Origin of the sequence: Streptomyces sp. B3I8 (assembly GCF_030816915.1) — a bacterium.
GTDB lineage: Bacteria > Actinomycetota > Actinomycetes > Streptomycetales > Streptomycetaceae > Streptomyces.
The window spans coordinates 2,978,776-3,093,151 of the sequence record NZ_JAUSYN010000002.1 but is presented as its reverse complement, the minus strand read 5'-3'; the positions used below and the strand labels follow the sequence as shown (position 1 = coordinate 3,093,151).

The 114,376-nt window shown below is 72.8% G+C and carries 94 protein-coding genes, 1 tRNA gene and 8 pseudogenes (2 of these 103 running past the window's edge); 54 read left to right on the top strand and 49 right to left on the bottom strand.

From position 1 onward, the window contains the following. A protein-coding gene (locus tag QFZ64_RS15710) for a TetR/AcrR family transcriptional regulator (protein ID WP_307071719.1) crosses the window boundary here: on the top strand, positions 1-126 show its end. It extends 513 nt beyond the left edge of the window; the window shows 126 of its 639 coding nt (coding positions 514-639); its start codon lies off the left edge, out of view; the stop codon is at positions 124-126. 28 nt (positions 127-154) lie between these two features. Here QFZ64_RS15710 and QFZ64_RS15705 read toward each other — a convergent pair whose 3' ends face one another. Both QFZ64_RS15705 and QFZ64_RS15700 read right to left on the bottom strand, forming a co-directional pair. Next, entirely contained in the window at positions 155-1,033 is an 879-nt protein-coding gene (locus QFZ64_RS15705; protein WP_307066176.1) for an alpha/beta fold hydrolase, read from the bottom strand. Positions 1,034-1,636: 603 nt separating this feature from the next. Then, positions 1,637-2,329 carry a metal-dependent transcriptional regulator gene (locus QFZ64_RS15700; RefSeq protein WP_307066174.1) on the bottom strand — a complete coding sequence of 231 codons (693 nt, stop codon included), beginning with the start codon at positions 2,327-2,329 and terminating at the stop codon, positions 1,637-1,639. A gap of 247 nt (positions 2,330-2,576) precedes the next feature. Here QFZ64_RS15700 and QFZ64_RS15695 point away from each other — a divergent pair, with 247 nt between their 5' ends. Next, positions 2,577-3,347 (top strand): SIS domain-containing protein, encoded by a 771-nt coding sequence (locus QFZ64_RS15695; protein ID WP_307066171.1) that lies wholly within the window; start codon positions 2,577-2,579, stop codon positions 3,345-3,347. Between the two features lie 320 nt (positions 3,348-3,667). Here QFZ64_RS15695 and pdxH read toward each other — a convergent pair whose 3' ends face one another. Beyond that, complete coding sequence (gene pdxH / locus QFZ64_RS15690; RefSeq protein ID WP_307071718.1) at positions 3,668-4,306, bottom strand: pyridoxamine 5'-phosphate oxidase; 639 nt, start codon at positions 4,304-4,306, stop codon at positions 3,668-3,670. A 324-nt stretch (positions 4,307-4,630) separates the two neighbouring features. Between pdxH and QFZ64_RS15685 the strand changes: the two genes are divergently transcribed. Continuing rightward, positions 4,631-5,749, top strand: a complete 1,119-nt coding sequence (locus tag QFZ64_RS15685; protein ID WP_307066169.1) for a citrate synthase 2 — start codon at positions 4,631-4,633, stop codon at positions 5,747-5,749. Positions 5,750-5,830: 81 nt separating this feature from the next. Here QFZ64_RS15685 and QFZ64_RS15680 read toward each other — a convergent pair whose 3' ends face one another. The 4 genes from QFZ64_RS15680 to QFZ64_RS15665 form a co-directional block, all read right to left on the bottom strand. Then, entirely contained in the window at positions 5,831-7,297 is a 1,467-nt protein-coding gene (locus QFZ64_RS15680; RefSeq protein ID WP_307066167.1) for a PAS domain-containing protein, read from the bottom strand. Between the two features lie 213 nt (positions 7,298-7,510). Beyond that, on the bottom strand, positions 7,511-9,148 hold the full coding sequence (locus tag QFZ64_RS15675; RefSeq protein ID WP_307066164.1) for a transporter: 1,638 nt from the start codon (positions 9,146-9,148) through the stop codon (positions 7,511-7,513). Continuing rightward, positions 9,145-9,948: an ABC transporter ATP-binding protein gene (locus QFZ64_RS15670; RefSeq protein ID WP_307066162.1), complete on the bottom strand. Its 804-nt coding sequence runs from the start codon at positions 9,946-9,948 to the stop codon at positions 9,145-9,147. Before QFZ64_RS15670 ends, QFZ64_RS15675 begins: the two co-directional genes overlap by 4 nt. A gap of 223 nt (positions 9,949-10,171) precedes the next feature. After that, positions 10,172-10,840, bottom strand: a complete 669-nt coding sequence (locus QFZ64_RS15665) for a bifunctional DNA primase/polymerase (protein ID WP_307066159.1) — start codon at positions 10,838-10,840, stop codon at positions 10,172-10,174. A 387-nt stretch (positions 10,841-11,227) separates the two neighbouring features. Between QFZ64_RS15665 and QFZ64_RS15660 the strand changes: the two are divergent. The 3 genes and pseudogenes from QFZ64_RS15660 to QFZ64_RS15655 all read left to right on the top strand — a co-directional run. Further along, a pseudogene (locus tag QFZ64_RS15660) lies at positions 11,228-12,229 on the top strand (transcriptional regulator); the annotation flags it as partial. A 90-nt stretch (positions 12,230-12,319) separates the two neighbouring features. Next, positions 12,320-12,694, top strand: a pseudogene (locus tag QFZ64_RS35355) (transcriptional regulator); the annotation flags it as partial. Between the two features lie 389 nt (positions 12,695-13,083). Then, the gene (locus QFZ64_RS15655) at positions 13,084-14,523 is read left to right on the top strand and encodes a hypothetical protein (RefSeq protein WP_307066155.1); all 1,440 of its coding nucleotides are present in this window, start codon (positions 13,084-13,086) and stop codon (positions 14,521-14,523) included. Between the two features lie 28 nt (positions 14,524-14,551). On the opposite strand, the gene QFZ64_RS15650 is transcribed toward QFZ64_RS15655, so the two are convergent. Beyond that, positions 14,552-15,970, bottom strand: a complete 1,419-nt coding sequence (locus QFZ64_RS15650) for an ABC transporter substrate-binding protein (protein ID WP_307066153.1) — start codon at positions 15,968-15,970, stop codon at positions 14,552-14,554. Positions 15,971-16,087: 117 nt separating this feature from the next. Here QFZ64_RS15650 and QFZ64_RS15645 point away from each other — a divergent pair, with 117 nt between their 5' ends. Together QFZ64_RS15645 and purU are read left to right on the top strand one after the other, a co-directional pair. Continuing rightward, entirely contained in the window at positions 16,088-16,588 is a 501-nt protein-coding gene (locus QFZ64_RS15645) for a hypothetical protein (protein WP_307066151.1), read from the top strand. Positions 16,589-16,692: 104 nt separating this feature from the next. Then, entirely contained in the window at positions 16,693-17,574 is an 882-nt protein-coding gene (purU, locus tag QFZ64_RS15640) for a formyltetrahydrofolate deformylase (RefSeq protein WP_307066149.1), read from the top strand. 74 nt (positions 17,575-17,648) lie between these two features. Here purU and QFZ64_RS15635 read toward each other — a convergent pair whose 3' ends face one another. Further along, the gene (locus QFZ64_RS15635; RefSeq protein ID WP_307066146.1) at positions 17,649-19,007 is read right to left on the bottom strand and encodes a zf-HC2 domain-containing protein; all 1,359 of its coding nucleotides are present in this window, start codon (positions 19,005-19,007) and stop codon (positions 17,649-17,651) included. Then, positions 19,004-19,633, bottom strand: coding sequence for a sigma-70 family RNA polymerase sigma factor (locus QFZ64_RS15630; RefSeq protein ID WP_307066144.1), 630 nt, complete (start codon positions 19,631-19,633; stop codon positions 19,004-19,006). Before QFZ64_RS15630 ends, QFZ64_RS15635 begins: the two co-directional genes overlap by 4 nt. A 389-nt stretch (positions 19,634-20,022) precedes the next feature. On the opposite strand from QFZ64_RS15630, the gene QFZ64_RS15625 reads away from it, so the two are divergent. From QFZ64_RS15625 to QFZ64_RS15615, 3 genes and pseudogenes are all read left to right on the top strand, one after another. After that, positions 20,023-20,397, top strand: coding sequence for an STAS domain-containing protein (locus QFZ64_RS15625; protein ID WP_307066141.1), 375 nt, complete (start codon positions 20,023-20,025; stop codon positions 20,395-20,397). Between the two features lie 218 nt (positions 20,398-20,615). Continuing rightward, positions 20,616-21,128 (top strand): EF-hand domain-containing protein, encoded by a 513-nt coding sequence (locus QFZ64_RS15620; protein WP_307066139.1) that lies wholly within the window; start codon positions 20,616-20,618, stop codon positions 21,126-21,128. 452 nt (positions 21,129-21,580) lie between these two features. After that, a pseudogene (locus QFZ64_RS15615) lies at positions 21,581-22,051 on the top strand (ATP-binding protein); the annotation flags it as partial. A gap of 664 nt (positions 22,052-22,715) precedes the next feature. Here the strand turns inward: QFZ64_RS15615 and QFZ64_RS15610 are convergent. After that, positions 22,716-23,822, bottom strand: coding sequence for a GlxA family transcriptional regulator (locus tag QFZ64_RS15610; protein WP_307066137.1), 1,107 nt, complete (start codon positions 23,820-23,822; stop codon positions 22,716-22,718). A gap of 71 nt (positions 23,823-23,893) precedes the next feature. Here QFZ64_RS15610 and QFZ64_RS15605 point away from each other — a divergent pair, with 71 nt between their 5' ends. Further along, entirely contained in the window at positions 23,894-25,240 is a 1,347-nt protein-coding gene (locus QFZ64_RS15605) for an MFS transporter (protein ID WP_373430612.1), read from the top strand. 78 nt (positions 25,241-25,318) lie between these two features. Here QFZ64_RS15605 and QFZ64_RS15600 read toward each other — a convergent pair whose 3' ends face one another. Then, positions 25,319-26,530, bottom strand: a complete 1,212-nt coding sequence (locus tag QFZ64_RS15600; protein ID WP_307066135.1) for an NAD(P)/FAD-dependent oxidoreductase — start codon at positions 26,528-26,530, stop codon at positions 25,319-25,321. A gap of 152 nt (positions 26,531-26,682) precedes the next feature. Between QFZ64_RS15600 and QFZ64_RS15595 the strand changes: the two genes are divergently transcribed. After that, on the top strand, positions 26,683-27,303 hold the full coding sequence (locus QFZ64_RS15595; RefSeq protein WP_307066134.1) for a GNAT family N-acetyltransferase: 621 nt from the start codon (positions 26,683-26,685) through the stop codon (positions 27,301-27,303). Positions 27,304-27,352: 49 nt separating this feature from the next. Here QFZ64_RS15595 and QFZ64_RS15590 read toward each other — a convergent pair whose 3' ends face one another. Further along, the gene (locus QFZ64_RS15590) at positions 27,353-28,018 is read right to left on the bottom strand and encodes a pyridoxal 5'-phosphate synthase (RefSeq protein WP_307066133.1); all 666 of its coding nucleotides are present in this window, start codon (positions 28,016-28,018) and stop codon (positions 27,353-27,355) included. 83 nt (positions 28,019-28,101) lie between these two features. On the opposite strand from QFZ64_RS15590, the gene QFZ64_RS15585 reads away from it, so the two are divergent. Next, on the top strand, positions 28,102-29,466 hold the full coding sequence (locus QFZ64_RS15585) for a hypothetical protein (RefSeq protein ID WP_307066131.1): 1,365 nt from the start codon (positions 28,102-28,104) through the stop codon (positions 29,464-29,466). 271 nt (positions 29,467-29,737) lie between these two features. On the opposite strand, the gene QFZ64_RS15580 is transcribed toward QFZ64_RS15585, so the two are convergent. Continuing rightward, positions 29,738-30,373 carry a TetR family transcriptional regulator gene (locus tag QFZ64_RS15580; protein WP_307071716.1) on the bottom strand — a complete coding sequence of 212 codons (636 nt, stop codon included), beginning with the start codon at positions 30,371-30,373 and terminating at the stop codon, positions 29,738-29,740. A 172-nt stretch (positions 30,374-30,545) separates the two neighbouring features. Between QFZ64_RS15580 and QFZ64_RS15575 the strand changes: the two genes are divergently transcribed. From QFZ64_RS15575 to QFZ64_RS15565, 3 genes are all read left to right on the top strand, one after another. Next, positions 30,546-31,526, top strand: a complete 981-nt coding sequence (locus QFZ64_RS15575) for a VOC family protein (RefSeq protein WP_307066129.1) — start codon at positions 30,546-30,548, stop codon at positions 31,524-31,526. Between the two features lie 252 nt (positions 31,527-31,778). Beyond that, on the top strand, positions 31,779-34,139 hold the full coding sequence (locus QFZ64_RS15570) for a PQQ-binding-like beta-propeller repeat protein (RefSeq protein WP_307066127.1): 2,361 nt from the start codon (positions 31,779-31,781) through the stop codon (positions 34,137-34,139). Between the two features lie 82 nt (positions 34,140-34,221). Next, on the top strand, positions 34,222-34,842 hold the full coding sequence (locus QFZ64_RS15565) for a hypothetical protein (RefSeq protein WP_307066125.1): 621 nt from the start codon (positions 34,222-34,224) through the stop codon (positions 34,840-34,842). Between the two features lie 204 nt (positions 34,843-35,046). Here QFZ64_RS15565 and QFZ64_RS15560 read toward each other — a convergent pair whose 3' ends face one another. Together QFZ64_RS15560 and QFZ64_RS15555 are read right to left on the bottom strand one after the other, a co-directional pair. Further along, entirely contained in the window at positions 35,047-35,238 is a 192-nt protein-coding gene (locus tag QFZ64_RS15560; RefSeq protein WP_307066123.1) for a hypothetical protein, read from the bottom strand. Positions 35,239-35,513: 275 nt separating this feature from the next. Then, positions 35,514-38,465 carry an AfsR/SARP family transcriptional regulator gene (locus tag QFZ64_RS15555; protein WP_307066121.1) on the bottom strand — a complete coding sequence of 984 codons (2,952 nt, stop codon included), beginning with the start codon at positions 38,463-38,465 and terminating at the stop codon, positions 35,514-35,516. Between the two features lie 244 nt (positions 38,466-38,709). On the opposite strand from QFZ64_RS15555, the gene QFZ64_RS15550 reads away from it, so the two are divergent. Then, entirely contained in the window at positions 38,710-39,216 is a 507-nt protein-coding gene (locus QFZ64_RS15550) for a DinB family protein (protein ID WP_307066119.1), read from the top strand. Positions 39,217-39,571: 355 nt separating this feature from the next. Here the strand turns inward: QFZ64_RS15550 and QFZ64_RS15545 are convergent, their stop codons facing one another. Continuing rightward, positions 39,572-39,766 (bottom strand): hypothetical protein, encoded by a 195-nt coding sequence (locus QFZ64_RS15545; RefSeq protein WP_307066117.1) that lies wholly within the window; start codon positions 39,764-39,766, stop codon positions 39,572-39,574. Between the two features lie 182 nt (positions 39,767-39,948). Between QFZ64_RS15545 and QFZ64_RS15540 the strand changes: the two genes are divergently transcribed. Continuing rightward, positions 39,949-40,893 (top strand): DUF389 domain-containing protein, encoded by a 945-nt coding sequence (locus QFZ64_RS15540; RefSeq protein ID WP_307066115.1) that lies wholly within the window; start codon positions 39,949-39,951, stop codon positions 40,891-40,893. Positions 40,894-41,232: 339 nt separating this feature from the next. After that, positions 41,233-43,839 (top strand): bifunctional FO biosynthesis protein CofGH, encoded by a 2,607-nt coding sequence (locus QFZ64_RS15535; protein ID WP_307066113.1) that lies wholly within the window; start codon positions 41,233-41,235, stop codon positions 43,837-43,839. Between the two features lie 48 nt (positions 43,840-43,887). On the opposite strand, the gene QFZ64_RS15530 is transcribed toward QFZ64_RS15535, so the two are convergent. Beyond that, positions 43,888-44,505, bottom strand: a complete 618-nt coding sequence (locus tag QFZ64_RS15530) for a TetR/AcrR family transcriptional regulator (RefSeq protein WP_307066111.1) — start codon at positions 44,503-44,505, stop codon at positions 43,888-43,890. A 105-nt stretch (positions 44,506-44,610) separates the two neighbouring features. On the opposite strand from QFZ64_RS15530, the gene QFZ64_RS15525 reads away from it, so the two are divergent. From QFZ64_RS15525 to QFZ64_RS15515, 3 genes are all read left to right on the top strand, one after another. Beyond that, entirely contained in the window at positions 44,611-45,576 is a 966-nt protein-coding gene (locus tag QFZ64_RS15525; protein ID WP_307066108.1) for an amidohydrolase family protein, read from the top strand. Between the two features lie 109 nt (positions 45,577-45,685). Further along, on the top strand, positions 45,686-45,925 hold the full coding sequence (locus tag QFZ64_RS15520) for a hypothetical protein (protein WP_307066106.1): 240 nt from the start codon (positions 45,686-45,688) through the stop codon (positions 45,923-45,925). 105 nt (positions 45,926-46,030) lie between these two features. After that, positions 46,031-47,146, top strand: coding sequence for an ADP-ribosylglycohydrolase family protein (locus QFZ64_RS15515; protein WP_307066104.1), 1,116 nt, complete (start codon positions 46,031-46,033; stop codon positions 47,144-47,146). Between the two features lie 189 nt (positions 47,147-47,335). Here the strand turns inward: QFZ64_RS15515 and QFZ64_RS15510 are convergent, their stop codons facing one another. From QFZ64_RS15510 to QFZ64_RS15500, 3 genes are all read right to left on the bottom strand, one after another. Continuing rightward, positions 47,336-47,545: a DUF397 domain-containing protein gene (locus QFZ64_RS15510; protein WP_307066102.1), complete on the bottom strand. Its 210-nt coding sequence runs from the start codon at positions 47,543-47,545 to the stop codon at positions 47,336-47,338. Positions 47,546-47,794: 249 nt separating this feature from the next. Beyond that, positions 47,795-48,664, bottom strand: a complete 870-nt coding sequence (locus QFZ64_RS15505) for a helix-turn-helix transcriptional regulator (RefSeq protein ID WP_307066101.1) — start codon at positions 48,662-48,664, stop codon at positions 47,795-47,797. Positions 48,665-49,148: 484 nt separating this feature from the next. After that, a complete protein-coding gene (locus QFZ64_RS15500) occupies positions 49,149-49,898 on the bottom strand; it encodes a GPP34 family phosphoprotein (RefSeq protein WP_307066099.1) in 750 nt (249 codons plus the stop codon). 219 nt (positions 49,899-50,117) lie between these two features. Between QFZ64_RS15500 and QFZ64_RS15495 the strand changes: the two genes are divergently transcribed. Both QFZ64_RS15495 and QFZ64_RS15490 read left to right on the top strand, forming a co-directional pair. Then, positions 50,118-52,589, top strand: a complete 2,472-nt coding sequence (locus tag QFZ64_RS15495) for a D-alanyl-D-alanine carboxypeptidase (RefSeq protein ID WP_307066097.1) — start codon at positions 50,118-50,120, stop codon at positions 52,587-52,589. A 273-nt stretch (positions 52,590-52,862) separates the two neighbouring features. Further along, positions 52,863-54,812, top strand: a complete 1,950-nt coding sequence (locus QFZ64_RS15490; RefSeq protein WP_307066095.1) for an MFS transporter — start codon at positions 52,863-52,865, stop codon at positions 54,810-54,812. Positions 54,813-55,395: 583 nt separating this feature from the next. On the opposite strand, the gene QFZ64_RS15485 is transcribed toward QFZ64_RS15490, so the two are convergent. Both QFZ64_RS15485 and QFZ64_RS15480 read right to left on the bottom strand, forming a co-directional pair. Continuing rightward, a complete protein-coding gene (locus QFZ64_RS15485) occupies positions 55,396-55,917 on the bottom strand; it encodes a glutathione peroxidase (RefSeq protein WP_307066093.1) in 522 nt (173 codons plus the stop codon). A gap of 10 nt (positions 55,918-55,927) precedes the next feature. Next, positions 55,928-56,343: pseudogene (locus QFZ64_RS15480) on the bottom strand (winged helix-turn-helix domain-containing protein); the annotation flags it as partial. 7 nt (positions 56,344-56,350) lie between these two features. Here QFZ64_RS15480 and QFZ64_RS15475 point away from each other — a divergent pair. Then, positions 56,351-56,631, top strand: a pseudogene (locus QFZ64_RS15475) (MFS transporter); the annotation flags it as partial. Between the two features lie 31 nt (positions 56,632-56,662). On the opposite strand, the gene QFZ64_RS15470 reads toward QFZ64_RS15475, so the two are convergent. Then, positions 56,663-56,968, bottom strand: a complete 306-nt coding sequence (locus tag QFZ64_RS15470) for a zinc-ribbon domain-containing protein (protein ID WP_307066091.1) — start codon at positions 56,966-56,968, stop codon at positions 56,663-56,665. An 85-nt stretch (positions 56,969-57,053) separates the two neighbouring features. Here QFZ64_RS15470 and QFZ64_RS15465 point away from each other — a divergent pair, with 85 nt between their 5' ends. The 4 genes from QFZ64_RS15465 (at position 57,054) to QFZ64_RS15450 (ending at position 61,111) form a co-directional block, all read left to right on the top strand. Beyond that, the gene (locus tag QFZ64_RS15465) at positions 57,054-57,506 is read left to right on the top strand and encodes a MarR family winged helix-turn-helix transcriptional regulator (RefSeq protein WP_307066089.1); all 453 of its coding nucleotides are present in this window, start codon (positions 57,054-57,056) and stop codon (positions 57,504-57,506) included. Positions 57,507-57,635: 129 nt separating this feature from the next. After that, positions 57,636-58,001, top strand: coding sequence for a rhodanese-like domain-containing protein (locus tag QFZ64_RS15460; protein ID WP_307066087.1), 366 nt, complete (start codon positions 57,636-57,638; stop codon positions 57,999-58,001). A 226-nt stretch (positions 58,002-58,227) separates the two neighbouring features. Continuing rightward, complete coding sequence (locus tag QFZ64_RS15455; protein WP_307066085.1) at positions 58,228-59,697, top strand: FAD-dependent monooxygenase; 1,470 nt, start codon at positions 58,228-58,230, stop codon at positions 59,695-59,697. Between the two features lie 55 nt (positions 59,698-59,752). Then, the gene (locus QFZ64_RS15450) at positions 59,753-61,111 is read left to right on the top strand and encodes an SGNH/GDSL hydrolase family protein (protein WP_307066083.1); all 1,359 of its coding nucleotides are present in this window, start codon (positions 59,753-59,755) and stop codon (positions 61,109-61,111) included. A 55-nt stretch (positions 61,112-61,166) separates the two neighbouring features. Here QFZ64_RS15450 and QFZ64_RS15445 read toward each other — a convergent pair whose 3' ends face one another. Further along, complete coding sequence (locus tag QFZ64_RS15445) at positions 61,167-64,520, bottom strand: BTAD domain-containing putative transcriptional regulator (protein WP_307066082.1); 3,354 nt, start codon at positions 64,518-64,520, stop codon at positions 61,167-61,169. A gap of 698 nt (positions 64,521-65,218) precedes the next feature. Between QFZ64_RS15445 and QFZ64_RS15440 the strand changes: the two genes are divergently transcribed. Both QFZ64_RS15440 and QFZ64_RS15435 read left to right on the top strand, forming a co-directional pair. Beyond that, positions 65,219-65,557, top strand: coding sequence for a MerR family transcriptional regulator (locus QFZ64_RS15440; protein ID WP_307066080.1), 339 nt, complete (start codon positions 65,219-65,221; stop codon positions 65,555-65,557). 217 nt (positions 65,558-65,774) lie between these two features. Continuing rightward, positions 65,775-66,134: a hypothetical protein gene (locus tag QFZ64_RS15435; protein WP_006143949.1), complete on the top strand. Its 360-nt coding sequence runs from the start codon at positions 65,775-65,777 to the stop codon at positions 66,132-66,134. A 122-nt stretch (positions 66,135-66,256) separates the two neighbouring features. Here QFZ64_RS15435 and QFZ64_RS15430 read toward each other — a convergent pair whose 3' ends face one another. The 3 genes from QFZ64_RS15430 to QFZ64_RS15420 all read right to left on the bottom strand — a co-directional run bounded on the left by QFZ64_RS15430 (position 66,257) and on the right by QFZ64_RS15420 (position 68,727). Further along, a complete protein-coding gene (locus tag QFZ64_RS15430; RefSeq protein ID WP_373430611.1) occupies positions 66,257-66,571 on the bottom strand; it encodes a CBS domain-containing protein in 315 nt (104 codons plus the stop codon). Positions 66,572-66,749: 178 nt separating this feature from the next. Beyond that, a complete protein-coding gene (locus QFZ64_RS15425) occupies positions 66,750-68,252 on the bottom strand; it encodes a DEAD/DEAH box helicase (RefSeq protein WP_307066077.1) in 1,503 nt (500 codons plus the stop codon). Between the two features lie 271 nt (positions 68,253-68,523). Beyond that, a complete protein-coding gene (locus tag QFZ64_RS15420; protein WP_020119326.1) occupies positions 68,524-68,727 on the bottom strand; it encodes a cold-shock protein in 204 nt (67 codons plus the stop codon). Between the two features lie 472 nt (positions 68,728-69,199). On the opposite strand from QFZ64_RS15420, the gene QFZ64_RS15415 reads away from it, so the two are divergent. Beyond that, positions 69,200-70,804, top strand: a complete 1,605-nt coding sequence (locus QFZ64_RS15415; RefSeq protein ID WP_307066075.1) for an oxidoreductase — start codon at positions 69,200-69,202, stop codon at positions 70,802-70,804. Positions 70,805-71,041: 237 nt separating this feature from the next. After that, entirely contained in the window at positions 71,042-71,680 is a 639-nt protein-coding gene (locus QFZ64_RS15410) for a response regulator transcription factor (RefSeq protein WP_307066073.1), read from the top strand. Between the two features lie 383 nt (positions 71,681-72,063). Here the strand turns inward: QFZ64_RS15410 and QFZ64_RS15405 are convergent, their stop codons facing one another. The 9 genes from QFZ64_RS15405 to QFZ64_RS15365 form a co-directional block, all read right to left on the bottom strand. Further along, complete coding sequence (locus tag QFZ64_RS15405; protein WP_307066071.1) at positions 72,064-73,143, bottom strand: LLM class flavin-dependent oxidoreductase; 1,080 nt, start codon at positions 73,141-73,143, stop codon at positions 72,064-72,066. A 150-nt stretch (positions 73,144-73,293) separates the two neighbouring features. Then, positions 73,294-74,235 (bottom strand): type II CAAX prenyl endopeptidase Rce1 family protein, encoded by a 942-nt coding sequence (locus QFZ64_RS15400; RefSeq protein ID WP_307066068.1) that lies wholly within the window; start codon positions 74,233-74,235, stop codon positions 73,294-73,296. Then, positions 74,232-75,095, bottom strand: a complete 864-nt coding sequence (locus QFZ64_RS15395) for a CPBP family intramembrane glutamic endopeptidase (protein ID WP_307066066.1) — start codon at positions 75,093-75,095, stop codon at positions 74,232-74,234. The genes QFZ64_RS15400 and QFZ64_RS15395 overlap by 4 nt, the downstream gene beginning before the upstream one ends. Further along, on the bottom strand, positions 75,073-76,431 hold the full coding sequence (locus QFZ64_RS15390) for a YcaO-like family protein (RefSeq protein ID WP_307066064.1): 1,359 nt from the start codon (positions 76,429-76,431) through the stop codon (positions 75,073-75,075). Before QFZ64_RS15390 ends, QFZ64_RS15395 begins: the two co-directional genes overlap by 23 nt. Then, positions 76,424-77,542: a hypothetical protein gene (locus QFZ64_RS15385; protein ID WP_307066062.1), complete on the bottom strand. Its 1,119-nt coding sequence runs from the start codon at positions 77,540-77,542 to the stop codon at positions 76,424-76,426. Before QFZ64_RS15385 ends, QFZ64_RS15390 begins: the two co-directional genes overlap by 8 nt. 21 nt (positions 77,543-77,563) lie before the next feature. Then, on the bottom strand, positions 77,564-78,877 hold the full coding sequence (locus QFZ64_RS15380; protein ID WP_307066061.1) for a coproporphyrinogen-III oxidase family protein: 1,314 nt from the start codon (positions 78,875-78,877) through the stop codon (positions 77,564-77,566). Continuing rightward, on the bottom strand, positions 78,874-79,800 hold the full coding sequence (locus QFZ64_RS15375; protein ID WP_307066059.1) for a SagB/ThcOx family dehydrogenase: 927 nt from the start codon (positions 79,798-79,800) through the stop codon (positions 78,874-78,876). Before QFZ64_RS15375 ends, QFZ64_RS15380 begins: the two co-directional genes overlap by 4 nt. A 29-nt stretch (positions 79,801-79,829) precedes the next feature. Then, the gene (locus QFZ64_RS15370) at positions 79,830-80,393 is read right to left on the bottom strand and encodes a VOC family protein (protein WP_307066057.1); all 564 of its coding nucleotides are present in this window, start codon (positions 80,391-80,393) and stop codon (positions 79,830-79,832) included. A gap of 72 nt (positions 80,394-80,465) precedes the next feature. Then, a complete protein-coding gene (locus QFZ64_RS15365) occupies positions 80,466-80,636 on the bottom strand; it encodes a hypothetical protein (protein WP_307066055.1) in 171 nt (56 codons plus the stop codon). Between the two features lie 273 nt (positions 80,637-80,909). Between QFZ64_RS15365 and QFZ64_RS15360 the strand changes: the two genes are divergently transcribed. Both QFZ64_RS15360 and QFZ64_RS15355 read left to right on the top strand, forming a co-directional pair. Then, positions 80,910-81,947 (top strand): ABC transporter ATP-binding protein, encoded by a 1,038-nt coding sequence (locus QFZ64_RS15360; RefSeq protein WP_307066053.1) that lies wholly within the window; start codon positions 80,910-80,912, stop codon positions 81,945-81,947. Then, the gene (locus QFZ64_RS15355; RefSeq protein WP_307066051.1) at positions 81,940-82,689 is read left to right on the top strand and encodes an ABC transporter permease; all 750 of its coding nucleotides are present in this window, start codon (positions 81,940-81,942) and stop codon (positions 82,687-82,689) included. Before QFZ64_RS15360 ends, QFZ64_RS15355 begins: the two co-directional genes overlap by 8 nt. Before the next feature lie 282 nt (positions 82,690-82,971). On the opposite strand, the gene QFZ64_RS15350 is transcribed toward QFZ64_RS15355, so the two are convergent. After that, positions 82,972-84,162 carry a flotillin family protein gene (locus QFZ64_RS15350; RefSeq protein WP_307066049.1) on the bottom strand — a complete coding sequence of 397 codons (1,191 nt, stop codon included), beginning with the start codon at positions 84,160-84,162 and terminating at the stop codon, positions 82,972-82,974. A gap of 11 nt (positions 84,163-84,173) precedes the next feature. Beyond that, positions 84,174-84,425, bottom strand: a complete 252-nt coding sequence (locus QFZ64_RS15345) for a hypothetical protein (RefSeq protein ID WP_307066047.1) — start codon at positions 84,423-84,425, stop codon at positions 84,174-84,176. A gap of 396 nt (positions 84,426-84,821) precedes the next feature. Here QFZ64_RS15345 and QFZ64_RS15340 point away from each other — a divergent pair, with 396 nt between their 5' ends. The 5 genes from QFZ64_RS15340 to QFZ64_RS15320 all read left to right on the top strand — a co-directional run bounded on the left by QFZ64_RS15340 (position 84,822) and on the right by QFZ64_RS15320 (position 90,331). After that, positions 84,822-84,947, top strand: coding sequence for a hypothetical protein (locus QFZ64_RS15340; protein WP_307066045.1), 126 nt, complete (start codon positions 84,822-84,824; stop codon positions 84,945-84,947). Between the two features lie 769 nt (positions 84,948-85,716). Then, a complete protein-coding gene (locus tag QFZ64_RS15335; protein WP_307066043.1) occupies positions 85,717-86,436 on the top strand; it encodes a Crp/Fnr family transcriptional regulator in 720 nt (239 codons plus the stop codon). Between the two features lie 172 nt (positions 86,437-86,608). Further along, positions 86,609-87,313, top strand: coding sequence for a hypothetical protein (locus QFZ64_RS15330; RefSeq protein WP_307066041.1), 705 nt, complete (start codon positions 86,609-86,611; stop codon positions 87,311-87,313). Between the two features lie 13 nt (positions 87,314-87,326). Continuing rightward, positions 87,327-89,453 carry a hypothetical protein gene (locus tag QFZ64_RS15325; RefSeq protein WP_307066039.1) on the top strand — a complete coding sequence of 709 codons (2,127 nt, stop codon included), beginning with the start codon at positions 87,327-87,329 and terminating at the stop codon, positions 89,451-89,453. After that, positions 89,450-90,331, top strand: a complete 882-nt coding sequence (locus QFZ64_RS15320) for a hypothetical protein (RefSeq protein ID WP_307066037.1) — start codon at positions 89,450-89,452, stop codon at positions 90,329-90,331. Before QFZ64_RS15325 ends, QFZ64_RS15320 begins: the two co-directional genes overlap by 4 nt. Before the next feature lie 18 nt (positions 90,332-90,349). On the opposite strand, the gene QFZ64_RS15315 is transcribed toward QFZ64_RS15320, so the two are convergent. After that, positions 90,350-90,889, bottom strand: coding sequence for a hypothetical protein (locus QFZ64_RS15315; protein WP_307066035.1), 540 nt, complete (start codon positions 90,887-90,889; stop codon positions 90,350-90,352). 110 nt (positions 90,890-90,999) lie between these two features. Here QFZ64_RS15315 and QFZ64_RS15310 point away from each other — a divergent pair, with 110 nt between their 5' ends. The 4 genes and pseudogenes from QFZ64_RS15310 to QFZ64_RS15295 all read left to right on the top strand — a co-directional run bounded on the left by QFZ64_RS15310 (position 91,000) and on the right by QFZ64_RS15295 (position 94,779). Beyond that, positions 91,000-92,262: an OmpA family protein gene (locus tag QFZ64_RS15310; protein ID WP_307066034.1), complete on the top strand. Its 1,263-nt coding sequence runs from the start codon at positions 91,000-91,002 to the stop codon at positions 92,260-92,262. An 80-nt stretch (positions 92,263-92,342) separates the two neighbouring features. Beyond that, positions 92,343-93,590, top strand: coding sequence for a hypothetical protein (locus QFZ64_RS15305; RefSeq protein WP_307066032.1), 1,248 nt, complete (start codon positions 92,343-92,345; stop codon positions 93,588-93,590). Between the two features lie 462 nt (positions 93,591-94,052). Next, a complete protein-coding gene (locus tag QFZ64_RS15300) occupies positions 94,053-94,322 on the top strand; it encodes a type II toxin-antitoxin system Phd/YefM family antitoxin (protein ID WP_307066030.1) in 270 nt (89 codons plus the stop codon). Beyond that, a pseudogene (locus tag QFZ64_RS15295) lies at positions 94,312-94,779 on the top strand (type II toxin-antitoxin system VapC family toxin). Before QFZ64_RS15300 ends, QFZ64_RS15295 begins: the two are co-directional and overlap by 11 nt. Before the next feature lie 850 nt (positions 94,780-95,629). Here QFZ64_RS15295 and QFZ64_RS15290 read toward each other — a convergent pair. Beyond that, positions 95,630-95,932: pseudogene (locus tag QFZ64_RS15290) on the bottom strand (UTRA domain-containing protein); the annotation flags it as partial. A gap of 13 nt (positions 95,933-95,945) precedes the next feature. On the opposite strand from QFZ64_RS15290, the pseudogene QFZ64_RS15285 reads away from it, so the two are divergent. Further along, positions 95,946-96,170 (top strand): annotated as a pseudogene (locus tag QFZ64_RS15285) (tyrosine-type recombinase/integrase); the annotation flags it as partial. A gap of 78 nt (positions 96,171-96,248) precedes the next feature. Here QFZ64_RS15285 and QFZ64_RS15280 read toward each other — a convergent pair. The 5 genes from QFZ64_RS15280 to QFZ64_RS15260 form a co-directional block, all read right to left on the bottom strand. Next, positions 96,249-96,324 (bottom strand) — tRNA-Arg (locus tag QFZ64_RS15280). An 88-nt stretch (positions 96,325-96,412) separates the two neighbouring features. Next, the gene (locus tag QFZ64_RS15275; protein ID WP_307066028.1) at positions 96,413-97,549 is read right to left on the bottom strand and encodes a cyclopropane-fatty-acyl-phospholipid synthase family protein; all 1,137 of its coding nucleotides are present in this window, start codon (positions 97,547-97,549) and stop codon (positions 96,413-96,415) included. Next, entirely contained in the window at positions 97,546-98,169 is a 624-nt protein-coding gene (locus QFZ64_RS15270) for an SDR family NAD(P)-dependent oxidoreductase (protein ID WP_373430745.1), read from the bottom strand. The genes QFZ64_RS15275 and QFZ64_RS15270 overlap by 4 nt, the downstream gene beginning before the upstream one ends. Before the next feature lie 294 nt (positions 98,170-98,463). Then, a complete protein-coding gene (locus QFZ64_RS15265; RefSeq protein WP_307066023.1) occupies positions 98,464-99,051 on the bottom strand; it encodes a helix-turn-helix transcriptional regulator in 588 nt (195 codons plus the stop codon). Between the two features lie 205 nt (positions 99,052-99,256). Next, complete coding sequence (locus QFZ64_RS15260; protein ID WP_307066021.1) at positions 99,257-101,173, bottom strand: acyl-CoA dehydrogenase; 1,917 nt, start codon at positions 101,171-101,173, stop codon at positions 99,257-99,259. A gap of 469 nt (positions 101,174-101,642) precedes the next feature. On the opposite strand from QFZ64_RS15260, the gene QFZ64_RS15255 reads away from it, so the two are divergent. From QFZ64_RS15255 to QFZ64_RS15245, 3 genes are all read left to right on the top strand, one after another. Continuing rightward, the gene (locus tag QFZ64_RS15255; protein ID WP_307066019.1) at positions 101,643-102,461 is read left to right on the top strand and encodes a ScbR family autoregulator-binding transcription factor; all 819 of its coding nucleotides are present in this window, start codon (positions 101,643-101,645) and stop codon (positions 102,459-102,461) included. A 218-nt stretch (positions 102,462-102,679) separates the two neighbouring features. Then, entirely contained in the window at positions 102,680-104,137 is a 1,458-nt protein-coding gene (locus QFZ64_RS15250) for a cytochrome P450 (protein WP_307066017.1), read from the top strand. Between the two features lie 154 nt (positions 104,138-104,291). After that, entirely contained in the window at positions 104,292-104,996 is a 705-nt protein-coding gene (locus QFZ64_RS15245) for a ScbR family autoregulator-binding transcription factor (protein WP_307066015.1), read from the top strand. Positions 104,997-105,189: 193 nt separating this feature from the next. Here QFZ64_RS15245 and QFZ64_RS15240 read toward each other — a convergent pair whose 3' ends face one another. After that, positions 105,190-106,494, bottom strand: a complete 1,305-nt coding sequence (locus QFZ64_RS15240; RefSeq protein WP_307071714.1) for a M6 family metalloprotease domain-containing protein — start codon at positions 106,492-106,494, stop codon at positions 105,190-105,192. A 400-nt stretch (positions 106,495-106,894) separates the two neighbouring features. On the opposite strand from QFZ64_RS15240, the gene QFZ64_RS15235 reads away from it, so the two are divergent. Next, positions 106,895-107,584: a TetR/AcrR family transcriptional regulator gene (locus QFZ64_RS15235; protein ID WP_307066013.1), complete on the top strand. Its 690-nt coding sequence runs from the start codon at positions 106,895-106,897 to the stop codon at positions 107,582-107,584. A 537-nt stretch (positions 107,585-108,121) separates the two neighbouring features. Next, positions 108,122-109,681, top strand: a complete 1,560-nt coding sequence (locus tag QFZ64_RS15230) for an MFS transporter (RefSeq protein WP_307066012.1) — start codon at positions 108,122-108,124, stop codon at positions 109,679-109,681. A 93-nt stretch (positions 109,682-109,774) separates the two neighbouring features. Here the strand turns inward: QFZ64_RS15230 and QFZ64_RS15225 are convergent, their stop codons facing one another. Next, complete coding sequence (locus tag QFZ64_RS15225) at positions 109,775-110,281, bottom strand: MarR family winged helix-turn-helix transcriptional regulator (protein ID WP_307066011.1); 507 nt, start codon at positions 110,279-110,281, stop codon at positions 109,775-109,777. 207 nt (positions 110,282-110,488) lie between these two features. Here QFZ64_RS15225 and QFZ64_RS15220 point away from each other — a divergent pair, with 207 nt between their 5' ends. Next, positions 110,489-111,295 (top strand): dioxygenase, encoded by an 807-nt coding sequence (locus QFZ64_RS15220; RefSeq protein ID WP_373430610.1) that lies wholly within the window; start codon positions 110,489-110,491, stop codon positions 111,293-111,295. Between the two features lie 406 nt (positions 111,296-111,701). Further along, entirely contained in the window at positions 111,702-112,700 is a 999-nt protein-coding gene (locus QFZ64_RS15215; RefSeq protein WP_307066009.1) for an RNA polymerase sigma factor RpoD/SigA, read from the top strand. Positions 112,701-113,124: 424 nt separating this feature from the next. On the opposite strand, the gene QFZ64_RS15210 is transcribed toward QFZ64_RS15215, so the two are convergent. Continuing rightward, entirely contained in the window at positions 113,125-114,090 is a 966-nt protein-coding gene (locus QFZ64_RS15210) for a YafY family protein (RefSeq protein WP_307066008.1), read from the bottom strand. A gap of 167 nt (positions 114,091-114,257) precedes the next feature. On the opposite strand from QFZ64_RS15210, the gene QFZ64_RS15205 reads away from it, so the two are divergent. Beyond that, a protein-coding gene (locus QFZ64_RS15205) for a hypothetical protein (RefSeq protein WP_307066007.1) crosses the window boundary here: on the top strand, positions 114,258-114,376 show its start. Its footprint extends 154 nt past the window's final position; the window shows 119 of its 273 coding nt (coding positions 1-119); it begins with the start codon at positions 114,258-114,260; its stop codon lies beyond the right edge, outside the window.

Sequence of the window (114,376 nt, the reverse complement as noted above, 5' to 3'; positions counted from 1 at the left end):
ACCGTCCAGGGCCTGCTGGACATGGCCCGCGGCCTGGGCCTGGCCAACCTGCTGACGGACGACACCGCACGCCGGGAACGGGTGGTCGAGCAGTGGGCGGGCATCCTCGACGGGGCGCTGGGGTGACGGAGGAGGGAGGGACCGCAGAGGCCCGTCAGGCGTCGGCGCCCGTGAGGACCTCCTCCAGGAACGGCTCGACCGCCGCGCGCCACGCCTCCGGCTGGTCGTAGTGGACGAGGTGGCCGGCGTCGGCGACCTCGGCGTAACGGCCGCGCGGCAGAACGCGGACCATCTCCTGAGACTCGGCCCGGCCCAACTGGCCGTCCAGACCGCGCACCACCAGCGTGGGGCACCGCACCTGCGCCAGCTCCTCCCAGTGCGCGTCGTACACCCAGGTCTCGCGTGACCTCAGCATCTGCGCGGGCGTGAACACGGGGCGCCAGCCGTCGGACGACTCGTGCATCACCTCGGCGTAGAACTCGCCGCGCGCCGGGTTGGGGCGCTCCACCCAGGGGTCGTCCTCCCCGAACCACTTGCGGACGTCGGCGAGCGTGGCGAACGGCAGCGGCCAGGTGCTGAACCAGTCCTCCCACTCGCGCTGCGAGGCGGCGCCCAGCGCCGAGGCCCGCATGTCGCAGATGACCAGCCCACGGACCAGGTCGGGGCGGGCGGCGGCGAGCTGCCAGGCGGTGAGGGCGCCCATGGCGTGGCCGATGACGACGGCCGGGCCGAGCCCGAGCTGCTCCAGCGTGCAGGCCGCGTCCTCGACGTACGCCTCGCGGGTGTGGGCGGCCTCCGGGGGCTTGTCGCTCTGGCCGTGGCCGCGCTGGTCGAGGGCGACGGGACGGTACCGCTCGGCGAGCCAGCGCGCGGTGGCGGCCCAGTGCGAGGCGCGCCCCATGAGGCCGTGCAGTAACAGCACGCCGGGCCGTTGCGCGTCGGCCGCCGGCTCGTCGTCCTTGGGGGGATCGCCGAATTCCCAGGCGGCGAGGCGTACGCCGTCCCTCCCGCTCACGTCGATGCGCCGCACCATCGTCCTGGCACCCCCTGGCTCCCCCCGGGCCGTCCCCCGCGTGCCGCGTGGCCGGTCCGGACGCTCCTCGTGCTGTTGCCGCCGTGCTGGTTCGTCGTGCTGTCGTGGGTCGTCACGCTATCGAAAGCTCATTCGAAAATGGGCTTTCGGTCGCCAACACCCCTCCTTCGAGTGACACCGGTCGGGGATTGGCCGACGCCACCGAGGGGAGATCTTCATCGGGCGGACCGCTCGGGGAAAAACGGTCCGAGGGGGATGACCCTGGGAGCTCGGGGCTCCGGGTCAGCACAGGGGAGGACAGGCCCCGGCGCCATAGGGCGCCGGGGCCCTCTCCATGTCCACGGCTGCGGCACATCGTCCCGCTCCCCTCCCCGGTCGCACGGCCCTCGTCGTCCGTGCCGGCCTCAGAGCCCCTCAGGTCATATGCCTCACCCGACAGCGTGGCACGGGAACCGGGTTCGCGCTGCCATTCGGCGCACAGAAAGTGCGCGGGGGCGGGCGATCGGTCACCCGGCGCGGAACGCCCGCGCTCCCGCCGCACCGCCGCGCCCGGGTGACGCGGTCCGCCGCGCCGTCCCGTACGGCGTGCTCGGGGCCACCCCGTCAGCGCTTGGCCACGAAGACGTGCGAGGCGATCTCCGACTCCAGTTCGGCCGCCTCCCCACTGCTGCCGACCAGGACACCACCGGCGGACTCCGTCACGCTGACCACCGAGCCGGGCTGCACGCCCGCCCGGCGCAGCGTGTACATGAGCTGCGCGTCCGTCTGGATCGGCTCGCCGATGCGCCGTACGACCACCGTCTTGCCCTCCAGCCCCGGGTCGAGGTCGGCGAGCGAGACCATGCCCTCGTCCAGGAACGGAACCGTGCCGTCCTTCTCGCCCAGCTCCTCCAGACCCGGGATCGGGTTGCCGTACGGCGACTCGGTGGGGTGCCGCAGCAGCTCCAGCACGCGGCGCTCGACCGCCTCGCTCATCACGTGCTCCCAGCGGCAGGCCTCCGCGTGCACCTGCTCCCACTCCAGCCCGATCACGTCGACGAGCAGGCACTCCGCGAGCCGGTGCTTGCGCATGACACGCGTGGCCAGGCGGCGCCCCTCGTCGGTGAACTCCAGGTGCCGGTCGGGCGCGACGGACACCAGCCCGTCGCGCTCCATGCGCGCCACCGTCTGGCTGACCGTCGGCCCGCTCTGGTCGAGCCGCTCGGCGATACGGGCGCGCATGGGCACGACGCCTTCTTCCTCGAGCTCGAGGATGGTGCGGAGATACATCTCCGTGGTGTCGATCAGTCCGGACATACGTGCCCCTCGATTGAGATCTGCCGGAGGCTCGGCCGCCTCACCGGCGTTGCGCTGGCCCTGGACCCAATTCTTGCGCATCGCACCGACAACCGGGCCTTACCGGAGGAACGGTCGTACGCGGGCCCCGCCGTGGCCGCCGTATTGACACGGCCTTGGTCCGGACCGCACCGTGATCCGCGACATGGCCGGGCCCCGCGGGGACCGGCCGCCGAACTGATCGTCACGAAGGTGAGGGGCGTCGCCGATGAGCCAGGGGACGGGGGGCGTGGACGGGCCGGGCGAGCGGTTCCTCGACGCCGCGATCGAACTGCTGCGGCAGGTGCGGGACGAGGACACCGACGAGATCGCCGCGGCCGGCGAGCTGATCGCCGACACCGTCGTCGCCGGCGGCCGCCTCTTCGCCTTCGGCGCCGGGCACTCCTCGCTGGCCGCGCAGGACGTCGTCTACCGGGCCGGCGGGCTGGCCCTGATGAACCTGCTCACCGTGCCCGGGGTGACGGGCGTCGACGTGCTGCCCGCGACGCTGGGCTCGGCGCTGGAACGCGTCGACGGCCTCGCCGCCGCCGTGCTCGACGTCGGCCCCCTGCGCGCCGGCGACCTGCTGGTGATCATCTCCCTCTCCGGCCGCAACGCCCTCCCCGTCGAGATGGCGACCCACGCCCGCGCGCGCGGCGTGAAGGTCATCGGCGTGACCTCGGTGGCGTACGCGGAGCAGACCACCCCCCGCAACCCCTCCGGGACGTTCCTCAAGGACCACTGCGACGTCGTCCTCGACTCGCGCATCCCGCTCGGCGACACCGTCCTGACCCAGGACGGCATCGACGCCCCCTTCGCCCCCGCCTCCACGGTGGTCACCAGCGCGCTGATGCAGGCGATGATCGCCACGGCCGCCGGCACCCTCGCCGACCGCGGCCTCACCCCGCCCATGCTCCGCTCCGGCAACGTCGACGGCGGCCTCGAATGGAACGACCACGTCTTCGACACGTACGCCGACCGCATCTTCTACCGGCACTGACCCGCGCCGACGGGGACTGTTGAGTCGCCGGGAAAAAAAGCGGTTGAACGTGACGCGGACGGTTCCTAGTGTGGTGGGTACACAGGAGGGAGGTGGTTCGGCAGATGTATGCACACCGGACGCGTGAGGTGACTGCGGGCTAGTGGCCCGCCGTCGTACTCGGTTCGGCGCCGGACCAGCGCGTGTGTGAGGCGCGCGACCGGCCCAATCCAAGCAGTCACCCGGCCCGTGGGCTCGCCGGTACGTCCGGCCGGCTTCTCGTCGTCAGACGAGGACCTGAGCCCACGGGCCGTCCGCGTTCTCCGGCGGCCGGCAGGACCTCAGGGGCTCAGCCGCTCCACGTGCCAGGTGCCGTCCGCAGCCGCTGTGTAGCGGAGGCGGTCGTGGAGGCGGTTGGCGCGGCCCTGCCAGAACTCGACCGTGTGCGGGACGACGCGGAAGCCGCCCCAGTACGGCGGCACCGGGACCTGCTCGCCCTCCGGATAGCGGGCACCCAGATCCTCGTACGCCGTCTCCAGGACCGTGCGGGAGGGGATCACCGTGGACTGGGCGCTCGCCCAGGCGCCGAGGCGTGAGCCGTGCGGGCGGGTGCGGAAGTAGGCGGCGGTCTCGTCGCGGCCGGTGCGGTGCGCGGTGCCGGTGACGATCACCTGGCGGGCCACCGGGTGCCAGGGGAACAGCAGCGAGACATGTGGGTTGGCGGCCAGCTCACGGCCCTTGCGGGAGTCGTAGTTGGTGTAGAAGACGAAGCCGTGGGTGTCGTAGCCCTTCATCAGGACCGTGCGGGAGCTGGGGCGGCCCTCGGCGTCGGCGGTGGAGACCACCATGGCGTTGGGTTCGTAGAGCATGCCCCGCACGGCCGCCCGTGCCGCCTGGGCGAACCAGCGGTCGAACTGGTCCATGGGGTGGGCCGCGAGCTCTGTCTCGTCGAGTCCCTCGGCGCGGTAGTGGGCCCGCATCGCGGCGGGATCGGCGGGGGCGGCGGGGCCGGACGGCTCCTCGTTCCCGGCCTTCCGTTCCGCCTCGGCGGCGGCGCGCTCGACGAGGGGTTCCACGGGGGGTTCGGCGGGGGGTTCGGACAGGGGTTCGCCAGGGGGTTCACTCACGGGTTCGTCCGGGATGCGGTCGCTCACGTGGTCATCCTGCCGTACGGAGGCGGTCGTCCGAGGGGGTGCGGTGGGTTCCGTCACCTCCTTGGCACCCAGTGCCGCGACCACTCCCCAAAGGTGGCACTCTGGGACTATCGTGCTGCTTCCTGTCCGCACAGACCGAGGAGCCGCCTCATGTCCGACTTCGTACCCGGGCTCGAAGGAGTCGTCGCGTTCGAGACGGAGATCGCCGAGCCGGACAAGGAGGGCGGGGCGCTCCGGTACCGCGGTGTCGACATCGAGGAACTGGTCGGCCAGGTGTCCTTCGGGAACGTCTGGGGCCTGCTCGTCGACGGCGCCTTCAACCCCGGTCTGCCGCCCGCCGAGCCGTTCCCGATCCCCGTGCACTCCGGTGACATCCGGGTGGACGTGCAGTCCGCGCTGGCCATGCTGGCACCGGTGTGGGGGCTCAAGCCGCTGCTCGACATCGACGCCGATCAGGCGCGCGAGGACCTCGCCCGCGCCGCCGTGATGGCGCTGTCGTACGTCGCCCAGTCCGCGCGCGGCCAGGGCAGGCCGATGGTGCCGCAGCGGGAGATCGACAAGGCGCACTCGATCACCGAGCGGTTCATGATCCGCTGGCGCGGCGAGCCGGACCCCAAGCACGTGGCCGCCGTCGACGCGTACTGGAGCTCGGCCGCCGAGCACGGCATGAACGCCTCCACGTTCACCGCCCGCGTCATCGCCTCCACCGGCGCCGACGTGGCCGCCGCGCTGTCCGGCGCGGTCGGGGCCATGTCGGGTCCGCTGCACGGAGGGGCGCCCTCGCGGGTCCTCGGCATGATCGAGGAGATCGAACGCACCGGCGACGCCGTCGGCTACGTCAAGCGCGCCCTCGACCGCGGCGAGCGCCTGATGGGCTTCGGGCACCGGGTGTACCGGGCGGAGGACCCGCGCGCCCGGGTGCTGCGGCGGACGGCGCGGGAGCTGGGGGCGCCCCGGTTCGAGGTCGCCGAGGCGCTGGAGAAGGCGGCCCTGGAGGAACTGCACAACCGCCGCCCCGACCGGGTGCTGGCCACGAACGTGGAGTTCTGGGCCGCGATCATGCTGGACTTCGCGGAGGTCCCGGCGCACATGTTCACGTCGATGTTCACGTGCGCCCGCACGGCCGGCTGGTCGGCGCACATCCTGGAGCAGAAGCGCACCGGCCGCCTGGTCCGTCCGTCGGCCCGCTACGTCGGCCCGGCGCCGAGGAGCCCGCACGAGGTGCCGGGATACGAGGACATCCCGGCCGACCGGGCGGGGACGCGGTAGGGCGCGGCAGCAGGGTTCCCCGGCGGGCGCCCGGCCGGGCGGGGAGGCGTGGGGCGGCCGGATCGGGCCCCGCCCGCCCCGTCAGTCCGGCTTGCGTTCGTCCGTCGTCGTCGCCAGGTCCAGGCACAGGGCGATGCGGGCCGCCACGTCCTCCGCGTAGAGGGCGTCGGGGCGCTCGAAGGGGGCGCGGGCACCGGAGCGCAGGAACGTCACCACGCCGAGCGTGCGCCCCCGGTTGCGCAGCACCGCGCACAGTGCGTGCACCGTGTCCTGCGGCCACTGCCTGGAGCGGGCCCACTCGCGGGCCCGTTCCGCGTCGGCCCGGCCGGCGCTCGCCCGCACCGAGCCGTTCCGCTCCGCGCACTGCACCGCCGGATGCGTCTCCCCATAGTGCATCGGCAGCCCGGCCGCGCCCGCGAGGACGCTGGGACCGGGGGTGCCCGACGGGGTCGACGCGGCCCGGACCAGCCGCACCGGCACCTCGGGGTCGTCGGCCGCCGGGCCGCCGGCGACGCGGTCGATCAACGCGTGGTCGGCGAAGCCGGCGAGGGCGAAGTCCAGGTGGACGGTGGCCGCCTCCCACGGGTCCTCGCACTCCGCGGCGGTCCGCGCCGCACGGTGCGACTGGTTGGCCCGGAACCGGGTCTGCGACGCCTCCTGCTCGCGCTGCCGCGCCTCGGTGACGTCCTGGAACAGCCAGCCGACCCCCAGTGGCACCGGCTCCTCGGCGAGCGGCGAGGCCAGCCGCAGGAAGCCGTTGCGCCAGCAGCGCCGCTGCTCGCCCTCCGGGGTCCGTATGCTCACCCACATGTCGGCGGGCGCGGGCGGCGCGCCCTCGCCGAGCACGTGGGCCAGCGCGCTCTCCAGCTCCTCCACGCCCTGCGCGAGCAGCTCGCCCAGCGGCCGGCCGAGCACCGAGGTGCGGCCGACGCCCAGCAGCCGGGCGGCGTGCGTGTTGACGACGGCGGGCCGCAGATCGGCGTCGACGAGGACCACGCCCCAGCCGGCGTCCTCCAGCAGCGCCTCGCTCAGCGCGATGGACCGCTCCAGGTCGATCTGCGTGTGCACCTCGCTGAACGCGCAGTACACGCCGGCGGGCGTGCCGTCCGGGCCCCGTACGGCGGCGGACTGGGTGCGGACGAGGACCCGGCCGCCGTCCTTGGTGACCAGCGCGAACTCGTGCACCTGGCGGCCGGGCGCGCGCATCGCGGACATCAGCCGCCGCTCGACCTCCTCGGCGTCGGCGCTGCGCGCCGCCCAGCCGGCGAAGCCCTGCCGGCCGACGGCCTCGGCCGCCGTCCAGCCCAGGATGCGCTCGGCCTCGCGGTTCCAGTGGGTGACGACACCGTCCGCGTCGAAGGCGCACAGGGCGGCGTCCATGCCGTCCAGGAGGGCGGCGAGCAGGTCGGAGCCGTCCGGGCCCGGGGATTCGGGCCCGGGGTCCGGTCCGTCGTGATCGGGAGGGCGGGGACCGCCGCCATGACCGGTGGGCTCGGGCTCGTCGGGCCCCAGCTCGTCGGTGGTCCCACTATGCCGGGAAGCACTCACCTGGACCCCCTGCCGGCCGCGACCGCGTCTGCGGGCGCGTTGGTTCGTTGCTCGCAATCATTCAACGTGAACGTGACTCAGCACACAGCGGGTTCCCGCAATGTGGGAGGCAATCGTTGCACGAGGGGTCTCATGGGGAGCGGCCGTGCCACCGGTGTGCGCCCTCGGCGTACGGGCCCGGCGCAGGGGCGGGGCACAACAGCGGGGGGCTCCTCAGCCCTTGCTCACGGCCATGAGGATCTCCGGGAGCCGGGCGGCCGTGCGCGGGGCCGCCAGACGCAGACCCAGCACCGTCAGGCCGGCGCCGTACGCCGCGCCCGCCGGGAGCAGGAGCCAGGCCCAGTCGTCGTCGCCGTCGCTCACGTTCAGCCAGATCGTGGCCGCGACGACCGGCGCGGACAGCAGCGCCGCCGCGACCATGCCCCCGAAGATCGAGACCCAGGCGACGCCCACCTGCCCGGGGACCACGTTCTTGTAGCCCTCCTGCGGGATGGAGTACGGGAACCGCGCCGACGCCCATGCCCCCGTCGCCAGCATCGCCCCCAGCAGCGCGAACGACAGCCCCAGCACCTCCGGCAGCTTCGCCCGGGCGCCGAGCAGTGCCGTGGTCAAGGCGGTGACGAGGGTCGTGTACGGCACGGTGATCAGCAGCAGCGCCAGGGCCCGGCCGCGCAGTTCGGCGAGGGCGTCCCGGGGGGAGGAGATCGTCATGGCGACCGTCCAGAACGCGGAGGTGTCCTGGCCGAACTGGTTGTACATCTGGATGCCGAGCATCCCGGAGGCGAAGCACGCGAAGTAGACCGAGCCGGTGCCCTGGAGGGCGTTGAAGACGGGCACGATCAGGCCGATGGCCAGGGAGGTCGCCCAGGCCGACTTGGTCTTGGGGTCCCGCCACACATACCGCAGGCCGCGTTCCACGACCGTGCCGGTGCGCCCGGCGGGGAGCCACCGGGCCGGGCCGCCCGCGCGTCCGGCCTTCTCGCGGGCGCTCGGCTCGGCGGCGTCCAGGGTGGAGGCGTCGGGGGCGGTCATCAGCCGGGTCAGCGTCCGCGTCCACAGCGCCAGCAGCCCCGCGAGCACCGCCGCCGACAGCAGCAACTGGGCCGCCGCGACGCCGTACGCGCCGTCGCTCACCGAGTCCACCGCGCCGATCGCGGCGGCGGGCGGCACCCAGCGCAGGACGGCGGCCACCGGGTCGAGCGGTTCCAGACCGCCCGCCGAGCCGAGCCGCTGCGCCCCGAAGTTGACGAACTGGGCGCCCACCGCGATCACCAGCCCGCTGAGCACCGCGAGATCGCGGCCCTTGCGGCTGGTCAGCAGCCGGATGTTCGCGGCGGCCACCGCGCGGGCGAGGGCCACGCACACCAGCAGCCCCAGGACCACCGCGACGACGCCGACGACGTACGCCGCTGCCCCGTGCGCCACGGAGACCACCGAGCCCGCCAGCAGGCACAGCGTGAACAGCGGGCCGATGCCCACCAGGGACGCCATCAGCAGGGCCCGGACCAGCGGGCGGGGCCGCAGCGGCAGCATCACCAGCCGGGTCGGGTCGAGGGTCTCGTCGCCGCCGGGGAAAAACAGCGGCATCACCGCCCAGCCCAGGCCCAGCACGGCGAGCAGCAGGACGGCGACGGAGTCGGCGTGCGCATGGCCGCGCAGCGCGGTCAATCCGATGAGCTGGAGCACGGCGAACAGCGAGACGACGACGAGGGAGGTGACGTAGACGGCCCGGCGCCCCGCGGACTGCCGCAGCCCGTTGCGCAGCAGAGACAGCTTCAGCCGTACGACGACGGGGGTGAGCGCCACCGTGCCCGGCTCGGCGGGGGCCGCGGTCGAGGGGGTGGTGGTCATCGGGCGCCGCCGCCGAGCCAGTCCAGGTCGGTCCCGGCGGACCGGCCGTCGGCGCCGACGAGCCGCAGGAACGCCTGCTGCAGCGAGGGCGCCTCGCCGCGCACCTCGGCGAGCGGGCCGGCGGCGCGGATCCGGCCGGCCGCCAGCACGGCGACCCAGTCGCACAGGGACTCGACGAGCTCCATGACGTGGGAGGAGAAGACGACCGTGGCGCCGGAGGCGGTGTACCGCTCCAGGACGCCGCGGATGGTCTGCGTGGAGACCGGGTCGACGCCCTCGAACGGCTCGTCGAGGAAGAGCACTTCGGGGTTGTGCAGGAGGGCCGCGGCGAGACCGATCTTCTTGCGCATGCCGGTCGAGTAGTCGACGACGAGCTTGTGCTGGGAGCCGGCGAGGTCGAGGACGTCGAGCAGCTGGGCCGCCCGCTTGTCGACCTCGGCGCCGGGCAGTCCGCGCAACCGCCCCGTGTAGGACAGGAGTTCACGTCCGGACAGCCGCTCGAACAGCCGCAGCCCCTCGGGGAGCACGCCGATGCGGGCCTTGACGGCCGCCGGGTCGCGCCACACGTCGTGCCCGACGACCTCGACGGTCCCCCGGTCGGGGCGGAGCAGCCCGGTGATCATGGAGAGGGTGGTGGTCTTCCCGGCCCCGTTGGGCCCGACGAGCCCGACGAACTTCCCGGCGGGCAGCACGAGATCGATCCCCCCGACGGCGATCTGCTCCCCGAACCGCTTCCACAGTCCCTGGACGCGCACGGCCGGCCCCGCCCCCGACCCGTCTCCCACCACTCCCTCACTCATGCCGACACCCTAAGGTCTGCCCCGTGATCCCCGGCGGGCGCGCGACGACACCGGGGATCACGGGACAGCCCTCAGGGGGCGCCCCCGTCAGGGCGCGGGACTGTGTCCGACTGCGGCTCCGCCGCGGGGCGCGAGCAACCACCACGCGCCGGCACCCGGCAGCGACGGCCGACCCGGCGGACGCGGCCCCGCCACGCCCCCCGTACCCCCGCGCCCACGCGACTCACCGGTCCCGCCCGCACGCATACGAGAGGGCGGAGACCATCTCCTCCACATCCGGCAGCCACCGGTTCACCGCGGTCGGCCGGCAGGCCCACTGCACCGCCCCCCGGGACCCGAGCCGCGAGGGCGGCGCGGCCACGTACGCGCCCTCGCCGAGGCCGGCCATGTCCAGCGCCGCAGGGGACCAGCCCAGTTTCCGTACCAGTTCGGGGAGTTTGGCCGCACCGCCCGGCAGGACGAAGAACCGCATCCGGCCGTCGGGCGCCAACGTGACCGGTCCGAGCGTCAGTTCCATCCGTTCCATGCGCGCCAGCGCCAGGAACCCGGCCGTCTCCGGCACCTCGATCGCGTCGAACGTGCGTCCCGTGGGCAGCAGGATCGACGCCGTCGGCTGCCGGGACCACAGCCGGCGCGCGACGGTCGCGCTGCCCGTGGCCCGCGTCGGCCAGTCCTCGCGTGCCGGATGTGCGCCGGGCTCCGCGCACGCGGGTTCCTCGCAGGAACAGCGCTGCACCCCGTCGACGACGTCCAGCCAGGTGCCCGGGACCACGTCCCAGTGGCGTTCCTCGACGTAGCGCACGGCGGCTTCCGGCAGCGATTCGCCGCGCTGCTGCGGGACGTGGGCAGCTGTGATGGGGGCGGTATCGGCGCCCGCGATGGTCTCTTCCACGGTGAGCACAACTCCCGCGGTCACCGGGGGTTACGCCCACCCGTGCGCGGGGGAGGGGCACCCCTTTGAGCGGCGGGGCGCACGGATGCATGTACGGGGGCGCGTACGAGGAACGGCACCGTCGAGCGGGTAGCCCTCACTGGCACACGAAGGCCGGGTGGGGAGGGACGACGGCCCGGGCCGTCGCCATTACCCGGCAAGCCTGGCATGTCACGCATTGTCGGCATCAACTGCACTTAGTGCATGAAGCGCATGCAGTGCGGACGGACGGGGCATTGATCTTCGAGGCCGGGTCCTTGCGGTGCCCGACGGAAGGCGCCGGCCGCCGAAGCTCGTCGAACGGTGCGTGGGCAGGCACCGCAGCCGCCAGATACAGGGGGTTTCGTCATGGCCGCAAGGCCTCTCGTCGCCAGGCAGCCGAACGAACGGCTCCAGGCGCTCATCCAGGAAGCGGGCTGCTCCAACGCCGGTCTGGCCCGCCGGGTCAACATGTGCGGTGCGGAGCACGGGCTCGATCTGCGCTACGACAAGACGTCGGTGGCCCGTTGGCTGCGCGGACAGCAGCCGCGCGGACGCGCCCCGGCGACCATCGCCGAGGCCCTCGGGCGCAAGCTGGGCCGTACGGTCACGATCGACGAGATCGGCATGGCCAACGGCAAGAACCTGGCGTCCGGCGTGGGGCTGCAGTTCTCGCCGACGGTGCTCGGCGCCATCGAGCAGGTCTGCGAGCTGTGGCGCAGCGACGTGGGCCGGCGGGACTTCCTGTCCGGGTCCTCCGTCGCCGCCTCCGCGCTCGTCGAGCCCAGCCGCGACTGGCTGATCTCCACGCCCGACGCCCAGGTGGGGCGGACGGGCGGGCCGCGGGTCGGCGGGTCCGACGTGGCGGCGGTGCGGGCGATGACGCAGGCGCTGGTCGACCTCGACCACACCTACGGCAGCGGGCACGTGCGTCCGGTCGTCGTGCACTACCTCAACAGCGTCGTCTCCGGGCTGCTCGCCGGGTCCTACCGGGACTCCGTGGGCCGGGAGTTGTTCGCGGCGGTGGCCCGACTGACCGAACTCGCCGGATACATGGCGGTGGACACCGGGCAACCGGGGCTGGCCCAGCGCTACTACATCCAGGCACTGCGGCTCGCGCAGGCCGCGGGGGACCGGGGCTACGGGGGATACGTCCTGGCCGCCTCCATGAGCCACCTGGCGGCGCAGCTCGGAAACCCCCGCGAGATCGCCCAGTTGGCGCGGGCGGCGCAGGAGGGGACGCGGGGCCAGGTGACGCCGCGGGCGCAGTCGATGTTCTGCGCGGCCGAGGCGCGGGGGCACGCGCTGATGGGGGACGCGCGGGCGGCGCAGGCCGCCGCGGGGCGGGCGGTCGCCGCGATGGAGGCGGCGGGGTCCGGGCCCGGGGGCGGGGCCGGCTCTGGTTCCGGAGCCGGGCCCGGGGCGGGTTCCGGGTTCAGTTCCGGTTCCGGTTCCGGTTCCGGTTCCGGGGACGATCCCGTGTGGATCGCGCACTTCGACGAGGCGTACCTCGCCGACGAGTTGGCGCACTGCCACCGTGACCTGGGGCAGGCCGAGGCGGCGGAGCGGTGCGCGCGGGAGGCGCTGGCGGGGCATCCGGAAGGGCGGGTGCGGCGGCGGGCGATCGGGTTCGTGCTGCTGGCGACGGCGCAGGTGCAGAAACGGGAGGTCGAGCAGGCGGTGCACACCGGGATGAAGGCGGTGGAGCTGCTCGGCGGGCTGCGCTCGAACCGGGGGGCCGAGTACCTGGAGGACTTCCAGCAGAGGCTGGAGCCGTTCGGGGAGGAGGCGGTGGTACGGGAGTTCGGGGCCCGGCTGGAACTCCGCGCGGCGTGAGGTATCTCGCTTCCGCCGGCCCTTCCCGCCCCTCCCCTCCCCCGGGGGCTCCGCCCTCCGGGGGAGGGGAGCCGGGGTGCGGGGGAGGGGCGTCCGGGAGCACGGGCCGGGTCGGTGCGTGGGCGGGTGGGGCCCTTCGTGGCTGGTCGCGCGGGTCTGTGCGGTCCCGGCGGCGGGCGGCGCCCCCGCGCCGAGGGGCTCCGGCGACCGCGCGAACGATCCGCACCGGCCGTCGGCCGGCGGCCCGTCGTCGGGGCCCCGTCACCGGGCCCCGTGACGGTCGCTCGGGCCCCGCACGCCCGCCGGAGCCACTCCGCATGGCATGGCCTCGCAAAGAACCGGTAGCGTGAGCCGTTGTTTGTCGTGGTGGCCCAGTCGGAGGAGTCCCGGTGACGCAGAGTGGACAGGGTGGGGAGCCCTCGGCGCGACCCGCGCGGGAGGGCATCGTGCTGCCCTCCGACGGTGGTGCCCCCCTGCTTCCGGGCAGCCAGGGCGAGCCGCCGGTCCCCGCGAGCGGCCAGTCCTGGGGCGGGCCCTGGGGCCCGGACCAGCAGGCCGCCCCCGCACCGCCCCCGGCCCCCGGCTGGGGCGAGGCCCCCGGACCGCAGTGGGGCGGCGCACAGCTGCCCCCGGAGAGCGCACAGGGGCCCGCGGGGGGCGCACCCGCGCACGACGGATACGGCGGGCACGGCGGTCGAACCCACCAGGGCGCCACGGGCGGTTACTCCGCGCCGCTGCCCCCGGCCGCGCAGCACGACCCGTATGCCCTGGGTCCTTCGGGCTCCTCGGGTGCCTCGGGTGGTTTCCCGTCCGCGCCGCTGCCCGCCGCGGACGAGGGTGCGACGCAGTACATACCCCCGGTCGCGGACGAGGGTGCGACCCAGTACATCCCGCCGGTCGCGGACGAGGGCGCCACCCAGTACATCCCGCCGGTGGGTTCCGGAGCGGGGCCGATGCCGCCCGCCGCCGGGCCGGACGCGCAGGCCACCCAGTACCTTCCGCCGGTCCCGGGCGGCGCTCCCGCGCAGCCCGCCCCGCCGGCCGAGTTCGACAACCTGTTCCGTGCCGAGGGCGGCCCCGCCCCGGCCACCCAGCAGCTGCCGCAGATCGGTGAGGCCGTCTCCGTACCGCCTCCGGGCGGCGGCCGCGCGGGCGCCCGTCGCGGTGGCGACGAGGGTGGCGGCGGCGGCCGTGGCGGCCGTTCCGGGTCCCGTGTGCCGCTGATCGCCGCCGTCGGCGTCGGCATCGTGGTCCTCGGGATCGGCGCCGGCGCACTGCTCGGCGGAGGCGGCGGCGACGCGGGCAAGGACGACAGCAAGACCGTGTCGGCGACCGGCCCCGCCACCGCCGACTCCTCCGCGCCCGCCGCCGATCCGGCGAAGGCGCAGGCCGAGGGGCTGGACAAGCTGCTCGCCCAGAGCGGCAACAGCCGGCAGAGCGTGATCGGCGCCGTGGCGAACGTACGGGTGTGCAAGAACCTCGACCAGGCGGCCACCGACCTGCGCGACGCGGCCAAGCAGCGCAGCGGCCTGGTGACGAAGCTGTCCGGGCTCCCCGTCGACAAGCTCCCCGACCACGCCGCGCTGACGGCCTCGCTCACCGCCGCCTGGCAGGCCTCCGCCTCCGCCGACAACCACTACGCCGCCTGGGCCGACCAGGCCAAGGGCAAGAAGATCTGCAAGAAGGGCCACGCCCGTACCACCGGGCAGACCGCGGCGGGCAACACCGCGAGCGGCACGGCCACGGAGTCGAAGAAGAAGGCGGCCACGCTGTGGAACGCCATCGCGAGCAAGTACGGGCTGACCCAGCGCCAGCCCACCCAGCTCTGAGCCCGGCCCGGGGACTTCTGCGGGATTTCTACAACGACGTGGGGGTCTCCAGCGTCTTCGTGACGTCGACGAAGCCCTTGCGGGCCGAGACCAGCCGTCCCTCGCGCACCACCTGGTAGGTGACGTCGGCGTTGACCAGCCGGGGGTGGTCGATCACCGCGGCCAGGTCCTCGAAGCGCCAGCTCAGGGTGGGCGTGAGGCCGCCGGTGGTGATCTTCAGGCCGCCGTCCAGGGCGTGCCGCACCGCGCGGGCGGTCACCTCGCCGTCGCCGAGGGACCGTACGGCCTCGCGGAAGGCCGTGTACGCGAGCCAGGTGGTCTGGACGCCCGCGTCGGCGGGGTCGATCCGGTTGTCGCCGAAGGCGTGCTCCTTGACGACCTTCTTCATGGTGTTCCAGCGGGCATCACTGGCCACCGGATACCAACTGGTCGCGTACGCCCCCTCGTACGCGCCGGAGGCGCCGCCGGCAGCGTCGACCACCGACTGGTCGACGCTGCCGAGGACCGAGGCCGTGCGGACCGCGGGGTAGTCCGCGCGGATCCGGCGGAAGGAGTCCACGAACGTGCCCGTGCGCTCGCCGAGCACCGGGACGACACAGCCCTTCAGGGACGTGGACGTGGTGGTGCCGGACGTGCCCGTGGTGCCCGACGTGCCCGTGGTCCCTCCGGTTCCCCCTGTTCCCCCGGCTCCCCGCGTGCCGCCGGTGACCGTCCTCAGCGCCTGCTCCGCCTGGTCGTCGTACGCGGTGGCGCCCTCGGCGGCCCGTACGTCCGTCGCGGCGGCGTGGCCGGAGGCGTTCAGGCCCGCGTTGAAGGGCACGGCCAGTTCGTCGCCGGCGATCGTGTCGGGCCGTACCAGCGCCACCCGGCCGCAGCTCCGGCCCAGTTCCTCGCCGAGCCCGGCCAGCAGTGCCGGGTCCCCGCCGTTGACCGGGTACGACAGCGGGCTCTCGAACTCCTCCTGGGTCAGGCCGTAGCCGCCGAGGTAGGGGATGCCCGCCGACTCCAGTGGGCCGAGGAAGGCGTCGCTGTGCTGGCTGTAGGAGCCGACGACGGCGGCCACGTGCGCGTCGGCCGCGCGGCGCGCGCACGCGGCGGCGCCCGCCGAGGTGTTGCGGTCGTTGCAGACCAGCACCTTCAACGTGCGGCCGCGCAGGCCGCCGTGGGCGTTGACCCAGTGCGCGTAGGCCTGCGCCATCGCCGGCATGCCGGGCTTGTTGGTGGCGGAGGTGTCCTGGGGCGCCCAGGTCATGACGGTCACGGTGCCGCCGCCACCGCCCGTGACACCGGGGACCGCACCGCAGCCGACGGCCACGGCCCCGCAGACGGCGAGCGCGCCCGCGGACAGCAGGACGGTCCGCAGGGGGCGGTGGAAGCGGGTGCGGGAAGTGCGCGCGGTGCGCGGGATGCGGGGCGTGGTCGTGGAGGTGCGTCGCCTGCCGGTCATGGGTCCGCACGATTCCCTCACCTCCTCAACTGCGCAGTGAGCGAGGGGCAACACAGGGTGACGAAGAGGTGAATTGCGGGGGCCGGTGATCACTCCGGCGGGCGGAACGTACGATCGATGACCGTGCAAGCTCCGGAGAACCCTTCCCGTCGCGGGCGTCGCTCGTCCACCATGGGCGCCATGCCCCTCAACGACATGCCGTGGTGGCGCTGGCGCAGCAACGTGCGTTCGGCGCTGCACATGCTTTCCGACCCGGCCTTCCAGCGGGACGTCTGGCTCGCGGGTACCGAAGGGTACGGGGACGTGACCGACGCCGTGTACCGGCTGGTGGAGGACACCTGGCTGGACAACTGGTCGGCCGAGAAGTACGTCGGCACGATCTTCCGTGACGCGCAGGAGGCGGCGCTGGTGGACACCGCGGTGCTGCGGGTGCTGCGGATCATGCACCAGGTCGGGCCCGACGCGCCGGTCTCCACGTACCTCGAACACGAGTCCTGGCCGGACGCGGTGCGGGCGGCCCGGGAGGCGCACGTCCGGCTCGCGACGGCGGACGAGGAGGACCCGGACGCGCCCCCGCGCTCGCTGGAGGTGCTGCGGATCGTCACGCGGTCGGCCTGAGCGCCGCCCCGAGCGGTGGCGGCCGGCGGGCGCGGGACTCCCGGCCGGTTCCGGACCGTGGGACGGTTGTAGACCGTCGGCTGCGGTGTGCGACCCTGTGCTGCATGACTGAGCAGTCCACGCGAGACGTCGGCGCCGGTGAGCAGTACGTGCTCACCCTCTCCTGCCCGGACAAGCAGGGCATCGTGCACGCGGTGTCCAGCTATCTGTTCATGACCGGCTGCAACATCGTGGACAGCCAGCAGTTCGGCGACCAGGACACGGGACTGTTCTTCATGCGGGTCCACTTCTCGGCGGAGCCGTCGGTGACGTCGGAGAAGCTGCGGGCGAGCTTCGCGGCGATCGGGGACTCCTTCCACATGGAGTGGCAGATCCACCGGGCCGACGAGAAGATGCGCGTCGTCCTCATGGTCAGCAGGTTCGGGCACTGCCTGAACGATCTGCTGTTCCGTGCGCGGACCGGGGCGCTGCCGGTCGAGATCGCGGCCGTCGTCTCCAACCACACCGACTTCGCCGAGCTCGTGGCGTCGTACGGGGTCCCCTTCCACCATGTGCCGGTGACGCGGGACACGAAGGCGGACGCGGAGGCGCGGCTGCTGGAGATCGTGCGGGAGGCCGAGGTGGAGCTGGTGGTGCTCGCCCGTTACATGCAGGTGCTCTCCGACGACCTGTGCAAGCAACTGAGCGGCCGGATCATCAACATCCACCACTCGTTCCTGCCGAGCTTCAAGGGCGCGAAGCCGTACCACCAGGCGCACGCGCGGGGCGTGAAGCTGATCGGCGCGACGGCGCACTACGTCACGGCGGACCTCGACGAGGGGCCGATCATCGAGCAGGAGGTCGAGCGGGTGGGCCACGACGTGACGCCGGACCAGCTGGTGGCGGTGGGCCGGGACGTGGAGTGCCAGGCGCTGTCCCGCGCGGTCAAGTGGCACGCGGAACGCCGCATCCTGCTGAACGGCCACCGGACGGTCATCTTCGCGTAGCCGCGCTTCGCGCAGCCGCTCCGCGCATGGTCGTTCCTCGCCCGAGGCGCCCCCGGCGGGGGCGCCTCCGCGGGTCACAAGCGGCTGAGTGAGGCGGTGGCCAGCAGGACCTCCTTGATGGCCGTCCGGTCGCCCGAGTGTCCCGCGGCCGCCTCGGCCGGAGGGACGTGGCCCGCGGCCAGCCGGCAGAACTCGACGCCGTCCAGGGCGATGTGGGCCACCGCGTGGTCCAACGACGCCGCCGCGCCGGGCGAGTCGAGGGGGATCAGCCACTCACCGCCGCCCAGCCCCTCGATCTCCAGCCGCAGGCTCCGGCCCGGCGCGCCCGCCGCCACCAGGTGCCGCCCCCGGGGCGCCGGCTCCGCGAGACCCGCGCGCCGACGGGCGGCCAGCGACAGCGGCAGCATCCGTGCCGCCAGGTCGAACATCCCGTGCAGATGGCGCGGCGCGGGCGGCTCGTAGGGGTAGTCGACCGCCTCCGCGATGTCGTCCGCGTGCACCCAGCACTCGAAGGCCCGGTCCACCATGGCGTCCCGCAAGGGCAGTGCGTATTCGCCGTAGGACACGGTGAGGTCCCCGCTGCCGCCGCCCGCGAAGGCGGCCGTCCGCACGACGGCACGGCTCTGTTCCCGCCAGGGCCCGCGGACCGCCCGGGTGGGCGGCACCCGCGCGGCCCGCCAGTACGCCTCGGTCCGCCCGGCGGGGGAGTTCTCGACGATGCCGGGGGAGCCGTGCCCGTACGGGTTCCCGTCCGGGCCGGCCGCCTCGGCGAGCGGATCGTCCAGACCGAGCGCGGACGCCACCAGCCCGTCCACGCACCGCAGATGGGTGAGGACGCCGGCGACTGTCGTACGGCGGTCGGCGGGTCCCCGTCCGTCGAACCAGCGCAGTCGCACCGGCGCGTGCCACTCCGCGTCGCCGATGTCCTGCAACAGGGCGTCCAGGCGAGCCGTCTCCGCGTCGTACGGCGCCGCCCAGGCGGGCACCGGGATGCGCGGCCGGCGTCGTTCGAGGCAGGTGTCCAGGACGCGGGTGCGCAGCCCGGGGTCGAGGTCGAGGCTCTCGGGCGGGTGCAGCAGTCCGACGGCGTCGCGCAGCCGCAGGGCCTCCTCGGCGCAGGGGCCGCAGTCGCCCAGGTGCTCCTCCACGGCCGCCGTCTCCTCCGGCGAGCAGGCGGCCAGCGCCCAGGCGCCGAGCAGCGACATCAGCACCCGGTGCTCCAGCGCGGGCACGGCGGGCGGGCGCGTGGCCGGCGGCAGGGTCCCGCCGCCGGCCTCCACGGACGTGCGCGGCGGCGGGACGCGTGGCCCGCGGTCCTGTCCGAGGTCCTGCCCGAGGCCCTTTCCACGGTTCTGCCCGCGGTTCTGTCCGTCGTGCTCCCGCGACTCCCCGAGGTGTCCGGGGTTTCCGGTGTTCCCGGGACCGTCGTTCACACCGGACCCCCCGGCTCCGGGGCGCCGTCGCCGGATCCGCCGGGGTGGTCGGCTCCGCCGCGCGCGCCGGTGTCGTGGGCCGTGGCCAGCAACTGCAGGCCGAGCCGCAGCCGGTGGCGTGCCTCGTCCTCCGTGATGCCGAGGTCGGCGGCGGTCTGGCGGTAGTCCCGGCGCTGGAAGTAGGCCCGCTCCAGAGCGGCCTTCAGCGGGGCCGGCAGGGAGGTGACGATGTAGTCGGCACGGGCGGCGACGGACGCGCGGCGCACGGTGCGCTCCAGGTCCGCCCTCGCCGTGCCGTCCGTCCGTGCCGTGCCGTCCGCCCCCGCACCGGAGCGGACGCCGTCCGCGCGCAGCCGCTGCACCGCCAGCCGGTGGGTGACCGCCGCGACCCAGGACCGCAGGGGCCCCTGCTTGGGGTCGTAGGTGTCCGGGTGCTCCCAGAGGTGGACGAACACCTCGCGCGTGAGGGTGTCCGCGGCGCGGTCGTCCCCGAGGACGCGGTGGGCCAGCCCGTGCACGAGGGTGGCGAACCGGTCGTAGAGCTCGCCGAGCGCCGCCGCCTCGCCGTGGGCGAGCCGCTGCTGCATCCGCCGGTCCCAGCGGGGCGGCGCGTCCTTCGTCGCCATGCGGTTCCTCCCCCTTCCCGCTCCCCGGCGCTGCCTGCCCGTGTTCTCGTTCCAGCCTGTGCCCAAGGCTTTCTCGAATGTAGTCGGCATGTCCGACGGCGCACGCCCCTTTGTGACAATGCGCGCCCCCGGCCGACATCGGGTGGTAAGGGAGATCATCCGGAGATCGAGGTGAGATCAACTCCGCTCGAAGTCGACCGTAGTCGACCGAACTTGTTTGGAATGGCTCATATACCACAGGCATTGGATCGAGGACAGGTGTTTCATGGTGAGGCGACGGGGAAGGCGCGCCGACGAAAAGCGTAGGGGCGAGTTCCGGTTGGGGGGTTCGGGCCGGGGCGGTGGTTCCTGCGGTCGGTGGACGGGCGGGCGGACGAGAGGCGTTGGCGGTGGCGCTCACAGTGGCGGAGGCCGGACACGGTGACTGGGCCGTGCTCCGTGTGTCGGGGGAACTGGACCTGGTGACCGCGCCGACGCTGCGCGGGCGCGTGCACGACGTCGTGGCGGACGGCCGGCACCGACTCGTCCTCGACCTCTCCGGAGTCTTCTTCTGCGACTCCAGCGGCGTCGGCGTGCTCATCGCCGCCCGCCGCCTGATCCGCTCCTGCCGCGGCCAACTGCGGCTGATCCTGCCCGCGCACGGCACCGAGGAGGGCTCGCACGTCAACCGGGTGCTCGCCGCGCTCGGCGTGCGCCGCCTGTTCGACGTGTACCCGGACGTCACCCTCGCGCTCATGAACGACGCCGACCCGCTCCCGGCGTGAGGCATCCGCGCTCGGCCCGAAGCACCCGCGCTCGGCCCGGGACACCCACGCGACGCGCCCCGGGGTGCATGTCACACGTGTGTGCTGGTTTTCCCCGGACTTGTCGCGGAACTCCCCCGGTCCCGGCACAAGCGCGATTCTCCCGCTCCGCCGGGCGCCCCGGCGTCGTACGCTCCGGGCGAGAAGGACCCGACGTCATGTGAGGCGGCGCGAGGTACATGGTCAGCACCGATTACGAACGCAGGATCGCGGCCCGGTTCGCCGGCTTCGACCAGGACGGCAACGGCTGGATCGACCGCGAGGACTTCAGCGCGGCGGCCAAGGCACTGCTCGCGGAGTTCGGCACCACGGCCCGCTGCGACAAGGGCCAGTCCCTCTACGCGGGGGCCGAGGCCTTCTGGCAGGGCATGGCCGCGATGGCGGACCGGGACGGTGACCAGCGCATCACGCGCGAGGAGTTCGTCGGCGGCGCGGTCAAACGGCTGCGGGACAACCCCGGGCGGTTCGCCGAGATCGCCAGGCCTTTCCTGCACGCGGCGTTCGCCGTGGTGGACGGCGACGGGGACGGCACGGCCACGGTCGAGGAGATCGTGCGGGCGCTGAGGGTGCTCGGCGCCCCGGAGAACGTCGCCGCGGCGTCGGCGGGTGCCCTGGACACCGACGCGGACGGCCGGATCGCCGAGCCGGACGTCGTCACGGCCTTCGCCCGCTACTTCACCGTCCCGGAGTGACCGTCCCGGAGTGACCGTCGCGCGGTGACGGAGAGTGGAGGCGGGGCCGCGTCCCGCCGCCGACTCGTCACGGACCGTCGTCGACGGGTGTCTCCGGTACCTTGTGGTGGATGCGAGTGGTGCAGAGGCCGGGCCAGGGTGGTGCGGCGCCGCGAAAGGCGCCGTATCCCGCGATGTGCGCCGCTCGCAGGGCAGGGTGGACCGTCGCCACTGCTTGTTCGACTCACCGGAGCAGGCGTCGCACAGTATGCCGTACGCGTACTCCTTCGCGCTGGAATATGCCCGAAGCGCTTGTTGAGGTGACTGTACGTCAACCATGCTGCCGTGCAGGGGAATCACGTTCCGTGATCCCGGTTCAGTACGTGCGGAGGATGACCACGACCGTGGCGCCCGTGGGGCGCGAGGCGATGTGTCCGCCGGTTCGGATGGTGTGAGCGGTGCAGGTGCTTCAAGTGCAGATGGAGATCCGGCCCGACCCCGCTGAGGTGGGGCGGGCCCGGAGGTGGGCCCGTTCGCGGCTCGCGGGGTCGGGCATAAGTGCCGACGAGCCCGTGGCCGAGACGTTGGTGCTGCTCGTCTCCGAACTCGTCACGAACGCCGTGGTGCACACCGGGTGTCCGGCGGTGCTGCGGCTGTTGCTGACGGGCGTGTGCGAAGACGCCGGCGGCGGACCGGCGGGGACGGTACGGCTGGAGGTGGCCGACTCCTGCGACCGGGCGCCGGCGCCGAGACGCGCCGACGGTGACGCCACCGGCGGCCGCGGCCTCGCCCTCGTCGACGGCCTCGCGGACCGCTGGGGCTGGACCCGCGAGGGCGGCGGCAAGCGCATCTGGTGCGAGATGGACCGCGGCACGGCCGGCCCCCCCGACGCCCGCGCGGACACGACGACGACGGCCCACGGGGACTTCCTCCACGAGGCGGTCCAACGACACGGCGCCGTACGCCAGCCCCTGGGGCGCGAAGGGGGCGCGACAGGGACGCGCGCGCCTGGGCGTGCGGTCGCACGGGCGCCCTTCCTGGACGCGGGCGGAAGCGGCATGCGCCGGGGTGTGCCTCCATGCGCGGAGCGATAAAAAGGGCATAACGGACTATTCGTTAACGGGGTGTTGACGGAAGGTGTCCGTTTGATCACGCTTGTGATGAGCGATTCGCCGCGAGGGGACGGCGAGGGTGCCGGTGACGGAGCACCTCGGCGAGTGCGGATCGCGTTCGGCGTCGGGCTCCGACGGGGCGCGGGAACCCCGCGGACGAGGGGACCCGCGAGGAGCGGGCGGGCACGCCGGAGCCGGACGGCGGCGCGCGGCCCCGCGCTCGTGGCGGGCGGCAGCGCGCCGCCGGCCGCCGCGCCATCTTTGTCCACAGCCTGTGGACAAAGATGCGGTACTGGACGGATCCGTGAACTGGGGTCTTTCGTTTGGATCAGGCCGGCTGGGAGGCGCGGTGCGTCTTCGACCGACCCGAGCGGGGTCCGGTGCGTGCGGCTGCAAGGCGGAGGAGGGCGCCAGGGCGGAGCCCTGGCAACCGACGACAACGCCGCAGAGGCGCGTGCCGGACCCCGCGACGCCGAAATGATCCAAACGAGAGGCCCTAGGCCGCGGCTTCCGCCTCCTCGCCCCTGCCCGACCGGGCCACCCCTCCGGTGTCGTCAATGCCTCCGGCCTCGTCCGTCCCGCCGGAACCGCCTGTCCCCTCCGTTCCGCCCGTCCCGCCCGTCCTGAACGTCCGGCGGTACGCCGTCGGGGTCACCCCCAGGACCGCCTGCAGGTGTTGGCGCATCGACTGGGCGGTGCCGAAGCCCGCGTCCTGCGCGACCTGGTCGATGGACAGATCGCTGGATTCCAGCAGAAACCGCGCCCTCTCCACCCGCTGCCGCGTCAGCCACTGCCCTGGACTCACCCCGACCTCCTCGCGGAACCGCCGCGTGAAGGTCCGTACGGACATCGCCTCCCGCTCGGCCATGTCCCGCAACTGGATCGGCTCGTGCAGCCGGCCGAGCGCCCACTCCCGCGCCGCGGCCGTGCCCGCCCGCTGCGGCTGGGGCAGCGGCCGCTCGATGTACTGCGCCTGCCCGCCGTCCCGGTAGGGCGGTACGACCGTGTGCCGCGCCACGTCGTTGGCGACGGCCGTGCCGTGGTCCCGCCGCAGCAGGTGCAGGCACAGGTCGATGCCGGCCGCGACCCCGGCCGAGGTGAGCACGTCGCCGTCGTCCACGAAGAGCACGTCGGCGTCGACACGGACGTCGGGGAAGAGGCGCTGGAAGTTCTCGGCCGAGGCCCAGTGCGTGGTCGCCGGCCGGCCGTCCAGGTACCCGGCGGCGGCCAGCACGTAGCCGCCGGTGCAGATGGCGACGAGCCGGGTGCCGGGCCGGATGTGCGCGAGGGCGGTGGCCAGTTCGGGGGTGAGCCTGCCTTCCTCGTACACCGGGCCCAGCTCGTACGAGGAGGGCACGATCACGGTGTCGGCGGTGGCGAGCGCCTCGGGGCCGTGCGGTACGAGCACGGCGAAGTCGGCATCGGTGGCGACCGGGCCCGGCCCCCGGACCCCGCAGGTGAGCACCTCGTACAGGTGCCGCCCCTCGACGTCCCGCGCACGCCGGAAGATGCGCTGCGGAATGCCCAGTTCGAACGGGAGCAGCCCGTCGAGGGCGAGGACGACGACGCGGTGCGGGCGGAAGGACGGATCGACGGGTGTCATGGCCCGATCCTAGTGAAGGCTGTCTCTCGGGCCACTCGTCCGTGCGGGCCGCCTCGCGGAAGCTCTGTGTCGTGAGCCAGACAGCCGACAACACCACCGGGACCGCCACCGCAACCGCCACCGTGCGCCCAGGGGGCCCACCGTCTTCCGTACGCCGTCCACGGATGCACCGGGCCTGGTTCGTGGCCGCCGTCACCTTCGTCACGATCGTCGGCGCCGCCGCCTTCCGCTCGCTGCCGGGGCTGCTCATCGACCCGTTGCACGACGAGTTCGGCTGGTCCCGGGGCACGATCGGGGCCGCCGTCTCCCTCAACCTCGCGCTCTACGGGCTGACCGCGCCGTTCGCCGCCGCGCTCATGGACCGCTTCGGCATCCGCCGGATCGTCGCGGGGGCGCTGGTGGTCATCGCCGTCGGCTCGGGCGCCACCGTGTGGATGACCGCGGCCTGGCAACTACTGCTCTGCTGGGGCCTGCTGGTCGGGCTCGGCAGCGGCTCGATGGCGCTGGCCTTCGCCGCGACCGTCACCAATCGCTGGTTCACCGCCAGGCGCGGACTGGTCACCGGCGTCCTGACCGCCGCGTCCGCCTCCGGGCAGCTCGTGTTCCTGCCGCTGCTGTCCTGGATCGTGGAGACGCACGACTGGCGGCCGGCCGCCGTGACGGTCGCCCTCGCGGCGCTCGCGGTGGTCCCCTTCGTCTGGCTGCTGCTGCGCGACCACCCGGCCGACGTGGGCCAGGCCCCGTACGGGGCGACCGAGTTCGTGGAGAAGCCGGAACCCGTGCGGGGCGCCGCCCGGCGCACGGTGACGGTCCTCGCCTCCGCCGTCCGCACCGGCCCGTTCTGGCTGCTGGCCGGGACCTTCGCGATCTGTGGCGCCACGACCAACGGCCTGGTCCAGACGCACTTCGTGCCCGCCGCGCACGACCACGGCATGCCCATCACGGCGGCGGCCTCCCTGCTCGCGGTCATCGGCGTCTTCGACGTACTCGGCACGATCGCCTCCGGCTGGTTCACCGACCGCCTGGAACCGCGCCGGCTGCTGGCGGTGTACTACGCGCTGCGCGGCGTGTCGCTCATGTTCCTGCCGGTGCTGCTCGGCCCGTCGGTCCACCCGCCGATGGTGTTCTTCATCGTCTTCTACGGCCTGGACTGGGTGGCGACGGTGCCGCCGACGCTGGCGCTGTGCCGGGAGCGCTACGGAGAGGACAGCGCGATCGTCTTCGGTTGGGTCCTGGCCTCCCACCAGGTGGGCGCGGCGGCGGTGGCGTACGCGGGCGGCGTCGTCCGGGACGCGACCGGTTCGTACGACGTGGTCTGGTACGCCGCGGGCGCCCTGTGCGCCATGGCGGCCCTGATGTCCCTGACCATCCGCCGCACCACCCGCGCACCGCGCGGGGGCGCGGCGGTGATGGCGTAGCCGATCCCCGGGGAAGGTCTGTTCGGGGCCCCGGGTGTCCGGGTCTCCGGGTCTCCGGGTCCCCAGGTGACTTCGGGGTCAGCCCTTCGCCCGTACCCCCCGTGCCACCGCGCGGGCGATGCGTTCGGCGTCGCGGGCCATTTCGCGGAGCATGCCGCTGATGGGGTTGGTGTAGCCGGTGAAGTACAGGCCGGGCGCGTTCTCGGGGGTGCGGGCGCCGCTCACCACCGGGCGGCCCCGGGTGTCCAGTACGCCCAGGTGACCCACCAGCGGCTCCAGGCCCCGGACGTAACCCGTGGCCGCGATGACCGCGTCCGGTTCGACGCGGCTGCCGTCGGCGAGGAGGACCGCGTCCCCGTCGAAGCCCTCGACCGCCGCGACGACCTCGACCTTCCCCGTCCGCACCGCGTCGAGGATGCCGACGTCCTGCACCGGGATGGCGCCCTCCTTCACCCTGCTGTACAGCCCCGTGTCCGGGCGCGGCAGGCCCTGGGCGGCGAGGTCCGGCACGCTGATCCGGCACATCACCTCGGACATCCGGTCCACCAGCCGCACCGGCAGCCGCCGCACCAGGACCGCGCTGTACTGCGCGGCCCACCCCGCGGTGGACCGGCGCACGATGTGCGGCACCGTCCGTATCGCCAGCCGCACCCGCCGCGCGCCGCCCTCGACCAGGTCCACCGCGATCTCCGCCCCGGTGTTGCCCGCCCCGACGACCAGGACGTCCCGCCCGGCGTACGGCGCGGCCGAACGGTAGCTCCCGGCGTGCAGGAACTCGCCGGTCCAGGCGTCCCGCCCGGGCCACTCGGGCACGTGAGGCGTGTGGTTGAAGCCGGTCGCCACGACCACCGCGCGCCCGGTCAGCTCGCGGCCGCCGGAGGCGCGCAGCAGCCACCCGGCGCCGTCCGGAGCGGGTTCGACGCGGGAGACCTCGACCCCGGTGACGATCTCCAGCTCGTGGTGCTCCGCGTACTTGTCCAGGTAGCGGACGACGTCGTCGCGCGCCACCCAGCGCCCGAAGGAGCGCGGCATCGCCAGGCCGGGCAGGGCGGACAGCCGGCGAGTGGTGTGCAGATGGAGCCGGTCGTAGTGGCCCCGCCAGGACGAGCCGACCCGGTCGGACCTCTCCAGCACCACCGCCCGTACGCCCTGCGCGCGCAACGCCTGCGCCGCGGCCAGCCCGCCCGGGCCGCCGCCGATCACGTAGACGGGACGGTCCTCCTGACTCGGCACCGCGCGCGGCCCGGGGGAGGCGGAGGCAGAGGAGGAGGAAGCAGTCGAGTCGGCCATGAGCGCGAGCGTAACGACGCTCCAGCTTGATGGGTATCGGTCAAGACCTGAATCGGTTGCGAAACGATCACGTGTGGGGAGGAGTGGTGAACGGGCGACAGGCGGGCGACCGGTGCCCTGTCCTCCGGTGCCGGGTCGGGTTGACTGGAGCGATGGCCCGCGTCGACGCACACTCCCCGGACGAGTCCGGTCGCCCTGCCCTCCCCGTTCCCGGTCCGTGCGGGAACGGGCTGGTCCTGCGGGCCTGGGACCCCGACTCCGACAGTGATGCCGAGACGTGGCTGCGCGGGCTCACCGATCCGGAGTTCCGGCGCTGGAACACCCCACTGCGCACGGTCCGGGACATCGACGGCGCCCGGGAGTCGATGCGGGCCCGGGCGGAGAGCGTCGCCAAGGGGACCAGCGCCGCCCACTGCGTCACGGACGCGGACGGCGGCGCGGTGCTGGGACACATCGGCCTCAACGAGATCGACCCGGTGTGGCGCCGCGCCCGCGTCGGCTACTGGGTGCTGCCCGAGGCGCGGGGGCGCCGGGTCGCCACCCGGGCGCTCGCGCTGATCGCGCGCTGGGCGTTCACCGAGCTCGAACTGCACCGGCTGGAACTGGACCACGCCCTGCGGCACGAAGCGTCCTGCAAGGTCGCCGAGCGGTGCGGATTCCGTTACGAGGGGACGCTGCGGGGCGCCATGTTCGCGGAGGGGCGGCAGGACGCGTTCCGCGACGCCCACCTGCACGCCCGCCTCGCCACCGACCCCGAACCGGTGCTGCCCTGACCCACGTCCGCGTCCACGTCCGCCCCCGGGCGTGGGCCCGCGTCCGAGGTCAGGGCCACAGCAGCTCCCGCGTCCAGGCCTCGCCCTCGCGCCGGTAGCGCAGGCGTACGTGGCGGCGGCGCGGGTCGCCCTGGAAGAACTCGGCCTCCACCGGGGCCAGCCGGTAGAGGGTCCAGGTGGGGGCCGGGGCCTCCGGCTCCGCGGCGGCCCGCTCCCAGGCCGCGTCCGAGCGTGCCGCCAGTTCCTCCGGCGAGCGCAGTACCTCGCTCTGCCGGCCCACCAGCGCGGCCGCCAGCGCTCCCGTCGAACGGGCGTGCAGGTCGGCCGCGCCCTCGGTCGCGTCGGCGCGCGTGACCGGGCCGCGCAGCCGGACCTGGCGGCCCAGCACGGGCCAGTAGAAGCCGAGCGCCGCCCGCGGGTGGGCGGCGAGCTGACGGCCCTTGCGGCTGGTGTCGTGCGTGGCGAAGGACCAGCCGTCCGCGTCCGCGCCGTGCAGCATCACCGTGCGGACGTCCGGCAGGCACTCCTCGTCCACCGTGGCCAGCGACACCGTGTGCGGCTCCACCTGACCCGCCGCCACCGCCTCGGCCAACCACGCGGTGAACAGGGCGAGCGGTTCGCCGGGGGCGCCGGCCGGGTCGAACCGCCTCAGTTCGGTGACCTCCGGGTCCCACACCCGCAACGATCTCAGCAACGCCTGGAGGTCCTGGTTCATACGTCGAGTATCACTGGGGTGAACGGCGGACGACCCGGTGACGGGCGAGGGCGGGGCAACGCGGTGACGGCGAGGACGATGTGGTGACGACCCAGGCGACCCATGCGACCAGGGCACTGCGTACGGCGGGGGCGGCGCTGGGCGGGTTACTGCTCCTGGCGGGCGGGGCCACCGGCTGCGGCACGGGCGCGTCCGCCGACCGTACGTACGTGGGCGCCCCCGACCTGTTCTACCTGCGGCCGTACGGCGACAAGGCCGGTCCGAAGGACCGGCCGCCCTTCCACGTCACGGCCCACGACGCCAAGTCCAGTGATCCGTACGGCACGTACGGCCACCGGCTCACCGTGGACGCGAGCGACGCCGGGGGCGCCGTACAGCTGCGGATCGTCGGGATGAGCCACAGCGGGCCGCGCTGCTCCGGCACCGACCGGCGGGTGGTGTGCAGGGTGGACGCCGACTACGACAGCTGGTCCGCGCTCGACCGCGTCTACCCGGTCGCCGCCAAGGACAGCGAACCGGGGGAGGGCGGCGTCGTCCGCTTCACCTTCACCACCGAGGACGGCACCAGGCACACCACCCGCACCCGGGTGGTCGTCGGCGAACCGGTGGTGCGGCTGCGGAAGCCCGCGCCCTACGAGAACGTCGCACCCGGCGCGGACCTCACCGCCGACCTCGTCGTCCGCAACACCGGCGAGGTGCCCGTGCGCGGACTGGGGCTGAAGCTGAGCGGCGGCGACCTCGAACTGCGGCGCCGGTACGCCAACTGCCGCTATCCGGGGCAGTACCACGGCCAGGTGGCCCTCTGCGAGCTGCCTGACGTGCGGATCGAACCCGGCGCGACGGTCACGCTCGGCCCGGCGCTCCGGCTGCGGGCCCCGGACACCACGATGAGCGGGTCGTTCAGCCGCGAGGCATGGCCGCTGGACGTGGGGCCGGGCACGTACGAGACGGTGCCGGACGGCGGGGAGAACGGCGACGGCCCCCCTCTGGAGGTCGTGAACGTCCCCAGGCCGGGTGGCACGTTCGCGCAGGGCACGGTCGCCACCGCGGTGACCCTGGACACGACGTCCGACTTCCGGGTCGACGCGGTACGGACGCGCGTCGGCAAGGGGCGCGCGATCCACCTCACGGTGCACGACGACGGCCCCGGCGACCCGGGCTCCGGGCTGCGACTGGTGTTCACGCCGCCGCCGGGGGCGGTCGTCCGCGAGCAGCCCATGGAGGAGATCGACGAGGACGACTTCCAGCCCCTCTGCGGGCGGGACGGGGCCGACTACGTGTGCGAGGTCGGCGGTCTGCCGCCGGGGAAGAGCCGCACCTTCGACTTCACGCTGGATCTGCCCGGGGCGGGCGAGGGCACGGTGGCGCTGAAGGAGGGGGAGGCGGCGGTGGACCGGCGCGATCCGCGGCCGGGGAACGACACGGCGAAGGTCGTCGTGGCGCCCTGACCGGCGGGGTGGGGCGGGGACGGCGGGGCCGAGTGGTGCGGCGGGCCCGAGTGGTGCGGCGGGCCCGAGAGGGGGGCGGCGGAGCGGGACCGGCCACCGGTCGGCAGCCCTCCGGACGTCCGTTTGACAGGACTCGGACGTCCGGACGGTCGTGCCGGCGCACCCCGGTGGAGTCGGTCCTCCGCAGCTGCCTCGACGGCTTCTCCGGCTGCCTCGACGGCTTCTCCGGATACCTCGCCGACTGCTTCGGATACCTCGCCGGCTGCTTCGGCTACTTCGTCGGCTTCCTGCCGGTGACGCCCATGTACACCAACAGTGCGAGGTTGGGTTTGAGTTCGGCGGCCTTGACGCCCCAGGACTGGGGGCCCTTCTGATGCGAGGCGACCGCGGCGAGCATCGTCACGATCGAACCGGCCATCGCCGCCGGGTGGACGTCCTTGTCGACGCGGCCCTTGGACTGGAGTTCGGCGATCGCTTCCGACAGCGAGCCGTGCAGCGAGTTGAGGATCTTCATCCTGATCTTGTGGAAACGTTTATCCCCTTCTGCGGCACCGAGTTCGACCACCCGGAGGATGGCGTCGTTTTTGCGCCAGAAGTCGAGGAAGCCGTCGACGAATTCGTGGGCGGTCGTCCAGCCGGAACGGCCCGTCCAGGAGCGGCCCTCGACCAGTTCGCCGAGCACGGCGCTCTCGCCGGCCATGCGCTCGGCGATCTCCAGGACGGCTCCCTCGACGTCCGGAAAGTACTGGTAGAAGGTCGCGGGTGACGTGCCCGCCTTGCGTGCGACGTCGATGACCTTGACGTCCCGGTAGGGCGAGGAACTGAGCATCTCACCGAGGCAGTCGAGCAGTTTCTGCCGCGTCGCCTGCCCGCGTCGACCGGCCACGCGGCCGTCGACGGTACGCACTTGTCCTGTCATGTCGTCAGCTTACCGAGGGGGGATCGGAGCGCTATTCGGCCGACTGCAAATGGGGAGCGCGGGCCCTGCGACCCACTTCCCGGGACTCTCGAAGCGGGTGGGGAGAGCGTGCGGAGCAACACCGCGCGCGGGGTGCGGCCCACGCGGTTAGGTTGGCGGCATGGCCGAAAACCCGCCCCCCGCCCGCGACGACGACACCGACGCCGACGCACCGGGCACGGGGCGACCGGGCGGGGAGCAGCCGGGCAGGGGGCGACCGGGCAAGGGCCCGCACGGCCCGCACGCCCCCGAAACCGGCGTGCGCACCCCCGACGCGCCGGGCGCGGGGGAGCCCGGGGCCGACACGCCCGACGCCGACGCCGACGCCGACGCCGGCACCAGCGCCCGCACCCGAACCGGCACCCGCACCGACGCCCCCGCGTTCGCGGAGGGGGTGCCCTGCTGGATCGAGGTGCAGCTGTCCGACGTCGAGGCCGGCCGGCGGTTCTACGGCGAACTCTTCGGGTGGAGCTTCGAGCCCGCCCACGACGCCGTGCTGTGGGCCCGCCGCGACGGGGCTTCCGTGGCGGCGCTCGTGCCCAAGGGCGACGGACGGATGCCGACCGTCTGGACCGTGTACTTCGCCGCCCCCGACCTCGCCGCCCTCACCGGCCGGATCCGCGGGGCCGGCGGCCAGGTGATCACCGGCCCGAGTCCCGTCGGTCCCGGCCCCGGAACCGGCCGCCCGCTCGGCGTCATGGCGCTCGCCGCCGACCCCGAGGGCGCCGTCTTCGGGCTCTGGCAGGCCGGCGCGCACGCCGGTTTCGCGCGCCGGCACGAACCGGGCACCTTCACCTGGGCCGAGCTGTACACCCGGGACACCCGCGCCGCGAACGACTTCTACGCCGACCTCTTCCACGACGCCCTGTTCGGGCCCGGTGCCGCCCCGGACTTCGGCCGTGCGGCGGTCGCCGACGTGTTCCCGCCCGAGATGCCGCCGCATTTCCTCGTCCACTTCGCGGTCGGTGACGTGACGAAGGCGCTCGCGACCGTCCAGCGCCTGGGCGGCCGTACCCAGGTGAGCCCCTTCTCGACGTCGTACGGCACGGTGGCGGTGGTCACGGACAACCAGGGCGCTTCCTTCGCCCTGCTGGAGCGCTGAGACCCTCCACCGGACCGGCAGGACCCCCGCGACGGAACAGTGAGATCCGCCGTGACGTTCAATGGACGCGCGGGCGGGGCGGTACCCAGACCTTTTGTCCGACACACCCCGTTCCGCCCGTGGGTTCGCCTCAGGGGCTCCGGACAGGAAGAATCAGGGTGCGTGCCGCCATGGCGGTGCGGTGGTGAGACGCTGCACGGGGTCGCGTACTGGACGAGGGTGACGCGGGCCGTACGGGGAGGTGGCAGGCAAGTGGTGGATCAGCTGACGCAGCACGATCCGCGGCGTATCGGTCCGTTCGAGGTACTCGGACGGCTGGGCGCGGGCGGCATGGGGCTGGTCTATCTCGCGCGCTCGGCATCGGGGCGGCGCGTGGCGATCAAGACGGTGCGCACGGAACTGGCCGAGGACCAGCTCTTCCGTGTGCGCTTCACGCGCGAGGTGGAGGCGGCCCGCGCGGTCTCCGGCTTCTACACGGCCGCCGTGGTCGACGCCGACCCGCGCGCGGCGGTGCCCTGGCTGGCCACCGCCTACGTGCCGGCGCCCTCGCTCGAGGAGATAGTGAACGACTGCGGGCCGCTGCCCGCCCAGGCGGTGCGCTGGCTGGCCGCCGGTGTCGCCGAGGCGCTCCAGTCGATCCACGGCGCGGGGCTGGTCCACCGCGACCTGAAGCCGTCGAACGTCCTCGTCGTCGAGGACGGGCCGCGGGTCATCGACTTCGGTATCGCCTCCGGCGTGTCGAACACGCGTTTGACGATGACGAATGTCGCCGTGGGCACCCCCGCCTACATGTCGCCCGAGCAGGCCAAGGACTCCCGCAGCGTCACCGGCGCGAGCGACGTGTTCTCGCTCGGCTCGATGCTGGTCTTCGCCGCCACCGGCCACCCGCCCTACCACGGCGCCAACCCGGTCGAGACGGTCTTCATGCTGCTGCGCGAGGGCCCGGACCTGTCCGGGCTCCCCGACGAGCTGCGCCCGCTCATCGAGTCCTGCATGCGGATGGAGCCCACCGCCCGCCCCAACCCGGCCGACCTCCAGGCCCAGCTCGCGCCCCATCTGTTCGGTGCCGGTTCCGACGACAGCGGCACCGCCTCGGCGTGGCTGCCGGAGTCGGCCGTCGGCCTGATAGAGACCAGGCGCGGCGGACGGACGACGGTACGGCCCCCGGCGCCGCCCGCCCCGCGCGGTGGACCGCCCGTCCCGGTGGTGCCGCCCCCGCCCTCCCACGACCCGGCCCCGGTACCGCTCCCGGCGACCGCCCCGGGCCCCGGCGGTGCGCCCGACACGGGTCCGGTGCGGCTCGCGGGCGTCCCGGTGCCGATCGGGCCCGGGCCGCGCGTGGCGGACATGCGGGCCACCGCGATAAAGCCGCTGCCGCCCGAGTCGGCGCTCACCGCGAGCTGGTCCAAGCCGCGCCCCGGCGTCAACGGCGCCGACCCGGCCCCCACGGCCGCCCCGCCCGCCCCGCCGGAGGCCGCGCCCGCCGGCTGGCGGCCCTGGCGCTTCCGCATGTCCAACGACGTGTGGGGCACCCCCTCCGTCGCCGGCGACCTCGTCTACGTCACCTCCTTCGAGGTGCACGCGCTCGACGTCGCCACCGGCCGCCGCCGCTTCAAGACGCGCGACGTCGCCTGGTCGATGACGGTCGCCGACGGCCGTATCCACGCCTCCGACGGCCCGACCCTCGTCGCGCTCGACGCCCGTGAGGGCGGCGACCTGTGGCGGGTCTCCACCGACGCCTGGGTCTACTCGCTCCAGGCCGACCGCGGCACGGTCGTCACCGGCACCCGCGGCGGCGGCGTCCAGGCGTGGGAGGCGTCCACCGGGCAGAAACTGTGGGAACTGACCGGCGCGCAGACCGACTTCGAGGCCCCCGAGGCGGGCCCCGCCGTGCACGAGGGCACGGTGTACGTCTGGAAGGACGCCCGCCTGCGCGCGCTCGAGGCCCGCACGGGCGAGGAGCGCTGGTCGTACCCGATCGGCGACGCGGCGTCCTGCGGGGGAGTGCCGGTGCGGCTCGCGCACGCCTCCGACGGCCGCGTGTACGTCTCGGCCGGCACACGGGTGATGGCCATCGACGTGGCCGGCGGCCATGTGCGCTGGCACTTCGAGGCGCCGGCCGTCTTCCTGTGCCCGCCCGTGTTCGCCCCCGGCCCGGCGGTCACCGGCGGCGGCGTCTACCTCGCCGACTACCTCGGCACCGTCTACGCCCTGGACGCCACCGACGGCCGCGACCGCTGGCGGATCGCCACGGAGGCACGCGCCTCGATCGAGCCGGTGCTGGTGGCCGACGGCCATGTGCACGTCGGCAGCGGCAAGGGCCTGTACACGCTGGACGCGGTGACCGGCACGCCCAAGTGGCGGTTCCAGGCGGGCGGCGACGTCGTGGGCGCGCCGGTGGTCGCGGAGGGCCGCGTCCACTTCGGCTCCACGGACCACCTGCTCTACACGCTCAAGGCCGACGACGGCCGGCTGCGCTGGAAGCTGGCGACGGGCGGGGAGATCACCGGCTCGCCGGTGGTGCGGGACGGGGTGGTGTACGCGTGCAGCAAGGACCGGTGCGTGTACGCGCTGGACGCGGAGAAGGGGACGGGGACGGCGCGTACGGCGTGACGTGCCGTGCCGTTCCGTGCGCCGGCTTCGGCGTCCCGGAGGCGCCCCTGACGGAGTGCCGGGCAGGCCCTAGGGTGAGGGCATGCGTATACGGGGGACCACACTCAGGCTTGCCGCTGTCTCGACGCTCGTCGTCCTCGCCCTGACCGGCTTCTCGAGCCGGCACGGCGGCCACGGACACGGCGGCGGAAGCGGCGGCGGCTGCAGCAGCTCCAGCCAGGACCACGACAGTTCCTCGTCGTCCTCGTCGTCCTCGTCGTCCTCGTCGTCCGGCGGCGTGTCCGAGGACGACAGCTACGACGACAGTGACGACAGCTACGGCACCGGCAGCGGCGGCTCGTACGGCGGTGGCTCCGGCGGATACCGGTACCGGGACCGCTACCACGACGATGACGACGACAACCGCGGCGGCAGCGGCAGCGCGAAGTCCCTCGACGACGCCACCGTGAAGCTGGTCGGCTGCGCGACCGCGAGCAAGCCGTACGCGACGGTGCGGGTGACCAACCCGAACGGCAGGAAAGGGACGTTCAGCGTCGCTGTCTCCTTCGAGGGCACCCGAGGTGTCGGGATCGACGTCGGGCGCACGAAGGTCGACGTGCCGGCAAACGGCTCGGTGACGGCAAAGGTGAGACTGACCCTCAGCGGCGTCGCGGCCAAGATCGAGGAGTGCGACCCCGAACCGAAAGCCCCGCAGGCCCGCTGAGCCCGCGCCCGGCACGGACCCACCGGTCCGCCCGTCGGCGCACCGTCCCGCGGACGCACTTCGGCCCCGGCGTCTCCCCAGACGCCGGGGCCGATCCCCGTGTGGGTCCCTCCCCGTTCGGGACCCTGTTGCGCCCGGCCGCGGCGCGCTCCCCCAAGCGGCGCCGCGGCCGGTTTCCCCCCGTGCGGCAGAGGTCCGGTCGGATCAGGCGGGCTCGTCCGTGGCGTGGACGTTGTCCGTCGAGGCCTCGCCCGAGTCGTCCAGCCGCTCCGGCTCGATGGTGGCGTGGACGTTCTTCGCGGCCACGGGCTCGCCGGTCGCGTGCACGTTGCCCTGCGGCGCGGCCGTCGGCTCGCCGGTGGCGTGGACGTTGTCCGTGGTGTTCTCGTCGCTCATTTCGAGTTCCTCCCCTGAAAGTTCCGGAACAACTGTGCGGTGGCGGCGGGGCCCGCCCGGCAACTCCCCCGTGGGCTGCCGGACGGCCCCCGCCCGGCCGGTGCACCATGGGTGCCCGGCCGCTCGCCGCTCCGCCTGCCCCCCGACGCGGCGGCTCGACAGGTCGAGCATGCCGTACGGCGATAAACGAACGATGAACGCCCGCCGCCGGCGGCCGACCGACCCGCGGGCTCCGGCCGACGCGCCCCGCACGGCCCGGCCGTCCGCCTCGCGGTTCAGGCGACCGACGCCGGTTTCAGCAGGCCCCGTACCTCGTCCGCCTCCGGCGCGCCCAGCGCCTCGAACAGGTCGAGCGCCTCGCGCCAGCACACCTGCGCGCGGCCGTGCTGCCCTATGCCGTGCAGCGCCCGTCCGAGCACGGTGAGGACGTTGCCGCGCCGCCAGTCGCCGCCGATGCCGCGCAGCAGCGTCAGTGCCATCTCCGCGTTCGAGGCGGCCTGCGCGGGCCGGCGGGCGGTCAGGTCGAGTTCGGCGAGCCGGAACAGGGTCATGCCCTCCCACAGCCGCTGCCGGCTGTCCCGGAACACCAGCAGCGCCTGCTGCAGGCAGTCCGTGGCCTCCGTCAGCTTGCCGCTCGCGGTCAGCGCCAGGCCCAGCGCGTAGCGGCCGTTGGCGCCCTTGAGCGCGTGCCCCATGTCGTCGTACATCGCCGTGCCCTGGCGGGCCAGGGCGACCGCGCCGGCGGTGCGGCCGGTGGCCAGGTGGATGCGGGAGAGGTTGCACAGCGCGCTCGCCTCGCCGGGCCGGTCGCCGAGCGCGCGGAAGTTCTCGATGGCGCGGGTGAAATGCTCCTCGCCCTCGTCGTGACGGTTCTGGTAGAGCGCGACGACCCCGCTGATGTTCGAGGACCAGCAGGCGGTGAGCGGGTCCCCGGCGGCCTCGGCCAGCTCGGTGGCCTGCCGGGCCTCCTCCACCGCCACGTCGAAGCGGCTGCCGGAGATGTGGTGCACGAACGCCAGCGCGGTGAGCGCACGGGCCTGGGTGCGCGCGTCCCGCGTCTCCTCGGCCACGTCCCGCAGCAGCGCCGCGACCGCCTTGTACTCGCGGGAGTTGGCGCCCGACTCGGCCAGGTCGACCGCCGCCCACAGCACGTCGGCGGCCCGGCGCAGGGTGCCGGGGCGGGCGGACTGCCGTACGCAGGCCAGCAGGCAGACGGCCTCCGAATAGAGCCAGTCCTGCGCGGCGTGCCGGTCGGAGAAGGACAGCCCCGGGTACTCGGCCGGCTCCAGGTGGTCCATGAGCCGGTCGCCGGGCCGCTCGATGGCGTACACGCCCGCGACCGTGGCCAGGTAGAAGTCGAGCAGCCGGGACAGCGCCTCGTCCCGCTCGCCGGGCGCGCTCTCGTCGCGTTCGGCGCAGGAACGCGCGTAGAGCCGGACGAGATCGTGGTACCGGTAGCGGCCGGGCGCCGCCGATTCCAGCAGGGACATGTCGACGAGGGACTCCAGCAGGTCCTCCGTCTCCTCCACCGGCAGATCCAGGACGGCGGCCGCGGCTGCCAGCGAGAGGTCGGGGCCGTCGGCCAGGCCGAGCAGCCGGAAGGCGCGGGCCTGGGCGGGCTCCAGGGCGCCGTAGCCGAGTTCGAAGGTGGCCTTGACCGCGAGATCCCCGGCCCGCAGCTCGTCCAGCCGGCGGCGCTCGTCGGCGAGCTTGGCCGCCAGCACCGACACCGTCCAGGTGCGGCGGGCCGCCAGCCGGGAGGCGGCGATGCGGATGGCGAGCGGCAGGAAGCCGCAGGCGGCGACCACGTCGAGCGCGGCCTCCCGCTCACCGGCCGCCCGCTCCACGCCGATGATCCGGGTGAACAGCTCCAGCGCCTCGTCCGGGGCCATCACGTCCAGATCGACCAGGTGTGCCCCGGCCAGGTCGACCATGCGGATGCGCGAGGTGATCAGCGCCGCGCAGCCCTCGGTGCCGGGCAGCAGCGGGCGGACCTGGGCGGCGTCGCGGGCGTTGTCGAGCAGGACCAGGACGCGGCGGCCGTCCAGCAGCGAGCGGTACAGGGCCGACCGCTCGTCGAGGGAGTCGGGGATCGCGGAGTCGGCGGTGCCGAGCGCCCGCAGGAAGGAGCCGAGGACGGTCTCCGGCTCGGCGGCGCGCGGGCCGGCGCCCTGGAGGTCGACGTAGAGCTGGCCGTCGGGAAACGCGCCGCGCGCCTGGTGCGCCACGTGCACGGCGAGGGTCGTCTTGCCGACGCCGCCGATGCCGGCCAGCGCCGAGACGGCCATCACCCGGCCGCTCGCGTCCGCCGCGGCGAGCACCTCGCCCAGTTCGGTGACGAAGGACGAGCGGCCGGTGAAGTCGGAGACGCTGGCCGGGAGTTGGGCGGGGCGCACGGGGGCGGCGGCCGGCTCCTCGGCGGGCGCGGAGGGCTCGGCGAGGGCGGGGTCGGCGCGCAGGATGCGCTGCTGGAGCTCCCGCAGGCCGGGGCGGGGGTCGACGCCGAGTTCCTCGGTGAGCAGCCGGCGCGTGTCGGCGTACACCGCGAGCGCCTCGGCCTGCCGGCCGCTGCGGTACAGCGCCAGCATGAGCAGTTCGCGCAGCCGCTCGCGCAGCGGGTGGGTGGCGGTCAGCGCGGTGAGCTCGGAGACGGCCTCGCCGTGGCGGCCCTGCTCCAGGTCCATGTCGAGGCGGGACTCCAGGTGCTGCAGCCGCCACTCCTCCAGGCGGGTGCGCTGGGTCTCGGCGTACGGGCCGGGTACGTGGGCGAGGGACTCGCCGTCCCACAGGGCCAGCGCCTCGTCGAGCAGTGCGCGGGCCCGGCTCAGGTCCCCGGAGGACCGCGCCTTCTCGGCGTCGGCGACGAGTTCCTGGGCGCGCAGCAGGTCCAGCTCGTGGCCCTCGGACAGCCGCAGCGCGTAGCCGCCGGACTCGCTGTGCAGCACCTCGGCGCCGAGGATCTTGCGCAGCCGGGAGGCGTAGGTGCGGACGGTCGCCAGGGCGCGGGAGGGCGGTTCGTCGCCCCACAGGGCGTCGATCAGCTCGGAGGCGGTCGCCGTGCGGCCCTCGCGCAGCAGCAGCGCGGCGAGCTGGGCCCGTTGCTGGGGCGAACCGGTGGGCAGCAATTCGTCGCCGCGCCAGGCACGCACCGGGCCCAGCACGCCGAAGCGCAGTGCCGCCGTCTCCCGGGCCCACCCCTGCTCCGGCACCCGCGAACCACCGTCCATCGCCGCCTCCGCCCCCCCTGTGTTCCCGACATCACGTCAACGAGGCAAGTCTGCCTTGTCCTTGGCGAATGCGTCAGCCGTGGGAGACCGCGATCACAGACCGCCGCGCGGCACACCACACAACCCGCACGCCCTCCCCACACCTTCGCGCCCGGGCGGCGGGTCCGGGGCACCCGGGCCCCGGGTGTGTCGGGTCGACGCAAATCGGGTCGACACCGGCGCGGTGTTCGAGCATGCTCGCGCGATGACCCGAATCGACGACACGCCTTCCGCCTGGGACGAGCGCACCCAGCTCACCAGGTTCCTCGACTACGCGCGGGACACCGCCCGCTTCAAGTGCCAGGGCGTCTCCGCGGAGAACGCGCGCAGGGCGCCCCTGCCCGGCTCACCGCTGATGACGATGAGCGGAGTGATCAACCACCTCCGCTGGGTCGAGTACTACTGGTTCCGGGTGGTCTTCCTCGGCGAGGAGGACCAGGGCCCGTGGACCGACGAGGACCCCGACCGCGAGATGCGCGTCGCCGTCGACTTCCCCCTCCCGCAACTGCTCGACGAGTACGCCGAACAGAGCGCCCGCCACCGCGAGCTGGTGGCCGGGAGGGGTCTGGACGACCGGGCGGCGCGGCCCGTCCGCGACGGCCGGCACGTCGACCTGCGCTGGATCCTCCTCCACCTCACCGAGGAGACGGCCCGCCACAACGGCCACCTGGACATCCTGCGGGAGATCCTGGACGGCACGACCGGCGACTGACAACTGTCCGGCCGCTCATGCGACTGTCGCCCGGTCGGGGCGTCGTCCCGTCCCTGGGGCGAGGCGAACGCGGTGATCTGTCGGACGGTCCGCCTCCCCTCCCTTTCCCCCCGGGGACGGCTGCGCGGCCAACGCGTCGATCGTGGAGAGGTACTCCTCGGTGGCCACGGACGCAGGCGGGGGGCCGGGCGGGCACCCGCCACCGACCGTTGCGCGGCGACCGCCGATCGACCGGTCAGCGGATCGGCGGCGTACCGCTGGAATGCGCTGGTGACACGGAAACGGAGGTCGGTGGCTCGGGCCATGATCGGTACGGCTTCTCCGGGCGACGGCCGTGAACGGTGATTCCCCCGCTTCACCCGGTACCGGCGGGGTGCCTACAGGTGAAGACGGCGCGCAGCCCGATGTCCACGGCCTCTATGACGCGTTCGTCCACCGGTCCCAGATCTTCGGTGAACCGGGGCGCGGACAGGGTGCGGAATTCACCCAGCACGATGGTGCCGGCGGAAGGGGAGCTGATCGGAATGTCGACGAGAGTCGCCTCACGCACCTGCTGCGGATGGACCAGGACGCAGGTGGCGGCCTTGTTCCGCGCCAGAAGTTCCCAGCCGGTTTCGGCCGAGCCGCATGCTGTCGACGCGCCTGTGGCGACGGCGACGGCGACGGCGACGGCGGCGACAGCGACAGCGACGGGGGGACGGCGACGGCCGACCGCCCGGCTACGCTGCGGGCATGCTGCACCTACGACTGATCACCCCGGCGGGGTGGACCGAGAACGTGGTCCGGGTGATCGGGGAAACCGTCGGCACCACACACCTCGTGGTGCTCCCGGGCGTCGCCCGCGATCCGGCCGGGGACGTCGTGATGTGCGACGTGGCACGCGAGGCCGGTGACGAACTCATCGGCTCCCTACGGGAGATGGGGCTCGACGAGGTCGGTTCGATCGCCGTGGGGTCCATCGACCTGTCGTTGTCCCGGCGGGCCGACGAGGCCGAGAAGGACGCGCCGGGCGAGGGCGCGGACGCGGTGCTGTGGGAGCAACTGAGCGACGCCACCCACGAGGAGTCGACGCTGTCGGCCACCTACGTCGCCTTCCTGACCCTGGCGACGATGATCGCGGCCTGCGGTGTCGTCCTGGACAACGCCATCCTGATCGTCGGCGCGATGGCGGTAGGCCCGGAGTTCGGTCCGCTGGCGGGGCTGTCGACCGCGATCGTACGGCGCGCCCCGCGCCTCGCCGTACGCTCCCTGGTCGCCCTGCTCGCTGGCTTCGCCGCCGCGATGGCACTGACGGTCGGCTTCAGCCTGCTGATGGACGCCCTCGGGCTGATCAGCGAGGCAGCGCTGGAGAGCGACCGGCCCAACACCGGGTTCGTGTACGCCCCGGACGCCTTCTCCTTCGTGGTGGCCGTCCTGGCCGGTATCGCGGGCACGCTGTCCCTGACCTCGGCCAAGTCCGGCGTCCTGGTGGGCGTCGCCATCTCGGTCACCACGGTCCCCGCCGCCGCGAACGCCGCCGTCGCCCTGAGCTACGGCGACACCGGCCAGACGGCCGGCTCGACGTATCAGCTGCTGCTGAATCTCCTGGGGATCGTGGTCGCCGGCACCCTGACCCTGCTGACCCAGAAGTGGCTGTGGGCACACACGCGCTCTCGAGAGGGCGCGAAGCTCTCATGACCTTCGCGAACTGCGTGATCCGACGGGCGGCAGGTGCTTGTGGGGGTGCCGGGGCATGGGCGAGGCAGCCTGTGCTCATGGTGTTGTGACGATCAAGAGCCCCGGGAGGCCTCTGCCGTCAGCATCGATCAAGAGCCCCGGAAGGCCTCTGCCGTCAGCATGGATTCATCGGTGTTCCAGGACGAAGCACGTCGCACAGTGCCTCTCGTGCGCGCCTCCACTCGGCATCCCGAAGACGCCGAGCAGCCGCATCCCCCTGGGTGCCGACGGCCCCCGCCCCGCCGCGTCCGCCCCCTCCGCCGCCGTTCTCGCTGATCACCCCCTCCGTATGCTCGGAGGATGACGACTTCCGCGACCTCCGGGACCGGACACCCCACCGAGAACTCCATGCGTCGCGCCCTCAAACGCGCCCGGGACGGCGTCGCGCTCGACGTCGACGAGGCGGCCGTGCTGCTGCGGGCGCGCGGCGCCGCGCTCGACGACCTCGTCGCCTCCGCCGGACGCGTGCGCGACGCGGGGCTCGAGGCCGCCGGCCGGCCCGGTGTCATCACGTACTCCAAGAGCGTCTTCATCCCGCTCACCCGGCTCTGCCGGGACAAGTGCCACTACTGCACCTTCGTCACCGTCCCGGGCAAGCTGCGCCGGGCCGGGCACGGGATGTTCATGTCGCCCGACGAGGTGCTGGACATCGCCCGCAAGGGGGCGGCGCTCGGGTGCAAGGAGGCTTTGATCACCCTCGGCGACAAGCCCGAGGACCGCTGGCCCGAGGCCCGCGAATGGCTCGACGCGCACGGCTACGACGACACCCTCGCCTACGTCCGCGCCATCTCCGTCCGCATCCTGGAGGAGACCGGGCTCCTCCCGCACCTCAACCCGGGCGTGCTGAGCTGGACCGACTTCCAGCGGCTCAAGCCGGTCGCGCCCTCGATGGGCATGATGCTGGAGACCACCGCCACCCGCCTGTGGTCCGAACCCGGCGGCCCCCACCACGGCTCCCCCGACAAGGAACCCGCCGTCCGCCTGCGGGTCCTTGAGGACGCCGGACGCTCCTCCGTGCCCTTCACCTCCGGGCTGCTCATCGGCATCGGGGAGACCCACGAGGAGCGCGCCGAGTCGCTGTTCGCGCTGCGCCGCGTCGCCCGCGCCTACCACGGCGTGCAGGAGCTGATCATCCAGAACTTCCGTGCCAAGCCCGACACCGCGATGCGCGGCATGCCGGACGCGGAACTGGACGAACTCGTCGCCACGGTCGCCGTCGCCCGGCACCTCATGGGCCCCTCAGCCTGCCTCCAGGCCCCGCCCAACCTCGTCGACGACGAGTACGAACGGCTCATCGCGGCCGGCATCGACGACTGGGGCGGCGTCTCCCCGCTCACCGTCGACCACGTCAACCCCGAACGCCCCTGGCCGGCCATCGACCTGCTGCGCGAGCGGTCCGCCGCCGCCGGGTTCACCCTGCGGGAACGCCTCTGCGTCTACCCGGAGTTCGTGCGCCGGGGCGAACCCTGGCTCGACCCCCGGCTGCGCCCGCACGTGGCCGCCCTCGCCGACCCGGAGACCGGGCTCGCCCGCGAGGACGCCCTGCCGCGCGGACTGCCCTGGCAGGAGCCCGAGGAGGCGTTCACCTCCTCCGGCCGGACCGATCTGCACCGCACCATCGACACCGAAGGCCGCACCGCCGACCGCCGCGACGACTTCGACGAGGTCTACGGCGACTGGGGCGCCCTGCGCGAGGCCGCCGCCCCCGGCATGGCCCCCGAGCGCCTCGACACCGATGTGCGGGCCGCCCTCGCCACGGCTGCCGACGACCCGACCCGGCTGACCGACGACGAGGCCCTCGCCCTGCTCCACGCCGACGGCCCGGCCCTCGACGCCCTCACCCGCATCGCGGACGACGTGCGCCGCGCGGCCGTCGGGGACGACGTCACCTACATCGTCACCCGCAACATCAACTTCACCAACGTCTGCTACACCGGCTGCCGTTTCTGCGCCTTCGCCCAGCGCCGCACCGACGCCGACGCCTACACCCTCTCCCTGGACCAGGTCGCCGACCGCGCACAACAGGCCTGGGAGGTGGGCGCGGTGGAGGTCTGCATGCAGGGCGGCATCCACCCCGACCTGCCCGGCACCGCGTACTTCGACATCGCGCGGGCCGTCAAGGAACGCGTTCCCGGCATGCATGTGCACGCCTTCTCCCCGATGGAGGTCGTCAACGGCGCGACCCGTACCGGCCTCTCGATCCGCGAGTGGCTGACCGCCGCCAAGGAGGCCGGCCTGGACTCGATCCCCGGCACGGCCGCCGAGATCCTCGACGACGAGGTCCGCTGGATCCTCACCAAGGGCAAGCTGCCCACGGCGACCTGGATCGAGGTGATCACCACGGCGCACGAGCTGGGCATCCGCTCGAGCTCGACGATGATGTACGGCCACGTGGACCAGCCCCGGCACTGGCTCGGCCACCTCCGCACCCTGGCCGGCATCCAGCAACGCACCGGCGGCTTCACGGAGTTCGTCACCCTGCCCTTCATCCACACCAACGCCCCCGTCTACCTGGCCGGGATCGCCCGCCCCGGCCCGACGATGCGGGACAACCGGGCCGTCACCGCCATGGCCCGCCTCCTCCTGCACCCGCACATCCCCCACATCCAGACCAGCTGGGTCAAGCTCGGCACCCAGGGCGCCGCCGAAATGCTCCGCTCCGGCGCCAACGACCTCGGCGGCACCCTGATGGAAGAGACCATCTCGCGCATGGCGGGCTCCTCCTACGGCTCCTACAAATCCGTCCGCGACCTGACCGCCGTCGCGGAAGCGGCCGGCCGCCCGGCCAGGCCACGCACCACCCTGTACGGCGAGGTCCCCCAGGAACGGCAACAGGCGGCCGCCACCTCGGACGGCCACCTGCCACAGCTGCTGCCGGTACTGGACCAGGGCCTGTCACACACCTGAGAGGGGGTGTGAGCCTGCCGAGGGCGGCAGGCTCACACCGGGCGGGTCTCACGCACCGGCACCGCGCGAGTGCGCGTGCAGCAGGCGCAGCACGGAGTCCAGGGCCTGTTCCAGTCGCGCGACCGACCGGGACGCCTGCATGAGGACCAGGCCCCCTTGCACGAGGGACAGGACGGTGGCCGCGAGCTGCCGCGCGTCCGTGCCGGCCGCCAGGTCCCCGTTGTCGCGCATGGTGGCGATCCCCCGTTCGAAGGCGGCGGCCCAGGTGTCGAATCCGGCCTCCATCAGCCGCGCCGCGGCCGGGTCGTTCTCCGCCAGCTGCGGCACGAGCGAGCCCAGGGGGCACCCTCCGGCCGCGCCGCGGGCCGTGTGCACCGCGAGCAGGTGATCCCGCCACCGCTGCCAGGACTCCCAGGAGTCCAGCGCCCGCAGCGCCGGGCCCTGGTCGTCCAGGGCCCGCCGCGTCTGGCGCTCCACGACCGCTCTCAGCAACTCGGCCCGCCCGCCGGGGAAGTAGTGGGCGATCTGGCCGTGGCTGGTCGAGCTGGCCGCCCGTACGTCGTTGATGCCCACCGATGCGATGCCGCGCTCATGGATCAGCTGCGCGGCCGCGTCGATGATGCGGGACCGGGTGGCGGTTCCCTTCGCCGTCCAACTTGCAGACACGTCGCCTCCTTCGGGGACAGCCTACCGATTTTTCTGGTGTTGCCTACCCAGAAATCTGGTGCTAGCTTTTTTGGGTAGATCGATCCAAAAAATGGAAGGCGGCCCATGCCCAAGATCGACGTACACACGCACTTCCTGCCGGAGCCCTACATCGAGACCCTGGTCCGGCACGACATCAACTGGACCGGCGGAGTCGACCTCGACCCGTGGACCCCGGCCGCCCACCTGCGCTTCATGGACGACTGGGGGATCGACGTCGGCGTGCTGTCCTGCCTGGCCGAGACCGGGGTCTACTTCGGCGACCAGCGGGAGGCCGACGAACTGGCGAGGAACGTCAACGACATCGGTGCCGACGTCGTCCGGCAGTACCCGCGGCGCTTCGGTGTGTTCGGCGCGGTGCCGCTGCCGGGCGTGGACTCCGCCCTGGCCGAGCTGGACCACATCTACGACGACCTGGGCCTGGACGGGGTGTACCTGGTGTCCCAGGTCGACGGGACCTACGTGGGCGACCCGAAGTGGGAAGCGGTGTACGACGCGCTCGACAAGCGGGGCGCCACCGTCCTGCTGCACCCGGTGGAACCGAAGCAGACGCCCGACCTGCCCTGGCAGCACTGGATCGGCGAGTACGTCTTCGACACCACGCGGGTCTTCATGACGCTCGTGTTCCACGGCGTGCTGGACCGCTACCCCCGCATCAACTGGATCCTGTCGCACGGCGGGGGCACCGTCCCCTACCTCGGCCACCGGTTCGCCGCGGCCCCCCGGGTCGTCCAGGCGTACCGCGAACTGGTCCGCCGCCCCATCCCGGAGTACCTGCGCTCCGTCTACTACGACGTGGCGGTGGCCGACTCCCAGGTCCAGATCAACACGCTGGTCGACGCCGTGGGCACCGACCGCATGCTCTTCGGCACCGACTGGATCTACGCCGACAAGCTGTTCGACCACACGCGGACCGGCGAACACGACCTGACGCGCCTGCTCGGCGCCGACGCCGCACGACGCGTCGGGAGCGACAACGCGCTCCGCATCCTGCCCCGCCTCGCGGAACGCCTCGCCGCCGCCCCGCGCTGACGCCGCCCGCGTACACAGCCCCCGTATGCCGGTGGTGGGGGCCGGCCCTGCCGAGCAGGCCCCCGCCACCGACATCCGCTCGTCTCTCACCGGAAGGAGGCTCCCCGTCGTGGTTCCGACCCCGGACGTCGCCTCCGCGCGGCGTCGGCTTCCGGCCGTGGGCACGGCCGTGGGCACGGCACTCACGTGCTTCTACGGCCTGGCGGGCGCCGTGGGCCTGACCATGGGCACGACCGCCGCCACTCGTGGCGCCGCCCTGCTCCCGGCGCTGGTCTGTGCCGTTCGCCTCGTCCTCCTGCCCCGCCTCCGCCGATCTCGGCGGCGCGTCCCCGGCGCCCCACCCCCGTGATGTGGGGGTGTGGCGCAGGCCCACCGGTGTGCCGAAGCGCAGCGTCCGCGTTCGATTACAGTGCCGGACGTCGGGCATGCGGGCGGCGGCCGTGAGGAGGCCTGAGTGGGGGCGACAGCCGGTGCCGTCTGGGGCCGTACCGAGCAGCAGGACTTCCGCAGCCGGGTACGGGGAACGCTGCTCGGCGTCGCCCTCGGCGACGCGCTGGGCACCCCGCTCGACGCCCTGTCCGCGGACCGCGTCCGCGAGGAGTACGGCGCCCAGGGCCCCGCCGAGCTCGCCGTCCACCACGGCCGGCGCGGCACCGTCTCGCACCTCACCCAGCTCACCCTGTTCACCGTGGACGGGCTCATCCGCGCCCAGGTCCGCCGGGACACCGGCGCCTGGCACCCGCCGACGGACCTGCACCGCGCGTACCGCCGCTGGGCGGCCACCCAGCACGACTGGGGCCCGGACGAGCGGCGCACGGAGGACGGCTGGCTGGCGCGCGAGGAGTGGCTGTACGCGCGCCGCGCCCCGACCCGTGCCTGCCTGCTCGGCCTCGGCGACGACGTGATGGGCACCCCGGCCGCGCCCAAGAACCCCGCGGCCGCCGGCCCCGAGGCGGTGGCCAGGTCGGCGCCGTTCGGACTGCTGGTCGGGTGGGAGCCGCAACTGGTGCTGCAACTCGCCCTGGAGTGCGCCACCCAGACCCACGGACACCCCACGGCGTACCTCGCGGCGGGCGCGTACGCCGTCGTCGTGCACGCGCTGGCGCGCGGCGAGGACGTGGACGCGGGGGTGCGGCGGGCGCTGCACCTGCTGTCGGCACGGCCGGGGCAGGCGCCGGTGGCGGAGGCGTTGAAGCGGGCGCTGGGGGCGGTGCGGCAGGGGTTGCCGTCGTCGGGGCGGGTGGCGGAGCTGGCGGACGGGGGGTCGGCGGAGCGGGTGCTGTCGGCGGCGGTGTACTGCGCGCTGGTGGGGGAGGACGTACGGCACGGCCTGCGTCTCGCGGTGAGTCACGGGGGCGCTTCGGGGGTGGCCGGGGCCCTGGTGGGCGGCATGCTGGGGGCGCTGTACGGGGAGACGGCACTGCCACCGGCGTGGCTGGCGGAGCTGGAGGGGCGGGCGACGATGCTCGTCCTGGCCGACGACTTCGCGATGGAGATGACCCAGGGCCCCTCCCTGCACACCCCGACGGACGCGGCACCGGGCTGGCTCGCCCGCTACCCCCGGGCGTGACGGAGCCCGGCGGACGTCCGCCGGGCGGGATGCCGGGCGGGATGCCGGGCGGGGCGCCGGGCAGGGCGCCGGGCAGGGGAAAGCCCCCTCGGCTGGGACGGCGGCCAGTCGAGAGGGCGTCAGCGGTGGTGCTGGTGCGTTGGTGCGTCGGTGCCTGAAAAAGACGAAGCCGACGTCGGTGAGGTGCGCTCAGCCGAAGTCCGGTGTGCGCCGGCCCACCTCCGCCACGAAGGCGTTCCACGCGTCCGCCGGGAAGGCCAGGGCGGGACCCTGGGGAACCTTGGAGTCCCGTACGGCCATTGCCGCCGGGACCGGGGACTTGACCTCGACGCACGCACCGTTTCCCGTGGAGTACGTGGACTTGGTCCAGGTCTCGGTGGCGCCTTGCTGAATTGCCATGTTCGCTCCGCTACTGCTGTTCGGCCGGTCGTGGTGTGCTGTCACCGCGCCGCGGGGCCGCCTCGCGGGCCCATGGCGCGGTTCACGCCAACATTGCTGTTCCATTGGCGTGATCGACGCTACTCGTCACGCTCGGCGGGCGGAGCGATCGTTCACTCGACCGGGTGGCATATTCCAGAGAGACTTCCGCTGGAGCCACCCAGGGTGTACCGTGCCGCCGTTTCTCGCCCCGCGTCCCGGAAGGACGCCTCAGTCCGAGTACTCCTGCGCGTACCGCTTGGCGATCTTCGAGATGACCTCACGGGACTGCTCCACGTTCAGCGCCTGCGCCCGCAGATGCTCGTACATGACGCTGTACTTCTGCACGTCCGCGGCCTTCTCCAGGTACAGGTCGCTCGTGACGCCCTCGATGTAGACGACGCTGGAGTCGGCCGTGTCCGGGAACTCCAGGATCGCGTACTGCCCGTTGAGACCGGGGTGCGCGCCCATCTCGAAGGGGATCACCTGCACGGTGACGTGCGGAAGTCGGGACTGCTCGACCAGATGCTCCAGCTGCTCCCGCATCACCAGCCGGCTGCCGACCACCCGGTGCAGCGCGGCCTCGTCGAGCACGGTCCACAGGCGCAACGGGTTCTCCGGCGCGGAGATTCGTTCCTGCCTGCGCATCCGCACCCGCACCCGCTTGTCGATGTCCGCCTGCGCGGTCTCGGGCAGCGCGCCCGCGATCAGCGCCTCGGCGTACGGGCGGGTCTGCAGCAGTCCGGGGACGACCTGGGGATCGTAGATGCGCAGCGAGGCCGCGTCCGTCTCCAGGCCGATGTAGACGCTGTACGGGATGTCGCCGAAGGAGTGCCACCAGCCCTGCTGGCGGGAGTCCTTGGCCATCTGCATCAGCGAGTCGACGATACGGACGTCCTCGACCTCGTACACCCCGCACAGATCCCGCACGTCGCGCTGGCTGATGCTGCGCCGTCCGTTCTCCAGACGGCTGATCTTCGACTGCGAGACCAGCAGCCGCTCGGCCACCTCCTCGGCCGTCATGCCCTTCAACTCGCGGAGCCGGCGCAGCTCCTGGCCCAGCCGGCGCCGCCGGACGGTGGGATTGACATTGGACGCCACGGGACGTGCACCTCCGGCTGCCTGCAAGGCTGACTATGCGTATCTGCTGTTGAGCAGATTGCCACCAAGGTGCTCATCACCGCTGGCAAACGGTGGATGTGCGGCACGTACACGCCAGTTCGGGACCCCACACGCCCGGGTGGGCGCGCGGGTCCGCGAGACCCGTGCGCGCCCACGAGACCCGTGCGTGCCCGCGCGGGGGCGGCGAGGTCGTGACGCTTCTCCGGACGTGGACGGGTCCGGCGACGTACGGCCGTGCCGCCCTCGCACGGGGCCGCGGCTCCCGAACGGGTCGGGTTGTGGGGACCGCGAGAAGGCGGTCCGGACATGCCCTACGGCCCCGTGGGCCATGTGTCATGTGGCCTGAGGTCGTGTGGCCTCCGGGTCATGCGGCCTGAGGTCGTGTGGCCTCCGGGTCATGCGGCCTGAGGTCGTGTGGCCTCCGGGCCGTGTGCCGCGCGCGGTGGCGTGTCGGGTGTCCGTGTCAGTGCGCCACCACGCGTTCCATGGAGCCGCGGTGCGGCTGCATAGGTACCCCGCGCGCGGGCTCCGCCGGTCCGGCGGGACCACCGGCCGGCCGCCCGTTCGGCTGGCCCCGGCGTGGCTGTCCGGCGGCCCCGTTCTGGACGTCCATCACGGCGTGCGCCACGAGTCCGCCCATCGGGTCGTGCCGGATCAGGTCCCGCAGCCGGGAACGCGACGAGCGTCCCTCGTTGCCCGGGTACAGGTGCTTGCCGAGACCGACCGCGTGGGCCAGCGCGGCGAGCGCCGCGGTCCGCGGGTCCGGCGGTACGCCGGTGCGGATCGCCGAGTCCAGCCGGGCCCTGATCTCCCGGCTGATCTCGTTGTCCGTCGCCTGGTAGCGCGTCGTCGGCAGCACCCCGCACATCTGGCCCGCCACGGCATGCACCATGCCGCACCGCTCCAGGTGCGAGAGATACGTCTGACGCAGCCCCAGCCGGGGCCCGCCTATCCAATGGACCGCGCGTACCGGAGCGCCGCGCCTTCGCAGCAACTCCAACGCGCAGTCCAGAGTCGGATCTCCTGTCGGCCGTGGTACCACCACGGCGATACGATCCCCGTCCGGGGCTATCCGTCCGGCCAGCGCCAGCTCCACTAGCTGCGCTCCGGCCAGACCCAGGTCGAGCGACTGCGGCTGCGCAGTGGTACCCGTGGCCGGGTCCAGTGCGAGCAACAGAAGCTCCTCCGGAAGTGTTCTGCGGCTCCTGCCCATCCATGCCTCCCCGCGTGGATGAATGACAGGGTGACCCCTCTCACATTGGTCTGTCGAGGGTGCGTGACCACTTCGTAGTGGAACCAGTAGGTATGTCGTTCTCGTCTACACCAGGGGGCAAGCCCCCACACAGGACACTGGTACATGGTTCGGACAGTGGTGTCCGGGCGGCGGTTCACGGTTCGGGTTCGGGTCAGGGCGCACGGATGAGTGTGCGCGATGGAGGAGGCATCGGTGGCGGGCGAGTCCCCCGACAGGTCGAAGCAGCACGAGTCGTCGAAGGAGTCGACGTCGGGGAGTGGGTCGGCGGTTCCGGGCCCGGCCCGGCCGTCGGAATCCGGGGCGGCTGCCGCTCCGGCCGATCCCCGTCTGACGGTGGCCCGCGAGCGGGTGCGGGTCGACCAGGCGACAGCGGTGTTCTCGACACGCGCGCTCAAGGAGGCCGTACGGCCCTCCGGCGCGGCGGACGGCGACACGGAGGGCGCCGACGGGGCTGACGGTGCCGATGGGGCGTCGGGGGCCTCCGGGGCGTCAGGTGGCGGCTCTGAGGGCTCCGGCGGGGCCCGGAAGCCCGAGGGGACCGACGAGGAGGACCGCAAGGCCGCGGTCGCGTCGTGGGTGCGGAGCGCGAACGGGGACGCCGAGGCCGACGGTGACGGCGAAGTCGATGGCGCGGCGGAGGACGGGGCGGCCGAGCCGGCGGACGCGGTCCCCGCGGAGCCCGAGCCGAAGCTGCGGCCGAAGACCGAGCAGCCGGAACCGAAGGCCGCACCGAAGCCGGCGTCGGAGCCGGGCACCGCGGACGAGGGCGCCGACAAGACCGGCAAGGCTGACAAGACCGGCGAGGCCGATGGAAGCGGCGCGACCGACGCCACCGACGCGACCGGCGCCACCGGCGCCACCGGCAAGGACGCCCCGAAGCCCGCCGTCGATCAGGCCACCGCCGTCTTCAAGGCGCCGCGGCCCGCAGTGGACCGGCCCACCGCCACGCTGAAGCGCCGGGACACCGGAGCCGGTAAGGACGGCTCCGGCAAGGACGGCTCCGGCAAGGACGGAGCCGGCAAGGACGGGTCCGCGGACGAGGCGTACCGCAAGGACACCAAGACCACCTCCCTGCGGAGACCCAAGGACTCCGAAGCCGCTGCTGCCGCCACCGACTCCGACTCCGACTCCGAGGAGCGGAAGGCCGAGCGCACGAGCAGATTCGTCCCGCTCAAGTCGCCCGACGACCCGGAGGCCGGCAAGCCGCGCCCGACGCCCACGGCGTCCGCGGGCCGGACGGACACCAAGGGAGCCGGAGCCGCCAAGGGCGCCAAGGACGCCAAGGCGGCCGCCACCCCCGTCCCGCCCGCCGCCCCGACCGCCTCGCTCCCGCGGGTCGGCCCCGAGCGCACCACCCAGCAGCCGCTGCCGCCGAAGCCCCCGCTCGACCTGCTCGCCGAGCTGACCAACACCCCGCCGCCCGCGGAGACCCCGACGCGCACGTTCGTGCGGCGGATCAAGATCTGGACGCCGGTGGTCGTCCTCCTCGCGATCGTCTTCGCGGTCGCACAGAGCCTGCGCCCGCTTCCCGACCCCGCGCTGGACCTCACCGCCCAGTCCGGCTATGCCTTCAAGGGCAGCGCGACGGACATTCCCTGGCCGTCCGAGGGCCAGGCCGCGCTGGACGTCCTGGGCATCGGCTCGTACGGGTCCTCGGGCGAGCAGAAGCCGGTCCCGATCGCCAGCGTCACCAAGGTCATGACGTCCTACCTCATCCTCAAGAGCCACCCGCTCAAGGGCGGCGAGGGCGAGAAGATCAAGGTGGACCAGACGGCCGAGGACCAGGCGACCGCGGACGGCGAGTCGACGGTCAAGGTGCACGCCGGTGACACGATCACCGAGAAGGAGGCCCTGCAGGCCCTCCTCATCGCCTCGGCGAACAACGTGGCCCGGCTGGTGGCCCGCTGGGACGCCGGTTCGGAGAAGGCGTTCGTCGCGAAGATGAACACCACCGCCAAGCAGCTCGGCATGACGAACACGACGTACACCGACCCCTCGGGCCTGGAGAAGACGACCGTCAGCACCGCCGTGGACCAGGTCAAGCTGGCCAAGGCCGCGATGAAGGACAGCTCCTTCCGGCAGATCGCGGCGATGATGGAGTACACCGACTACAAGGGCGACAAGCACAGCAACTGGAACCGCCTGGTCGGCTACAACGGCGTCGTCGGCATCAAGACCGGCACCACCACGGCCGCGGGCGGCAACCTGGTCTTCGCGGCGGTCAAGAAGGTCGGCGGCGAGACCCGCACGATCGTCGGCGCGGTGCTGGGCCAGGGGCCGGGCGGCTCGGACAACACCATCCTCAGCGGTGCGCTCGACGCGAGCGACAAGCTGATCAGGGCGGCGCAGGGCTCGCTGGAGTCGGCGACGATCCTGAAGAAGGGCACCGTCGTCGGAGCCGTCGACGACGGTCTCGGCGGCCGGACGCCCGTGGAGATCACCAAGGACGTCAAGGCGGTCGGCTGGGCGGGGCTCACCGTGAAGCTGAAGTTCGCCGCGGACGAGCTGCCGCACACCGCGAAGGCCGGCGCCAAGGTCGGCTCGCTCACGGTCGGTGACGGCACGGGCAGCGCGGTGAAGGTGCCGGTCACCCTCCAGCAGGACCTCGCGGAGCCCGGCTTCACCTCGAAGCTGACGCGCGTGGGCTGATCGCCAGACCCGTCGTCGCACCGTTCTTCCCCGCTCCCGTCCCCCGGGCCACCGCCGTGTGGTGCGGACGGAGGCGGGGAAGACGTGTGTCACGGAGGGTGGCGCGACGGCTTCTCCGAGGCCCCGCTCCCGTCCCGGGCGGGGGTGCGGGGTCCCGTCCGATGGAGGCGGCGGGGGCCGTGCGTGCTAGCGTCGCGAGACCGGGGGAGTGGACGGGCGGCGGGGCCCGACGGAACGAAACACAGGAAGACGGGACACGGGGAGTGCCTTGACGTGGCCGCAGCGGAGCCGACACATGCCGACGACTCCCGTCCGGGAAGCGAGCCGACCCGGCGAATAGCGCTGCCCACGAACGGGCCCACCGACGGACCGGCCGTCGGGTCCACCGAGGAGCCGGCCGCCGGGTCCACCGAGAGGTCGAGCACCGGATCGGCCGAGGGGCCGGCCGACGGCCCCCGCGACCGTCCTCGCGACAACCCCCGCGGCGGGCGCCTCGGCGACGCCCTCGCCCCGTTCACCCGGGTCTTCCGGCAGCGCCCCGTGCTGGCCGTCACCGTGCTCTCCGGGGTGCTGCACCTCGTCTGGTTCTTCACCTTCGCGAACAGCGGCGGCGACCTCGCCGCGCAGGACGCGTGGGCCGAGTTCGTCGGCCGGCATCCCGACTCGGCGTACAACCTCGCCTGGTACGGCGGCATGCACCCGGTGTCGTACAGCGTCGTCTCGCCGTATCTGATGTCCGTGCTCGGCGTCCGTACCACCATGATGATCGCGGGAACGCTCTCCGCCGGGCTGCTGACCATGATGCTGATCCGCAGCCGCTCGGTCCGTGACCCGCTGGGACCCGCGCTTGCGGGCGTCTTCGCGCTGCTGTGCAACGCGGCCTCGGGCCGGGTGACGTTCGGCCTCGGCACGCTGTTCGGCCTGGGCGCGACCGCCGTGGTCTTCTGCTGGCCGTACCGCTGGCGCTACAAGCGGTGGGCGAAGGCGCTGTGCGCCGCCCCGCTCGCCGCACTGGCGACCATGGCCTCGCCGGTGGCCGGACTGTTCGTCGGCCTGGTGGCGGTCGCGCTGTTCCTGCAGAAGCGCCGGCCGGGCGCCTGGGCGCTGGGACTGGCGCCGGCCGCGGTGGTGGCGCTGTCGGCGTGGCTGTTCCCCTTCTCCGGCACCCAGCCGATGTCGGTCGGCTCGGTGATCCTGCCGTTGCTGTACTCGGCGCTGGTCTACGCGCTGGTGCCGAAGGAGTGGAAGACGGTACGGATCACGTCGGCGGTGTACGGCATCTCGATCCTGCTGGTCTGGCTGATCAGCTCGCAGATCGGCTCGAACATCACGCGGCTCGCGATGCTGTTCGGCGGCGCCGTGCTGCTGGCCGCGCTGCCGTTCGCCGTGCCGCGCAGCCGCAAGTGGTACGCGATCGTCGTGGCCTGCGCGGGCTTCGCGACGTGGATCGGCTTCAAATCGGTCGACGACGTCGTGCACACCACCCCCGCGGCATCCTGGGCACGCGAGCTGGCGCCGCTGGTGAACGAGCTCCAGAAGGCCGGTGCCGACAAGGGCCGCGTCGAGGTCGTCCCGGCCGCCTCGCACCGGGAGGCGTCCGCGCTGGCGCCGTACGTCAACCTCGCGCGCGGCTGGAACCGCCAGGCCGACATGGAGCGCAACCCGCTCTTCTACGACGACACCCTCAACTCGGCCAACTACCACGAGTGGCTGCGCCGCTGGGCCGTCCACTTCGTCGTCGTCCCCAAGGACGAGCCGGACGGTGACGGCGGGGAGCGGGAGCGGCAGCTCGTGCAGCGCGGAATGCCCTATCTGAAGCAGGTGTGGGGCGACACCAACTGGCAGCTGTTCACCGTGACCGACCCGATGCCGCTCGCCGATCCGCCGGCCGTGGTGGACCGTGCGGAACAGGGCGAGCTGACGATCGAGGTGAAGGAGGCGGGCCGGGTCCTGATCCGCATCCCGTACTCGCCGTGGCTGGGCCTGGTCGACGCGGACGGCAAGGGCGTCAAGCCGCCGCAGGAGACCTCACGCTCCAAGCACCGCGCGGAGGGCGAGCCGAAGACGTTCGACAACGTCAACGGCTGCCTGACGGAGACGGAGGAGGACGCCTCCGGCGACAAGTGGACCGAACTCCTCGCCCCGAAGCCCGGCGTCTACCGCCTGGGCGCCCCGTACCAGCTCCCCCGAGGCACCCCGTGCCCGGAGGAGCTGCGCCCCTGAGTGCTGTCCCGCAGCATCCTGGCTCTGCGGGCTGTCACGTGCTCTGCCCGTCGTCCACCCGGGCGAAGGGACGGGACAGCCCTTGGCGTCCTGAGTCGCTGATTCGTCTGCGGTGTGCACCGAGTTCCTGGGTTCCGGTGTCGCTGCCCGCCTTCCGCTTCGACGAGGCGCTCGTCACGCACCGTCTGGCGAGACCGGTCGGCCATGACCCGCCCCCTGCTGCACCTGTGGAAGTAGGGGGACGGCGGCATGTTCATGGCTGTTCGCGTCGCTCGCTGCGGAAAAACGCGTCCGCAGGTTCTCGTGTGTGCCGAGTTTCTCCAGGTGTTCCAGCGTGAGCCGGATACGCGTGGACACGGTGAGCGCCACCTCTTCGATCCGACGAACCTGCCCCGAACCCTCCTTGAGGGGACGTCAGCACGGCGTGACGCAAGAACCCCCGCGACCGTGCGACCGGTTCGGGGGCATGGCCTGCCGCGCACTGGGCGCCACAGGGCGCGAGGGCGGCAAGGCCCCCAACCGTTCGTGGGTACGGCACAGTCGGGGGCACGTTGCCGTACCTGTCGGCAAGGGGCGCGGGAACCTACCCCAGGGCCCCCTCCACCGCGGACACGACCTCCGCCGACTCCGGCTCGGTCTGCGGGGCGAACCGGGCGACGACCGCCCCGTCCTTCCCCACCAGGAACTTCTCGAAGTTCCAGCGGATGTCGCCGGTGTGGCCCTCCGCGTCCGCGACCTCGGTCAGGCGCGCGTACAGGGGGTGCCGTCCCTCCCCGTTCACCTCGACCTTCTCGGTCATCGGGAAGGTCACCCCGTACGTCGCGGAGCAGAACTCGGCGATCTCCTCCGCGCTGCCGGGCTCCTGCCCGAGGAACTGGTTGCAGGGCACGCCCAGCACGGTGAACCCCCGCTCGGCATACCGCTCCTGCAGCCGCTCGAGGCCCTCGTACTGCGGCGTCAGCCCGCACTTGGAGGCGACGTTCACGACGAGGACGGCCCGGCCGGCGTACTGCGACAGATCGGCGGAGCCACCTTGCAGGGCGCCGATCTCGACATCGAGGACGGAGGAGGACGTGGGGGACCCGGAATTCTCTACGGTGGTCATGCCTCGGATGCTAACTCCCTGCCGGTGACCGATCGCGTCCCGAGCCCCCGGTTCCCTTCCGCGCCCCGGCCCCGTCCCGGTCGGCGCTCGCCGCCCGCTGTGCGGCGACCAGTACCTCCCCCGCCCCCGTCCGCCCGTACAGCACCGATCGCCCCGCCCGCCGCCGCTCCACCAGCCGCGCGTCCCGCGGCACCCGCAGGTGCCGGCCGACCGAGCCGGGCCCCTGTCCCGTCAGCGCGACGAGCCGGCTCGTGCTCAGCGGGGAGTCGAGCAGGACGAGCACCCGGGCCCGCGGGGTCCCGAGCAGCGTGCCGAGCCCCTCGGGCACGGCCGGCCCGACGGGGTCGGCCGGCGCCCCGGCGCCCCGGCGCACGGGTGGACGAGGGCGTACCGCTCCGGTTCCTCCCACGACACCCACGCGATCCGCTGCGGGTTCGCGCTGCACCCCCCGGTGCCGGTCGCGGTGGCGTGCGCGGCCCTGGCTTCCGTCGGCTTCGGCGCGAGCCTGCTCCAGCAGGAACGTCCGATGGCTCTGACCCCGCCGGATCCCACCGGCCACGCCCTCGGCCTGCACTCGGCCGGCATGCCGACGCCGCAGGGCCTCAGCGCGGCGGCGGCCGGTACCCTCGCCCAACTGTCGTCCCCGGCCACGGCGATGACGCCCTGGCGGCGGCCTCGCTCGCGGTGACGGCGGGCCTGGCGGCGGCCGGGCGGCCGGGCGGGCCCGGGGCCGGTTCGGCCCGGTTCAGGACTGGTACGGCTGCTGCTGGGGCGGCTGCGGCTGACCGTACGGCTGCTGCGCGGCGGCCTGGCCGGACGCGGCCTGGGCCAGGAGTTGATCGGCCTGCTCCTTGATGATCTTCTGCTCGGCACCGCAGAAGGTGCACTGTGTCGCGTACTTCACCGAGACGGGGAACAGCGGGACGAAGAACAGCGTGAACTTCGTGACGCGCTTGCGCAGCGTGTGCGCGGCGGGATTGCCGCACCGCCCGCACAGCAGCGTCAGTATCGCGAGCTGGTACAGGTATCCCCTGGTGCCAAAAATGATCACGCCGCAGGCCTTTCCCCGTTCGACACCCCCATTGCGCCGTACAGAGTACGCGGCCCCGGTGACATCGGCCGATAACCTGCCCTCCATGCCCACACCACCCTCTCCGGCACCGCCCGCGCCCCCCTTCAGCCCCACCGTCGCGCTGCTCACGGTGGGAAGGGTGTGGGAGGACGCGTGCGCGCGGGCGCTCAAGCCGCTCGGGCTGACCGTCCGGAAGTACGGGCTGCTGGGGCACGTCCGGGGGACTCCGGGCATCTCGTTCAGCGAGCTCGCCCGCCGGTCACGGATCACCGTGCAGAGCGCGCACTCCGCGGTGGCGGGGCTGGTCGGGGCCGGGCTGGTCGACGACGGGACCGCGCACGCCGGGGCGGCGTCCACCCTGCGGGTCACGGCCGCCGGGGAGATGCTGCTGGCCCGGGCCGCGGAGGCGGTGGCCCGCCTGGACGGGGAGTTCGCCGAGCGGCATCCGGAGCTGACGGAGGCGCTGCGTGCGTATGTGGTGCGGGAGGTGTCGGGGGGCCGGGCCGCTCGGGGATGAGCGACAACCTTCAGGTAGCCTGAAGGTCATGAAGCTGATGACGCTTACGAAGGTCATGAAGGTCATGAAGGTCACTGAACCCGTCCTGGCATCCCGGTCGCGCTTCCTCCCTGCCCCGGCGGCCCGCTCATGAGCCTTCGCCATTACTTCCGCCGGCCGCCCGCGATCACCGCCGCCGAGGCGGTCCGGCTCGTCGCGGAGGGCGCGCTCGTCGTGGACGTCCGCCGCGCGTTCGAGTGGAACCGGGTGCACATCCCCGGTGCCGTCCACATGCCGCTCGAACAACTCCCCCTGCGATTCCTGGAGTTGCCGGAGGACCGGCTGCTCATCACCTTCTGCACCGGCGGCCTGCGCTCCGCCGGCGCGGCGAACCTCCTCGTGGAGAACGGTTTCGACGCGGTCAACATGAGCCACGGCCTCATCGACTGGCGCGCCTCCGGCGGCCCCCTCACGACGGACGGACCGGACGGGCAGGCCCCGCCGGGCGGGGTCTGAATCCGGCGGTTCCCCCACGCCTGTCCGTGCGGCCCTGTCCCCGCCGCCGTCCTCCCCGCAAGCTACCGGTGAACCTGCCGGTGCCGTCGATCGTGGTCCGCACGACAGTCCCGTGACAGCCGTGTGTGCGGACGGCGCCAGTGGCCCCCCGCAGTCTGTGCATCGAGGGCGGGGCCCGGACGGGCCTCGGCACGGGGGAACCAGGACGGACGGAGACACCAGAACGATGAACACTTCCGCAGCGCACGGCCCGCATGACGCAGGGGACGTCCAGGAGACGGACGACGACGTCGTCATCGTCGGCGCCGGTCCGGTCGGGCTCTTCCTCGCGATCGAGTTGCACACCGCCGGTGTGCGGCCGGTCGTGCTGGAGCGGCTCGCCGAGCCCGACGTCGGCATCAAGGCGGCCGCGATCGGCGCCGTGGCGGTCGAGGCGCTCGAGCGGCGTGGCCTCGGACCGGCGCTCGACAAGGCCGAGGTGCCACTGCCGGCGGCGAAGGCGGCCCGCGCCCGTCCGGGTCGGGTGCGCAAGCCGGGCGGTCACTTCGCCGCGCTGTTCGTGATCGACCAGGACCTCCAGCGCGAACCGGACCGCCACAGCCGCATGGTGCCGCAGGACGCGCTCGAACGGATCCTGACGGCCCGCGCGGCCGAACTCGGCATCGAGATCCGCCGCGGCGTCACGGTGCGGGAGCTCGCCCAGGACGACGCCGGCGTCACCGTGGGGACCAGTGCGGGCCCGCTGCGCGCCTCGTACGTCGTCGGCTGCGACGGCGGCCGCAGCACCGTCCGCAAGCTGGCCGGCTTCGCCTTCCCCGGCACGGACCCGACGCTCACCGGCTACCAGGCCGCCGTCGAGTTCGACGCGCCCGAGAAGCTCACCCCGGGCTGGCAGCGCACCCCGCGCGGCCTGATCACCGCCATCCCCGGACGCGTCTTCACGGCGGAGTTCGACGGCCCGCCGGCCGACCGGGACGCGCCCCTCACCCAGGACGAGGTCGAGGCGGCGATCCAGCGGGTCAGCGGCACGGACGTCCGGATCGTGTCGATGGAGAAGGCCACCCGCTGGACCGACCACGCCCGCCAGGCGTCCACCTACCGCGACGGCCGCGTCCTCCTCGCCGGCGACGCCGCGCACGTCCACTCGCCCTTCGGCGGCCAGGGCCTCAACCTCGGGCTGGTCGACGCCGCCAACCTCGGATGGAAGCTCGCCGCCGCCGTGGCGGGCCGCGAGGACCTCCTCGACTCCTACACCGCCGAGCGCCACCCCGTCGGCGCCCGCGTCCTGGAGAACACCCGCGCGCAGATCGCGCTCGTACGCCCCGACCCGCTCACCGACGCGCTCCGCACCATCGTCAGCGACCTGATCCGACTCCCCGAGGGCAACCGCCACATCGGCGAGATGCTGTCCGGCGTCGGCATCCGGTACGACCTCGCAGACGCCGACCCGCTCGTCGGCACCCTCGTCGCGGACCGCCTCCTCACGCTGGCCGACGGCACCGTCGAGTACCTCTACACGCTGATGGAGGAGGGCGGCGGCCTGCTCGTCTCGCCCTCCCCGCGGCCGCTCCCGCCCGGCGTCCACCTCGCGCACGTCAAGGAGGGTCCGGCACTGCTCGTCCGCCCCGACGGCTGCGTCGCGTGGACGGACGCGTCGGAGACCTCGCTCGACGAGGCGCTCGCGTGTCGGCTCTGAGACAGCGACGTGGAACACGGCCTCGTACGCGCGCCCGCACAGGAAGGGTGAACCCGTGACAGAGCACCAAGAGCACAGTGAGTACCAAGCGCACAGTGAGCACGACGCGCGTCAACACCGCGAGTCGGCGCCGGGTACCTGGGTCGCCGCCTGGGGTACGGCACAGCAAGTGGCGCGCCCCGCCGAGCCCGGGGGCGGGCCGCAACTGCCGGAGCAGAACCCGGACTTACCGTCGGACGGCGACCCGGCGGACGACACCCCGGCCGAGGAGACCGGTGTCGGGGAAACCGGCGCCGAGGAGGAGCCGGCGGCCGCGCCCACGAAGATCGGCGCGGGCACAGTCCGCATGGTCGCCCGCGTCACCGTCGGCGGAACGGCCGTACGGGTCGCACTGTCGAACTCCTTCGGCCACGCGCCGGTGCGCGTCGCCGCCGCGCGGATCGCGCTGCACGACGGCGGCGCGGCGATCCGGTCCGTCAGCACCCGGACGCTGACCTTCGGCGGGCGCGAGGAGGTCTTCCTGCCGACCGGCGCCCAACTGCACAGCGACCCCGTCCCGTTCGAGGTGGCCGCCGGGACCGACCTGGTCGTCTCGCTCCACGTCCCCGACCAGGACGTCACCCCGACGGCACACGAACTCGGGCTTCGCCCGGCGTGGCTCGCGCCGGGCGACCAGTGCGACGCGCGGGACCTGCGGGACGCCACCGGGTTCCGGTCCTACCTCTGGCTCACCGGCATCGACGTGCTCGCCCCGACCGGCGCCGCGGCCGTCGTCGTCCTCGGCGACTCCCTCGCCGACGGCGCCGGCACCACGCCCGGCGCGGACCTGCCGTGGCCCTCGGTACTGGCCCGCAGGCTCGCGGCCCGGCCGGACCTGCCGCCGCGCGCGGTGGTCAACGCGGGCATCGCCGGCAACCGCGTCCTGCGCGAGGCCGACGGGTTCGGCGCGAGCGCGCTGGCCCGCTTCGACCGTGACGTGCTGGCCCGCCCCGGGGTGCGCTGGGTGGTGGTGGCGGAGGGGGACAACGACATCTGCTTCGGCTTCATGCCGGGCATGCCGGAGAGCGAGCGGGTGACCGCGCAGGACGTCATCGCCGGCCACCGCATGCTGATCGGCCGCGCGCACCTGCACGGCCTGCGCGCCATCGGCTGCACCCTGACGCCGTTCGGCGGCACGTTCGTCTTCTCGCAGGAGAGCGAGCGGATACGCCAGGACGTCAACCGGTGGATCCGCGGCAGTGGCGAGTTCGACGCCGTGGCGGACACCGACGCGGCCGTCCGCGACCCGTCGGACCCCACCCGGCTGCGCCCCGCGTTCGACTCCGGCGACCACATCCACCCCAACGACGCGGGCAGCGGCGCGCTGGCGGAGGCGTTCGACCTCGACATGTTCCGCTCCCACGCGGCGGAGTAGCACAGACCGCTGGCAGGGGTGACGGGGGCGGTGCGTGGGGTGCCGCCCGCCCTCCTCACCCCGACCCCGCCGGATCGGCCCGGCGCATCGCCTCCGCACCGTCCAGCCCCCGCCCCTCCCCGTACGCCATGGCGAACGCGTCCTCGCCCAGCGCGGCGCGCGCCCGCGCGGTGACCGCCAGGACCTGCGGGTCGCTCCGGTCCTCCACTCCCCGCAGCCGTGCCGCCGCCCCCAGCCGCACCGCCGCCTCCCGGTACGCCCCGCGCGCCACCGCCCACTCCGCCCCCGTCACGGCGACCGTCGCCAGCACCGGCAGGTCACGGCTGGACACGGCCGCCGCGTACGCCCGCCCCAGCGCTGCCCCCGCCCCCTCGGCGTCGCCCCGCCGCAGACACAGCCGGGCCCGGACCGATCCCGCGAGGGCCCGGCCGTGCCGGCCACCGGCCGGCACCCCGACACCCGCCTTCCCCTCCGCCGCGTCGAGCCGCGCCGCCGCCCGCTCGGTGTCGCCCAGCCGCAGCCACAGCCCGGCCTCCAACGCGGCCACGACGACGGCCAGTTCCGCCGACGCCGTCCGTGTCACCCGCTCGTGGAGCGCGTCGAGCAGCACCCGCGCCCGGCCGGTCTCGCCGCGGCGTGCCAGCAGGTCGATCCAGCGGACGTCGAGGAACACCTCGTCGGCCAGGCTCAGCGAGCCGAAATCGGCCGCCTGGGCCCGTGCTTCGGACAGATCCGCCAGCGCGCCGTCGAGATCGCCGTCGTACTGCCGCAGCAGCGCGCGCATCGGCAGCGTGGCGGCCAGCCCCCAGCGGTCGCCGACCCGCCCGAAGGCGTCGAGCGCGGCGGCCACGTCGACGCGGACCTGGTCGAGATCGCCCCCGTTCTCGGCGAACGAGGCCCGGAACATGTGCGCGAGACCGGACAGCCACACGTCGGGCCCGTCGGCGAGCCGTCGCACCAGCGCGAGGGAGGCCTCGTGCTCCCGCAGGAAGTGCAGCGTGATCGCGGCGAGCACACCGGCGAACCCCGGCAGCGACGGCTGGGCGAGCAGCCGGTCGGCGAGGTCGCGCAGGGCGGTCTCGTGCCCGGCGAGCGCCTCCGCACCGAGCGGCGAACGGGCGTTGATCCGGTTGAGCAGGAGGACGGCCTCGGCGACGGCCCGGTCCGGCCCTCCCGCGTCCGGCCCACCCGCGTCCGTCGCCCTTTGCCCGGTGACGGGCAGGGACAGCGCCCGTTCCTGCCAGTACGCCGCGTCGGCGTGCCGGCCGAGGATGTGCCAGTACCAGGAGAGATCCATCGCGAGCGCGACGGCCGCCGCGGAGTCGCCGCTGTCGCACAGATGACGCAGCGCGGCGAGCGCGTTGTCGTACTCGCCGCGCAGCACGCGCAGCGCGTCGAGCTGGCCGCGACCGCGCAGCAACGGCTCCTCGCGCGCGACCAGACCGGCGAGGTACCGCGCGGCGAGATCCCGGACGGCACCGAGCGTGCCCCGCCCGGCGAGCCGCTCGGTCCCGTACTCGCGCAGCGTCTCCAGCATCCGGTGGCGGCCGGTGCCGGACGCCCGGTGCAGCAGCGACTTGTCCGTCAGGGCGGCGAGCAGCTCGGGAATGTCGTCCGCGACCACCGGCGTGCCGGCGCAGAGCGCGGCGGCCGACTCCGCCGTCACGCCACCGGGCAGGACACAGACGCGTTCGGCGACGGTGCGCTCGGCCTCGTCGAGCAGGTCCCAGCTCCAGGCGATGACCGCGCGCAGCGTGCGGTGGCGCGGTGGCGCGGCCCGGCTGCCCGTGGCCAGCAGCCGGAACCGGTCGGACAGCCCGGCGGCCAGCTCGGCCGGCGACAGGGTGCGCAGCCGGGCCGCGGCCAGCTCCAGCGCGAGCGGCATGCCGTCCAGTCCGCGCACCAGCCGTACGACGTCGTCGCGCGTGCTCTCGTCGACGGCGAACCCGGGGCGTACGGCCGCGGCCCGCTCGGCGAACAGCCGCACCGACGCGCTGCGCCGGACGTCGTCGAGCCCGTCCTCGGCGTCCGGCAGCGGGAGCGGGCCGAGCGGGACCAGGGCCTCGCCGTCGATGGCCAGCGGTTCGCGGCTGGTGGCCAGTACCCGCAGCCCGGGGCAGCGCGGCAGCAGCGCGGCGAGCAGACGGGCGACGGCGTCGACGAGGTGCTCGCAGTTGTCGACCAGCAGCAGGCTCTCCCGGCCGCCGAGCCGGTCGACGAGGACGTCGAGTTCGTCGAGGTCGTCGGTGCCCGCGCGGAGCCGGCCCCCGGGCGCCTCGAAGAGCGCGGCGCCGCGCAGGCCGATCGCGGTGAGCACGGCCGCGCCGACCTTGGCGGGTTCGGTGACCGCGGCCAGGTCGACCAGCCAGGTGCCGTCCCGGTACGCGTGCCGGCGCCCCGCCTCCACGGCGAGCCGCGTCTTCCCGGCCCCGCCCGGCCCGACGACGGTCACCAGACGCCCGGCCCGGAACAGGGCGTCCACCCGGGCGAGATCGTCCTCGCGCCCGACGAAGCTGGTCAGCGCGGCGGGCAGATCCCCGCCGCCGACGCGGCCACCGCTGGTCGCGGGGCCGGGTTCCGGGTCGACGGCGGGACCTGAGCGCGAGGCGTCCGGGGCTTTTGACGGGTGTGCCGCGTCCGACGCGTCCCGCGGTATCCGTGTGCGCAGCAGCCGCAGGTGGCGTTCGCGCAGGGCGGTGCCGGGGTCGGCGCCGAGGTGCTCGGCGAGACTCTCGCGGACGCGTTCGTACACGGCGAGGGCGTCGGCCTGGCGCCCCTGCGCGGCGAGGGCGTCCATCTGGAGGGCGGCGGGCCGCTCGTCCATGGGGTGTGCGGCGAGCAGTGCGGTCAGCAGGGCGACGGCGTCGTCGGCACGGCCGAGAGCCAGCTCGGCCTCGGCCAGGTCCGCGCCCGCCTCCCGCGCGACACGTTCCAGCCGCGTCGCGACCGCGGGGGCGACCGCGGCGATCACCGACGGTTCGCCGTACAGCGCGACCGCCTCGCCCAGCGCCTCCGCCGCCGCACCGGGGTCGCCGGCCCGGAGGCGGTCGCGGCCGCGCGCGGCCAGCCGCTCGAACCGCAGGACGTCGACGTCGTCCGGTGCGACGCCGAGGCGGTAACCGCTCTCGGACCGCAGGACGATCCCGCCCCGGCCCCCGCCCCCTTCCAGCAGCCGGCGCAGCCGGGACACCAGCGACTGGAGGGCGTTGGCCGGGTCGGCCGGCAGTTCCCGCCCCCACAGCGCGTCGACCAGCACATCCGCCTCGACCGACCGTCCCCCGGCCAGCGCCAGCCGGGTGAGCAGCCCGCGGAGCCGGGCGCCGGAGACGTCCACGACGGTGTCACCGCACCGGACCTCGAACTCGCCGAGGAGCACCACCCGCACCCGTACCCGCTCATCCCCGCGCACGCCACGATCCTCCCGCGTACGGCCCCGCGGACCCAAACCCGCCCGGCGGCCTCGAACCGGCCGACCCGTCCAGGCGGCCGTACGCGCCCGCGGGACCGATCCCTCCACGCAGTCGAGGCGGGGCCCGGAAACGAGGGCGGGGGCCGCGCGAGCCCGGCACCGACGGCAGGAACCTTTCACCCGGGGCGGCGAATACCTGTCGTGGCTGATGTAGACATGCGGCAGCGTCGGAGTTATTGTTTCCGTCGTAGCCAAGAAGTCCACAAGGCGCGGCAGACACGAACTGCCCGCATGCGGATGGAAATGTGGCACGGCAGTGGAGTCGCGGGGCCGAGGTCGGTCGTGGTCCCGTTGCTGGCTGCCGGGCCCGGCGGTCATTCCAGGGCCGCCGACAGTACGCAGCATCCGCAGTGGCCGAGAAGTGCATCGCAAGGAAGCAAGAAAGAGACAAGGAGGCGAACGCCATCAGGATCGCCCGGGCGGGAAAGGCTGGCCCGGGTACCGCAGGCCCCGGAACGGAAGGTGGTCACACGGTCACGCATCCGCGATCCCCGCACGACGGGCCCTCTCCCGGGGGCACGTGCGGAAACAGAGGGCCGGTTTCGCAGTAGGCCGGTCGATGGTGTTACAAATCCCTCGGGGCCTTGGTGCCGTACGGCACCAAGGCCCCTCGACGCGTTATCCGATCAGAGGTGCAGATGACCGCAGACAATCCGCTCGACAGAATCGACGACGACGACTACCCCGCCTACACCATGGGCCGGGCGGCCGAGATGCTCGGCACCACGCCCGCCTTCCTGCGCGCACTCGGCGAAGCCCGCCTGATCACGCCGCTGCGCTCCGAGGGCGGCCACCGCCGTTACTCCCGCTATCAACTGCGCATCGCGGCCCGCGCCCGGGAGATGGTGGACCAGGGCACCTCCATCGAGGCGGCCTGCCGCATCATCATCCTGGAGGACCAGCTCGAAGAGGCCCGGCGCATCAACGACGAGCTGCGCCGCGGCGACGCCGGCTCCAGCCGCAAGGCGGACGCCTGACCGTGTCCCCGGCATGCCGCATGTTCGTCGGTCCGGCCGACCCGCCGATCCCGTCAACCTGCCGATCCCGCCGATCCCGCCGATCCCGCCGATCCCGCCGATCCCGCCGATCCCGCCGGTCCTGTCGGTCCCGTCGGTCCTGTCCATCTCGGTATATCCGGCCGGGAGGACCCTCTCCCGACCCGCCCGGTCGGGCCAGTACATAGAATGCGGTCTCATGCCGAAGCCTGACGAGCTGATCACTGGCATCGCCGCCCTCGTGGAAACGGGGCAGAGCAGCCGGATGTCCCTGACCGTGGTCACCGGCGGTGCCGTCCTCACGGGGCGCCTGGCTCCCGAAGCCGTGTGGCGGCAGCGGGTGGCGGAGGTGCTGACGGGATCCGCCCAGCTGAACGAGTTCGCCGCCGTCTTCGACACCGATACGAAGCGGGACGGACCGCCCACCCACCTGCACTTCCACATGGCCCGGATCCTCCAGGGCACGATGGGGATCCCGGAGACGGGCGGGATGTACCGCGTCGCGATCGAGGACGTCAGCGCCTGGACGGTGGGCGACTTCAGCTACTCCGACCACTGACCCGCACCGGTCCGCCCGCCGACCCGTTCCCCGAAGAACACCTGTCCCACCGACGGCCCAGTGGCCGGTCCGCGGCTCCGCCCGGACCGGCCACTCCTTTGCGTACCCCCCGCTGACGCGCGTCAGCGGGACAGGGCGCCGACCCGGCGGTGCCGCACCGCATGCCCGGCCTCGGCCACCGTGCCGTGGCCGTCGGCGATGTCACGCAGACGGACCCGGTCCGTGTAGCCGGAACCGTTCCGCACGGCGGTGAGCCGGGCCAGGGTGACCAGTCCGGTCCGCCGGCCGTCCGCGTCGCAGATCACGAGGTGAGGCGTACGGGCGGCGGCCATCACGGACAGCGCCACCTCGACCGTCATGTCGTCCCAGACCTGGGGTCCGGGTGCCGCCATGGTGTCGGCGCCGGCGCGGCGGGGGTGTGTCTCGGTCAACGTCAAAGGTGCCTCCTGCGGCGATGACCGGCGATGAACGCCGGCGAGCGATGAGCATGCGGCGATGATTGGCGACGAGCGGCGGATCCGCGTGCGGATCGGTGCCGGATCCGTGCGGGCCGACGCAGGATCCGTGCGGGCCGACGCGGTGACAGGTCCAGGCCCGGCCGGGCCTGGACCAGCCCTAGGAGGCCGCGGCCCCTGTGGCGGGCCGCTGCTGCTCGCGGGCGCGCCGGGCCGCGGGCACCGGACGGCGCCGGCCGCGCGCGGCGGGGCTGCGCCGGGGACGCTCGACGACCGGCGCCGCGATGACGACGGGGATGCCGGACGGGGCCTGGGCGCCGGTGATGCGGTGCAGGGCCTCTCCGCCCGTGTGGACCTCCGTCGTCAGCGGGACGATGCCGGCCGCCGCCATGAGGCGGGTCATGGCGCGGCGCTGGTCCGGCGTGACCAGCGTCACGACGCTGCCCGACTCCCCGGCGCGGGCGGTCCGGCCGCCGCGGTGGAGGTAGTCCTTGTGGTCGGCCGGCGGATCGACGTTGACGACGAGGTCGAGGCTGTCGACGTGGATGCCGCGCGCCGCGACGTTGGTCGCCACCAGGACGCCGACGTGCCCGGTCCTGAACTGCGCCAGCGTCCGGGTGCGCTGCGGCTGCGACTTCCCCCCGTGCAGGGCGGCGGCCCGGACCCCGTTGTCGAGGAGATGCGCGGTGAGACGGTCGACGGCGTGCTTGGTGTCCAGGAACATGATCACGCGGCCGTCGCGCGCGGCGATCTGCGTGGTCGCCGCGTGCTTGTCGGCGCCGCGGACGTGCAGGACGTGGTGCTCCATCGTCGTGACCGCGCCGGCCGAGGGGTCGACGGAGTGCACGACCGGATCGTGCAGGTACCGGCGCACCAGGGCGTCGACGTTGCGGTCGAGCGTGGCGGAGAACAGCATGCGCTGCCCCTGCGGGTCGACCTGGTCGAGCAGCGCGGTCACCTGCGGCATGAAGCCCATGTCGGCCATCTGGTCCGCCTCGTCGAGGACGGTGACGGACACCTGGTCCAGGACGCAGCCGCCGCGGTCGATGAGGTCCTTCAGACGCCCCGGGGTCGCGACGACGACCTCGGCACCGCCGCGCAGCGCGCGCAGTTGCCCGCCGATCGACACCCCGCCCACCACCGTGGCCAGGCGCAGCTTCACGGCACGGGCGTACGGCGTGAGCGCCTCGGTGACCTGCTGCGCCAGCTCACGGGTCGGTACGAGGACCAGTCCGAGCGGCTGCCGGGGTTCGGCGCGCCGCCCGGCCGTACGGGCCAGCAGGGCCAGCCCGAACGCGAGGGTCTTGCCGGAACCGGTGCGCCCCCGGCCGAGGACGTCACGGCCGGCGAGGGAGTTCGGCAGCGTCGCGCCCTGGATCGGGAACGGCACGGTCACGCCGTGGTGGCCGAGCTCGGCCAGCAGCTCCGCCGGCATGTCGAGATCGGCGAACTGTTCCACGGCGGGCAGCGCCGGGGTGAGCGTCTCGGGAAGGGCGAACTCGCCACCGGGCGCGGCGGCGCGGCGGCCGTGACCACCGGAACGGGCCGCACCGCCCGAGCGGCCGGAGAACGAGCCACCGAACCGGCCGCCGTTCTTCCCGGAGGAAGCGCCGCCGTTCCGGGTGGTGCGGGAGAAGTGGTTGGTCTGGCGCGTACGGTTCATGCGGAACCTTCCTCGATGCGGCACGTATCAAGGAATTCCCGCAGCGAAAAGCGGCACGGTGAATCGCGATACAGACCGGTGGAACGCGAATGCGAATCTGGCCGGCGGGGAAATACGCGCGGGCTCAGCTGCTGAGGTGCTGAAATTCTCGACGCGAGGGGGCGGGGCGACACGGCACTGGGGCGCCCGCCGCGATCCTCACGGAAAAAAAGCAGCTGGGGCCCGCACCCCAAGGGATGCGGGCCCCAGCTACGTGCGTGACGTGCAGGCCTTACGCGGGAACGATGTTCTCCGCCGTCGGGCCCTTCTGGCCCTGCGCGATGTCGAAGCTGACCTTCTGGCCCTCGAGTAGCTCGCGGAAGCCCTGGGCGGCGATGTTCGAGTAGTGGGCGAACACGTCAGCGCCGCCACCGTCCTGCTCGATGAAGCCGAAGCCCTTTTCCGAGTTGAACCACTTCACGGTACCGGTAGCCATGTCGATCTCCTTCGGGGGGTGCGTCGGAATCCGCACTGCGCGGACCCCGCGTCGCCGTGATGATCAGCCCGCCCGGAAATGACCGGTGATACACGAGAACTTCCGGCGGCGTGAAGCCGACCGGGAAGCGCCCGGAAATTCGGGAACCACAACTGCAACTGAGAAGGACAGTAGCACGTCGGGGCGCTCCGTGCGGAGTGAACGATTTCGCTTCGCTTTTTGCCGCAGAAAAGCTGTGCAGGCGTTTCGCGCAATTCTCACTCCGCGCCTGCAGATAATGAGGACACGGAGGTCCACCGCCGCGGCCCGCACCGACCCGAGCCACGGACGCCGACCGTGGGTGAGAACGGGACCATGCGCGGACGCGGAAGCGGACGGGGGAGGGCGGGAGCATGTGCGGACGGGGAGGGCGCACCCCGGCATGCGGAAAGACCTTGCCCGGCACGCTCCGTCACCAGCAGGATCATGGACCATGCACCCCGACGAACTCAGCGCCCCGGAGCGCCGGTTGTGGGACGCCGTCCCGCAAGGACGCCCCGTCGAGTTTTGGGACCCCCCGGACGCGGCGGAGGGGGCGGGCACGGCGGGAACGACGGTCCGGGCGCGCGTCGTCGCGGCGCTGCTGCTCGGCGCGGGCGGTGACCCCGAGCCGGGTGACCGCCCCGCGCTGCGTCTGACCGGTGCGCACATCACCGGCCGGCTCGACCTGGGCTTCACCGAGATCGCCGTACCCGTCCTCCTGGCCGACTGCCGCTTCGACGAGCCTCCCTCGCTGCGGGGTGCGCGGATCCGCGAGGTGGTCCTGACCGGCTGCGAGATGCCCGGCCTCGTCGCCGACACGGCCGAGATCGACGCAGGGCTGGTGCTCTCCCGCTGCCGTGTCACCGGGCCCCTCGTGCTCGACCGCATCCGCGTCAACGGTGATCTGGACCTGCGCGGCACCGCCGTCGGTTCGCCCGGCGGCGAGGCGATATCCGCCGTTCGCGCCGAGGTGGGGGGCGACGCGCTGTGCACCGGCCTGACCACCGAGGGGCGCTTCCGGCTGTCCGGCGCGTCCGTCGACGGTGAGTTCGACCTGGAGGGCGCGTCACTGAGCAACCCCGGCGCGCACGCCCTGGACGCCTACCACATCCGGGTCGCCGGGGACTTCACGTGCCACCCGGGCTTCCGCGCCGAAGGGCGGATCATTCTCTCCGGAGCCACGGTCATGGCGGCCGTCGGCTTCTGCGGCGCCCGGCTGAGCAATCACGGCGACATCGCGCTGGAGGCGGTCGACGTCACGGTCGGCCGCAACGTCGACCTCGGCCGAGGCCTCACCGTCGACGGCGGCATCACGCTCGACGGCACCCGCGTGGGCACGGAGCTCAGCTTCCGCGACGCCGGCCTCTCCCACGCCGGGGAGACCGCCCTGTCCCTGCGCGCGGTGCAGGCCCGGGCGACCGACCTGCGCACCCGCGGGCCGGTCGACGGCGTGGTGGACGCCCGCGACGCCCGGCTGGGAACGCTGTACGACAACCCGGACACCTGGCCCGACGACCTCCGGCTGAGCGGTGCCACGTACGACGCCCTCGCGCTTCCCCTGCCGGCCGCCGAACGGATCCGCTGGATCGAACGCACCGGCGACGGCTACCTCCCGCAGCCGTACGAGCAGTTGGCGGCGGCCTACCGAAGGCTCGGGCACGAGGACGAGGCGCGCACGGTGCTCCTTGCCAGACTGCGCCGTCGCCGCGCCGTCTCGGCCCCGCACGTCCGCGCCTGGGGCCACGTCCAGGACGCGGTCGTCGGATACGGATACCGGCCGCTCCGCGCGGCCTCGTGGCTGCTGGCCGCGCTCGTCTGCGGCGCGTTCTACTTCCATCTGTACACGCCTGAGCCGCTCGAGGCAGGCAAGGCCCCGGACTTCAACGCCGTCTTCTACACGCTCGATCTGCTGGTGCCGATCATCACCTTCGGCCAGGAGAGCGCGTTCGCGCCGCGCGGCGCCGGGCAATGGCTGGCGTACGCGCTGATCGCGGCCGGCTGGATCCTGGCCACCACGGTCACGGCCGGAGTCTCCCGCGCGCTCGGCCGGCAGTGAGGGAGCAGGACCGTAGGGAAGTGCAGACCGCAGGGCGCACGGTCGTGCGGCCCGCGCGGGGCGGGTGCTCAGGCGCCCGGCACCGCCTCCCCGAGCTCGGCCGCGGGCGAGGGGCGGGAACGCGGCAGTGAGGTTGAGGTGTGTGGGGCGGGAGTGGCGGATTCCGAGTGGCTGGATTCCCATGGGCGTGTCCGGGATCGTGGCAATCTGAGATGGAGGGAACGGGGGAGGCACGTGGTGGAGAGCGGCGATGTGCTCAGAACCGTCCGGCGCGAGATCACCGTCCTGGTGGCCGAAATCGACGACCTCGACCGCCGGGCCTTCGTCCATCTGCTCCAGCACACCTCCGGCCTGCGCCTTCTGGGCGCCGCCGGGACCAGGAAGGACGCGGTGCGCGAGACCGCCCGGCTCGGTCCCGACGTGGTGCTGGTGGACCTGGAACGGAGCGAGGACGCGCTCGGGACGGTCGCGGAACTGCGCCGGCAGTGCCCTCGTGTGCACAGCGTCGTCCTGACCACGGCGGGGGACGTGGCGCGGTTGCGCAGGGCGGTGGCCGCGGGAACCAGCGGCTTCGTCACGAAGAGCGTGTCCGTCGCGGAGCTGCGCGAGGTCATGCTGCGGGTGGTGGCCGGGGAGCGCGTCCTCGACCCGGAACTGTCCGTGCAGGCCCTGCTCGCCGAGCGATGTCCGCTGACGCTGAGAGAGGGCGACATCCTGCGGGTGTCCCGGGACTGTACGACGGTGGCCGACATCGCGGCCACCGTCTCGCTGTCTCCGGGCACCGTACGCAACTACCTGTCGCGTGCCATCAACAAGACCGGCGCCCGCAACCGTCACGAGGCGGCCGAGGAGGCCGAGCGGCGGGGCTGGATCTAGGGTCTGTCGTTTGGATCAGGTCGCAGGGGGCCGACGGCGCCGCTCCAGCGCCGGTGAGTGACGACAACGCCGCAGATGTGCGTGCCAGGCCCCGCGTCTGCGAGCTGATCCAAACGGCAGGCCCTGAGGGCTGTCCCGTGATCCCCGGCGGGCGCGCGAGGACAGCTACGGCACCTCGCCGCGTTGTCGGGACGTCCGCATACATCCAGTACGCGGACGCCCCTCCGCCTTGCGATGCACCGCACCGACGCCGCGCGCTGATCCACCGGGGATCACGGGACGGCCCTTGGGCCGTCGACCCGTCGTGTTCGCGCCAGTCCCGCGGTGCGCGCGCGGCCGTGTGGACGTCGGTGCGCGGAGTCGTCCGGGCCGGGCGACTGTCGCTAGGAGAGGTCCAGGCGCGGCAGGACGTCGGCGCAGAAGAGCTCCACGCTCGCGCGGGCCCGCGCACCGTCGACCGCGCCGAAGTCGACCTGCCAGAGGAAGCCGTCCACGCCCAGAACCTCGGCGATGGCGTGGATACGGTCGGCCACCCGGCCGGGGCCGCCCACCACGGCGCCACCGAGGGTGCGGAACGACTCGGGGGTCATCGCGCGGATGGCCCGGCTCATGCCGGTGTATCCGCGGTAGTCGGTGCTGACCGTGCTGGTCCACGCGTCCGTCGACTCGGCCCAGACCCGCAGGTAGTGGGCGAGCAGCGGGTCCGCCGCCGCGTACGCCGCACGGTCGTCCGTGCCGACGTACAGCGGGAGGCTGGCCAGTACGCGGCCCCGTGACGTGCGGTGTCCGCCGTGCGTGGTGTGCCCGCTGAGCTCGAAGCTCTCGCGGTACACGGCGATGTGATCCGCCATCTCCTCCAGCGCGGTGAGCGCCGGGGTCACCAGGAGCCCATGGCCCTGCTCGCCCGCCCAGGCGAAGCTGGAGCGGGACCGGACGGCCGCGATCCAGGTGGGCGGGTGCGGATCCTGCACTGGGCGGGGCAGCGTCGTCGCCTCGGTGAACCGGAAGAACGGGGTGTCGACGGTGGTCTTCTCCTCGGTCCACAGCCGGCGCACGGCGTCCACCGTCGCCACGAACCGCTCCCGGCTGCCGTCCATGGGGACGCCGAACGCCTCGAACTCGTAGGGGAGATAGGCCCGGGCGAAGCCGACATCGAGGCGGCCGTCGCTGAGCGCGTCCACCATCGCCGCCTCGGAGGCGAGCGCGAGGGGATGGTGGAAGACCGGCAGCACGCAGCCGGTCATGAGCCGCACCCGCGTCGTGACCGCCGCGACGGCCGACAGGAAGGCGAGCGGGCTCGGGCAGTAGCCGCCGTACGGGCGCAGATAGTGCTCGGTGATCTTCACATGGCTGAGTCCGGCCTGGTCGGCGTACCGGCTGAGGTCGAGGGCCATGCGGAAGTACTCCGGTGCGGGCAGCGTGGAGTGCTCGGCATCGGGGAGGAACGACAGACCGTGCTCCATGACGTAAGCGACCTCTTCTCGCTCTAGACGACGGCTGGACGGCGGCTGGACCGCGGCGAAGACGTGGACGGCGGCTGGACGACGGCGAGGACGTGGACGGCGGCTGGACGACGGCGAGGACGTGGACGACGGCGAGGACCTGTACGGCGGCTAGATGACGGCGAAGACGAAGAACACGACGTGCGCCACGACCAGCGGCGCGACGAAGGGCGTCGTCCAGAACACCAGGCCGTGCACGACACCCATCACCACGCCGCCCACCACGGGGAACATCGCCCCCTGCCAGGACGACATGAAGAAGGCCTGCATGAGGACGAACAGGACGATGGACGTGGTGAGCGCCACGACCGGGCCCGCCTCGCGCAGCCAGGTCAGGGCGACGCCACGGAAGACCAGTTCCTCGGAGGCGACCTGGACGCCGGTCAGGCCGAGGGCCGCCCACAGGGGCAGGACCTTGAGGGAGGTGAGATGGTGGCGGATCCAGCCGCCGCGCGAGCGTCCCAGCCAGGAGCGCAGGCTCTGCCCCTGGTCCGCGGGGTCCGCGACGGCGCGTGGACGGCGGGCGGGACGGGGCGGGGCGAGCGCGCGGACCGGGCCCAGTGCGCCCCGGTCCCCCGGGCCCACCGTGCCGCGCGCCCTCGGGCCCGGCGGCATGCCGCGGACCGGCGGGCCGGTCACGCCCGGGCTCGCCGCACCCGCCACCCCCCGGTCCGGGCGCGGCCGCCTCCGCGCCCGGGTCCGGCGCGCCAGGCTCAGTTCGATCAACGCCCGGCACAGCAGCGACCCGAGCGCCAGTTCCCCCACGCCGAGCAGGACACCCAGGGCGAGGAGGCCGGGGTCGGCGAGGCCGCTCACCAGCATGCCGGGGCCGATGCCCGTCACAGCGAGCAGCAGGGCCACCACGACGACATGGCTGGAGCCCGCCGCGGCCAGCTCGAACACGTCGGCCCGCTGCGCGGTGCCCCAGTGGGACGGGCCGATACGCGTCACCGCAGCAAGCCGGCGCGCGCCGCGGAACAGCAGGGTTTTGCCGAACCAGTAGTAGACGACGACCACGGCGGCCAGCGTCAGCACACGCCCCGCCGTACTCACCGGGCCGCACCCCACACCGGGGCGCCGGTCCGGACCCGTCCGGCCGCGCTGGGGCGGGCCCGGTGGTAGCGCCAGACCCACAGGTTGAACAGGGCGTGGCCGACGACGGCGGGCAGCACCGTCCCGGTCACGAGCACGGCGCCGGCGCACAGCCCCGCGAGGGGCAGCTTGGACAGCACCTGCCCCCAGCCGAAGAACACATGGGACACGGCGAAGACGAGCTGTACCCCGAGCAGCGCCCCCACCACCGCGACCGCCGGTCCGGCGCGCAGGGCGAGCCCCGTCAGGACGCCCCGGTACACCAGTTCCTCGGCCACCGCGACGGTGAGCAGCAGGGACAGGCGGACGCGCAGGTCGGCCGAGGTCGGCGCGAAGTTGTTGCGGGCCTCGATCAGCCCGGTGCGCCGGGTGGTCGAGGCGGACACGGCGACCCCGGCCGGCCTGGCCTGCCCGGAGCGCAGCGTCACCGACCGGTCGTCGCGCACCGTGTGCCCGGTCCTTCGCCCCCACCACCGGGTGAGCGACCGGTCGGCGCGGGTGGCCGCGTACCCGACGAGCGGGCCGAGCAGCAGCCCCGCGAGCAGCCCGGAGGCGGGGGAGCCGAGCCCCGGCACCCAGGCACCGCCGACCGGTCGCAGCACCCCGGTGCCGAGCAGCGCCCCGCCGCCCGCGACGGTGAGCGTGCAGACGCAGGCGTGCAGGGCCAGCATCGGCACCCGCCGCAGCCCGGACCAGCGGGTGTGGAGGTGGGCGGCGACGGTCATCGACGCCAGGCCGAGGACCACCACCGTCGCCGTGAGGAGGGGCCGCGTGTCGGCGGGGACGAGGGGGAGGAGGTCAGGGGAAGGGATGGGGGACATGCCGCCGGAACCCTCCGTAGGCCGCGAACCGGGGGTGGGCCGCCGTCGGCGCGCTCGGCAGCGGCAGGGTGAGCAGGTCGGGGCTCCAGAAGCGGGCCACGACGAAGCCGAGCGCCGCCGCGTCCACGGTGGTCAGGTCCCCGGCGTACAGGCGTTTGCCGGTGTCGTGGAAGGCCGAGACGAGACGGCGCACGGAGTGTGCGGCACCGCGGTCCTCGGCGTCCGGCGGGAGGTCGTCGGCGCCGGTCTCCGCACAGTCCCCGTAGCGTTCCTCGACGACCCGGGCGCCCTGCGGGGAGGCGGCCAGGACGACGTTGCTCTCCAGGTCGAAGATGGCCTCCTCGCCGGGGCCCGCGCCGGACACCCGCTCCTGCACGCTCGTCCACGTGGCGAGGGCGCGCACGCCCACGCCCTCCAGGAACGACTTGTACATCGCCGCCTCCAGCCGGTCGTCGATGCCCAGGCCCACGACGACGGCGGGCACCTGGCCGCCCGGTTCGCGCAACAGGCAGGCGACGGTGAAGCCGGGCAGGTCGGCGCTGGGCAGCAGATGGAACTCCGGCTGCCCGCCCAGGGGATGACAGTGGCGGGCCACCAGCCGCAGGAGTGCGGCGGTACGCCGGCCCGGCGCGATGCGCACCGACCGGGTGGCGCCGTACCAGTGGCCCACCGCGGCGTCGATCTGCACCATCTCCTGGAGCGCGCCGAGCGCGGCCCGGTCCGGGTCGGTGTGCGCGGCCGTGCCGGTGGTGACGGCGGGCTGCACCCACGGCTCGCCCTCGCGGTCCCGCACCACGTAGCCGACGGTGGTCAGTTGCGCCGGCAGCCAGGTCGGCCGGCCGTCGCGCAGGCGGGTGAAGCGGCTCCAGCCGAACCGGTCCCCGGGCCCCGGGCGCCGGAAGGGGAAGCCGGGACCCGCCAGCTGTTCGTCGGTGAAGGGGACGTAGGTGCCGAGGGGGAAGTGCGGTGCGTCGTCGCCGAGTTCCGCCTCGGTGGCGAACCGGACGGGATACGCGCCGCTGACCGCCGCGACGTAGCCGGCGTACCGTTCCACCACCTCGCCCAGGGTGCGGATGTGCGACTCGTAGGGGCGCACCCCGTACCCGCCGATGTGGTAGCTGCCCAGCTTGGGGCGGGGCTGGTCGCGCAGGACGTGGACGCCGGTGAGGTCGCCCCCCGAGACCAGCAGGCGCGGGGCGTACCGGGGCCGGGAGAGGAAGCCGAGCTGGGGCATGAGCCCGCAGAGCGGCGAGTGCATCCGGCGGCGCAGCCGGGCGGTCTGGACGTCGGGCGGCTCGACCACGCGCAGCCCCGACGCGGTGCGCAGCTCAGGCATCGATCCACCGCCTGACGTCGAAGTAGATCTCCGTGCCGTCCCGTTCGGGCACGGTGCCGCACGACGGGCAGCCCGGCAGCCTGAGCACGTCCGAGTAGACCATCTCCATCGACGGGAGGTAGATCCCGAGCACCTTGCCGACCGTGCTGGTCGTGCCGGTGACCGCCATGTTCACGGCTTCGAGCGCGGCGTGCGAGGCGAGGAGCGAGGACAGGACCCCGGCACAGCCGTCGTCCGCTGTCCGTCCCTCCGTGGAATGCCCTTCCGCGGTATGTCCTTCCGCGGTGTGTCCGTTCGCCGTGTGTCCGTTCGCCGCGTGTCCGTTCGTCCGGGCGCCGGCGAGTGCCTGCTTGTAGCGCTGGTAGGCGGCGCCCTCGCGGAGGTTCATCACCACACGGGTCTCGAAGCAGGTGAAGCAGGCCGTGCTGTCGGGCACGAACGTCGGGCCGACCAGCAGCAGCGGCCCGTCGACGGCCGCCTGGATCCAGGGTGTGTCCAGCGCCAGGGCGACGCGGTTGAGCACGGCCAGGCGCAGCGGGTGGACGGTGTCGGCGACATGGACGAGCAGACAGCCCCGCCAGTCCTCGAAATTCTCCACGAACCGCTCGAAGGCCAGGCCGTCCTCCAGCAGGTCCAGCGGACAGTCGTCCAGCAGCGCGACCAGGCGGTCCTCCTGGTCCGGCCCGCTCACCGACAACTCCTCGTGCGCGCCGAGCAGTTGCGACACCTGGGCTGCCGCGGGCCCATCGCCGAGCATCCGCACGTGCCGGAAGGCGGCCCGCTCGACCCGCCCGCTCGCCATTCGGTCCAGGAACGCGTCGAGCGCCGTGGAGGGACCGTGCTCCAGGACCGCCAACTGGTCAAGGTGGTCGATGAGTGCTTCCAGTTCGGTGCGGGTGACTCCCGCCTCCTTGGCGAGCTGCGCCCGGTCCCTGGTGCCGTCGAGTCCCATGACAAGTGTGCTGAGACGGCCCCCGCCACTGTGGTCGACGAGCGTGATCGACTGCGGGCTCCACACACCCGAGCGCAGCTCGACCGTGTTCTGGTCGTGCGGTACCACGGAATAGACGGACTTGATGCGCACGGTGCGGCTGGTGCGTCGCGTGGACACGGACGTCTCCTCTCGTTCGGGTCAGCCCATGAGCGTGGCGGCTGTCACCGACAGGTCGGTACGCCCCTGCTGGGGCGAGTTCAGGTACTGCAGTTCGATGAACGCGTCGGCGATGTCCGCGCGGGGCAGCCGGAGCCCGTCGTCGTCGCGTGTCACCGCGGTGACGGAGCCGAAGAAGTCCAGGAGGGTGCGGCAGGCCCGTTGCCCCGTCACGTCGTCGAAGGGCTGCCCGGTGCGCCGCTCCCACCACTCGCGCCGCGCGCCCTCGTACGTCGTCAGGGACTGGTAGAGCATGCGGGGCGCGATGGCGGCCGAGCCGAGGTCGTAGTCCTCGTCGAAGGCGAGCGGGTCACGGTTGTAGTCCAGGAGCCGGCCGCGGCCGTGCGCGAGATAGCGGCCGCCGAGCACGGACGTCGCCCCCGATCCGAACCCCGCCCAGTCGCAGCGCAGCTGGAAGTAGGCGAGATCGCTGTGGCACCGCAGGCCGCCGGTGCCGAAGTGGCTCATCGCGTACTCCTCGAAGCCCGCCCCGGTCAGCAGCTCGGCCCCCTCCGCGTAGCCGCGCTTCTGCTCGTGGCGGTCGAGACGGCGGTTGCCGCGCCCGAGCTGGCGGCGCATCACGGTGCCGTGCGCGGGCCGGTAGGGGTAGAGCGCGACGTGGGTGAGGGGCAGGTCGAGGGCGACCCGTACGGCCTCCCGCGTCTCGGCACTGGGCTGCCCGGGGAAGCCGCAGATCAGGTCGATGCTGATGTCCTCGAACCCGGCGTCCCGCGCCTGCTGGACGATGGTGCGGGCCTGGCGGGCGTCATGGCTGCGGCCGAGCGTGCGCAGCCGTGCGTCGTCGAAGGACTGCACGCCGCTGCTCAGCCGCCGGAAGCCGATCTCGCGGAAGGCCGCGAGTTTCTCGGGCTCCAGGGTCTCCGGGCTGCACTCGATCGTCGATTCCAGCAGGTCGCCGCCCAGGGCGGGGAACGCCCGGTGCAGGGCCGCGCCGACGCGTGCGATCTCGTCGAGGGAGAGGATGGAGGCCGTGCCGCCACCCCAGTAGAGGATCGTGGGGCGGTATCCCGCCTCGGTCAGCCGGGTGCCGCGTTCGGTGATCTCGTGGCACAGGGCGTCGACGTAGCGCCGGCGCGGCTGGTCCGTCTCGGTGAGCAGCAGCTCGGAGGTGGGGATCTCTGTGACCCAGTCGCAGAAGTGACACTTCGAGCGGCAGAAGGGGATGTGGACGTAGACGAGAAGGTCCCGGTCCCGTTCCCTGTCCCGGCCCCGTTCCCGGTCCCGTTCCCGGCGGGTGGCCACCGTCGCCTCGGGCGGCTGCGGGGAGGTGCTCACTCCAGCCTCCCCAGCACCACCGCGTGCACGGCCGCCTGCAGCACCCCGTCCAGGCCGAGCGCGGCGTGCAGCCGGTCGTCCACGAAGCTCGCGCAGTCCGTGGAGGCGAGGCCGAGGGACGTCACCGCCAGATGCGTGTTCTGCGTGATGCACCCCGTCTCGTGCAGCACGAACCGCAGGCCCCGGGGTCCGTACTTGCGCATGCTCCGCCAGGGGCTGGCGACCATGACGACCAGCGCCGCGGCGGTGTCGAACGAGATGGCCGTGCCGGGGGTCACGAAGGCGTCGAGCACCCGGTCGACGACCGCCTGGCCGCCCTCCCGCACCAGCACGTCTCGCACGGGCTGGTAGCGGTACACGCCCACGTCCAGGCCCGTCACGTCGAGCGCCACCACCTGGAGGGCCACCGGGAAGAGGCCGCCGCCACTCGGTGCCGTACGGAAGCGGTACGTCTCCCGGCCGCCGCGCAGCAGTTCTATGTCGGCCTCCGCCGTCACCCCGTCGGCGAGACGCAGCACCGTCGCCAACTCCGCCGAGGAGAGGGGGTCGCCGCTGTAGCCCCGGACGCTGCGGCGCCGCATCAGGGCCTCGCCGAGTTCCATCGTCGCGGGCACCGAGGCGGGCAGCTCGACCCGCTGGTGCGGGGGTACCGGGTCGTCGTCGAGCTGGGCGAGCGTCGTCACCATCGTGTCGCCGAAGTAGTCCGACGCGGACAGCACACCCTCCCGGTCGGGGGCCCGCAGCCGGCTGGCCGTGAGGAAGTCCTCGGCGACCCTGCTGCTCACGCCGCCCGCCGTCTCGGCCCCGAGGTTGTCGAACCGGAGCTGGTGGGTGCGCACGCCCACGGCCCGTGCCTCGGGCGCCATGACGCGGTAGGCGTTGATGCCGACGCTGAACTCGTCGAACCCGGAGTCCTGTTGCATGCTGCGGCCCTCCCTGAGCCTCGGTGACCTCAGCCGTCCGACGGGTCGTCGAACATCTGGGTGGTGGCGGGCACGCGTCGCGACAGCGCGATGGACTGGTCGGCCAGCTGCTCGGCGGTGACCGGCTTCGCGTAGGCGCCGAGGGCGAACGTCGCATGGGCCCACTCGCTGAACTCGACGATGCCGAGGCGGTTCCCCTCGGGGTCGTGGAGGCTGGCGCCGCGGCCCATGGAGTCGCCCGCCTCACCCCGGTAGAAAGGACTGTCGCGGAATTGATCACGGAACTCCGCGCGGATCCGTTTGGGGAGCGGGAGATCGTAGGGGCCGGCCACGACGGTGCCGCCCGTCGCCTTCCATTCGTCGAGTGCCCGGTCGAGATCCTCGACGGCGAACATCACGGTCACGCCCTCGCCCGGGAAATTCCGCTTATTGACGGTGAGCAGGATTCCGTCGCTCGACACGGGGGCGTGGAAAGATATCTGCTCGGGCGAGAGCGACCGTGCGAGACGCAGCCCGAGGAAATGTTCGTAGAACTCCGTTCCGGCGTCCACGTCGTCGACCGGCACATTGATGATGACGGGCTTGGGAATCATCTCTCTCCTCCGTGGGCCGGGTCGGCCGGGCTCCTGGAGGTGCCGGGCGTGAACGGCCCGGCACCCCGTCGATCAGGCGGTGGGACGCACCACCGCACCGCAGGACGACGACGTACAGCCGGCGCAGCAGGACGAGGCACCGGGCACGACGACGCCGAACGCACCGCTGTCGGTGCCCATGACGAGCCCCGGCTGAAGCGCGGAACTACGGTGCTCGACGACGATCACACTCTCGATCTTCATGTCAATTTCACCCCCTGACTTCACATCGGTCGACGGATTCGGGCGGAATGTTGAACGACCCGCCCAATGGGGGCAAGTATCCGAACGCCCTTACCGGAATGTCAATGTGCGATATTTGCGAGAAGTGTCACCGGTTGCCGGTTACATATGTCATTCCCGAGCGATGACAAAAAAGGCAGGAGAAAGGGGCGTGAGCGAAAGGCGGGAGGGCTGTTTCCGGCGAAGATCCCATGCTAGGGTGACGCAGCTCACAAGCGGCCGGAATGAGGCGAGATGATCGCAGCGGATGCCCAGCTCCTGGTGCGCATTCGGGATGTGGACGTCGTGCGGCGACGCGGCGGCACACGGGTGCGTGTGCTGTCGGGGGTGAGCCTTCAGGTGCGACGGGGCGAACGCGTGGCGCTGCTCGGCGCCAACGGCGCGGGCAAGACCACACTGACCTACGTCCTGCTCGGTCTGCTCAAGCCCGAGAGCGGCACCGTCGAGGTGCTCGGCGGCCGGCCCGAACCGGCACTCGCGGCCGGAGAACTCGGCGCGATGCTCCAGGAGACGGGTCTGATGCGAGGCGCCCGGGTCGGCGAACTCATATCCCTGGTCACCGACTTGTACGGCCGCCGCACCAGCGCCCAGGTGCTCGCGGAGACCGGCCTGCGGGACTTACGCACACGACAGGTGACACAGCTCTCCGGAGGAGAGCGCCAACGCCTGAAACTGGCCCTCGCCCTCGCCGGACTGCCCCGCCTGCTCTTCCTCGACGAACCGACGGTCGCTCTCGACGTGTCGGCCCGGGCCCGCTTCTGGCAGGTGCTCAACGAGCGTGTCGAGGACGGCGCCACGGTCCTGTTCACCACCCACTACCTCCACGAGGCCGAGCAGTTCGCCGACCGCGTCGTGGTGTTACGGGCCGGGAAGGTCGTCGCCGACGGCACGGTCGCCCAACTGCGGTCCTCCTTCACCGAGAGCCGCATCTCCTTCCGCACGGCCGAACCGCTCGCCGACGGCATGCTGCGCGGCCTGCCCGGGGTGCGCGCGGTCGAGGAGGACGGCCCCACCCGTACGGTGACCACCGCCGACAGCGACGCCACACTCGCCGCGCTCTACGCGAAGATCGGCGGCGACCGGGACGACGTCGTACTGCGGGACGTCGCCATCACCTCCGCCTCCCTGGAGGACGCGCTCAGCGAGCTCCTCAGCGTCGACGAGGGCCAGGCGCAGGGGGACGGGGGCCACCCGGACAGTCAGGGAGCCGGCGGACACGGGGCGGGCGGACATGGGGCCGTTCCGGGCGAAGGAGGCGACGGAAATGACTGACATGCTGCGCTACGCCAAGCTGGACACCCTCTGCCTCGTCCGCAGCGCCTACTTCCTGACCTTCTCCGTACTGTTCTCCGCGGGCTTCTACGTCATGTTCACGATGGTCGCCCAGGACACCCTCTCCGAGAGCCCGCTCTTCGCCCGCGACTACATGCTCTCCATGTCGGTGTCCGGCGCGTTCTTCGGCGCACTCAACGGCGCGGGCATCCGCCTCGGCACGGAGCGCGGCGAAGGCTGGGCCCGCCAGGTGCTGCTCACCCCGCTCTCCGGCGCCGCCTACCTCGGCGCGAAGGCACTCACCGCCTGGCTGGCCACGCTGCCCGCGGCCGTGGTCGTCTTCGCCCTCGGTGCCTTCGCCAACGACGTCTCCATGCCGGCCGCCGACTGGCTCGCCGCACTCGGCGTCATCTGGGGCGCCAGCCTCGTCTTCGTCCTGGCCGGCCTGGCCGTGGGACTCGTCGCGGTCGGCGAGTCGGCCCAGTACATCAGCCTGGGCGTCTTCTTCCCGCTCGCCATGCTCGGCGGCCTGTGGTTCCCCCTCGACGACTTCCCCGCCGGCCTGCGCCACGCCGCCGACTTCCTCCCCACCCGCTCCCTCGACCAACTCGCCACCCTCGTCACACCGGGCGGCGGGGACGCGCCCGTGCTGCGCCCTGTCCTGGTGCTGGTGTGCTGGGGGCTGGCGCTGGCCGGGGTGGTCCTCTCACGGTCCCGGGCGGTGGTGCTGGCCCGCGTGTGACGGCCTGCGCGTGGATGGGCCGGGTGCGAGGGGCCGGGTGTGACGGCCTGCGCGTGGATGGGCCGGGTGCGAGGGGCCGGGTGTGATGGCCCGCGTGTGGCACGACCCCGAACACGGCGAAGGGCCGGCCCCGGAGGAAACCCCTCCTGAGCCTGCCCTTCCCTTCGTGCCCCGGCAGAACCCGGGCAGCGGCGACAAACAGTGAGCGACAAACAGTGAGCGCCGAGCGCCGACGCCCTCCTCCGCACACGAAAGCCTGTTCACCGCTCCTGGAGACCGGCCCTAGTCGACGTCCACCCGACCGTCCCTCGGTGCCCGCTCCTTGCCGAAGGGCAGCTGGCGCAGGCCGCTGTCCTCGCCCTCCCCGGAGCCGGGGCGGTGGCCGTCGGCATCCTGGCCGCTCAGGTTCTGCCGGACCGAGTCGAGGATCGTCAGGCCCTGGGACACCAGGCCGGCGGCGATCTCACCGAGGCCGTCCGCGCCGTTGAGGACATTGACGTTGGCGCCGGCGAGGCCACCGGCGGCCTCCTTGACGATCTGCGGGAGCTGGTCGATCAGCATCCGGTCGAGCGCGACCCGGTCGTACGAGGCCGCCGCCTCCGCCTGGATCTTCATCCGCTGCGCCTCGGCGGCCGCGAGTATCCTGACCCGCTCGGCCTCGGCCTCGGCGGGCTTGACGACCTCGGCCACCAACTGCTGCTGCCGCAAACGCGCCTGACGCTGCGCCAGCTCCGTCTGGACGGCGAGCACCTCCTGCTGGGCGTGTGCCTGCGCCAGCGGTCCGGCCTGCGCGGCCTGCGCCTGGGCACGGTCCACCTCGGCCGAGTACTCGGCCTGGACGATGGCGGTCTGCCGGGCGTACTCGGCCTGCTCACGGGCCGCCGCCTGCTCCGCCTGGGCCGCGGCCTGGGTGGCCTGTGCCTGGGCGATCTGGGCCTGCCGCTGGATGGCGGCCTTGTGCGGGGCCGACATCGCGTCGATGTAGCCGGTGTCACCGTCGTCGATCGACTGGATCTGGAGGGAGTCGACGGTCAGGCCGATCTTCGCCATCTCCGTCTTGGAGGTGTCCAGGACCTCCGCGGCGAGCTTCTGCCGCTCGGTGACGATCTCCTCGACCGTCATCGAACCGATGATGGCCCGCAGATGCCCGGCGAAGATCCGGCCGGTGAGCACCGACATCTGATCCTGGTCGGACAGGAAGCGCTGACCCGCGTTGATGATGCTTTCGTGGTCGTTGCCGACCTTGAAGGCGATGACCGCGCGGACGTGCAACGCGATGCCCTGCTTGGTCACACACGTCTCGGTGACCTCGGACTCGCACATCGACAGGGTGAGGAACCTGACCTTCCGGAAGACCGGAAGCACGAACTTCCCGTGCCCTGTCACCACTCGGAACGGCGCGCCCCCCAGTCCCCGCCTGCCGCCCGAGATCAACATCGCCTCGTCGGGTGCGGGGACGCGGTAACCGAACATGCCTGTACTCCTCAGCCGGCGTCGGCGGTTCTCTCGCCGAGCGCGTCCAATGGATCCACCCACTCGATGACGCCCACCTCGCGGCATCCACGTGATTCGACCACGAGCACCGTCGCGCCCGCGGACAAGGGGCTCTCCGACCAGGCCAGGAACGTCTCGGAACCCCCTCTTACCCGCACCAGGATCTCGCCGGGGCCCGCGGAACCGCGAGTTCCGATGAGTACCTTCCCCGTGCAGCCGATCACGGCCTCGTCCTGCGGCATCACCGGCGGTCCTCCTCGCCTGGCCCTCTGATCCCGACGATAGCCCCAGTCCGCCCGGGACCCAACGCCCAGGAGCCCCCGGTCTGCACCACCGGACCGCACCCACTTCCCACGACGCGCCACGGCACCCCGACTCCCCACCCGTCGACAGCCGCCCCGGCGGTGACGAGGCACCCGGAGAGACGGACGCCCCGCTCGAACGTCCGCCCGCCAGACTGGTCGATGTTCTCGGACACCGAAGGCTCCGGCGCCTTGGGGTGCACATGCTCTGATCATTCTCATCTTCCTGGCTGTGTTCCTCACCTGGGCAGTCCCGGGAACGCATGCCCATCCACGTGATTCGACCACGAGCACCGTCGCGCCCTCGGGGCACCGAGGGACATGGGCGACTGTTGCGTGGATGCCGAGCAAGCCGGCGGAGCGGTCGTCCTGTGTCTCGACCACCTGCCCGAGACACTCGACTGGCCCGCCCTGCTGTCCTCGGGCACCACCCGCAGCGGCTTCATGCCCACCCAGACCTGACCAAGCGAGGTACCGGACTCGCGGAGCGAGCATTGCGCCGCCGCCGTCGCGGACCCTTGAACTTTGAAACCTTTCGTCCAGAGGCGACCTGGGCGGGCGCATGACCTTGGGCTGATCCGGCTCTCACCTGGTGGAACGGCCCACTGGAATCTGTGCTTGTCTGCCGCTGTTCGTCCGCGCTGTCACTCAGCGGGACACGCACTCGTGGAACGCGGGCCTCCCGGAAGGCCTGCCGCGCGGCTTCGCCCCGGAGAGGCCTGCTTGCGTCAGGTGGCTGCGCCGTCAGGGCGCGGAAAACCGTGCTGCCTGCGGGGTACCGTGCGCGTACCGTCGGTCCGGACCGCGGGAGTGGAAGCCTGTGCCGTACGCACACGAGGTGATCCTCAACGAACTCGCACAGGGGCTGAGACCTGCGGACGAGGGCGTCAGGTGGTTCGAGGGTTTCGAAGGGGAGCAACGCACGGCTCCGCGCGCACTGGTGCTGTTCTGCGGGCAGGCCCGCGGGCATGGCGGCGGACGCCTACGTCCTGGCGTACCGGCTCGTGGCGACGTACTGGTACCACTTCCCCGTCCGCCGCCATCGGCGCAGCAGTCGAGGCTGCTGCATAGGCGCTCATCGTCCTGGCGTGCGCCCCTGATGCGCGCCCGGCGCATCAAGTGGACCCTCCGCACACTCTGTCCCGGTCCCCTGTCAACTGCTTCTCTGGAACAGCTGATTCGCACGGATCAGAAGCAGATCAAAGTGGTGCGGAGAAGGAGAGGAGCGCCCTTGACGCCGCAGTTTCCATCCCAGGGCCTCGAAGGGTGGCCCGCCCGCAGCTTCCTCGGTGGCCTGTCGGAACCCGTCCGTATCGAGCTGCTCCGGATCGGTACCCGCTGCCGCTACCTGCCCGAGGACATCCTGCTCCGCGAGGGCGACTTCTCCAACCATGTGATTCTTCTGCGCTCCGGATTCGTCAAGGTCACCGCTCGCTTGGACAACGGCCACGAGTCGTTGCTCGCCATCCGCGTCGGAGGGGACATAGTCGGCGAGATGGCCGCCATGGACGACGGTGCGCCGAGGTCGGCCACGGTCACCGCCTGCGGAGAGGTCGTCGCCAGTATCGTCCGAGAGTCCGACCTTCGGGCGTTCCTCGAACTCCACCCCGAGGCGGCGCGCGCGGTCAACCGGATCGTCGTGCAGCGGCTGCGCTGGTCGAACCAACGGCGAGTGGAGTTCGGGGGATATCCGGTCAAGGTACGGCTTGCCCGCGTGCTCGCCGAACTGGCGACCTCGTACGGTCATCCGGTGCCCCGCGGGCTGGTCATAGGGGTCGACCTCACCCAGCCGGAACTGGCCGCGCTCGCCGGCTCGGCGGAGGTCACCATCCACAAGGCGCTCGCCGAACTGCGCAGGGACGACCTCATCACCACCGGCTACCGCCGCACCACTGTCCTCGACCTGCTCCGGCTGCGGGCAGTCGCCCGGCTGCCCGCAGCCGTCCCGTAACAGGGGTGTCGCCTGCCCCGCCTGCCGAAAACCGTATTTCTACGACCCACTCGGTGTTCCCCGTCTCCGGGCGCACAGTTGACGCCCGACCTCGTTCGACCACGGCAGACGGGTGACTGAGTCCATGACATCGCAATCGCATTCACGGGAAATCATCACGCGGCATCTGTGCATGGCTGCCGACGTGGAGAAGTACAGCCGCCTCGACACCCCGAGCCAGGAGGCCTTCCAAACCGACCTGGTGCGAGTGCTGGAAGAGGCGGCGGTACTCAGCGGCCTGGACCGCACGGCCTGGGAACGCCAACCGCAGGGCGATCAGGAATTCGCCGTGCTGCCGCTCGGAACTCAGGAACCTCTGGTACTCGGCAGCTTCGTACGGAACCTGGCCGTCCGGCTCGGCGAGCGCAACGCCAACCGCGCCGAAGAGGAGCGGATGAGGCTCCGGCTCGCCATCGACTTCGGAGTGGCCCGCACAGCCGCTCTCGGCCACAGCGGGCCCGCCCCCGTCTCCGTCGCGCGCTATCTCAACGCGCCCCAGCTGAAGCACGTGCTGGAGGCTCTCGGCTCGACCGATCTCGCGGTGATCGTTTCCGACCGGATCTACCAGGACGTGGTCCGGCTTCGAGGCGAGGGCCAGGGACTGGATCCGAGCCGGTACGTCAGGGTGCACGTTCACCAGAAGGAGTTCAGCGGCTACGGCTGGATCCACGTACCGGAGCACGGCCGGGAGGAACTGGAGCCGCTCGTGGCCGACCCGGAGACGGAGGAGGCGGCGGCTCCCGCGCCCACCAACGTGGTGCAGAAGAACAAGGGCGGCGTCTTCCACTTCGGCAGCGGCGACGCGGCCAGGACCATGCACAAGAAGTACTACGGGTGATGGTGAGTGAGACATGGACGACAAGACCGAACCCGTGCACGAACACATGGACCCGCTTCCGGCTGAGCCGTCCGTCGACGAGGAGGAGGCCGCAGCCACACCCGCCGGCATGGAGACGTCCGACGAACAGGCCGATCACATCCGGCAGTTGCGGGAACGCGGTCTGGCGCACACCCTCGTGGACGGGGGAGTCGAGGCGAGAGCCGTCGGCTTCGGCAGCGGTGACGCGGCCGGGACGATCTACAAGAACTACTACGGCACTCCGGCCGTCGACCCTGTCGACGGCCGGGTCCCGGAGGACGACCTTGACCGGCTGCGCGAGCGGTACGTCGCACCGGCCACACACACCGCGCTGGTCGACCACCTGACCGAACACGGGGTCGCGGTGCTGCGTGGGGCCCCCGGCTCCGGGCGTTACACCATGGCACTGCTCGCCGTGCGACAGGCGATGGACACCGGCGTCGTCGTCCTGGACTCGCAGGCGGGCGTGCGTCGGCTGGTCACCGACGACGGGGGCCTTCAGCCGAGCCGGGGCCATGTCATCGAAGGCGACGGCACGGAGTGGGCGAACGAACTGCGCCCTCAGCTGCTCATACGGCTGCGGGCAGCGACGTACGGCCGTTCCCCACTGGTGATCATCGTCGACGACCACGTGCCGGTCGGAAGTCTCACCGGGCATGTGGTCGAGCACGAGGTGACGAGCGGGATGCCGTACGAGGTGCTGGAGCGGCACCTGACGGTACTGCTCGCCGACCGGCCGCTGGACTGCCGCAAACTGCTGGAGCACGAGGGCCTGCGGGAGGACCTGCGCGGGCGCAGGTCCATGGCCGAGGTCGCTGGGCTGGCCGGCCAACTGGCACAGCGGGTGCGTGACGGCGACGACGTCGACCAGATCGTGCAGGGGCTGGGAGCCGAGCTGCGGGCCAAGGCGGTGAGGCTCCTCGGACCACCGGGGACAGACGCGGCCGACGGGGCCAACAGGCAGCAGCCGTCCATGTGGTCGCGCGCGTTCCTGCTGGCCTGCGTGGTGCTCGACGGGACCACGCTGAGCCGGGTCAGCCGGGAGTCCCACCGGCTCGCCGAGCTGCTGCACGGGGTGCGCTCACCCTCCTCGGCTCCGGCGATGCCGCTGTTCGAGGAGAGCGTACGGGACTGGCTCGACCACTCCGACGTGGAGTTCACCGACCGGACCGGGCAACCGGTCGGGTCCAGGCACCCGGAGTGCCTGGTGCGGGTCAGCCAGCCCGGTCTCGGTGAGGCGGTCCTGGAGGTGCTGTGGCACGACCACAGCGGCGCGCGTGGACCCCTGCTGGAGTGGCTGGACGGCCTCGTCGTCCGGGGCGAGGAGGACATCCAGGTGTCCGCCGCCCAGACGGTCGGTCTGCTGGCCACCTTCGACTGGGCCTACGTGCGCGAGGAACTGCTCGTCCGCTGGGCGTCCGCACGGGAGCACGCCGACCGACGGCGGTTCGCCGCGGCCTGGGCGCTGGAACGGGCGGTGACCGATCCGCTGCTCGCCCCCCGCGTTCAGCGCCTGCTGTCGCGCTGGTCCCAGCGCCGTGACTTCCAGGCGTGTGCCAAGGTCGCGTACGGCACGCGCATCGGCGCACAGTTCCCCGCGGAGGCACTGAACAGTCTGGAGCGGATCGCCGGGACGGGGACGAGGAGCGTCTGGGACGCGGTACGGGAGATCTACGCGGCCGGATCACGGGCCCAGGTGCTGGAACGGCTGGCCCAGTGGTCCACGTCGTCACGCCACTGGCTGCGCGACGATGCGGCGAAGTGCTTCCAGGGGCTCAGCAGGTTCCGGGGCGAGCGAGCGGTCACCGCCTTCCTCAAGGAGCCGGGGCCCCGTGAGCATCTGCTGCTGCTGAGCCGGCGGACCCTGCTCAGCAGCAGCCGTGCACACCGACAGTGTGGCTGGAACTGCATGCGGCTGTGGGTGGAGCGGGCCGGGGACGAGCCGGGCCTCGACGAGCTGGTGGCCGGGTTCTTCGCCGAGTTGCCCGAGCCGGACGCCGAGGGCGACCGGCTGCGGGAGCGGCTGCTGTTCCACCTGCGGCTGTGGGATCACCAACTCCCCGACGGCAGCACAGCCCTGCATGTCAAGTCACTTCTGGAGGAGAGGTGGTCGATGTGACCAGCACAACGCGTCGTGGCCCGTTCGCCTGGCTGCGAGGCATGTTCGGCGGCCGGCCGGTGTACAGCACGCCCTTCGAAGCCGTGGCGGTCCAGGTACCGGAGACCGTGTCGGTGCATCGCAGCTCGACCGTCAGGTTCGAAACCCCTGCCAAGGGCGACGGCTTCGGCTTCCAGGTCGAGATCCGCTGCGACTGGTGCGCCGAGGGGCGCCTCGACGAGCAGACGCTCGGTCGTGCCCTCGACGGCTACCAGGCGGTCATGCCCGAACGGCTCACCGAGCGGATCCGTGACATCGCCCGCCGCTACGAGCCGTTCCGTGCCGAGGAGGCCGAGCGCGCCGTCAACGACCACCTGAGGGAGGGAGAATGCTTCGAGAACGGGCTGGTGAACTGTCGCACCGTCGCCCAGTTCCAGCCGGCGCCGGAAGTACTGGAACAGCAGCGCAAGGCTGCTCTGGAACTCCAGGACATCGAGCACCGGTACGCGAAGTCGGCGCTCCAGGTACGGCTGCTGAGCGAGGTCGCCGAGAAGTGGCGGGCGTTCCTCGCCGGCGGGCTGACCGGAGTGTCGCAGAACGACGACGCGCTTGCCTGGCTGACGCCATGGGCGGTGCTGCTGGCCGAGCAGCCGGACAAGGCAGCCACCGAGGTCGGCGAGATGTTCCGGCAGCGGCAGCACCAGGTCGAGACGTTCGTCAAGCTCCTGGAGGGCCAGTCGAAGGCGTACCAGGCGCAGGACCTCTTCGAGTTCGTCGCCACGAACGAGCGTCAACTCGGCCACGCCATGCGGTTGTTCGGGCTGCCACTGCCGGGCGAACTGGGACCCGGTCGCGAGCCCCCGGAGCCGCTGCCCCGGGCCAGGACGGCCCGGGGCTGAGGCGATGGCGCGGGGGGATCAGGCCGGCAGCGCACGGGTGAGGAAGGACAGCCCGGCCGTCACTGCCATCAGCCCCGTCCAGACGACACCCCTGGCGATGTACCGGTGCTTGGTCATCACCACCTGGGCGAGCACCGGGATCAGTTGCCAGATCTCCTTGCGTTCACCGGCCTCGTCCGCCGGCGGAGCGGTGCCGTCGGCAACGGCCAGCAACGGCAGACTGAACCTGTTGGGGGTGGGCGGCGGCCCCAAGCGGGGGCGGAGCGCCTGGACCACGCAGTACACGGCGGGCAGGAACGTCGCCACCTGTAGCGACAGCAGGACCGCCGTGGCCCAGGCGCCGGGGCCGCCCCTCTCCCACGCCTCGCGCATCACGCCGCCCTGCGGTACGGCCATGGCCATCAGCCCCGCTTGAACGGCACCGAGGATGCCCACCTTGGTGTCGGCGAACTGGGCCGACGCCTGGAGTGACGTGTAAACGGTCAGCCCCGACTGGAGACCGGCACCTCCCTCTTCTCCCGCGGTGTCGTTAGCGGCGGACGCGTTGGCACTGTGCACGGAGAACCTCCTGGCACGGAATGGACGAGGACCTCAAGTAACTCCCCTGTTTCCGCCGCAGAACAGTCACAAATGTGCATTTGCCTGTATTGGAGATCCCAGTGAGTCCCTTGACCCGATCACGCCTCACCCGGCTCCTCGCAGGGGCGTCGGCGCTGACCGCCGTGCTGGCGGGCAGCGGCTGCGGCGCGTTCGACACGCCCGAAGCGAAACCCTGCGCCTGGCTGGACCGCGGCTCCGACGGCGCGGACACCACTCAGGCGCGAACCGTCGTGCTCCTGGACCGCAGCCCGTCCGTCCGGCCGGACCGGGCCGCCCCGCTGGGCGACCGGATACCGGACCTGGCGGCCACCGCGCTGGCCGCTCCGGACCTCTCGCCCTCGGCATTGGAGGGCGGCACCCTGTCCGCCGCCGGCTTCGACGGCACCAGGGCCACCGTCACCTGGGCGGTGGACCGCGCGCCCGTCACGCCCGTGAAGGGCAACAGCACGCTGAAGAAGGACCGGCGCGACGGCCGGAGCGCCTGTCTGGGCCAACGGCTGCGGCAGATGGCAGCCGAAGCGCCGGACACCCGTCGGTCCGATGTGCTCGGCGCGCTCGCCGCGGCCGGCGACCAGCTCGGCCCGAAAGGGGGCCGCCGACGGATCGTCGTGGCGACCGACGGGTTGACGAACACCGGCTGCACCGATCTGCGCTCCGCCGGGTTCGATGGCACGGCGGAGATCAAGGCGACGGCGGCACGCTGTCGCAAGGCGGGCGAACTGCCCGACCTGACAGGCACCGAGGTGACCCTGGTAGGCATCGGCCACGCTGCCCACGGCAAGGCGCCATCCTCTCCGCAGACCGCCTGGCTGACCGCCTTCTGGCGCGAGATGTGCGACGCGACCGGCGCCTCCTCCTGCGAGGTGGCCGCCGCGGCACAGGTCCGCCGGGCCGGAAAGAACACCCGGGCCGGCAAGACGGAACCGGAGGTGACCTTCCCGGCCGTCGCGGAGCAGCAGTCCGGGCGGACCACCACGATCACCCTGCCCGGCTCCGTGCTGTTCGCGACCGACAGCGCGGAGCTGTCCCCGTCGGCACGCAGCGCGCTGGACGACGCCGCCCGGCGCATCGACGACCTCGATCCCGTCTCGGTCGCCGTCTCCGGGCACACCGACTCACGCGGCAGCGAACAGCACGGCAGGCAGCTCTCGCAGGCCCGCGCGCGGGCCGTCCGGACCGCCCTCGCCGAACGTGGGATCGCGGTGGCGTCCGCCCGTGGCTACTCCGACGACCGGCCCAGCTGCGCCCCTGAGTACCACGACGGTGTACCGGACTTCGCGGCCATGGCGTGCAACCGCCGTGTGGAGATCACCGTGACGGTGCGCCGCTGACCGACCCGACTCCACCCGCGGCCCGCCGCGAAACACATCACAAAAAGATCGCGTAAAGATCGCAGAAAAGGACGTCGTCCATGTCCCAGACCCATCGCGGCATCCCCTGCCACCACGGCTGTGGATGCGACATCCGGCACCTGGTGGCAAGCGCGGAGCACGGTCCCGAACGGGAACCGGAACACCTGGACAACGGTGAAATGCGGATGCTGCTGCGTGCGGCCCGCGAGGTAGCCGAGCTCGTCGGCCACAACCGTGAGCAACTCGCCGCTGCCCGGGCCCGTACGATCGACGCGCACGCCCGGACCGAGGAGGCGGTCCAGTCGCTGGCTCGCTTCGAGGCCGCAGCCTCTCTCCGGAAGACCCGAGTGGCCCACGAGGCAGTCGAATCCCGCCACGCGGAGGACGGCGCCCACGACCGGCGCCGCCGCCACCTGTGGATACGGGTCTTGCGCTGGCCGGTCATCGCCGCCATGGCCCTGTTCGACGCGTGGTACTTCACGCGGGTCTTCCAGTACCTCACCACCAGCGAGGAGACGGTCTCACTGGCCGAGCAGACGGTCTCCTTCCTGCCCGGTGTCGTGCTGGCCCTGGCCCTGATGCTGTCCGGCCACGCGATCGCGGACCCGCTGCACCGGGTACGCGAGTGGCTGCACGACCTCCGCGACCGCCGCCTGATGCTGTCCTTGCTCGGTTCGCTCGCCCTGCCGGCCCTCTACCTGGCCGCGGTGTTGTCCACGGTCACCGTCTGGGCGGCACTGAGGGCCCGTGACACGGGCACGGAGGAGGTCGAGGGCGCCCGCTATGCGCCCGGATGGGTCGCCGTACTGATGCTGATGCTCGCGATCACGGCCGTGGCCATGAAGGTCGTCGCCCACAATCCCTACGCGGACAGCGCGGCCGAGGCCCGCCGTGGCCTGCTGCGGGCCAGGCTGACGTATGCCTGGCTGGTACGACGAGTCGGGGATGCCCTGCGTGAGCATGAGCGGGCGTGGAGCGACCTGTGTGCGCTGCGCGATGAACTGGCCTCACAAGTGCGCCTGGAGAGCATGCGCGTCTGGGAGGCTGCCATCCTCACCGCCCGCATGGTCCACGGACAGGCCGGCCACCTCCCGCCCCTCCCGGTCGCCTCGCCGGACGGGCCGGAGGCGCAGGCGCCGACAGCCGCGTGGTTGGCGCCGCTCTTCTCCGGCGTGGTCGAGCCCCCACCCGAGCTCGGCCCTTTGGTCGAAGCCCACCGGATCGCCCTCACATGCGCCCCGGCCGAACTGCGCGCCCGCCGCACCGAGCTGACCAGCCGCATTGACTGTCAACTCGGCCCGGTATGAGGTCGGCCAGACAGTCAGGAACAGTCACGGGAGTGCGCCTCGACTCCGTACGAGTCCGACGGTGTCCCGCGCTGGCGCTACGAGTTCCTGACCGCATTCGAGTTCTCGAGACCGCCGCGCCCGAAGTGGAGCCCGAGCTCGACGATGTGAAGGATCTCGACCGAAGCTGTGCCGGGTGTGGTTCTGATCAGAAGAGACGCCAAAGCTGGGCGGTCAGGCCGCTTATGCAAGCGGCCCCGGACGAGGAGTCCGAGGCCGAGTAGGACCCCTCCACGGGGGGAGAAACCTCAGCACAGGGCGGTAACGCGTTGTACCCCGGCAGGATCCGAACTCGCGTCACCCGCTTCAGGAGTCCGATCCGAGCCCGCTCCGACTGCTGTCGTCAACTGGCGCGACGGCGGGCGTGAGTCTCGGGCAGCCGTCCTGTGTCACCCGGTAGCACACGGTGCTACCTCGGTCGATATGGGCGTTCAGCCCGAAATTAACCAACGGGATCTACGCAGCCGGCCCCGGGAGATCATGGATGCCGTACAGGGCGGTCAGTCGCTCACCGTCACCCGCGACGGACATCCGATCGGCCAACTCGTTCCGCTGCGTCGACGCCACCGGTTCGTCTCCCGCCAGGAATTCGCCGCGATGTCCAGGAGCGCCCCCGGCATCGACCTCGACAGGTTCCGTGCCGATCAGGACGCGACAGCCGACACCTACCTGGACGATCCTTATGACCGCTGATCGTTCGACGCATCAGCAGGGCCTCCTCGACACCGACAACATGATTCTGCGCCGCTGGGTGACCCCCGAGGAGCTACCGGACGAGATGGCGATCACCGCTGTCACCCTGGCCGAGTCGTCCGCCGGTCCGCACGAGGTCCGCCGCAACGACGAACAGAGCGGTTACGACGAACACGCGGAACGGCCCGCAGGCTCGACGTCCTGCAACGCGCCGAGAACGAGTTCGACCCCCATCCCCTTCGATGCCGAAGCTGCCCGCATCTACGGCCGTATCTGTGCCGCAGTGGTCAGCGCCGGCCGCAAGCCACGTCGCCGGGCGGCCGACCTGATGATCGCTGCCATCGCTGTGGTTGAAGGCCTTCCCCTCTTCACCACCAACCCCGACGACTTCAAAGGGCTGGACGATCTCCTCACCGTCGTGCCGGTCACCCGCCCGAGGGTGACCCACGAAGGCTGACGGCAGAGCACTGGTCTGGTGGGAGCACACCGGGGCGCGGATGTGATCACGCAGCAGGGCCGGTTCGAGGGATCAAACCCCTTGGACCGGCCCTGTGCCGTGTGCCCCCGGCAGGATTCGAACCTGCGACACCCGCTTTAGGAGTTCGATCTACACCCGCCCCTGGTGCCGTCATCGGCTGGTCCGACGGTCATCCAGGGGCGCTGCTGTATGCCGCCTTCCGGCCTCGTTGATGTCAGCCGTGGATGTCAGAGTCCAGCACTGACGCAGTGTCAGCGCTTGGCATAATGGGCCAATGAATCTAGGGGGAACGGCGTCAATCGCCGCCACTGCGGCGGTCGTTGGAGCAGGGCTTGGTGCCTTCGGGGTCATACGCGCGGCGAGGAGCACGGGGAACCTTCAGCGCCGCTCGCAGCACGAGCACTGGCGGCGGCAGGCTCGCGCTGATGCCTACGTCCGGTTCGTGAACGCGACAGATGAACTTGCTCCAGCGGTATCCGCCCTTACCCGGGCAGAGGACTCGGCCCCGGCGGACCTGCCGGAGCGGGCTGCCGAGGCTCGCCGCCTCATGTCGGCACTTTCGAAGGCCGAAAGTGCCGTGGCTTTGGCGGGGCCTGACAGTGTGGCCGCAGAAGCCAGAGCAGTAGCACGGAGGTACGGATTCATCCTGCGTAGCGCCCTCGTAGGCCAAGGACTGGAACCAAGCAGACGGGACGACCCGCCACCGCACGTACCCTCCTCTTGGCCGAGCTTGAGTCACTTCCGCGAACTGGCACGATCCGCCCTGGATGATCCCGATGGCGCCCTGAGGTAGCAGCGGCCGTCAGGCATGTGACTACCTCCGGTCTCCTCAACGGCTGATCGGGATCTCATAGACGATCTCGCAGTGAGCGGCGGGCACCACGATGTCGGCTGTCTCAACGGGCCGCCCGGCGTCGCTGTAGTAGTTCGCCGGATGTGCGTCACGAGCGCGGCTTTCTGGACGCCGAGTAGCGACGCTTCCTCGGCGGTCGCCTGCCTGGGGTCCGGGTGCCCCACGGCATGGCTGACGGTAACTCCGATCGCCCGCCATGCGGTTCACAACTCCGGCGCCCGCGTGGGGGCCGCCCTCCGACAGCACGACGAGAGTGCCAGCCGTGAGGTCGTACGGCTCTCAACTCATCGACGAGTTCGCCAGCCTCCGGGTGATCCGGCTGCACGATGCTCGGCACGGTACGGCCACGCTCCTGACGGCCGCCGGGGTCGCGCCCCGCGTCGTGATGGAGATCCTGGGGCACTCGCAGATCAGCATCACCATGGACGTGTACACGCACGTCGTGCAGGACACGCAGCGGGAGGCCATGAGCCATATGGACCGGCTGCTCAGGAAGAGGCGCCCCGGTCGCTCCTGATCGCGGGTGACCGCCCGCGTTGATGTCAGAAGTGGATGTCAAAGGCCCCGGACCATGATCGGTCCGGGGCCTTTTGGCTGGTGCCCCCGGCAGGATTCGAACCTGCGACACCCGCTTTAGGAGAGCGGTGCTCTATCCCCTGAGCTACGAAGGCGGGGTTCCGTCGGTGGGCGTGTGCGCGGTGGGGGCGACATGTCCGTCGACGGGGTGGCGGGTCACCGGTGAGGGTGGGCTCGCCGCCGTCAGTGTAGCGGGTGGGCTGCGGGGTGTGCGGGGGATGTTGCGGCCGGTCGGCCGGGCCCAGTGGCGGTGGGAGTCAGTGGGTGGTGTCGCGGCGGGCCAGGACCAGGCGGCCCACGGGGGTGGGGATCACCTTGACGTCGGTGAAGCCGGCGGTCTGGAATTCCTCGGCCAGGGACTCCGCGCGCACGACCGGAGGGATGCCGCGGCTGTCGGCCACGAGGGCGCTCCAGGGCGGCGCTCAGGCGGGCGGAGGGTGAGTCGTCCGGGGGCGGGGCCAGTTCCTGGGCGAGGAGGAGGCCGCCGGGGGTGAGGGCGCGCCGCACGGCGGCGAGGGTGGCCGCGCGGGCGTCGTGGGGGAAGAAGGCCTGGGCCCAGTAACAGACGGTGTAGGCGGCCTCGTCCTCGAAGTGCCGGGCATCGGTCCGGCGTATCTCCAGGCGGGAGGCGACGCCGGCGGCTTCCGCGCGGTCGCGCAGTTCCTCGGCGACGTCGGCGGCACGTTCGACGGCGACGGCGCGGAGGGCCGGGTATGCCGTCAGGGTGCTGAGCAGGGCGCCGCCGACGCCGCTGCCCACGTCCAGGAGGGGACCGCCCCCGGTCAGCCGCTCGTGGTAGTCCGGCAGTTCGGCGTAGGCCATGCCGAACAGGGCGCGTGACGCGTCCGTGGGGAGCATGCCCCAGTCGCGGGCGACGACCAGCGCGTCCTCCTGCCAGTCGTACGGCGTGCCGCTCGTCGAGAGCGCGGTGCGGACGCGGTCGCGGGAGGCGGCGACGGCGTCGAGGGCGATGTCCGTTCCCAGTCCGGAGGCGCCCGCCTGGAGGGCGGCGAAGTCGCCGTTCAGTGTGTAGGCGGGGGGAGTGGTCCCGGCCTCGCGGATCACGTCGGCGGCGAGGAGGACCTCGACCGTCCGGCGGGCGCGTTCGGCCGGGACGCCGCCGAGGGCGGCGAGGTCCTCGACGGTGACGGGGCGGGTCAGGGCCTCCAGCCATCCCTCGGCGGAGGCCGCGCGCAGCAGGTCGAGCAGGTGGGCGCTCTCCGCCCACTGCCGCAGACGGGCGCGGGCGCCCAGCGCCGCCTGTAAGGCCTGGAGGCTCTGCGGGTCCTGGGAGTCCGGTGTCGGTGCGTTGCCGCTCATGGGGGCTCGTTTCCTTGGGTCGTGGACGTCGTGGACGTCGTGGACGTCGTGGACGTCGTAGCGGAGTCGTGGCGTTGATTGTGCCCGGCGGCCGGGGTCACCAGGGCAGCGGGCCCTCGCGGTCGGTCAGTGTGCCGGTGGGGGTGTCGGGGCAGAGGGGGGGCGACGCGGACCGCCGCCTCCGCGCCCTCCTCGACAGTGTGGCCGACGCGGCCGGTGAACTCCGTCGCCGTCCGGCCGGGGTCGACCGCGTTGAAGCGGACCTCGGGGATCGTCCGGGCGTACTGCACGGTCAGCATGGTGACCGCGCTTATCGAGGAGCCGTAGGCGGCGAGCGGGTAGCGCGACTCGACGCGCTCGGGGTCGTGGACGAGCGCGAACGAGCCGACCCCGCTGGTGACGTTGACGACGGACGGGGTGGCGGCCGACGCGCGCAGCAGGGGGAGGAAGGCGCGGGTGACGCGGACGAGTCCGAAGACGTTGGTCTCGTAGACGTGGCGTATGTGGTCCGCCGTCATGTCGGCGGGTGCGGTCCCCGCGTTGTTGATCAGGACGTCCAGGTGGCCGACTTCGGCGCGCAGTGTCTCGACGGCAGCCTTGGCCGAGACGCCGTCGGTCACGTCCAACTGGACGAAGGAAGCGCCGATTCGGTCCGCCGCCTCGCGGCCGCGGTCGGTGTCCCGGGCGCCGATCCGCGGTCATGGTGACACCTGTCTTTCGGGTCCGGGTGTCCGGGTGTCCGGGTGTCCGGGTGTCCGGGTGTTCGCGTGGGTGCGGAGCAGAGGGACGGCCCGGTGGCCGGTCAGGGGTGGCGGACGGTGAGGAGGGCGGCGTCGACCGGGTCGGCGTCGACGGTCGCCGTGCCGCTCCGCGATGTCTCCACGATGGCCCGGCGGACGCGCCGGCGGCCTCCGTCAACCGACTGACAACCGCCGGGTGGGTCGCTTACAGCGGGTCGCTCGCAGCGGGGTGGCTACGCCGGGCAGCTCACGGCTTCGGCGGCACGCGGACGGCGGCTGGTCCGGCTGGGGGGAGGCGACGGTGTCCCCGGCCTCGCGGCCCTCGAGGGCGTCGCGGAGTTCCGCGCGGGAGGCGATCCCCGGCTCGGGGAAGACGCGGTACAGGTGCGAGGACACGGTGCGCGGGGAGAGGAACAGGCGCGAGGCGATCTGCGGGTTGGACAGTCCCGACGCCGCCGGCCTCGCGACCTCGGACTCCTGGGGGGTGAGGGCGGTGCCCGCCCTGCCCCGGCCCACGCGCGTCATACCGGTGGCGCGGAGTTCCGCCGCCCGGGCCTGCCACGTGCGGGCGCCGAGCTCCTCGAAGCGGTCGCGGGCGGCGGACAGGTAGCCGCGGGCCTCGCGGTTGAGTCCCCGGCGGCGCAGTTCCCCGCCGTACGCCAGGTGCGCGCGGCCACGTACGCCGTGACCCGGGCGACCACCGTGGACGCCCTGATCCTGGTCGTCACCGTAGGCACTGTCGCCGTGTCCGTCTTCATCCAACTGGCCTCGGCCAGGCGCCGGCGTCGCGACCGCCGTGTCGCCGACGGGCGGATCAGGTTCCGCCGGGCCGCCGGAGGAGCGGGCGGGGCCGGACGGGAGAGGGGCCGACGGGGCGGCTGCGCGATCGCCTGCCGCGGGCCCGTTGCCGGTGGTACGGCCGTCGCAGCCGTACCACGGGCATTCCCGTGTGCGGGCCGCCGATGCCTCAGGGCTGCTCCTCCAGGGTGCGGGTGATGCCGGCGCCGCTCGCGAGCGGGATCGTGGCCAGCAGGTCCGGGGGCAGGTCGAAGGCCTCGGCGAGGGTGGGCAGGTGGGGAGCCGCCTCGGCGGTGGCCGTGTCGAGGGCGCGCGGCAGGGCCCGTACCTGGTCGGGGGTGAGCAGGCCCTCGGCCAGCAGGTCGCCGGTGTGCTCGCGCAGGCGGCGGAGGAGGAAGATCCGGCACAGGGCCCGCAGGAGGGTCCGGGCCGTGGGGTCCGTGGCGCGGTCGGCGGCGGCGAGGAACGCGTCGGCGGCCGTGCGGCAGGCGTGGGCCTCGACCATCTCCAGCGCCGGTGTCGACGTGGCGTTCCAGCGGCCCGTCGGGTCGCCCGACGGGCCCTCGCGCAGGGCCGTGCGGGCACGTTTCTGCCAGATCGACTCGGCGTGCACCAGCAGGTCGCGCAGGAAGGCCGGGTCGTCCACGTCGCCGGGGACCGTGCGGGCGGGCGGGAGCGGGACGCGGTGGCCGAAGACCATCTCCGACGCCGCCTTCACCCAGATCACCAGGTTGTCGCCCTCGGCCGTGATGCCGCCCTCGATGTTGGCCGGCAGGTCGGAGATGCCGTTGGCCGGGAACAGGCCCTGGGCGCCGCAGCGTTCGCGGCACTCGATGGCGATGTCCCGGGCCTGCCAGGTGATCCAGCCCTTCGCGACCGCCGCGAGCCGCTCGATCTCCTCGCGCTCCTCCTGCTCCGCCCGGTTCCGCGAGCCGGCGTCGGGTTGTGCGGCGAACCGGGCCACCACCGTGCGGTGCAGGAACGTCATCGCGTACGCCGTCGCCAGGGCGTCGAGCAGTCGGCCGTGGTGGCTGCGGTGGGCGGCGACCGGTAGGCGTTCGCCCGCGCGCGGGCCTGCGATGCGGCGGCTGTGCGCGTGCCGGACGGCGATGGTGAGGGCCGCGCGGGCCATGCCCAGCGTGCCCGCGCTCATGCACAGCTTGCCCATCGTGACCCGGCCTATGGAGCGCAGGAACCGCTTGCGCCGGTTGCCGAGCGCGCTGGTCAGCGAGCCGTCGGGGGTCAGCCGCCCGTGCTCGCCCTGGAGCAGGGCCTCGCGCGGCAGCCGTACGTGATCGAAGGAGGTCAGGCAGTGGTCGACGGGCGTGCCGGTGCGCTCGGGCAGGCGTCGGACCGTGATGCCGGGCAGGTGACCGTGCTCGTCGCTGAGCGGGGTGAGGAAGAGGAAGATGCCCTGGTCCTCGCCGTCGATGAAGAGCCGGGCGGCGACGACGGCCGTCTTGGGGCCGCCGGTCAGGCTGGTGTTCGGCATGAACTTGGCCGCGCCCGGCGTGGGTGTGTGCAGGTCGAAGCAGCCGTGCTCGCGGTCCAGTACGGCGACGGTCTCCATCGCGGCGACATCGTTGCCGTGCTCCAACTCCGTGCACAGGAACGTGCCGATGCGGCGCATGGCGGTGAAGGGGGAGAGATCCCGCGTCCCGGCCTTCCCGGCCGCCGCGGGCCCGTGACCGTCCTCGCGGTCGCGGTCGTCGCCGCGGTGGTCTTCCCCGCGGTCGTGGTCTTCCCCGCGACGGTCGTGGTCGACGAGGCTGCCCAGGAACAGGTTGTAGTGGATGCTCGCCAGTGTCGTCAGGCCGCCGTCCACCGGGCCGATCCACTCGTGCAGCGCCGCCAGCCGGTGCGGATCGGCCGCGAACCGCGCGGGAGCGGCGGGGTCCTCGGCGGTCAGGGCGTCGTTGAGGAGGCGCAGGCGGTCGTAGGACAGCGCGGCGCGCTCGGCGGGGGAGAGGCCGGGGCGGTATGTGAAGGCCGGGCCGCCGACCAGTCGCCGCCAGGTGCCGTGGGTACGGTCGTGGTCGGGGCCCGCGAAGAGCAGGCGCGTCAGGTCCGCCCGGGCGGCGGCCATGGCCGCTTCCGTGGTCGCGGTGGTTTCCGTGGTGGCGGGGGCGTCCGTGTCCCGCGTGGCGTCCGGTGTGGACGGCGATCCCGGTTCCGGTCTTCCCGCAGGGGGTGGGGAGACGCGGTGGAATGCCTTCGTCCATAAGGACTCGGACGTCGTGACGGTCATCGGGTTCCCCCCTGGGGTGGGTCTCCTGGTGTGCAGCGGCTGTGAGGGCAGTGGGCCGGAATGTTTCGATCCGGAACCCAGATGATGAAGATAAGGACCGGCCGGTTTTCTTATCAAGGCCCACATCGGGCATATGCCACCCCAGTTCGTGAAGATCCGAGGATCGTCAAGGGACGGGAAGGCGTGCATGCGTGTAGAACAGGGAGCAACCGGGGCATCACTCACGGCTCCCGGCAGGGTTGAAAAAACCGTGCGGCTGGTTTTACTGTCCGTGAATCGTTGAACAGACAAACGGGGCGGGGTGCGTGTGGCGCGGCAGGAACGGGCCATCCGGACGCGGCAGGCCATCCTGGTCGCCGCGGCAGAGGTGTTCGACGAGGTCGGATACGAGGCGGCGACCATCTCCGACGTGCTGCGGCGGTCGGGGGTCACCAAGGGAGCCCTCTACTTCCATTTCCCGTCCAAGCAGGCGCTGGCCCAGGAGGTGCTGGCCGCGCAGGTCTCCTCCCTGCCGCGGGTGCCCGAGCAGGACCTGAAGCTCCAGGAGTCCCTGGACGAGGCGCTGTTGCTCGCCCATCTGCTGCAGAACGGCACCGGCGATCCCATCGTCCAGGGCAGCGTGCGTCTGACCGTTGACCAGGGTTCGGCCAGGGACCATCTCAACCGCCGGGTACCGATGCAGGACTGGACCGAGCACAACCAGGCCGTGTTCGAGGAGGCCAAGCGCCGGGGCGAGATTCTGGTGCACGTCGATGTCGCCGCTCTGGCGCGGCTCTTCGTCGGGGCGTTCACCGGCGTGCAGGTGCTCTCCCGGATCATGACCGAGCGCGCCGACCTGCCGGAACGCGTCGCTGACCTCTATCGCTACCTGATGCCGGCCGTCGCCGCGCCCGGTGTCCTCGTCCGCCTCGACTTCTCGGCCGAGCGCGGGCCGAAGGTGTACGAGGCCGCACTCCGCCGGCGCGAGGCGGAATCGGAGGCAGCAGGAGGGACGGCGGCGGCGGAGGCAACGGGAGGGACGGCAGGGGCGGCAACGGGAGGGACGTCGGGGGCGGCGGCGGGAGCGGTCGCCGGTGCGGGTTCCGTTCCCCGGACGAACGCCACCGGGGCCACCGCCCCCGGCTGATCCGTCGGCCGGGGGCGGCCGGTCGATCGGCAGGGTCCGGGCGGGGATCCGACCCGAACCGGCCGCAGCCCCTCGCTCGCGTCGACGCCCGCCCGTCCACCTCCGCCTCGCCCACCTCCGCCTCGCCCACCTCTCCGGCAGCCACGCGCACCCGCCCCGCCCTCGTAGCCACTCACCACGTCACAGGCCAGACCTGCCCGACCGAACGGAGTGCACGGATGGATCAGGACGTTTGCCCGTACGCCCTCGACATCGCCGGACGTGACCCGGCCGGGGAGGCCGCGCACTTGCGGGCCATGGGCCCCGCCGCGCTCGTCGAGCTGCCCGGCGGGGTCACCGCCTGGGCGGTCGTCAGGCAGAAGTACCTCAAGCGGTTGCTCACGGACCCCCGTGTGTCCAAGGACGGCCGACGGCACTGGCCCGCGTTCGCGGCCGGGGAGGTCGGCCAGGACTGGCCGCTGTATCCATGGGTGGCCAACGAGAACATGCTCTTCTCCTACGGGGAGCACCACGCGCGGCTGCGCAGGCTGGTCGCCGCCGCGTTCACCGCCCGCCGTACGCAGGCCATGCGGCCCCGGATCAAGGAGATCACCGAGGCGCTGCTGGACCGGCTCGCCGAGCTGCCCGCCGGCCAACAGGTGGACCTGCGGGCCGAGTTCGCCAACGTGCTGCCGATGCACGTGATCTGCGAGCTGTTCGGGGTCGCCGAGGAGTCGCGCGAGCGGCTGTGCGGTCTGCTCGACCTGGTGTTCGGCACGGCCGTGTCCGGCACGGAGATGGCGGCGGCACAGCACGAGGTGTTCGGCATGCTCGCCGAACTGGTCGCCGAGAAACGGGCCCGCCCGGGCGACGACCTCACCTCCGCGCTCATCGCGGTGCGCGACGACGAGACGGCGGCCCCCGGAAGGGGGGACCCCGGGGCGACGGCCCCCGGAGGGGAGGACCCCGGGGCGACGGCTCCCGGAGCGGAAGCGCACGGAGCGGCAGCCTCCGGAGCGCAGGCCGCCCGGCTCACCGAGCCCGAACTGCTCGGCACCCTCTACCTGATGATCGCCGCCGGGCAGGAGACCACCTGCACCCTCGTGACCAACGCGGTCGCCGCGCTCTGCGCCCACCCGGAGCAGCGCGCGCACGTCCGCGAGGGCAGGGCGGACTGGGCGGACGTGGTCGAGGAGACCCTGCGGGCGCACGGGCCCGCCGCCTACTCACCGATGCGGTTCGCCGTCGAGGACATCGACCTGGACGGCGTACGCATCGCGCGCGGCGAGCCGATACTCGTCAACTTCGCCGCCGCGGCCGTCGATCCGGAGGCGTACGGCGGAGGCGGCCGGGACGGTGGAGACGGCCGGGACAGCGGGGACGGCGGGGGTGGCGGGGGTGGCGGAGATGGTGACAGCGGGGAGGGCTGGGACAGCGGGAACGGTCGGAACCACGTGAACCCGGCCGCCTTCGATCTGCTGCGGTCCGGCCGCCGCGAGGATCTGGGCTTCGGGTACGGGGTCCACCGTTGCCTCGGCGCGCCGCTGGCCCGGCTGGAGGCGACCACCGCGCTCGCGGCGCTCTTCGCCCGCTTCCCCGATCTGGAGTCTGTTCTTCCGGTGGAGGAGTTGGGGCGGGTGCCGTCCTTCATCGTGAGCGGGTACGCACGGCTCCCGGTCGTGCTGCGTACGGGCTGAGCTGGAGCGCAGGGGCGGTCGGTCGGTGCGCGGAGGGCACGCCCGGAGTGCGCCCGCGCTCGGCCGCTCGCGTCTCACACTCCGTACGCCCGCTTGAAAACAGCGCGAACGGTTTGTTAGTTTCGCTCGACCCTCCAGCAGCCCGGAGCGACCGATGGCCAAGCAGGAACGTGCGGTACGTACGCGGAACGCGTTGATCGAGTCCGCCGCCGAACTGTTCACCAGGGACGGTTTCGAACTCGCCTCCCTCGCGGGGATCAGCTCCCGGGCCGGGGTGAGCAACGGGGCACTGCACTTCCACTTCGCCAGCAAGGCGGCCCTCGCGGCGGCGGTGGGCCGGGCGGCGGCCGAGCGGTTCGAGCGGATGACGGCGGCGGAGCGGCCGTCGCCCCAGTACGGGGGCTCGCTGCAGGCGCTCGTCGACGCCAGCCACGTGCTCCTCGACGGGCTCGCGCACGACGCCGTACTGCGCGCGGGTTTCGACCTCAGCGACGGTTCGGCGGTGGGCGTGGGGGAGCGGGAGGACCTGTACGCGCGCTGGCGGGAGTGGGTGGAGCGGGCGGCCGCCCGGGCCGGGCGGGAGGCGGTACTGGCCGGTGACGTCCAGCCCCGGGACCTGGCCACCGCGGTCGTGGGCGCGACGGTCGGGTTCGCCGCGCTCGGCGGGCACGACGGGCGCTGGCTGGGCCGGCCCACCCTGACCCGGTTCTGGACGCTGCTGCTGCCGCGGGTGGCCGCGGGACCGGTGCGGCGGGCGATGGTACCGGCGGGGCGGCGGCCGGAGGCGATCGGGGGCCCCGCGGCGGCCGGAGGCCCGGCGGCGCTCGGTGGCCGCGCACCCCGGCCGACACCCGCATGACCGGTGCCGTGACGCCGGGGCATCACACCCGTGCCGTGACGCCGGGGCATCACACCCGTGCCGTGACGCCGGGGCATCACACCCGTGCCGTGACGTCAGGACACCGAGCCCGTGCCGTGACGTCAGGACACCGAGCCCTCGCCCTGGCGCCGAGGCGTCGCAGCATCTCCCCGCGGCCTTCTCATGGGCGCCGCTACCCCCTGGTCACCCTTATCCGGTAGTTGTCCCCGCCCCCCTTGGGCAGCACCCTCACCGTGAGGCGGCGGGTGCGGTCGCGGAAGGTGTCGCCGGGGGTGAAGGTGGCGTCGGACAGTTCCGCCTGGACGTTGGGGCTGCGGGTGCAGCCGCCGCTGTCGCGCCGGGCGTCGCGCACGGTGATGGGCCCGTTGCCGGTGTCGACGTCCGCGTCGACCCGGTAGATCAGGATGCCCGGGCGGCACACCGCCGCGTCGTTGCCCTCCCGGGTGCGCAGCTCCAGCGCGTACCCGGAGCGTCCGTTCAGCGGTACGACGACCAGTTTCACCCCGCCCCGTCGGGCCAGCGGCGTGAGCGTGTACTCCCGGCTGCCGCGGCCCGCCGCGCACCGTACCTGCGTGTCGTCGAGCCAGCCCAGCTTCCACTTGTGCCAGCCGAGCAGGTCGTTCTCGGCGCCCCAGTCCTCGCTCATGATGTCCCAGTGCCCGACCGAGGCGCCGCCGTCCTGGGTATAGAGGTCGGGCAGCCCGAAGATGTGCCCGTTCTCGTGCGGCAGCACCCGGTAGCCGGTCGTGCCGTAGGAGCCGGAACCGTCGTCCTGGCGGCTGTAGACGAAGGACGCGTTGGCCACCGGCACGCCGTCGGCCACCGGGGCGTCCGCGTTGTCGGCGAACGTCACCGAGAGCACCGTGTCCAGCGCGGAGGGGCCGGCGTTGGGCGTGATCAGCACGTTGAGCAGGTCGTACGCGCGGAAGTCCACCTCCGCGTCGGCTTCCGCCACGATGTCCTGCACCAGGTCCCGGTAGGCGGGCTCGAAGGGGGCGCCGCGCTCTATCCCGTAGGCCTTGAACGGCTTCGGCATCCGCAGCCAGTGTCCGACCGGTGTCGCGGGGCGGTAGTCGAGACGGCCGTAGGAGCTGGTGGCGAACCACTTCCTGGTCTGCGGGAAGAACTCCCGGAACCGGTCCATGGCCCTGCCCCGGCCGGGGGCGTCGGAGAAGTCGATCATCAGGGTGAGGGCGCGTACGGTGCCGGTGGAACGGGCGTAGCCGGACGCGGTGGGCACCCCCTCCGACATCTGGACGTCGTCGTCGCCGTCGATGGTGCAGGAGCCGAGCGCCGCGGCTCGGGCCGGGGCCGCCGGGCCCGCCGTCGTGGTGCCCGCCCGGAGCTGGCCGGCACCGGAGGCGGAGACCGACAGGGTCAGCGCGGCGACCGAGGCGAGGGCGGCGGCGCGACGCGGGCGTGTGCCGCGGATCGGGCGTGTGCCGCGGTTCGCGCGTGTTCCGAGGCTCGTGCGTATCCGGCGGCTCGTGCGTATCCGGCTCTGGGACGACGACGGCACAGGCGGCCCCTCCGCTCCACGGCAGCCACCGGCGTCACGGCTGCTCCCCTTTCGCTCACCCTCTGTGACCTGCGGTGGAGGCGCGCGTTGGAGGGGACCGATTCGGGGGTTCGGGGGGAGAGGGCGGGCGCGGGCACGGGCGGACAGGGCGGCCCGCTCCCCATCTGTGACGCAGGTCACGCCGCGACTTCCCGGGGAGCGGAATTAACGGGGACCGGTTCCCCGTTTAGCTCATTGTCCGACTGAAGCGGGGAGCGGTTCCCCGGTTCGATCGGGGGCTCGGGGAAGAGCCCGCGAGAGCCGGACGCAGCAAGCGGTACGAAGCCCTGTCGGGGCCCGGAAGAACAGGGAGGACGCCATGCAGACCGCGACACCCGTGCAGCGCCGAGTGACCCGGCCGCGTGCCGACGCCCTGCGCAACCGGGAGCGCATCGTCACCGCGGCACGGGAGATGTTCGTCGAGTTCGGCCCGTACGTGCCGCTCGACGAGGTCGCCCGGCGGGCCGGTGTCGGCAACGCCACGGTGTACCGCAACTTCCCGGACCGCGAGGCGCTGGCGCGCGAGGTCGTCTGTTCCGTCATGGACCGTACGGCCGAGGCGGCCGAGGCGGCGCTCGCCGAGAGCGGCGACGCCTTCGCGGCGCTCTCCCGGTTCGTGCACGCGTCCGTCGACGAACGGATCGGCGCGATGTGCCCGATGTTTCAGGGGTCCTTCGACCAGAACCACCCCGATCTGGATGCCTCTCGCCAACGCCTCGAGCACCTGGTCGAGTCGCTGATGGACCGGGCGCGCAGGGCGGGGCAGCTCCGCGCCGACGTGGCCGTCGGTGATGTCATGGTCGCCGCGGCCCAGCTCAGCCGTCCGCTCGGGGGAGCGATGTGTCTGAGCATCGACCGATTCGTCCACCGTCATATTCAGCTGTTCCTGGACGGGCTGCGGGCCCCTGCCCGCTCCGTGCTGCCGGGTACGGCCGTGACCATGGAGGCTCTCCGCACACCCTGCACCGACCAGCCGATGAGTTCCATGGACGACGGCGGTCACCAGTGAGACCGACCACCGAAGCGGCCGGACCGCACGGCGCACTGACGCGACAGCGCGCTCGTACGACCGGGCCGATGCGACTCGGACCACCGCGACTCGGACCACCAAGACCACGGGGCCAGGGCTCGTAGACACAACGGGCCACACAGACCACGCAAGCCACACGGACCACAGACCAGGACCACAGGCACCAAGACCGCAGGCACCAAGACCGCAGAAACCAAGATCAGGACCAGGACCACAGACCGACGATGCCAGGCAGTCCGACCGTCGACGACGACGGGCGGGGGTCGAGGCCGAGGTCGTGGAGCGGGACCGTCGCGCCCTCGCGCGGGGATCCGGCGGGCGGGGATCGATCCGCCCCGCACACACGACTTCTTCCACGAGTCTTCAGCGAAAAGACCGAGGAAATCGTTTCCGAATTCGGGCGCAAGTCCGCATTCTTCGGTCATGACCGTCATGACAGCCATGGTCGTCATGACCTAGCAGTACGACTTATCCCGTTACGTTCGTTCCTCACCAAGTCCCGGAGTGGGTACACCCATGTCTGACACAGCCCCGGCCGCCGCCGAGGCGTCGCCTCGATCCGACGGTACGCCCGGCCGCACCCACAATCCCTGGAGGGCGCTGATCTTCATCGCGCTCGCCCAGCTCATGGTCGTGCTCGACGCGACCATCGTGAACATCGCCCTGCCCTCCGCCCAGCAGGACCTGGGCATATCCGACGGCAACCGGCAGTGGGTCATCACGGCCTACGCGCTCGCCTTCGGTGGCCTGCTGCTGTTCGGCGGTCGCATCGCCGACCTGTGGGGCCGCAAGCGCACCTTCGTCGTCGGCCTCGCCGGCTTCGCCGCGGCCTCCGCGCTCGGCGGAGCCGCGCAGAGCGGCGCGATGATGTTCGGCGCCCGCGCGCTGCAGGGTGTCTTCGGCGCACTGCTCGCGCCCGCCGCGCTCTCCCTGCTCGCGGTGATGTTCACCGACGCCAAGGAGCGCGCCAAGGCGTTCGGCATCTACGGTGCCATCGCCGGTGGCGGCGGCGCCGTCGGCCTGATCCTCGGCGGCTTCCTCACCGAGTACCTGAACTGGCGCTGGACGTTCTTCGTGAACATCCCGTTCGCGCTGGTCGCCGCGCTCGGCGCGTACTTCGTCATCCACGAGCCGTCCGGCACCCGCAACCGCTCGTCGCTCGACATCCCCGGCGTGATCCTGTCCACCCTGGGCCTGGTCTCGCTGGTGTACGGCTTCACGCGCGCCGAGTCGGAGGGCTGGAGCGACACGACGACCATCGGTCTCTTCGTCGCCGCCGGCGTGCTGCTCCTCGCGTTCGTCCTGACCGAGGCCCGGGTCAAGGCCCCGCTGCTGCCGCTGCGCGTGATCACCGAGCGCAACCGCGGTGGTGTCTACCTCTCCCTCGGCCTCGCGATCATCGCGATGTTCGGCCTGTTCCTCTTCCTCACGTACTACCTGCAGGCGGTGCAGGGCTACTCGCCGGTCAAGACCGGCTTCGCCTTCCTGCCGATGATCGCGGGCATGATCACGGGCTCCACGCAGATCGGCGCCCGGCTGATGACGCGGGTTCCGCCGCGGCTGCTGATGGGTCCGGGCTTCCTGCTCGCGGCCGTCGGCATGCTGCTGCTGACCCAGCTCGAGATCGGCAGCTCCTACGCCACCCTGCTGCTGCCCGGACAGCTCCTGCTCGGCCTCGGCATGGGTACGGCGTTCATGCCGGCGATGTCCCTGGCCACGTACGGTGTCGAGCCCCGGGACTCCGGTGTCGCCTCCGCGATGGTCAACACCTCGCAGCAGGTGGGCGGCGCGATCGGCACGGCCCTGCTGAACACCATCGCCGCGTCGGCGACCACCGCGTACGTCAAGGACCACATCGCGGGGGCCGGTTCGAAGACGCAGGCGCAGCTCGTCCAGCTCCAGGCCCAGGTGCACGGCTACACCAGCGCGATCTGGTTCGCCGTGGGCATCCTGGTGGCGGCCTCGCTCATCGCGGTGACGCTGATCAACACCGGCCGCCCCGGCGCCTCCGCCGTCGGCCAGGCGTCCGGCGACGGTGCGGAGGAGGAGTTCCAGATCCCGGTGGTCGCTCACTGACGACCCGCCGGTGATCCGGTGACCACCCACTCAGGGGCTTGAAGGGCCCTCAGGGGCTTGCAGGGCCGGGCGACAGCCCGGTGAGGGAGGCGGTCAGCGGAGCCAGGGCAGGTCCGCGCCCGCCTCCTTCGGTTGAAGTCCCTCGGCGACGATCTCCATGATCTCGCCGAGGGACTTCTGCTGTTCCGGGGTGAGCCGGTCGAAGACGGCCTGGCGGACGGCCTCCACATGGCCCGGCGCGGTCCCGCGCAACACCTCGTACCCGGCGTCGGTGAGTACCGCGAACTGGCCCCGCTTGTCGTCGGGGCAGTTCTCGCGCCGGACCCACCCGCTCTTCTCCAGCCGGGCGACGGCGTGCGAGAGCCGGGAGCGCGTGATCTTGGCCTGCTTCGCCAGCTCCGTCATCCGCAGCCGCCGTTCCGGTGCCTCGCCGAGCTGGACGAGCAGTCCGTAGTACACGTGCGGCATGTTCGCGTCCCGCTGCAACTGGCGGTCCAGGTGGTCCTCCAGGAGGGTGACGGCGTGCAGGTAGGCGCGCCAGACGTGTTGCTCCTCGGAGCTGAGCCAGCGGGTGTCGCGGGCGGCGGGTGCGGTGTCCATGCGCCTACTGTACGAGGAATCTCCTTGAAGGTTAAACAACTCAGCGTTACGCTGTACGGGTCAGCTTGATCTTTCAAGTATCTCCCTGCCTCTGACCCCTGACCCGCCTCGCTGTATAGCTGTCTTTGTCCCGTAATCCCACTATCTCGTCATCTCGTAGCGACCGTCGCCGCCGACAGTGCCGACGTCGCCGGAGGGAGCCGTCCCATGTCCGCCGTCGTCGAAGAGCGCCCCACGGCCGAGCGCATGCCCACCCTCTATCTCAGTCACGGCGCGCCCCCGCTGGCCGACGACCCGGTCTGGCCCGGCGAACTGGCCGCCTGGTCCGCCGCCCTGCCGCGCCCCAGGGCCGTCCTCATGGTCTCCGCGCACTGGGAGGACGCCCCGCTCGCACTCGGCGCGGTGGAACCCGTGCCGCTGGTCTACGACTTCTGGGGCTTCCCGGAGCACTACTACCGCGTGCGGTACGACGCCCCCGGCGCCCCCGCTCTGGCCGACTCCGTCCGCAAGCTGCTGCGCGCCCCCGGGACACCGGTCCAGGACGTGCCGGACCGGGGGCTGGACCACGGGGCGTACGTGCCGCTGGTGGAGATGTACCCGGAGGCGGACATCCCCGTCCTGCAGATCTCGATGCCCACGCTCGACCCGGTCCGCCTCATGGAGATCGGCCGCCGGCTCGCCCCGCTGCGGGACGAGGGCGTCCTGATCGTGGGGTCCGGGTTCTTCACCCACAACCTGGCCGCGCTGCGGCACGCCGGGGGAACCCCGGGCTGGTCGGCGGAGTTCGACGACTGGGGGCAGCGAGCGCTGGCGGCAGGTGACATCGACTCGCTGCTGGACTTCGTCCACGCGTCCCCGGCGGGACAGCTGGCCCACCCGCGCACGGAACACTTCGCCCCCCTGTTCGTCACCCTGGGCGCGGCGGACGCGTCCGGCGAGCTGGCCACACAGCGTTCGGTCATCGAAGGGTTCTGGCTGGGCCTGGCGAAGAGGTCGGTGCAGTTCGGCGGTTAGGGCCTGTCCGGTGCTCTCCCGGGCGGAGGCGGGGCGGAGGTCCCGCAGGGCAGGCGGAAACAGGGGTAGGGGACGGGGGCGGTGCCGGGCGGCGTGGAGACCTGCGGGTGTCGCGGGTGTGTGGTGAATCGGCCCACGCGCCCTGTCCGCGGCAACCTTCCGCCGACCCGTCCCGTCTACACAGACGGAGGCCCGGCTCGCCCCTCTGACCTGGGCCTCCCCCTCCCCCCTTCCCTCCGGTCCGCCCGCGCGGCCGCGCAGGATACTGCATGATCAGAAAAAAGGAGGGACGGGTTGGGAATTCTGTCCGGATTCCAGTCGTTGTTTCCATCGGATGCAGGGCACCCGACCACAGTGCCAAGCAGCTGAGAACTACCCGCCAGCCCACCATCGCAAGGGAGCACGCATGGCAACCCGTGCCGTCGCCCGTCGTAAGTCCGCCACCGGCGAGACGGCCGACGCGGCAGGCAGTGTTCGCACCCACGCCGGCGAGATCGCCGACCGCGACCTGGTCGGCATGTACCTCGACGAGATAGCGCGCACACCGCTGCTCGACGCTGCCAAGGAAGTCGAGCTGTCCCAGGTCATCGAGGCGGGTGTGTTCGCGCGGCAGATCCTCGAGGGCGAGGAGGAGTCCCGTGCGGACGCCTCCCGCGAGGAACTCGAGGCCCTGGTCGAAGCCGGTGAGCGGGCGAAGGACGTCTTCATCCGATCCAACCTGCGGTTGGTCGTCGCCGTCGCGCGGCGCTACCCGCGCAGCGGTCTGCCCCTGCTCGACCTCATCCAGGAGGGCAACGCCGGACTGGTCCGCGCGGTCGAGAAGTTCGACTACCGCAAGGGCTTCAAGTTCTCGACGTACGCGACCTGGTGGATCCGGCAGGCGATCACCCGGTCGATAGCCGACCAGTCCCGCACCATCCGGCTCCCCGTCCACCTGGTGGAGGAGCTCGGCCGGATCCGTCGTGTGCAGCGCGAGTTCAACCGTGAGCACGGGCGTGACCCGGAGCCTGCCGAGATCGCCGCGGAGCTGGGTTCCAACGCCGCGCGCGTCACGGACGTGCTGGACTGGGCCCGCGACCCGGTGTCGCTCAACATGTCGGTGGACGACGAGGGCGAGACCCAGTTCGGCGACCTGCTGGAGGACACCTCCGCGGTCTCGCCCGAGCAGTCGGTCCTCACCCTGCTGCGCAGCGAGGAGCTGGACGACCTGATCGGCCGGCTCGACCAGCGCACGGCGTCCATCATCAAGATGCGCTACGGCATCGAGGACGGCCGGGAGCGCACGCTGACAGAGGTCGGCAAGGAGCACGGACTGACCCGCGAGCGCATCCGGCAGATCGAGAAGCACGCGCTGCTGGAGCTGAAGAAGCTGGCCCGCAGCACCGGTTTCGACGCGGTGGCGTAAGCAGCGCCACCGCACGCACCGCCGTACGACGCGAGGCACCCCGTACCGTGTGACGCCCGGGCGCCACACGGGGGCGCGCATCGGCCGGATGTGCGCGCAACCGGGTGCGCCCCTGCTTCAACTCGCGGGGTTCGGGGCACAAGAGTGTCGAACCCCGGCACGTGAGCAGCGCACGCGTCACCCCGGGTCGCGGCCGACCAGGCCCGTCCCACCCCCGGGGCGCGGCCACCAGGCCCGTCCCGCCCCCATGACCACGTCCCGACGCACTACCCCCCCGGGCGCCGGGACCTTCCCAGAGCCGGGCTTCGGCGTCTCCCCCCGACGCCGGAGCCCGGCCTTTTGCGTCACCCTTGCCGGTCCGTCCCTCGCCCGCCTGCTCGCCCGACTGCCTGCTGCTCCCTCGCCCGCCTGCTCGCCTGCCCCTTCACTCGCTCGCCCCCCGCAGCAGACGCGCCCCCATCTCCCGGACGCGCTCGGCCAGTTCGACCGGCCGGTGCACCGTGAACTCCACCTCCAGCATGGCCAGCCGCATCGGCAGCCACTCCAGCGAGTCGGCCACCCGGGCCCGTATCCGGCAGCCGCCGCCCTCGACCGGTTCCGGTGTGCCCCACCACTGCGGCAGCCGGTCCGCCAGCTCGTCCGCCCCGGCCGCGAAGCACACCTCCAGTTCGTACGCCTCCTGGCGCGCGTACATCGACTGCCGCAGGTACTCCGCGGCGCTCCCCGACGGCAGCTCCCGGGGCACGTACCGCGCGCCGGTGGCGAACGGCTCGGCGACCCGGTCCACGCGGAAGGTCCGCCAGTCCTCGCGATGGAGGTCGTAGGCGACGAGATACCAGCGCCGTCCGGTCGACACCAGGCGGTACGGCTCGGTCAGGCGGCGGGACGCGGTGCCGTCGGCGGCGCGGTAGGCGAACCGCAGCCGCTCCCGCCCGGCGATCGCCGACGCGATCACGGTGAGGGTCTCCGGGGCGATCCGGGCGCCGTCGCCGCCGGTCAGCGCGGTCGTGGCGGCCCCCAGGGCGGCCACCCGGTGGCGCAGCCGGCCCGGCAGCACCTGCTCCAGCTTGGCGAGAGCCCGCACCGAGGCCTCGTCCACGCCCTCCACCGCGTGCCCGGCGCCGGCGCGGAGCCCGACCGCGATCGCGACGGCCTCCTCGTCGTCCAGCACCAACGGCGGCATCGCGGTCCCGGCCACCAGCCGGTACCCCCCGTCGGCCCCCCGGCTGGCCCGCACCGGATAACCGAGCTCCCGCAACCGTTCGACGTCCCGCCGCACGGTCCGCCGCGACACCCCGAGCCGCTCGGCCAGTTCCCCGCCGGGCCATTCACGAGGCGTCTGCAGCAGGGAGAGCAACGTGAGGAGCCGCGCGGGTGTGTCGGTCGTCATCCTCACAGCGTGCCGCATGGAGAGGACGGTTCCGGTCCTAATGGCTGTTCCGTTGTTCCGTTCCGTATGCGTAGGCCGCGGGCGGCAAGGGCGGGGTGCGTTGCGAGATTCGTCACGGTCCACGGCGGACGTCCCGAGGTGGGGCATCCGTAGGGTTCACTGGAGGCATGCCCGAGCACGTGCCGATACTCCAGTTCCTGGGCTGGGTGTTCCTCGCGGTGGCCGCCGTCCTCTGGATCTCCGGCTTCGCCCGCCTCCACCGTCATTACCGCGCTCACCTCGCCGG

Excerpts from the sequence above, each read along its gene's own strand:
- QFZ64_RS15705 (WP_307066176.1), bottom strand. The coding sequence starts at position 1,033 with ATGGTGCGGCGCATCGACGTGAGCGGGAGGGACGGCGTACGCCTCGCC.
- QFZ64_RS15700 (WP_307066174.1), bottom strand. The coding sequence starts at position 2,329 with ATGTCCGGACTGATCGACACCACGGAGATGTATCTCCGCACCATCCTC.
- QFZ64_RS15695 (WP_307066171.1), top strand. The coding sequence starts at position 2,577 with ATGAGCCAGGGGACGGGGGGCGTGGACGGGCCGGGCGAGCGGTTCCTC.
- pdxH (WP_307071718.1), bottom strand. The coding sequence starts at position 4,306 with ATGCGGGCCCACTACCGCGCCGAGGGACTCGACGAGACAGAGCTCGCG.
- QFZ64_RS15685 (WP_307066169.1), top strand. The coding sequence starts at position 4,631 with ATGTCCGACTTCGTACCCGGGCTCGAAGGAGTCGTCGCGTTCGAGACG.
- QFZ64_RS15675 (WP_307066164.1), bottom strand. The coding sequence starts at position 9,148 with ATGACCACCACCCCCTCGACCGCGGCCCCCGCCGAGCCGGGCACGGTG.
- QFZ64_RS15670 (WP_307066162.1), bottom strand. The coding sequence starts at position 9,948 with ATGAGTGAGGGAGTGGTGGGAGACGGGTCGGGGGCGGGGCCGGCCGTG.
- QFZ64_RS15650 (WP_307066153.1), bottom strand. The coding sequence starts at position 15,970 with ATGACCGGCAGGCGACGCACCTCCACGACCACGCCCCGCATCCCGCGC.
- QFZ64_RS15645 (WP_307066151.1), top strand. The coding sequence starts at position 16,088 with ATGACCGTGCAAGCTCCGGAGAACCCTTCCCGTCGCGGGCGTCGCTCG.
- purU (WP_307066149.1), top strand. The coding sequence starts at position 16,693 with ATGACTGAGCAGTCCACGCGAGACGTCGGCGCCGGTGAGCAGTACGTG.
- QFZ64_RS15630 (WP_307066144.1), bottom strand. The coding sequence starts at position 19,633 with ATGGCGACGAAGGACGCGCCGCCCCGCTGGGACCGGCGGATGCAGCAG.
- QFZ64_RS15620 (WP_307066139.1), top strand. The coding sequence starts at position 20,616 with ATGGTCAGCACCGATTACGAACGCAGGATCGCGGCCCGGTTCGCCGGC.
- QFZ64_RS15610 (WP_307066137.1), bottom strand. The coding sequence starts at position 23,822 with ATGACACCCGTCGATCCGTCCTTCCGCCCGCACCGCGTCGTCGTCCTC.
- QFZ64_RS15600 (WP_307066135.1), bottom strand. The coding sequence starts at position 26,530 with ATGGCCGACTCGACTGCTTCCTCCTCCTCTGCCTCCGCCTCCCCCGGG.
- QFZ64_RS15595 (WP_307066134.1), top strand. The coding sequence starts at position 26,683 with ATGGCCCGCGTCGACGCACACTCCCCGGACGAGTCCGGTCGCCCTGCC.
- QFZ64_RS15590 (WP_307066133.1), bottom strand. The coding sequence starts at position 28,018 with ATGAACCAGGACCTCCAGGCGTTGCTGAGATCGTTGCGGGTGTGGGAC.
- QFZ64_RS15575 (WP_307066129.1), top strand. The coding sequence starts at position 30,546 with ATGGCCGAAAACCCGCCCCCCGCCCGCGACGACGACACCGACGCCGAC.
- QFZ64_RS15565 (WP_307066125.1), top strand. The coding sequence starts at position 34,222 with ATGCGTATACGGGGGACCACACTCAGGCTTGCCGCTGTCTCGACGCTC.
- QFZ64_RS15560 (WP_307066123.1), bottom strand. The coding sequence starts at position 35,238 with ATGAGCGACGAGAACACCACGGACAACGTCCACGCCACCGGCGAGCCG.
- QFZ64_RS15555 (WP_307066121.1), bottom strand. The coding sequence starts at position 38,465 with ATGGACGGTGGTTCGCGGGTGCCGGAGCAGGGGTGGGCCCGGGAGACG.
- QFZ64_RS15550 (WP_307066119.1), top strand. The coding sequence starts at position 38,710 with ATGACCCGAATCGACGACACGCCTTCCGCCTGGGACGAGCGCACCCAG.
- QFZ64_RS15540 (WP_307066115.1), top strand. The coding sequence starts at position 39,949 with ATGCTGCACCTACGACTGATCACCCCGGCGGGGTGGACCGAGAACGTG.
- QFZ64_RS15535 (WP_307066113.1), top strand. The coding sequence starts at position 41,233 with ATGACGACTTCCGCGACCTCCGGGACCGGACACCCCACCGAGAACTCC.
- QFZ64_RS15525 (WP_307066108.1), top strand. The coding sequence starts at position 44,611 with ATGCCCAAGATCGACGTACACACGCACTTCCTGCCGGAGCCCTACATC.
- QFZ64_RS15510 (WP_307066102.1), bottom strand. The coding sequence starts at position 47,545 with ATGGCAATTCAGCAAGGCGCCACCGAGACCTGGACCAAGTCCACGTAC.
- QFZ64_RS15500 (WP_307066099.1), bottom strand. The coding sequence starts at position 49,898 with ATGGGCAGGAGCCGCAGAACACTTCCGGAGGAGCTTCTGTTGCTCGCA.
- QFZ64_RS15495 (WP_307066097.1), top strand. The coding sequence starts at position 50,118 with ATGGAGGAGGCATCGGTGGCGGGCGAGTCCCCCGACAGGTCGAAGCAG.
- QFZ64_RS15485 (WP_307066093.1), bottom strand. The coding sequence starts at position 55,917 with ATGACCACCGTAGAGAATTCCGGGTCCCCCACGTCCTCCTCCGTCCTC.
- QFZ64_RS15465 (WP_307066089.1), top strand. The coding sequence starts at position 57,054 with ATGCCCACACCACCCTCTCCGGCACCGCCCGCGCCCCCCTTCAGCCCC.
- QFZ64_RS15460 (WP_307066087.1), top strand. The coding sequence starts at position 57,636 with ATGAGCCTTCGCCATTACTTCCGCCGGCCGCCCGCGATCACCGCCGCC.
- QFZ64_RS15455 (WP_307066085.1), top strand. The coding sequence starts at position 58,228 with ATGAACACTTCCGCAGCGCACGGCCCGCATGACGCAGGGGACGTCCAG.
- QFZ64_RS15440 (WP_307066080.1), top strand. The coding sequence starts at position 65,219 with ATGACCGCAGACAATCCGCTCGACAGAATCGACGACGACGACTACCCC.
- QFZ64_RS15435 (WP_006143949.1), top strand. The coding sequence starts at position 65,775 with ATGCCGAAGCCTGACGAGCTGATCACTGGCATCGCCGCCCTCGTGGAA.
- QFZ64_RS15425 (WP_307066077.1), bottom strand. The coding sequence starts at position 68,252 with ATGAACCGTACGCGCCAGACCAACCACTTCTCCCGCACCACCCGGAAC.
- QFZ64_RS15420 (WP_020119326.1), bottom strand. The coding sequence starts at position 68,727 with ATGGCTACCGGTACCGTGAAGTGGTTCAACTCGGAAAAGGGCTTCGGC.
- QFZ64_RS15415 (WP_307066075.1), top strand. The coding sequence starts at position 69,200 with ATGCACCCCGACGAACTCAGCGCCCCGGAGCGCCGGTTGTGGGACGCC.
- QFZ64_RS15405 (WP_307066071.1), bottom strand. The coding sequence starts at position 73,143 with ATGGAGCACGGTCTGTCGTTCCTCCCCGATGCCGAGCACTCCACGCTG.
- QFZ64_RS15395 (WP_307066066.1), bottom strand. The coding sequence starts at position 75,095 with ATGTCCCCCATCCCTTCCCCTGACCTCCTCCCCCTCGTCCCCGCCGAC.
- QFZ64_RS15390 (WP_307066064.1), bottom strand. The coding sequence starts at position 76,431 with ATGCCTGAGCTGCGCACCGCGTCGGGGCTGCGCGTGGTCGAGCCGCCC.
- QFZ64_RS15375 (WP_307066059.1), bottom strand. The coding sequence starts at position 79,800 with ATGCAACAGGACTCCGGGTTCGACGAGTTCAGCGTCGGCATCAACGCC.
- QFZ64_RS15370 (WP_307066057.1), bottom strand. The coding sequence starts at position 80,393 with ATGATTCCCAAGCCCGTCATCATCAATGTGCCGGTCGACGACGTGGAC.
- QFZ64_RS15365 (WP_307066055.1), bottom strand. The coding sequence starts at position 80,636 with ATGAAGATCGAGAGTGTGATCGTCGTCGAGCACCGTAGTTCCGCGCTT.
- QFZ64_RS15360 (WP_307066053.1), top strand. The coding sequence starts at position 80,910 with ATGATCGCAGCGGATGCCCAGCTCCTGGTGCGCATTCGGGATGTGGAC.
- QFZ64_RS15355 (WP_307066051.1), top strand. The coding sequence starts at position 81,940 with ATGACTGACATGCTGCGCTACGCCAAGCTGGACACCCTCTGCCTCGTC.
- QFZ64_RS15350 (WP_307066049.1), bottom strand. The coding sequence starts at position 84,162 with ATGTTCGGTTACCGCGTCCCCGCACCCGACGAGGCGATGTTGATCTCG.
- QFZ64_RS15345 (WP_307066047.1), bottom strand. The coding sequence starts at position 84,425 with ATGCCGCAGGACGAGGCCGTGATCGGCTGCACGGGGAAGGTACTCATC.
- QFZ64_RS15330 (WP_307066041.1), top strand. The coding sequence starts at position 86,609 with ATGGCTGCCGACGTGGAGAAGTACAGCCGCCTCGACACCCCGAGCCAG.
- QFZ64_RS15325 (WP_307066039.1), top strand. The coding sequence starts at position 87,327 with ATGGACGACAAGACCGAACCCGTGCACGAACACATGGACCCGCTTCCG.
- QFZ64_RS15305 (WP_307066032.1), top strand. The coding sequence starts at position 92,343 with ATGTCCCAGACCCATCGCGGCATCCCCTGCCACCACGGCTGTGGATGC.
- QFZ64_RS15300 (WP_307066030.1), top strand. The coding sequence starts at position 94,053 with ATGGGCGTTCAGCCCGAAATTAACCAACGGGATCTACGCAGCCGGCCC.
- QFZ64_RS15275 (WP_307066028.1), bottom strand. The coding sequence starts at position 97,549 with ATGAGCGGCAACGCACCGACACCGGACTCCCAGGACCCGCAGAGCCTC.
- QFZ64_RS15260 (WP_307066021.1), bottom strand. The coding sequence starts at position 101,173 with ATGGCCGCCGCCCGGGCGGACCTGACGCGCCTGCTCTTCGCGGGCCCC.
- QFZ64_RS15250 (WP_307066017.1), top strand. The coding sequence starts at position 102,680 with ATGGATCAGGACGTTTGCCCGTACGCCCTCGACATCGCCGGACGTGAC.
- QFZ64_RS15245 (WP_307066015.1), top strand. The coding sequence starts at position 104,292 with ATGGCCAAGCAGGAACGTGCGGTACGTACGCGGAACGCGTTGATCGAG.
- QFZ64_RS15235 (WP_307066013.1), top strand. The coding sequence starts at position 106,895 with ATGCAGACCGCGACACCCGTGCAGCGCCGAGTGACCCGGCCGCGTGCC.
- QFZ64_RS15230 (WP_307066012.1), top strand. The coding sequence starts at position 108,122 with ATGTCTGACACAGCCCCGGCCGCCGCCGAGGCGTCGCCTCGATCCGAC.
- QFZ64_RS15225 (WP_307066011.1), bottom strand. The coding sequence starts at position 110,281 with ATGGACACCGCACCCGCCGCCCGCGACACCCGCTGGCTCAGCTCCGAG.
- QFZ64_RS15220 (WP_373430610.1), top strand. The coding sequence starts at position 110,489 with ATGTCCGCCGTCGTCGAAGAGCGCCCCACGGCCGAGCGCATGCCCACC.
- QFZ64_RS15215 (WP_307066009.1), top strand. The coding sequence starts at position 111,702 with ATGGCAACCCGTGCCGTCGCCCGTCGTAAGTCCGCCACCGGCGAGACG.
- QFZ64_RS15210 (WP_307066008.1), bottom strand. The coding sequence starts at position 114,090 with ATGACGACCGACACACCCGCGCGGCTCCTCACGTTGCTCTCCCTGCTG.